At 41.0% G+C, this 115,343-nt stretch carries 108 protein-coding genes and 1 pseudogene (2 of these 109 running past the window's edge); 68 read left to right on the top strand and 41 right to left on the bottom strand.

The window, feature by feature from the left end; genetic code table 11:
• From FHG64_RS18680 to FHG64_RS18650, 7 genes are all read left to right on the top strand, one after another.
• Positions 1 to 754 carry the 3' portion of an iron ABC transporter permease gene (locus FHG64_RS18680; RefSeq protein ID WP_139067801.1) on the top strand. The gene continues 278 nt to the left of window position 1, outside the view, so only the last 754 of its 1,032 coding nucleotides appear in the window; its start codon lies off the left edge, out of view; the stop codon is at positions 752 to 754.
• Positions 742 to 1,566, top strand: coding sequence for an ABC transporter ATP-binding protein (locus FHG64_RS18675; protein WP_139067800.1), 825 nt, complete (start codon positions 742 to 744; stop codon positions 1,564 to 1,566). The genes FHG64_RS18680 and FHG64_RS18675 overlap by 13 nt, the downstream gene beginning before the upstream one ends.
• A 73-nt stretch (positions 1,567 to 1,639) precedes the next feature.
• Positions 1,640 to 3,043 (top strand): DNA recombination protein RmuC, encoded by a 1,404-nt coding sequence (gene rmuC, locus FHG64_RS18670; RefSeq protein ID WP_139067799.1) that lies wholly within the window; start codon positions 1,640 to 1,642, stop codon positions 3,041 to 3,043.
• Between the two features lie 6 nt (positions 3,044 to 3,049).
• Positions 3,050 to 4,195, top strand: coding sequence for a serine hydrolase domain-containing protein (locus FHG64_RS18665; protein WP_139067798.1), 1,146 nt, complete (start codon positions 3,050 to 3,052; stop codon positions 4,193 to 4,195).
• 1 nt (position 4,196) lies between these two features.
• A complete protein-coding gene (locus FHG64_RS18660; RefSeq protein ID WP_139067797.1) occupies positions 4,197 to 4,565 on the top strand; it encodes a 6-phosphogluconate dehydrogenase in 369 nt (122 codons plus the stop codon).
• Positions 4,565 to 5,110, top strand: coding sequence for an acyl-CoA thioesterase (locus FHG64_RS18655; RefSeq protein WP_139067796.1), 546 nt, complete (start codon positions 4,565 to 4,567; stop codon positions 5,108 to 5,110). The genes FHG64_RS18660 and FHG64_RS18655 overlap by 1 nt, the downstream gene beginning before the upstream one ends.
• Positions 5,110 to 6,081: a bile acid:sodium symporter family protein gene (locus tag FHG64_RS18650; protein WP_139067795.1), complete on the top strand. Its 972-nt coding sequence runs from the start codon at positions 5,110 to 5,112 to the stop codon at positions 6,079 to 6,081. Before FHG64_RS18655 ends, FHG64_RS18650 begins: the two co-directional genes overlap by 1 nt.
• Here FHG64_RS18650 and FHG64_RS18645 read toward each other — a convergent pair.
• Positions 6,078 to 6,470, bottom strand: a complete 393-nt coding sequence (locus FHG64_RS18645) for a DUF423 domain-containing protein (protein ID WP_139067794.1) — start codon at positions 6,468 to 6,470, stop codon at positions 6,078 to 6,080. The two genes, FHG64_RS18650 and FHG64_RS18645, sit on opposite strands and share 4 nt — an antisense overlap.
• A gap of 92 nt (positions 6,471 to 6,562) precedes the next feature.
• Between FHG64_RS18645 and FHG64_RS18640 the strand changes: the two genes are divergently transcribed.
• Positions 6,563 to 6,961, top strand: coding sequence for a hypothetical protein (locus FHG64_RS18640; RefSeq protein ID WP_139067793.1), 399 nt, complete (start codon positions 6,563 to 6,565; stop codon positions 6,959 to 6,961).
• Positions 6,962 to 7,080: 119 nt separating this feature from the next.
• On the opposite strand, the gene carB is transcribed toward FHG64_RS18640, so the two are convergent.
• Both carB and rpmH read right to left on the bottom strand, forming a co-directional pair.
• Positions 7,081 to 9,933 carry a carbamoyl-phosphate synthase large subunit gene (gene carB, locus FHG64_RS18635; protein WP_139067792.1) on the bottom strand — a complete coding sequence of 951 codons (2,853 nt, stop codon included), beginning with the start codon at positions 9,931 to 9,933 and terminating at the stop codon, positions 7,081 to 7,083.
• A 104-nt stretch (positions 9,934 to 10,037) separates the two neighbouring features.
• Positions 10,038 to 10,196 (bottom strand): 50S ribosomal protein L34, encoded by a 159-nt coding sequence (rpmH, locus tag FHG64_RS18630; protein ID WP_013071475.1) that lies wholly within the window; start codon positions 10,194 to 10,196, stop codon positions 10,038 to 10,040.
• Between the two features lie 165 nt (positions 10,197 to 10,361).
• Between rpmH and FHG64_RS18625 the strand changes: the two genes are divergently transcribed.
• Positions 10,362 to 10,877 carry a DUF2892 domain-containing protein gene (locus FHG64_RS18625; protein WP_139067791.1) on the top strand — a complete coding sequence of 172 codons (516 nt, stop codon included), beginning with the start codon at positions 10,362 to 10,364 and terminating at the stop codon, positions 10,875 to 10,877.
• A 137-nt stretch (positions 10,878 to 11,014) separates the two neighbouring features.
• The gene (locus FHG64_RS18620) at positions 11,015 to 11,728 is read left to right on the top strand and encodes a TlpA family protein disulfide reductase (RefSeq protein ID WP_139067790.1); all 714 of its coding nucleotides are present in this window, start codon (positions 11,015 to 11,017) and stop codon (positions 11,726 to 11,728) included.
• Between the two features lie 16 nt (positions 11,729 to 11,744).
• Here FHG64_RS18620 and FHG64_RS18615 read toward each other — a convergent pair whose 3' ends face one another.
• Together FHG64_RS18615 and FHG64_RS18610 are read right to left on the bottom strand one after the other, a co-directional pair.
• On the bottom strand, positions 11,745 to 12,692 hold the full coding sequence (locus tag FHG64_RS18615) for a lytic transglycosylase domain-containing protein (RefSeq protein ID WP_139067789.1): 948 nt from the start codon (positions 12,690 to 12,692) through the stop codon (positions 11,745 to 11,747).
• Entirely contained in the window at positions 12,689 to 13,396 is a 708-nt protein-coding gene (locus FHG64_RS18610; RefSeq protein WP_168191400.1) for an alpha/beta hydrolase, read from the bottom strand. Before FHG64_RS18610 ends, FHG64_RS18615 begins: the two co-directional genes overlap by 4 nt.
• Before the next feature lie 312 nt (positions 13,397 to 13,708).
• On the opposite strand from FHG64_RS18610, the gene FHG64_RS18605 reads away from it, so the two are divergent.
• Positions 13,709 to 14,011, top strand: a complete 303-nt coding sequence (locus FHG64_RS18605; protein ID WP_139068022.1) for an N-acetyltransferase — start codon at positions 13,709 to 13,711, stop codon at positions 14,009 to 14,011.
• Here the strand turns inward: FHG64_RS18605 and mtaB are convergent.
• The 4 genes from mtaB to FHG64_RS18580 form a co-directional block, all read right to left on the bottom strand.
• Entirely contained in the window at positions 14,008 to 15,342 is a 1,335-nt protein-coding gene (gene mtaB / locus FHG64_RS18600) for a tRNA (N(6)-L-threonylcarbamoyladenosine(37)-C(2))-methylthiotransferase MtaB (protein ID WP_139067787.1), read from the bottom strand. The genes FHG64_RS18605 and mtaB overlap by 4 nt on opposite strands.
• Positions 15,343 to 15,801: 459 nt before the next feature.
• Positions 15,802 to 16,974, bottom strand: a complete 1,173-nt coding sequence (locus FHG64_RS18590) for a GlmU family protein (RefSeq protein WP_139067785.1) — start codon at positions 16,972 to 16,974, stop codon at positions 15,802 to 15,804.
• A gap of 198 nt (positions 16,975 to 17,172) precedes the next feature.
• Positions 17,173 to 18,705, bottom strand: coding sequence for an IS1182 family transposase (locus FHG64_RS18585; protein WP_139064573.1), 1,533 nt, complete (start codon positions 18,703 to 18,705; stop codon positions 17,173 to 17,175).
• Between the two features lie 88 nt (positions 18,706 to 18,793).
• The gene (locus FHG64_RS18580) at positions 18,794 to 19,045 is read right to left on the bottom strand and encodes a type B 50S ribosomal protein L31 (RefSeq protein ID WP_139067784.1); all 252 of its coding nucleotides are present in this window, start codon (positions 19,043 to 19,045) and stop codon (positions 18,794 to 18,796) included.
• A 182-nt stretch (positions 19,046 to 19,227) separates the two neighbouring features.
• On the opposite strand from FHG64_RS18580, the gene FHG64_RS18575 reads away from it, so the two are divergent.
• The 11 genes from FHG64_RS18575 to FHG64_RS18525 all read left to right on the top strand — a co-directional run bounded on the left by FHG64_RS18575 (position 19,228) and on the right by FHG64_RS18525 (position 29,757).
• Positions 19,228 to 19,758, top strand: a complete 531-nt coding sequence (locus tag FHG64_RS18575; RefSeq protein WP_139067783.1) for a DUF4199 domain-containing protein — start codon at positions 19,228 to 19,230, stop codon at positions 19,756 to 19,758.
• A gap of 17 nt (positions 19,759 to 19,775) precedes the next feature.
• Positions 19,776 to 20,750, top strand: a complete 975-nt coding sequence (locus FHG64_RS18570) for a glycosyltransferase family 2 protein (protein ID WP_139067782.1) — start codon at positions 19,776 to 19,778, stop codon at positions 20,748 to 20,750.
• A 32-nt stretch (positions 20,751 to 20,782) separates the two neighbouring features.
• Positions 20,783 to 22,513 (top strand): phospho-sugar mutase, encoded by a 1,731-nt coding sequence (locus FHG64_RS18565; RefSeq protein WP_139067781.1) that lies wholly within the window; start codon positions 20,783 to 20,785, stop codon positions 22,511 to 22,513.
• Positions 22,514 to 22,521: 8 nt separating this feature from the next.
• Complete coding sequence (locus FHG64_RS18560) at positions 22,522 to 24,345, top strand: ABC transporter ATP-binding protein (RefSeq protein WP_139067780.1); 1,824 nt, start codon at positions 22,522 to 22,524, stop codon at positions 24,343 to 24,345.
• Between the two features lie 221 nt (positions 24,346 to 24,566).
• A complete protein-coding gene (locus tag FHG64_RS18555; RefSeq protein WP_139067779.1) occupies positions 24,567 to 25,313 on the top strand; it encodes a ferritin-like domain-containing protein in 747 nt (248 codons plus the stop codon).
• A 31-nt stretch (positions 25,314 to 25,344) separates the two neighbouring features.
• Complete coding sequence (locus FHG64_RS18550; protein WP_139067778.1) at positions 25,345 to 26,184, top strand: ferritin-like domain-containing protein; 840 nt, start codon at positions 25,345 to 25,347, stop codon at positions 26,182 to 26,184.
• A 154-nt stretch (positions 26,185 to 26,338) separates the two neighbouring features.
• Positions 26,339 to 26,872: an RNA polymerase sigma factor gene (locus tag FHG64_RS18545; protein ID WP_139067777.1), complete on the top strand. Its 534-nt coding sequence runs from the start codon at positions 26,339 to 26,341 to the stop codon at positions 26,870 to 26,872.
• Complete coding sequence (locus FHG64_RS18540; RefSeq protein WP_139067776.1) at positions 26,869 to 27,651, top strand: anti-sigma factor; 783 nt, start codon at positions 26,869 to 26,871, stop codon at positions 27,649 to 27,651. The genes FHG64_RS18545 and FHG64_RS18540 overlap by 4 nt, the downstream gene beginning before the upstream one ends.
• Positions 27,652 to 28,195: 544 nt before the next feature.
• Positions 28,196 to 28,741: an RNA polymerase sigma factor gene (locus tag FHG64_RS18535; protein WP_139067775.1), complete on the top strand. Its 546-nt coding sequence runs from the start codon at positions 28,196 to 28,198 to the stop codon at positions 28,739 to 28,741.
• A gap of 32 nt (positions 28,742 to 28,773) precedes the next feature.
• Positions 28,774 to 29,304, top strand: coding sequence for a hypothetical protein (locus tag FHG64_RS18530; RefSeq protein WP_139067774.1), 531 nt, complete (start codon positions 28,774 to 28,776; stop codon positions 29,302 to 29,304).
• Between the two features lie 3 nt (positions 29,305 to 29,307).
• Positions 29,308 to 29,757, top strand: a complete 450-nt coding sequence (locus FHG64_RS18525) for a hypothetical protein (protein ID WP_139067773.1) — start codon at positions 29,308 to 29,310, stop codon at positions 29,755 to 29,757.
• A 73-nt stretch (positions 29,758 to 29,830) separates the two neighbouring features.
• Here the strand turns inward: FHG64_RS18525 and FHG64_RS18520 are convergent, their stop codons facing one another.
• On the bottom strand, positions 29,831 to 30,859 hold the full coding sequence (locus FHG64_RS18520) for a sialidase family protein (RefSeq protein WP_139067772.1): 1,029 nt from the start codon (positions 30,857 to 30,859) through the stop codon (positions 29,831 to 29,833).
• Between the two features lie 73 nt (positions 30,860 to 30,932).
• Here FHG64_RS18520 and FHG64_RS18515 point away from each other — a divergent pair, with 73 nt between their 5' ends.
• From FHG64_RS18515 to FHG64_RS18490, 6 genes are all read left to right on the top strand, one after another.
• Complete coding sequence (locus FHG64_RS18515; protein WP_139067771.1) at positions 30,933 to 32,153, top strand: RsmB/NOP family class I SAM-dependent RNA methyltransferase; 1,221 nt, start codon at positions 30,933 to 30,935, stop codon at positions 32,151 to 32,153.
• 87 nt (positions 32,154 to 32,240) lie between these two features.
• Positions 32,241 to 32,810 (top strand): lamin tail domain-containing protein, encoded by a 570-nt coding sequence (locus FHG64_RS18510; protein ID WP_139067770.1) that lies wholly within the window; start codon positions 32,241 to 32,243, stop codon positions 32,808 to 32,810.
• Between the two features lie 145 nt (positions 32,811 to 32,955).
• Positions 32,956 to 36,621 carry a phosphoribosylformylglycinamidine synthase gene (gene purL / locus FHG64_RS18505; protein ID WP_139067769.1) on the top strand — a complete coding sequence of 1,222 codons (3,666 nt, stop codon included), beginning with the start codon at positions 32,956 to 32,958 and terminating at the stop codon, positions 36,619 to 36,621.
• 128 nt (positions 36,622 to 36,749) lie between these two features.
• Entirely contained in the window at positions 36,750 to 37,949 is a 1,200-nt protein-coding gene (locus FHG64_RS18500; RefSeq protein ID WP_139067768.1) for a class-III pyridoxal-phosphate-dependent aminotransferase, read from the top strand.
• A 397-nt stretch (positions 37,950 to 38,346) separates the two neighbouring features.
• Entirely contained in the window at positions 38,347 to 39,000 is a 654-nt protein-coding gene (locus tag FHG64_RS18495) for a hypothetical protein (RefSeq protein WP_139067767.1), read from the top strand.
• Positions 39,001 to 39,011: 11 nt separating this feature from the next.
• The gene (locus FHG64_RS18490; protein WP_139067766.1) at positions 39,012 to 39,803 is read left to right on the top strand and encodes a PRC-barrel domain-containing protein; all 792 of its coding nucleotides are present in this window, start codon (positions 39,012 to 39,014) and stop codon (positions 39,801 to 39,803) included.
• Between the two features lie 79 nt (positions 39,804 to 39,882).
• Here the strand turns inward: FHG64_RS18490 and FHG64_RS18485 are convergent, their stop codons facing one another.
• Positions 39,883 to 41,997, bottom strand: coding sequence for a Tex family protein (locus FHG64_RS18485; protein WP_394344197.1), 2,115 nt, complete (start codon positions 41,995 to 41,997; stop codon positions 39,883 to 39,885).
• Positions 41,998 to 42,172: 175 nt separating this feature from the next.
• Positions 42,173 to 43,138 carry an App1 family protein gene (locus FHG64_RS18480; protein WP_139067765.1) on the bottom strand — a complete coding sequence of 322 codons (966 nt, stop codon included), beginning with the start codon at positions 43,136 to 43,138 and terminating at the stop codon, positions 42,173 to 42,175.
• 65 nt (positions 43,139 to 43,203) lie between these two features.
• On the opposite strand from FHG64_RS18480, the gene FHG64_RS18475 reads away from it, so the two are divergent.
• The 8 genes from FHG64_RS18475 to FHG64_RS18445 all read left to right on the top strand — a co-directional run bounded on the left by FHG64_RS18475 (position 43,204) and on the right by FHG64_RS18445 (position 58,104).
• Positions 43,204 to 44,079 (top strand): diacylglycerol/lipid kinase family protein, encoded by an 876-nt coding sequence (locus FHG64_RS18475; RefSeq protein WP_139067764.1) that lies wholly within the window; start codon positions 43,204 to 43,206, stop codon positions 44,077 to 44,079.
• Between the two features lie 294 nt (positions 44,080 to 44,373).
• Positions 44,374 to 47,457: a SusC/RagA family TonB-linked outer membrane protein gene (locus tag FHG64_RS18470; protein ID WP_139067763.1), complete on the top strand. Its 3,084-nt coding sequence runs from the start codon at positions 44,374 to 44,376 to the stop codon at positions 47,455 to 47,457.
• Between the two features lie 15 nt (positions 47,458 to 47,472).
• Entirely contained in the window at positions 47,473 to 49,071 is a 1,599-nt protein-coding gene (locus FHG64_RS18465) for a RagB/SusD family nutrient uptake outer membrane protein (protein ID WP_139067762.1), read from the top strand.
• A 135-nt stretch (positions 49,072 to 49,206) separates the two neighbouring features.
• Entirely contained in the window at positions 49,207 to 52,572 is a 3,366-nt protein-coding gene (locus FHG64_RS18460) for a VCBS repeat-containing protein (protein ID WP_139068020.1), read from the top strand.
• The gene (locus FHG64_RS18455; RefSeq protein ID WP_139067761.1) at positions 52,572 to 55,862 is read left to right on the top strand and encodes a VCBS repeat-containing protein; all 3,291 of its coding nucleotides are present in this window, start codon (positions 52,572 to 52,574) and stop codon (positions 55,860 to 55,862) included. The genes FHG64_RS18460 and FHG64_RS18455 overlap by 1 nt, the downstream gene beginning before the upstream one ends.
• Position 55,863: 1 nt before the next feature.
• Positions 55,864 to 56,571, top strand: a complete 708-nt coding sequence (locus FHG64_RS19940; protein WP_317133578.1) for a hypothetical protein — start codon at positions 55,864 to 55,866, stop codon at positions 56,569 to 56,571.
• Complete coding sequence (locus FHG64_RS19935) at positions 56,553 to 57,197, top strand: vanadium-dependent haloperoxidase (protein WP_317133577.1); 645 nt, start codon at positions 56,553 to 56,555, stop codon at positions 57,195 to 57,197. The genes FHG64_RS19940 and FHG64_RS19935 overlap by 19 nt, the downstream gene beginning before the upstream one ends.
• A 13-nt stretch (positions 57,198 to 57,210) precedes the next feature.
• Positions 57,211 to 58,104, top strand: coding sequence for a GyrI-like domain-containing protein (locus FHG64_RS18445; RefSeq protein WP_139067760.1), 894 nt, complete (start codon positions 57,211 to 57,213; stop codon positions 58,102 to 58,104).
• 79 nt (positions 58,105 to 58,183) lie between these two features.
• Here the strand turns inward: FHG64_RS18445 and FHG64_RS18440 are convergent, their stop codons facing one another.
• The gene (locus FHG64_RS18440; RefSeq protein WP_139067759.1) at positions 58,184 to 58,828 is read right to left on the bottom strand and encodes a gluconate 2-dehydrogenase subunit 3 family protein; all 645 of its coding nucleotides are present in this window, start codon (positions 58,826 to 58,828) and stop codon (positions 58,184 to 58,186) included.
• 9 nt (positions 58,829 to 58,837) lie between these two features.
• Positions 58,838 to 60,538, bottom strand: a complete 1,701-nt coding sequence (locus FHG64_RS18435) for a GMC oxidoreductase (RefSeq protein ID WP_139067758.1) — start codon at positions 60,536 to 60,538, stop codon at positions 58,838 to 58,840.
• 154 nt (positions 60,539 to 60,692) lie between these two features.
• Between FHG64_RS18435 and FHG64_RS18430 the strand changes: the two genes are divergently transcribed.
• The 7 genes and pseudogenes from FHG64_RS18430 (at position 60,693) to FHG64_RS19925 (ending at position 67,252) form a co-directional block, all read left to right on the top strand.
• Entirely contained in the window at positions 60,693 to 61,700 is a 1,008-nt protein-coding gene (locus tag FHG64_RS18430; protein WP_139067757.1) for a sugar phosphate isomerase/epimerase family protein, read from the top strand.
• A 17-nt stretch (positions 61,701 to 61,717) separates the two neighbouring features.
• A pseudogene (locus FHG64_RS18425) lies at positions 61,718 to 62,955 on the top strand (nucleoside permease).
• 9 nt (positions 62,956 to 62,964) lie between these two features.
• Positions 62,965 to 64,104 carry a Gfo/Idh/MocA family protein gene (locus tag FHG64_RS18420; RefSeq protein ID WP_139067756.1) on the top strand — a complete coding sequence of 380 codons (1,140 nt, stop codon included), beginning with the start codon at positions 62,965 to 62,967 and terminating at the stop codon, positions 64,102 to 64,104.
• A 20-nt stretch (positions 64,105 to 64,124) separates the two neighbouring features.
• Positions 64,125 to 65,180, top strand: coding sequence for a sugar phosphate isomerase/epimerase family protein (locus FHG64_RS18415; protein WP_139067755.1), 1,056 nt, complete (start codon positions 64,125 to 64,127; stop codon positions 65,178 to 65,180).
• A 9-nt stretch (positions 65,181 to 65,189) separates the two neighbouring features.
• Entirely contained in the window at positions 65,190 to 65,948 is a 759-nt protein-coding gene (locus tag FHG64_RS18410; RefSeq protein WP_139067754.1) for a 3-keto-disaccharide hydrolase, read from the top strand.
• A gap of 93 nt (positions 65,949 to 66,041) precedes the next feature.
• Positions 66,042 to 66,734, top strand: coding sequence for an alpha/beta hydrolase family protein (locus FHG64_RS19930; protein ID WP_317133576.1), 693 nt, complete (start codon positions 66,042 to 66,044; stop codon positions 66,732 to 66,734).
• A gap of 104 nt (positions 66,735 to 66,838) precedes the next feature.
• Positions 66,839 to 67,252: an OsmC family protein gene (locus FHG64_RS19925; RefSeq protein WP_317133575.1), complete on the top strand. Its 414-nt coding sequence runs from the start codon at positions 66,839 to 66,841 to the stop codon at positions 67,250 to 67,252.
• A 237-nt stretch (positions 67,253 to 67,489) separates the two neighbouring features.
• Here FHG64_RS19925 and FHG64_RS18400 read toward each other — a convergent pair whose 3' ends face one another.
• Positions 67,490 to 68,584, bottom strand: coding sequence for an AI-2E family transporter (locus FHG64_RS18400; RefSeq protein ID WP_139067753.1), 1,095 nt, complete (start codon positions 68,582 to 68,584; stop codon positions 67,490 to 67,492).
• A gap of 293 nt (positions 68,585 to 68,877) precedes the next feature.
• Between FHG64_RS18400 and FHG64_RS18395 the strand changes: the two genes are divergently transcribed.
• Complete coding sequence (locus tag FHG64_RS18395) at positions 68,878 to 69,462, top strand: superoxide dismutase family protein (protein WP_139067752.1); 585 nt, start codon at positions 68,878 to 68,880, stop codon at positions 69,460 to 69,462.
• 54 nt (positions 69,463 to 69,516) lie between these two features.
• Here FHG64_RS18395 and FHG64_RS18390 read toward each other — a convergent pair whose 3' ends face one another.
• From FHG64_RS18390 to FHG64_RS18375, 4 genes are all read right to left on the bottom strand, one after another.
• Complete coding sequence (locus tag FHG64_RS18390) at positions 69,517 to 70,290, bottom strand: LytR/AlgR family response regulator transcription factor (protein WP_139067751.1); 774 nt, start codon at positions 70,288 to 70,290, stop codon at positions 69,517 to 69,519.
• Between the two features lie 142 nt (positions 70,291 to 70,432).
• A complete protein-coding gene (locus FHG64_RS18385; protein WP_139067750.1) occupies positions 70,433 to 70,753 on the bottom strand; it encodes a 2TM domain-containing protein in 321 nt (106 codons plus the stop codon).
• A complete protein-coding gene (locus tag FHG64_RS18380; RefSeq protein WP_139067749.1) occupies positions 70,753 to 72,087 on the bottom strand; it encodes a histidine kinase in 1,335 nt (444 codons plus the stop codon). The genes FHG64_RS18385 and FHG64_RS18380 overlap by 1 nt, the downstream gene beginning before the upstream one ends.
• A gap of 189 nt (positions 72,088 to 72,276) precedes the next feature.
• Positions 72,277 to 73,578, bottom strand: a complete 1,302-nt coding sequence (locus FHG64_RS18375; protein ID WP_139067748.1) for an NAD(P)/FAD-dependent oxidoreductase — start codon at positions 73,576 to 73,578, stop codon at positions 72,277 to 72,279.
• Positions 73,579 to 73,764: 186 nt separating this feature from the next.
• On the opposite strand from FHG64_RS18375, the gene FHG64_RS18370 reads away from it, so the two are divergent.
• The 3 genes from FHG64_RS18370 to FHG64_RS18360 all read left to right on the top strand — a co-directional run bounded on the left by FHG64_RS18370 (position 73,765) and on the right by FHG64_RS18360 (position 76,115).
• Positions 73,765 to 74,259 carry an RNA polymerase sigma factor gene (locus FHG64_RS18370; protein ID WP_139067747.1) on the top strand — a complete coding sequence of 165 codons (495 nt, stop codon included), beginning with the start codon at positions 73,765 to 73,767 and terminating at the stop codon, positions 74,257 to 74,259.
• Between the two features lie 4 nt (positions 74,260 to 74,263).
• Positions 74,264 to 74,902 (top strand): hypothetical protein, encoded by a 639-nt coding sequence (locus FHG64_RS18365; protein ID WP_139067746.1) that lies wholly within the window; start codon positions 74,264 to 74,266, stop codon positions 74,900 to 74,902.
• A gap of 223 nt (positions 74,903 to 75,125) precedes the next feature.
• Positions 75,126 to 76,115, top strand: coding sequence for a sterol desaturase family protein (locus FHG64_RS18360; RefSeq protein WP_139067745.1), 990 nt, complete (start codon positions 75,126 to 75,128; stop codon positions 76,113 to 76,115).
• Between the two features lie 51 nt (positions 76,116 to 76,166).
• Here FHG64_RS18360 and FHG64_RS18355 read toward each other — a convergent pair whose 3' ends face one another.
• Together FHG64_RS18355 and FHG64_RS18350 are read right to left on the bottom strand one after the other, a co-directional pair.
• Positions 76,167 to 76,970: a lysophospholipid acyltransferase family protein gene (locus tag FHG64_RS18355; protein ID WP_139067744.1), complete on the bottom strand. Its 804-nt coding sequence runs from the start codon at positions 76,968 to 76,970 to the stop codon at positions 76,167 to 76,169.
• A 68-nt stretch (positions 76,971 to 77,038) separates the two neighbouring features.
• Positions 77,039 to 77,683 (bottom strand): NUDIX hydrolase, encoded by a 645-nt coding sequence (locus FHG64_RS18350; RefSeq protein WP_139067743.1) that lies wholly within the window; start codon positions 77,681 to 77,683, stop codon positions 77,039 to 77,041.
• Between FHG64_RS18350 and FHG64_RS18345 the strand changes: the two genes are divergently transcribed.
• Entirely contained in the window at positions 77,682 to 78,425 is a 744-nt protein-coding gene (locus FHG64_RS18345) for a peptidylprolyl isomerase (RefSeq protein WP_139067742.1), read from the top strand. The two genes, FHG64_RS18350 and FHG64_RS18345, sit on opposite strands and share 2 nt — an antisense overlap.
• Positions 78,426 to 78,650: 225 nt before the next feature.
• Here FHG64_RS18345 and FHG64_RS18340 read toward each other — a convergent pair whose 3' ends face one another.
• Positions 78,651 to 79,367 carry an RDD family protein gene (locus FHG64_RS18340; protein WP_139067741.1) on the bottom strand — a complete coding sequence of 239 codons (717 nt, stop codon included), beginning with the start codon at positions 79,365 to 79,367 and terminating at the stop codon, positions 78,651 to 78,653.
• A gap of 34 nt (positions 79,368 to 79,401) precedes the next feature.
• Here FHG64_RS18340 and FHG64_RS18335 point away from each other — a divergent pair, with 34 nt between their 5' ends.
• The 9 genes from FHG64_RS18335 to FHG64_RS18300 all read left to right on the top strand — a co-directional run bounded on the left by FHG64_RS18335 (position 79,402) and on the right by FHG64_RS18300 (position 87,053).
• Entirely contained in the window at positions 79,402 to 80,370 is a 969-nt protein-coding gene (locus FHG64_RS18335; RefSeq protein ID WP_139067740.1) for a stage II sporulation protein M, read from the top strand.
• The gene (locus FHG64_RS18330; protein WP_139067739.1) at positions 80,357 to 81,214 is read left to right on the top strand and encodes a hypothetical protein; all 858 of its coding nucleotides are present in this window, start codon (positions 80,357 to 80,359) and stop codon (positions 81,212 to 81,214) included. The genes FHG64_RS18335 and FHG64_RS18330 overlap by 14 nt, the downstream gene beginning before the upstream one ends.
• Positions 81,214 to 81,972: a DUF4129 domain-containing protein gene (locus tag FHG64_RS18325; RefSeq protein ID WP_139067738.1), complete on the top strand. Its 759-nt coding sequence runs from the start codon at positions 81,214 to 81,216 to the stop codon at positions 81,970 to 81,972. The genes FHG64_RS18330 and FHG64_RS18325 overlap by 1 nt, the downstream gene beginning before the upstream one ends.
• The gene (locus FHG64_RS19280) at positions 81,965 to 82,138 is read left to right on the top strand and encodes a hypothetical protein (protein WP_168191391.1); all 174 of its coding nucleotides are present in this window, start codon (positions 81,965 to 81,967) and stop codon (positions 82,136 to 82,138) included. Before FHG64_RS18325 ends, FHG64_RS19280 begins: the two co-directional genes overlap by 8 nt.
• A gap of 2 nt (positions 82,139 to 82,140) precedes the next feature.
• Positions 82,141 to 83,154, top strand: coding sequence for a DUF4350 domain-containing protein (locus tag FHG64_RS18320; protein ID WP_168191390.1), 1,014 nt, complete (start codon positions 82,141 to 82,143; stop codon positions 83,152 to 83,154).
• Between the two features lie 6 nt (positions 83,155 to 83,160).
• Positions 83,161 to 84,159, top strand: a complete 999-nt coding sequence (locus FHG64_RS18315) for an AAA family ATPase (RefSeq protein WP_139067736.1) — start codon at positions 83,161 to 83,163, stop codon at positions 84,157 to 84,159.
• Complete coding sequence (locus FHG64_RS18310; RefSeq protein ID WP_139067735.1) at positions 84,160 to 85,491, top strand: DUF58 domain-containing protein; 1,332 nt, start codon at positions 84,160 to 84,162, stop codon at positions 85,489 to 85,491.
• A gap of 99 nt (positions 85,492 to 85,590) precedes the next feature.
• Positions 85,591 to 86,019 (top strand): DUF2141 domain-containing protein, encoded by a 429-nt coding sequence (locus FHG64_RS18305; RefSeq protein WP_139067734.1) that lies wholly within the window; start codon positions 85,591 to 85,593, stop codon positions 86,017 to 86,019.
• A gap of 80 nt (positions 86,020 to 86,099) precedes the next feature.
• Positions 86,100 to 87,053 carry a hydrogen peroxide-inducible genes activator gene (locus FHG64_RS18300; RefSeq protein ID WP_139067733.1) on the top strand — a complete coding sequence of 318 codons (954 nt, stop codon included), beginning with the start codon at positions 86,100 to 86,102 and terminating at the stop codon, positions 87,051 to 87,053.
• A gap of 61 nt (positions 87,054 to 87,114) precedes the next feature.
• On the opposite strand, the gene FHG64_RS19705 is transcribed toward FHG64_RS18300, so the two are convergent.
• Together FHG64_RS19705 and FHG64_RS18290 are read right to left on the bottom strand one after the other, a co-directional pair.
• On the bottom strand, positions 87,115 to 87,309 hold the full coding sequence (locus FHG64_RS19705; RefSeq protein WP_139067732.1) for a hypothetical protein: 195 nt from the start codon (positions 87,307 to 87,309) through the stop codon (positions 87,115 to 87,117).
• A 279-nt stretch (positions 87,310 to 87,588) separates the two neighbouring features.
• Positions 87,589 to 88,068 (bottom strand): DUF4442 domain-containing protein, encoded by a 480-nt coding sequence (locus FHG64_RS18290; RefSeq protein WP_139067731.1) that lies wholly within the window; start codon positions 88,066 to 88,068, stop codon positions 87,589 to 87,591.
• Positions 88,069 to 88,206: 138 nt separating this feature from the next.
• Here FHG64_RS18290 and FHG64_RS18285 point away from each other — a divergent pair, with 138 nt between their 5' ends.
• The 5 genes from FHG64_RS18285 to FHG64_RS18265 all read left to right on the top strand — a co-directional run bounded on the left by FHG64_RS18285 (position 88,207) and on the right by FHG64_RS18265 (position 91,400).
• Positions 88,207 to 88,731 carry a DUF4870 domain-containing protein gene (locus FHG64_RS18285; protein WP_139067730.1) on the top strand — a complete coding sequence of 175 codons (525 nt, stop codon included), beginning with the start codon at positions 88,207 to 88,209 and terminating at the stop codon, positions 88,729 to 88,731.
• Positions 88,728 to 89,072 carry a PadR family transcriptional regulator gene (locus FHG64_RS18280; protein WP_139067729.1) on the top strand — a complete coding sequence of 115 codons (345 nt, stop codon included), beginning with the start codon at positions 88,728 to 88,730 and terminating at the stop codon, positions 89,070 to 89,072. The genes FHG64_RS18285 and FHG64_RS18280 overlap by 4 nt, the downstream gene beginning before the upstream one ends.
• On the top strand, positions 89,065 to 90,846 hold the full coding sequence (locus FHG64_RS18275) for a PspC domain-containing protein (RefSeq protein WP_139067728.1): 1,782 nt from the start codon (positions 89,065 to 89,067) through the stop codon (positions 90,844 to 90,846). Before FHG64_RS18280 ends, FHG64_RS18275 begins: the two co-directional genes overlap by 8 nt.
• Complete coding sequence (locus FHG64_RS18270) at positions 90,846 to 91,097, top strand: hypothetical protein (protein WP_139067727.1); 252 nt, start codon at positions 90,846 to 90,848, stop codon at positions 91,095 to 91,097. Before FHG64_RS18275 ends, FHG64_RS18270 begins: the two co-directional genes overlap by 1 nt.
• Positions 91,098 to 91,160: 63 nt before the next feature.
• On the top strand, positions 91,161 to 91,400 hold the full coding sequence (locus tag FHG64_RS18265; RefSeq protein WP_139067726.1) for a hypothetical protein: 240 nt from the start codon (positions 91,161 to 91,163) through the stop codon (positions 91,398 to 91,400).
• Positions 91,401 to 91,462: 62 nt separating this feature from the next.
• Here FHG64_RS18265 and trxB read toward each other — a convergent pair whose 3' ends face one another.
• A complete protein-coding gene (gene trxB, locus FHG64_RS18260) occupies positions 91,463 to 92,437 on the bottom strand; it encodes a thioredoxin-disulfide reductase (RefSeq protein WP_139067725.1) in 975 nt (324 codons plus the stop codon).
• 643 nt (positions 92,438 to 93,080) lie between these two features.
• On the opposite strand from trxB, the gene FHG64_RS18255 reads away from it, so the two are divergent.
• Positions 93,081 to 93,707, top strand: a complete 627-nt coding sequence (locus FHG64_RS18255; protein WP_139067724.1) for a trimeric intracellular cation channel family protein — start codon at positions 93,081 to 93,083, stop codon at positions 93,705 to 93,707.
• Between the two features lie 3 nt (positions 93,708 to 93,710).
• Here FHG64_RS18255 and FHG64_RS18250 read toward each other — a convergent pair whose 3' ends face one another.
• The 5 genes from FHG64_RS18250 to FHG64_RS18230 form a co-directional block, all read right to left on the bottom strand.
• Positions 93,711 to 94,616, bottom strand: a complete 906-nt coding sequence (locus FHG64_RS18250; RefSeq protein ID WP_139067723.1) for an NAD(P)-dependent oxidoreductase — start codon at positions 94,614 to 94,616, stop codon at positions 93,711 to 93,713.
• 276 nt (positions 94,617 to 94,892) lie between these two features.
• Positions 94,893 to 96,434, bottom strand: a complete 1,542-nt coding sequence (locus FHG64_RS18245; RefSeq protein WP_139067722.1) for an acyl-CoA carboxylase subunit beta — start codon at positions 96,432 to 96,434, stop codon at positions 94,893 to 94,895.
• Between the two features lie 33 nt (positions 96,435 to 96,467).
• Complete coding sequence (gene accC, locus FHG64_RS18240) at positions 96,468 to 97,922, bottom strand: acetyl-CoA carboxylase biotin carboxylase subunit (RefSeq protein ID WP_139067721.1); 1,455 nt, start codon at positions 97,920 to 97,922, stop codon at positions 96,468 to 96,470.
• A gap of 63 nt (positions 97,923 to 97,985) precedes the next feature.
• Positions 97,986 to 98,471 carry an acetyl-CoA carboxylase biotin carboxyl carrier protein subunit gene (locus FHG64_RS18235; protein ID WP_139067720.1) on the bottom strand — a complete coding sequence of 162 codons (486 nt, stop codon included), beginning with the start codon at positions 98,469 to 98,471 and terminating at the stop codon, positions 97,986 to 97,988.
• Between the two features lie 146 nt (positions 98,472 to 98,617).
• Positions 98,618 to 99,553: a sterol desaturase family protein gene (locus FHG64_RS18230; RefSeq protein ID WP_139067719.1), complete on the bottom strand. Its 936-nt coding sequence runs from the start codon at positions 99,551 to 99,553 to the stop codon at positions 98,618 to 98,620.
• A gap of 198 nt (positions 99,554 to 99,751) precedes the next feature.
• Between FHG64_RS18230 and FHG64_RS18225 the strand changes: the two genes are divergently transcribed.
• A complete protein-coding gene (locus FHG64_RS18225) occupies positions 99,752 to 100,333 on the top strand; it encodes a TlpA family protein disulfide reductase (protein ID WP_139067718.1) in 582 nt (193 codons plus the stop codon).
• Between the two features lie 8 nt (positions 100,334 to 100,341).
• Here FHG64_RS18225 and FHG64_RS18220 read toward each other — a convergent pair whose 3' ends face one another.
• The 4 genes from FHG64_RS18220 to FHG64_RS18205 all read right to left on the bottom strand — a co-directional run bounded on the left by FHG64_RS18220 (position 100,342) and on the right by FHG64_RS18205 (position 103,391).
• Complete coding sequence (locus FHG64_RS18220; RefSeq protein WP_139067717.1) at positions 100,342 to 100,956, bottom strand: class I SAM-dependent methyltransferase; 615 nt, start codon at positions 100,954 to 100,956, stop codon at positions 100,342 to 100,344.
• Between the two features lie 3 nt (positions 100,957 to 100,959).
• A complete protein-coding gene (locus FHG64_RS18215) occupies positions 100,960 to 102,000 on the bottom strand; it encodes an MBL fold metallo-hydrolase (protein ID WP_139067716.1) in 1,041 nt (346 codons plus the stop codon).
• Between the two features lie 12 nt (positions 102,001 to 102,012).
• The gene (locus FHG64_RS18210) at positions 102,013 to 102,465 is read right to left on the bottom strand and encodes a methyltransferase family protein (protein WP_139067715.1); all 453 of its coding nucleotides are present in this window, start codon (positions 102,463 to 102,465) and stop codon (positions 102,013 to 102,015) included.
• Positions 102,466 to 102,758: 293 nt separating this feature from the next.
• On the bottom strand, positions 102,759 to 103,391 hold the full coding sequence (locus FHG64_RS18205) for a Crp/Fnr family transcriptional regulator (protein WP_139067714.1): 633 nt from the start codon (positions 103,389 to 103,391) through the stop codon (positions 102,759 to 102,761).
• 410 nt (positions 103,392 to 103,801) lie between these two features.
• On the opposite strand from FHG64_RS18205, the gene FHG64_RS18200 reads away from it, so the two are divergent.
• The gene (locus FHG64_RS18200; protein WP_139067713.1) at positions 103,802 to 104,782 is read left to right on the top strand and encodes a hypothetical protein; all 981 of its coding nucleotides are present in this window, start codon (positions 103,802 to 103,804) and stop codon (positions 104,780 to 104,782) included.
• A gap of 135 nt (positions 104,783 to 104,917) precedes the next feature.
• Here the strand turns inward: FHG64_RS18200 and FHG64_RS19700 are convergent, their stop codons facing one another.
• From FHG64_RS19700 to trhA, 7 genes are all read right to left on the bottom strand, one after another.
• Positions 104,918 to 105,742 carry a TolC family protein gene (locus tag FHG64_RS19700; protein ID WP_246054189.1) on the bottom strand — a complete coding sequence of 275 codons (825 nt, stop codon included), beginning with the start codon at positions 105,740 to 105,742 and terminating at the stop codon, positions 104,918 to 104,920.
• Positions 105,676 to 105,972, bottom strand: coding sequence for a hypothetical protein (locus tag FHG64_RS19695; RefSeq protein WP_246054188.1), 297 nt, complete (start codon positions 105,970 to 105,972; stop codon positions 105,676 to 105,678). Before FHG64_RS19695 ends, FHG64_RS19700 begins: the two co-directional genes overlap by 67 nt.
• The gene (locus tag FHG64_RS19690; RefSeq protein ID WP_246054185.1) at positions 105,933 to 106,325 is read right to left on the bottom strand and encodes a hypothetical protein; all 393 of its coding nucleotides are present in this window, start codon (positions 106,323 to 106,325) and stop codon (positions 105,933 to 105,935) included. The genes FHG64_RS19695 and FHG64_RS19690 overlap by 40 nt, the downstream gene beginning before the upstream one ends.
• Positions 106,325 to 107,674 (bottom strand): HlyD family secretion protein, encoded by a 1,350-nt coding sequence (locus FHG64_RS18190; RefSeq protein ID WP_139067712.1) that lies wholly within the window; start codon positions 107,672 to 107,674, stop codon positions 106,325 to 106,327. The genes FHG64_RS19690 and FHG64_RS18190 overlap by 1 nt, the downstream gene beginning before the upstream one ends.
• A 5-nt stretch (positions 107,675 to 107,679) precedes the next feature.
• Entirely contained in the window at positions 107,680 to 109,341 is a 1,662-nt protein-coding gene (locus FHG64_RS18185; RefSeq protein ID WP_139067711.1) for a peptidase domain-containing ABC transporter, read from the bottom strand.
• Positions 109,334 to 110,020: a TetR/AcrR family transcriptional regulator gene (locus FHG64_RS18180; protein ID WP_139067710.1), complete on the bottom strand. Its 687-nt coding sequence runs from the start codon at positions 110,018 to 110,020 to the stop codon at positions 109,334 to 109,336. The genes FHG64_RS18185 and FHG64_RS18180 overlap by 8 nt, the downstream gene beginning before the upstream one ends.
• A gap of 87 nt (positions 110,021 to 110,107) precedes the next feature.
• A complete protein-coding gene (gene trhA, locus FHG64_RS18175) occupies positions 110,108 to 110,776 on the bottom strand; it encodes a PAQR family membrane homeostasis protein TrhA (RefSeq protein ID WP_139068019.1) in 669 nt (222 codons plus the stop codon).
• A 176-nt stretch (positions 110,777 to 110,952) separates the two neighbouring features.
• Between trhA and FHG64_RS18170 the strand changes: the two genes are divergently transcribed.
• The 3 genes from FHG64_RS18170 to FHG64_RS18160 all read left to right on the top strand — a co-directional run.
• Positions 110,953 to 111,405 (top strand): SHOCT domain-containing protein, encoded by a 453-nt coding sequence (locus FHG64_RS18170; RefSeq protein ID WP_139067709.1) that lies wholly within the window; start codon positions 110,953 to 110,955, stop codon positions 111,403 to 111,405.
• Between the two features lie 202 nt (positions 111,406 to 111,607).
• Positions 111,608 to 112,825, top strand: coding sequence for an exonuclease SbcCD subunit D C-terminal domain-containing protein (locus FHG64_RS18165; protein ID WP_139067708.1), 1,218 nt, complete (start codon positions 111,608 to 111,610; stop codon positions 112,823 to 112,825).
• A 3-nt stretch (positions 112,826 to 112,828) separates the two neighbouring features.
• On the top strand, positions 112,829 to 115,343 hold the 5' portion of the coding sequence (locus FHG64_RS18160; protein ID WP_139067707.1) for an AAA family ATPase. Its footprint extends 509 nt past the window's final position; 2,515 of the gene's 3,024 nt are visible here — the first part of the coding sequence; it begins with the start codon at positions 112,829 to 112,831; its stop codon lies off the right edge, out of view.

Below are 115,343 nucleotides of genomic sequence, written 5' to 3'. Positions count from 1 at the left end.
TGTTTTGGGGTTAAGTAGCGGGGCGAGCCTGGGGGTGGCTTTGATATTAATGGGAGCATACCTCTTTGGCGGGGTCGCCACCGCCTTCCTGCTTTCTAAATGGAGCCTGGTGATCGCGGCAAGCCTGGGCAGCCTCCTGGTATTGATCGCCGTTCTACTGGCATCTGCAAAATTACGGGATACAATGGCCATCCTGATCATCGGACTTATGTTCGCAAGTTTGACGGCTGCAGTAGTAAGCGTATTGGCATATTTTAGCCCAGCCGCCCAATTACAGCAGTATGTTTTCTGGTCATTTGGAAGCCTTGGAAATCTTTCCTGGGAGGAGGTTATAATTCTTTCTTTGTTCTGGTTTATAGGCATATTACTATCAATCACTTCAATTAAAAATTTAAATACTCTTCTCCTTGGCGAGCAATATGCCCGGAGCCTTGGGGTGAACATTAGCCGCAACAGGCTTATAATTATTATTGCCACCAGCTTGCTTGCAGGAAGCATTACTGCCTTTGCAGGGCCCATTGCATTTGTAGGCCTGGCAGTCCCTCATTTAATTAGACAGGTGATCCCGGTGAATGACCACAGGATCCTTTTGCCCGCGGTTATTATGGGAGGGGCCATCCTTATGCTGGTTTGTGATATTGGAGCACAAATGCCCGGCAGCCAGTTCACCCTGCCTATTAACGCAATTACATCCCTGGTGGGAGCCCCGGTAGTGATCTGGCTTTTGGTGAGAAAACGTAAATTCCTTTTTTAGATATCAAAACAGCAACCTCACATATCGTCCTCCGAACGCAAAACCTTAATATAGGTTACAGGGATAAGACTGAAGAAACCCTTATCGCCTCTGCCATAGACCTGGAATTATATGAAGGGGAGCTTACAGCGATCATTGGGATCAACGGGGTTGGGAAATCTACCTTGCTTAGGAGCCTTAGCGGGGTACAGGAAATGCTTGCTGGAGAGGTATACATCAATCAAAATAAGCTTAAGGACATTTCCCCGGGAGAACTGGCGCAGTCCATAAGTGTGGTGCTTACAGAACAGCCCGTTTCAAGGAATTTGACGGTTTTTGAACTTATAGCCCTGGGGAGACAACCCTATACCAACTGGATTGGAACTTTAACGCAGGAAGACAGGCAACAAATAAATTATGCCCTGCAACTTGTAGGAATTGAGGATCTACAGCATAAAAAATGTTATGAGCTTAGTGACGGGCAATTGCAAAAGGTACTTATTGGCAGGGCTTTAGCCCAGGATACCCCTTTAGTAGTACTGGATGAACCCACCACCCACCTGGATATCTACCACCAGGCCTATGTATTAAAACTGCTGAAGAACCTTACTGTGAAGACCAAAAAGAGCATTCTTTTTTCAACTCACGAGATCAACCTTGCCTTACAGCTTTGCGACAAGATCATCCTTATGGAAAAAGGCAGGGTAACCATAGGAACCCCTACAGAACTGGTAGAAAAGAATATGTTTGCTGAAATGTTTCCGGATGACCTTATAATCTTCGACAGGGAAACCCGCTCATTCCGTATCAATATCGAAAATGGGGAAAGCTAATTTTTAGCAGAAGTAGCTCAAAAACTTCCGAAAGACATTGATTTAATTATCTTTGAATAAACCTGAGTTTTCAATGACAGATTCGTTGCTTATTCTCCTCATCTCCCTTTTTACCCTGGCCCTGGGATTCTTCCTTGGCAACCTTATTTCAGCTTTAAAACATAAGGCGAAATCGGCAACATCTACAGAACAGAACCTTCAGCTAAAACTTCAGCTGGAAGAATCTAACGATCTATTTACCAGATTATTAGACGAAAATAAAAATGAAAGGGCAGCAGAGAAAAAAGAAGCTGAAACCCAGCTTGAAAAAATGGAGAATGAGCGCGAAATAATAAGAAAGGACAGGGATTTTTTAAGCAATGAACTCACCCGCAGGAATTCGGAGTACGAGAACCTTCAGCAAAAAAACCTGGAGATAAGGAAAGAAATTGAGGAACTTCAGAAGAAATTCGAAACTCAGTTTGAAAATCTTGCCAACCGTATCCTGGAAGAAAAATCCCAGAAATTTACGAGTCTCAACAAGGAGAACCTTCAGAATCTATTAGATCCTTTAAGCGAGAAGATCAAAAGTTTTGAGGAAAAGGTAAATAAGAATAATGTAGATTTTATTGATAGGCATGCACAGCTGGGACAGTATCTTAAAATCCTCAATGAGCAAAGCGTGAAGATAAGCGAGGAGGCGAACAATCTTACAAAAGCATTAAAAGGGGAAAACAAGACCCAGGGGAACTGGGGAGAATTGATCCTTGAAAAAGTACTGGAAAAAAGCGGACTCGAGAAGGACCGGGAATATTTTGTACAGAAGGCCTATACAGATGAGGAGGGAAATAGGTTTCTTCCAGATGTGATCATCCACCTGCCCAATGAGCGAAAAATGGTGATAGATTCCAAAGTCTCTCTTGTGGCATATGAAAAATATGCCAATGAAGATGAACCCGGAAATAAAAGCAGGCATCTTAAGGATCATATTAGATCGCTCCACACCCACATATCCCAGCTTAGTAGCAAAAAATACGAGGACATCTATAAGACCACCTCGCCAGATTTTGTTTTGATGTTCATCCCTGTTGAACCGGCATTGTACCTGGCCCAGAATGAGGATAATTCCTTCTTCTATACAGCCTTTCAAAAGAATATCCTGTTGGTAAGCCCCACTACCCTGCTGTCTACCTTAAGAACCATCGATACGCTATGGAGCAATGAGAAGCAGCAGCGAAACGCCATTGAGATCGCTGCCCATGCCTCCTCCCTCTATCATAAGTTCAAGATCCTGCTGGATGACCTGGAAGATGTGGGGAAGAAATTAAAATCCACCGGGAACGCTTATGAAACGGCGATGAAGAAACTTACCGGCAAACAAAATCTTGTGAAGGATATAGACAAACTGGAAGAACTGGGAATCTCGCCCAAACAAAAAATAGGACAAAAATGGCTGCTGGAAGCCTCAGAGAATTCCGGGGATGAAACTTTGAATTAACTTTAGATGAAGATGTATAAACTATTTACGATCTGCTTTGTAATGATCACCTCCCTGCTGCAGGCGCAGGATTATTTCCCTGCCAATGGCGAATGGGAAGAAAGGGATGCCTCTCAATTTAAGATCAATAAGGAACGGCTTTCCCGGGCTGTAGATTTTGCTGAAGGAAATGAATACACAGGTTCCAGAGACCTAAGACAGGCGATCCTTAAGGGCTTTGAGCAGGAACCTTTCCACGAGATCTCCGGCCCCACGAAGAAACGCGGAGGCCCTGCAGGAATGATCATTAAGGATGGCTACGTGATAAGCAGCTGGGGAGACACGCAAAGGGTGGATATGACCTTTAGCGTTACCAAGAGTTTTCTTTCCACCACGGGCTTGCTGGCATTGCAAGAAGGGCTTATAGCAAATGCCGGGGAGAAAGTAGCTCAATATGTCTGGGACGGCACCTTTGACGGGGAGCATAACAGCAAGGTGACCTGGCAACACCTTCTGGATCAAACCTCAGACTGGAGCGGGAATTTATGGGGAGGATATGACTGGGCAGACAGGCCGCCTTCCACAGGAGGACTGGACGATTGGAGGAACAGGCAGCTCAATGAACCGGGTACTGTATTTGAATATAACGATGTGCGGGTGAACCTACTCGCCTATTCCCTTTTACAGGTTTGGCGGCAACCTTTGCCAAAAGTGCTTAAAGAGAGAATTATGGACCCCATAGGAGCTTCACCTACCTGGCGGTGGTTTGGTTATGAGAACGCCTGGGTAGATATCGACGGACTTAAAATGCAGTCGGTTACGGGTGGTGGACACTCCGGCGGCGGACTTTTTATCAATACTGAAGATATGGCCAGGTTCGGTCTGCTATTCGCACGTAACGGAAAATGGGAAGGGGAGCAGTTGCTTTCCGAAGAACTTATCGAAGAAGCCATACAAGCCTCCCCCGCAAATGAAAATTACGGCTATATGTGGTGGCTCAACCAAAAAGGCAGCAGGCACTGGGAAGGATTGCCGGAACATATTTTTTACGCTGCAGGCTTTGGCGGCAATTTTATCATCATTGACCGGGAACAAGATCTCGTGATCGTAACAAGATGGCTGGAACCTTCCAAAATTGCTGAATTTACTAAACTGGTCTACGAGGCCCTATAATATGAAGAAAACACTGTTTATAATTCTTGGCAGCCTTTTGCTCCTGTACCTGGCATACTTCGCCTTTGTCTATTTTGTGCCTTATAGTGAAGGGACTCGTACAGGGGAGTTGATAAAATTCAGCAGGAAAGGAGTGATCTACAAGACCTGGGAAGGAGAGATAAGCCAGGGAATAAGCGGCGCCCAGATCTTTGAGTTCACTGTACTTGGAGGGAATAAGGAAGCTATAGAGGCCCTGCGGCAGAATGAAGGAAATTATGTAAAACTTACCTATGTGGAAAGATATGCGACCTTCCTGTTCTGGGGAGATACTAAATATTTTATAGAAAAAGTTGAAGAGGCCAGGTCGCCTCATTTTAGAGATAGATAATGAAAGAAAAATTTAAGAAAATAACGGCTTCGCAGGTAACCATTTCAGAATTAATGCTTCCCTCCCATTCCAACTTTAACGGAAAGATCCACGGAGGCTACATCTTAAGGCTCCTTGACCAGATTGCATTTGCCTGCGCCTCCAAACACTCCGGGGTGTATTGCGTAACCGCCAGTGTAGATACAGTGGACTTTTTAAATCCTATTGAGATTGGGGAGCTGGTAACTATGAAGGCTTCAGTGAACTACGTTGGCAGGAGTTCTATGGTTATTGGAATAAGGGTGGAAGCAGAGAATATACAAACAGGTGCCGTGAAGCACTGCAACTCCTCTCACTTTACGATGGTGGCCAAGGATGAGGAAGGAAGATCTGTACAGGTGCCGGGATTGATCCTGGAAACAGATGATGACATAAGGAGATTTGTAAAAAGCATAAAACGCGGTGCCAATAAAAAGAAACGCCGCAATGAGTTCCAGGCAACAGATTTCGCTTCAGCAGAATATATACACCTTCTGGAGGAGCATAATGTAAAGCTGGAAATGTAGTGAGGCCTAATAAGTTCATCCTTTCCCTGCTGGGTTCCATTATCCTGGCCTACTTCTTTCCCACAGCTTTAAGCAGCTTACCGCTGGGGCTGATCACAGATATAGGGATTGGCTTTATTTTCTTTTTTTACGGGCTCAAAATGGCTCCAGCCGAGTTAAAGGAAGGGTTTCTCAATTATCCTTCCCACATCCTTATACAGGCTACTACCTTTTTGATCTTTCCACTGCTCACCCTTGCCTTTGCACCATTGTTTGAAGAAGGCACCGGCAGTGATCTCTGGCTGGCATTGTTCTTCCTTGGGGTGCTGCCCTCTACAGTGTCATCTTCTGTAGTAATGGTAGCAATTGCGAAAGGTAATTTGCCAACGGCGATATTTAATGCCAGTATTTCCGGTTTAATAGGGACCCTGGCAACTCCCCTGTTATTGAGTGTTTTTATGGACTCCACAGCCGGTTTTGATTTTCTCAATATTATCCTAAAACTCGTCTATCAAATCGTGCTGCCCTTAATGGCGGGGTTATTCCTTCAAAATTATTTAGGGGTGTGGGCCAGAAGGCACAGCAGCAAACTTTCCCTGTTTGATAAGGCGGTAATTGTTCTAATAGTATTTTCCAGCTTCAGCAATTCCTTTAACTCCGGCCTCTTTAGTTCTGTAGGGATTCTGGATCTTATAAAACTATTTGGAATCGTGGTAGTCCTTTTTTTCCTGGTTTACTGGCTGGTAGGCTATCTGGCCAAATTGTTTAATTTCGGCTTAAAAGACAGTATTACCGCTAAATTCTGCGGAACCAAGAAGTCCCTTGTTCATGGCTCTGTCATGGTGAAGATCATCTTTGGCAGCAGCGCCAGCGTAGGATTATTTCTTTTACCTATTATGCTCTACCATATCCTCCAGTTACTGGTAGTGGCTATTTTTGCTGAAAACTACAGGCAAAAATGGCTTAAAGCTGAAGCAGCCAAAAGAACCTAAAGATACACTCCCAGTTTAAGCATGTTATAGGTAAACAGTACCCAGCCGGCCAACAGGAATAAACCTCCTACAGGGGTCACAGGCCCCAGGAATTTCAATTTCTTTCCTTTAGCTGAACTTAGGACCAACCCATAAATGCTGAAGGAAAACAGAAAAGTTCCTAGAATGAAGCACCAGCCCATCCATACCTGCGAGGGAGAACCAAAGGGCATAGAAAAGCCGCAGATGATCAGTACAAGCGCATGGTACATTTGATACCGAACCCCGGTTTCAAAACTTTTTTGCTGCTCTTCATTTAAAAGGCTTTTAAGCGCATGTGCCCCAAACGCGCCGAACATTACCGCAAGAGCTCCAAATGTTCCTCCAAAAATTAACAGGTCTGTTTTCATAGTGCTAAAATTAAGTGAAATTTCCTGGTCTCACCAGCACATTCCTTTTTGTTTACCTAATAAATTGTATCTTTAAACAAAATTAAAACGTTATGAAAAAATCTTTATTTACTATTGCCTTAACCGCATTTTTATTTACAGGCTGTGGCCCCAAAATGACCGGCACCTGGAATGTTGACAGGTATGCTGTAGATAATCAACAAGGCAGAAGCATGAATACCACCAATGCAGGTACTATTAAGATCAACAAGAACGGTACCGGTGAAAAGGATATCAATTACAACATGTTCCAAACGGAATTTAGCGATACCCAAAGCTTCAGGTGGACTATGCCAGATGAAAACATTATCACCATAAGCAGCAATAATAACACGCGAAATTCAGATCTTGATAAAACATGGATCATAGTTTCTCAAAAGAAAAAGAACCAGGTATGGAGATCTACAGATGGCAAGAACACTATACAGACCCTGGAACTCAGTAAAAAATAAACCAGGTATATTTAATTATTCCAGATCCCGGTACCCTGCTACCGGGATTTTTTATTCAGAGTTTTAGCAAAAAAAAGGGCTGCCGGAAATGGCAGCCCTTTTGTATTATAGAGTTCTTCCTATTTGCTTAAGTACATTTTTCTTCTTGAATAAAGATCGTAAAATGCATCATCCATTAAGCTGTCAATGAAAAGGATACTTTCCCCGGTACTCTTCATTTCAGGCCCTAATTGTTTATTCACTTTCGGGAATTTATTGAAGGAAAAAACAGGTTGCTTGATGGCATACCCTTTTAACTGTGGGTTAAAATCAAAGTCCGTTACCTTCTTGTCTCCCAGCATCACTTTGGTAGCATAATTCACATAGGGCTCCCCGTAAGCCTTTGCAATGAAAGGAACTGTCCTGGACGCCCTTGGGTTTGCTTCAATGATGTAAACCTTGTCATCCTTTATTGCGAACTGAATATTGATAAGACCTACTGTATTTAAAGCAAGAGCAATCTTGTGCGTATGATCCTTTATTTGTTGCATTACAAGGTCTCCCAGGTTAAAAGGAGGTAGCAAGGCATTGGAATCACCCGAGTGGATACCACAGGGCTCAATATGTTCCATAATTCCAATAATGTACACATTCTCCCCATCACAAATCGCATCGGCCTCTGCCTCTATTGCCCCATCGAGATAATGATCCAGCAACAATTTATTGTTTGGGATCTTTCGAAGCAGGTCAATCACGTGGGCCTCAAGTTCATCTTTATTGATCACAATCTTCATTCCCTGTCCTCCAAGTACATAAGATGGTCTTACAAGGATTGGGAAATCAAGTTCATCTGCAAGAGCCAGTGCTTCATCTGCCGTTTCAGCTACTCCAAAATCAGGATAAGGAATATCGTTGGCTTGTAAAAGTTTAGAGAAGCTACCACGGTCTTCAGCCAGATCCAGGGATTCAAAGCTGGTACCCATGATCTTGATCCCGTAGCGATCCAGTTTCTCAGCAAGTTTTAAGGCTGTTTGTCCTCCCAACTGTACGATCACTCCTTCGGGCTTCTCGTGACGAATAATGTCATAGATATGCTCCCAGAATACAGGTTCGAAATAAAGTTTATCTGCAACATCAAAATCTGTTGAAACAGTTTCGGGGTTACAGTTGATCATAATAGTTTCGTATCCACACTCCGAGGCGGCAAGAACCCCGTGAACACAGCTATAGTCAAATTCTATCCCCTGCCCTATCCTGTTTGGTCCGGAACCAAGAACCACGATCTTCTTCTTATCTGTAACTATACTTTCATTGTCCACATACCTCTTCCCGTCTGCCGACTCAATTTCGGCCTCAAAAGTGGAATAATAATATGGGGTGTAGGCTTTGAACTCGGCTGCACAGGTATCAACCAGTTTATAGATCCTGTTGATGCCCATTTCATCCCTTTTATTGTAAACCTGGCTCTCTAGACATCTTAGCATATGCGCAATTTGCCTGTCGGCAAATCCTTTTTGCTTTGCTTCCAGCAACAGGTCTTTTGGCAGTGTATCTATATCATATTTCGATATCTCAACTTCCAGGGCATATAGCTCTTCATACTGCTTAAGGAACCACATATCTATCTTAGTGATCTCGTGGATCCTGCTCAAGGGTATACCGGCCTGCACTGCGTCATAAATCACAAATACCCTGTCCCAGCTCGCATGGGTAAGCTTATCTATTATCTGGTCATACTTGGTGTACCCCTTTCCATCTGCTCCAAGGCCATTTCTCTTGATCTCCAGGGACTGGGTTGCCTTGTGTAGGGCTTCCTGGAAAGATCTTCCAATACCCATTACTTCTCCTACAGATTTCATTTGAAGCCCAAGAGTACGGTCACTGCCTTCAAACTTATCAAAATTCCATCTTGGAATCTTTACGATCACATAATCCAGGGTAGGCTCAAATAAAGCCGATGTAGATTTGGTGATTTGGTTTTGAAGTTCATCCAGGGTGAATCCCAATGCGAGTTTAGAAGCTACCTTTGCAATTGGATAACCGGTAGCCTTTGATGCCAATGCTGAAGATCTTGAAGTACGTGGATTGATCTCTATCGCATAAATATCTTCCTTTTCATCTGGGCTTACTGCGAATTGTACATTACAACCCCCGGCAAAATCCCCAATGCTGCGCATCATTTTAATGGCCATATCCCGCATTCTCTGGTACGTGGTATCACTCAAGGTCATCGCAGGGGCCACGGTGATGGAATCCCCGGTGTGTATCCCCATTGGATCCATATTCTCAATGGAACAAATAATTACAACATTGTCATTCTTATCCCTAAGTAGTTCCAACTCATATTCTTTCCATCCCAGTAGTGCCTTGTCAATAAGTACCTCGTGAATTGGGGAAGCTTCAAGCCCATAGGTAAGCAGCTCGTCAAAATCCTCTGCTCTGTGCACGAAGGATGCACCACTACCACCAAGAGTAAAAGAAGCACGAATAACCAGCGGGAAACCAAATTCCTGTGCTACCTCCTTACCTTGTAAATAAGAAGTCACGGTCTTGGCCGGAGCCACGGGAATTCCAATTCTCCCCATAAGCTGCTTGAATTTCTCCCTGTCTTCTGTGATATTAATTGCATCTATATCAACTCCTATTAATTTCACTCCAAAGTCGCTCCAAATTCCTTTTTCATCGGCCTCAATACAAAGGTTAAGAGCAGTTTGGCCTCCCATAGTTGGAAGAACAGCATCAATTTCTGGATGATCTTTAAGTATTTCTACTATGGATTTTGTGGTAAGGGGTTTAAGATAAACGTGATCTGCCATAGACGGGTCTGTCATAATGGTGGCAGGATTGGAGTTAATAAGAACAGTCTTAATTCCTTCCTCACGTAATGATTTTAATGACTGGGCACCGGCATAATCAAATTCACAGGCCTGACCAATTACTATAGGACCAGATCCAATTATTAAAATACATTTAATGTCTTTGTTTTTAGGCATCTTTGATATGGTATATAATTACTGTTTTAATAGGTAGCGCTTAGATATAAAAAAAGGCGTTACTTATAAAAGTAACACCTTATTATTTTTAAGACTAATTTTCACTAGTGTTTGTGTCTATTCTCTGAAGATACAGATAATTTTTTTCGACCCTTGGCTCTTCTTCTCGCCAGCACTTTTCTTCCGTTCACACTTGCCATGCGTTCTCTGAACCCGTGCTTGTTTTTTCTTTTTCTCTTAGATGGTTGAAACGTTCTTTTCATTTTAATTATCTTTAAATCTTCAGTGGAATCCTTAGTTAAATTAGTTCTAAACCTTTCTTTAAAACTGCGGGCAAATATACAAAGACTTTTATCTCTTCCAAAAACTAAATTAAAATAATTTTTAATTGTTTTTACTACCTTTGCCGCCTGTAAAATCGAGGCATTATGTTCAATAAGAATATCAAACTAATATTAGCCGGGGCAATAATTGCCATTTCCATCTGGCAATTCTTTCTGGGAAACATTGGAAACGGGATCATGTTCATCCTGCTTTCCCTAATTTTTATTTTCCTGTACTATAAGAATGAAATGATCCTTATGGCATTCTTACGCCTTAGAAAACAGGATTTTCCCGGAGCCAAAAAATGGCTGGATCGCATAAAGGACCCGGAGGCTGCGCTTACACAAAAACAACAGGGATATTATTGGTACCTGCACGGGCTTATGCTTTCACAAACTAATATGACCCAGGCAGAAAAACATTTTAAAAGAGCCATCAAACTAGGTCTTTCCATGGACCAGGACCTGGCCATGGCAAAACTTAACCTTGCCGGAATAGCAATGAGTAAAAGACGTAAACGTGAGGCCCAAAATCTTCTTACAGAAGCTAAAAAACTGGATAAGCACGGGATGCTGAAAGAGCAGATCCAAATGATGAAACAGCAGATGAAAAAGATCTAAGGATCAATTCGTTAGAAAAAACCTAAATTAGGAATAATTTAACTGCATTTCACCCATATAATTTACCCTTCAACGAATAATTTTCCTACCGGGCCTCTTCTTTTGTAATTTTGCAAAAAGAACTGTAAAGGCGAAGAATGGTAAGAATTTTACTACTTATTTTTACATTTTTACTTACCCAAATATCCACTGCACAGCAAGAGGAGGATAATGCTATTCTTTTTTCTGAAGCACTTACATTACACTTGCCAAAATATGAAAAGCGTGCAAAAGATGCGTATTTCTATAGGGATTACGAAAAAGCACAAAAATTATTCGATTCCCTTACCAGGTATCAACTTGCCGGTAGCTATATGGATGATTTCAAATTCAAGAATCTAAGAGGAAAGAAAATTTCCCTGCACAATTTTAAAAAACCGGTTTATCTTATAACATATGCTTCCTGGTGCGTAACATCACAGGGAGAAGTGCCTGCACTAAATGAGCTGGCAGATAAATACCAGGATAAAATAGATTTTGTAATTCTATTTTGGGATAGCAAGATAGATACCCGAAAAGCTTCTAAAGATTACAGTAAAAATATTCACATTACTTATGTGGACGAACTGGACAACAAAGACCCACATGTTGTACGCAATTTAAAGCATTCCCTTGGCCTACCTACCACTTTTCTCCTGGACAAGGATAAAAAGATACTTAATATACGAAGAGGTGTTACCCATAAATATGGTAAAAGCTTTGAGGAGTCTCTCGATGCAAACTACAACTCTATTTATGATGGGATAGCCAATCACCTCCTGGGAGACAGAAATTTCGAGCCGCGCCCGGAGCCGGTGGCCTTAAATAATTAAGGCCATTCCCCAAAAGTTATTTAACGTCCCGGTAGTATCCTTTATGAGGGATTTCAATCTCATATACTTTTCCCGATTTATTGTTTAAATGCGCCTCTCTTAACCAGGGATTGTGAATTTTAAGAATCTTGTAATTGATCCCCTGTTCTTTGGCAAAACTGGCAAAATCCTCTACAGGTGTATTAACCTTTACAGTGTATGTTGGTATATGGCTGTATAGATCATCTTCAGTAAAATTAAAACCATATTTTTTTGGGTCTTTCATGATCTCTTTTACAGCCAGGATCCTGAACACATATCTCCCTGTTTCCTCACCTAATAGCAAATCATAATAATCGCTTACATCCTGCCTGGTTAACTGTCTTGAAATACCGGCATTACCGGCATTATAAGCAGCCGCGGCCATAGTCCAGCTACCAAACTGTTCCCTGGATTTTAGGAAATACTCACAGGCGACCCGGGTAGATTTCTCTATATGATACCGCTCATCCACATTCGAGTTGATCTCCAGTTTATAATCCTTACCGGTTCCTTCCATAATTTGCCAGAACCCCGTAGCCCTGGCAGGTGACACAGCCTGGGTTAGACTGCTCTCAATAACGGCCAGGTATTTAAAATCATCTGGGACACCATATTCTTTCAGGATAGGTTCAATGACAGGAAAATATTTGTGCGCCCTTTTCATTAACAGCAAGGCATTGGACTGCCAGTAGGTGTTTACCAGCAATTCCCTGTCCATTCGCTCATAAACATCTGGATCTTCCAGGGGCACTTCTTCTCCTGCAAAACTAAGTTCCTGCGGCATTGGAAGCGCATATACATTATAATCCTTAGTCACCTTGTCTTTTACTGTGGTCTCTTCCTCAGTTTCCTCAGTATAAGGCCCCTCCTGCACAGCCTGTATACTTATAGCACTTATAGCTAATAGTCCTACACTCATTAACAAAACCTTCAAAATTTTCATCGCTTTTCTATTTTATTCATTTTCTTTTTGTTTAACCCTCCAGTTAATATGATCTCAGGTAAATGCCGGTTAAACCACCTATACCTATTTATGATCATAATATGGGTTCCACCTTTGACAGGAATACAATTCCTTATATATTTGATCGGAAAAATAAGATCTGCATCCCCATGAATATGTACAAGGTCCTCCCGAGGTTTTTCACATCCCCAGCATACCATATTCTTGATCGCCCAGTCCAAATATTTATTATTGCGAACCGAGAGATACTTACGGTATAATCGAGCTCTTTTTTTCAGAAAATCATTTACCGCCAGTTTTTCAAAATGATCTACATAATCCAGCAAACTGGTGGGGATCAATTTAAAAAACCCTGTTTTGGCCGCAAATCTCATCCTTCTTGGAAGCTCATCTCTGCATTTTACACTTGAAATAATTATTAACCTGCGTACTGAAATATAATTACTCATTTCCTGTACAACAACTCCGCCAAAAGATACTCCTATTAAAACAATGTTATCATGCTTTACATATTTATTCATACGCAAGGCATAATCCTTTAAGGATTCATCATCCAAAGGTATGATCCACTCCAGGAAATGCATTTTAAATTTATCCTCTGGCAACTTTATATATTCAAAAATTGCCGCATTTGCTGCCATCCCCGGCATAAAGTAAACGTGAATAATCTCTTCCTGATCCATCATTCAATGAATGGTTAAACTGTGGAATTTAAATGTTATTTTACGCCTTACCAAATTATATTTGATCAATACCAGAGCTATTTCTTAACAGCCCTATTATTTTCTTTTTAAACTTAGTATCACCACACCCAAAAGTTTCATTGGGTTATTGATAATTAATGCCTTAACTTTGTACATCACATTAATTTAGGAAAAAAATTAAGATCAAAATGAAGTTTTAGTATTCTTAACTTCAAGGTTCTCTCATTACATCATTCGCCGACCTTCTTTTTTTTTCTCCAGATGTTCATGAAACCTAAAAATACTACTATGATGACAGAAGATGCAATTGAGATCACCAACAATGAATTTCTTAGACAGTTTGAAGCCGTTATTAATGAAGAGTTGGTCACTGTAGAATATGCCCAGCAGGAGCGAAAAATTTTCCTTACAAAATTAATTATGTCTGATGAACTTAAGGAGGAGGGATATCTCGAACCATTCCTTACAACCCTGCTCAACAGGATCAAGGAAGGAACAGACCGTGTAGTTCCTACCAGCCCTGAGATCGCAAAATTTATGAGGAAGAACAGAAGGAAATACAAAGACCTGCTTCCTGTAGGAATTAATATTTAAACAACTGCTGCAGGCTCACAATATTTAAAACGCACAATTCCATCCTCATCGATGCTTGTGAGTTCAATTTCATGCAAACTATTTACAAGCCCCGGATTCCAGGGGGTTTTTACTTTCACATAATTACCGGTGAAGCCGTGAATGAAACCTTCTTTATTCTCACCTTCAAATAGAACAGTGTGAACCTTCCCCAACTGACTTTCATAAAAGGATCTTCTCTTTTTTGCTGAAAGGCCCCGCAGCATCTTACTTCGTTTTTTTCTCACCTTAAGAGGTACAACTCCCGTCATACTTGCCGCCGGGGTATTATCCCTTTCTGAATAGGTGAATACGTGTAAATAAGATATATCCAGTTCATTCAGGAAATTATACGTTTCCAAAAAATGCTCTTCAGTCTCCCCGGGAAATCCAACAATTACATCTACCCCAATACAGGCATTGGGCATCACCTCTTTAATTTGCTCCACCCTGTCTACATAAAGCTCTCTCATATATCTGCGCCGCATTGCTTTTAAAACATCATTGCTCCCACTTTGCAGTGGAATGTGAAAATGGGGAACAAAGGAATTACTTTGAGCAACAAAATCTATAGTCTCGTTTTTAAGCAGGTTTGGCTCTATTGAAGAGATCCTGAGCCTTTCAATACCCTCAACTTCATCAAGGGCTTTAACGAGGTCCAGGAAGGTGTGCTCATGCTTTTTATTACCAAACTCTCCTTTGCCGTAATCCCCTATATTCACACCGGTAAGAACAATTTCCTTTATCCCTTTAGCCGATATTTTTGAAGCATTCTCCAGTACATTTTCCAGTTTATCACTTCTTGAAATTCCTCTGGCCAATGGAATGGTGCAATAGGTGCATTTATAATCACAACCATCCTGAACCTTGAGGAAGGCACGGGTGCGATCACCAAAGGAATATGAACCTACATAGAAATCGGCTTCTTCGATTTCGCAAGAATGTATTTGTGCCTGCTCGTTCTTTACAAGGTCGTTAAGATATTGAGTGATCTTAAATTTCTCTGTAGCTCCCAGAACAAGATCTACCCCCTCCACATCTGCAAGTTCTTCAGGTTTTAACTGGGCATAACATCCCACGGCGATAACAAAGGCATCTTCATTAACCTTCTGCGCCTGTTTTACAATGGTCTTAAAACGTTTGTCTGCATTCTCTGTTACAGAACAGGTGTTAATCACATAAATATCGGCTTCTTCTGAAAAATCCACCCTTTGAAAGCCTTCATCTTTAAAAGAACGGGCAATGGTAGATGTTTCAGAAAAATTAAGTTTACACCCAAGGGTGTAAAATGCTACTCTTTTAAGACTGTTCATTCCAAACGCTATTTAAAACCTTCATTTTAAGGGCTGCAAAGATACCGGATTTAATTGGTTTTTAAAAAGGTTGTTATTAGTTGTTGGTTATCAGTTGTGGGTTTGTCGGTTGAAAAAAAGTGGAGAGTGGAAAGTGGAGAGTGGATAGTCAAGACTTGTATGCTGTAGGGGTTGGGCTTGCCCCGACCCGGAAGTTGGCAATTGCGGTTGTATATTGTAGGTTGTAGGTTGTAGGTTGTAGGTTGTAGGTTGTAAGTTGTAGGTTGTAGGTTTGAAAAAGTGGAGAGTGGAAAGTGGAGAGAGGATAGTCAACGCGTATTGTAGGGGTCGGGCTTACCCAACCCTTTAAGTTCAGCTGTAGGCGAAAACCCTTAAATACCAAAAAAAAAAGGTCTGGATTCTAGTCTCTAGACTCCAGACCCTTTTTCTAAAATCTCACATCTCAATACTCATATCTAACTACTCCCTTCTCCACTTCTTGCTTTCTTCAAAAACATATTCCAGGATCTCCCGGTCGTCATTTGTAAAATCAACGTTTCGTCTTTTCATAACCTCTTCAGCAACCTCAAAGGCCTTGGAGGTTTTATAAGTAGTTGTACCGGCGCTGCCACCCCAGCTAAAGGAAGGAACAAAATTACGTGGAAAGCCGCTGCCAAAGATATTGGCACTTACCCCTACTACTGTTCCTGTGTTGAACATAGTATTGATGCCGCATTTGCTGTGGTCACCCATCATTAGCCCGCAAAACTGCAAACCTGTGGGAGCAAACCTCTCGGTTTCATAATCCCACAATCTTACCTCTGCGTAATTATTTTTAAGATTTGAAGTATTGGTATCTGCTCCAAGATTGCACCATTCCCCCAGTACAGAATTGCCCAGAAAACCATCATGCCCTTTATTGGAATAGCCAAAAATAACCGAATTATTTACCTCCCCTCCTACTTTGGAAAAAGGCCCCACAGTGGTGGGACCGTATATTTTGGCCCCCAATTTTAGTACAGAACCTTCACAAATGGCAAATGGCCCTCTAACAAGTGAGCCTTCCATGATCTCGGCATCGGCACCCATATAAATAGGGCCGCTTGATGCATTTAATGTAGCAAATTCAACTTTTGCTCCTTCTTCAATAAAAATATTATCTGCGGCGAGAACATTATTGGAAGCAGGAATGGGTTGCGACTCCCTGTTTGCGGTAATTAACTCAAAATCGGCAAGAATAGCTTCCTGGTTCTTTGAAAAAATATCCCAGGTTTGACTTACTTTAAATGCTTCCCCTTCCAGGTTTATCTTAATATAACCGCTAAAATCTACTTCCTGATCCTCAAGTGAATAAAAAGCTACTACCTCTTCCTCCAAAAATATTGCCTGGTTGGGTTCCAGGGCTTCTATTTGGGCAACCAGCTTGGGTGTGGGCAAGAAAGAAGCATTGATCATTACATTTTCTTCCATTTCCACAAGTGGCCATTTATTAGAAAGGTAATCCTCTGTTACAGTTGAAGTGGTTGACCCCAGGATTCTTTCCCACTTCTCACGAATGGTAAGTATACCTATGCGCAAATCTGCTACCGGCCTGGTGAAAGTAAAGGGTAATAATTGCCTTCTTGAGGGACCGTCAAACAAAATGTAATTCATAAAAAATTTTTAAGTGTGCTAAATATAAAGGTATTTAAAAAGTAAAATTAACGGGCATCTTACTTCCTCATTTTTTGAACCAAAAAAGAGGCCGTCTAAAAAGTAATTTTTAGGCGGTTTCTCTTTTTAGGTTATTTAATGATTTGTTTGGTCTTCTCCTTTTTAAAAAATTAATAGAAAGTCAAGGATATAGTCTTTTTAGGCTACACTGAACTTCCTGAGGTTGTGTGCCATTGCTATGAGTCCTATCTCAGTGGTAGCTTTATCCATTCCCCGGAGCATAAACCGTTTGAAACCCATGTTCTGCTTGATATTTCCAAAGACAGCTTCCACATCCCAGCACCGGCGCTTACGATGTGCTATTCCTTCTTCACTTAGCAGCAAATCTCTTGCTTTTTCTTTTAGGCGAATTAGGTTGTGATTGCGTTCGATGGTCCTGTTCCCTTTTGCTTTATGGCAGCTGCCTCGCAGCGGGCAGCCAAGGCAATTCTGAGCCTGGTATTTGTGGATCGTTTGTTTAAAACCATTCTTAGTTTCACTTTCGTAGCTTTCTATTTTATTCATCGCCTGCCCCATTGGACAGTAATAAGTATCTGTTTCCTGGTTGTAAAACAAGTTATCGGGATGGAAAGGGTTTTCTCTGTGCTTTTTATCCCGTTGTTCTTTGTGAAAGTAGTTGTATTTCACATAGGCAGTAACTTCTTTCTCTTCTAGATCAACATAATTTTCTTCACTGCCGTAACCAGCGTCGGCAGTAAGAGTTTGAGGAGCTTCTCCATAGGAGGCAATATGTTTTTGCAGGTGATCTTTTAAAGTGGTGGTGTCAGCTGTAGTTTGTGCTAAGGAGTAGTTAACGATAAACTGATTATTGGTTGAAGCCTGCAAGTTATATCCGGGTTTTAATTGCCCATTTTGCATATAATCATCTTTCATCCGCATAAAGGTGGCATCGGGATCTGTTTTGCTGTAGCTGTTCCTTGTTCCCAGGATCTTCTCCTGCTCATTATATTTTTGTAGGTTCTGTGGCCAGTTCTTTTTGGCATAATTGAGCTTTTGTTTGACCTTCTTGTCAATCTCTTTGTCCTTCAGGGCCTGGTTTATGGTGTCAATGGTTTGAGCAACTTTTTCAGGATCGATGGCTTCAAAATCAGGTTCATTAGGCAACATTTGCTCCTGGTCATAGACACTCTCAACATATTTCCATAGTTCTTTAAGTTGTTTTTTGATTCGCTCTTTACTGGTCTTGTTAGACTTGCCCCACACAAAGGTATAGCGGTTAGCATTGGCTTCTATCTTGGTGCCATCCACAAAAAGTTCTTTAAGTGATAGCACTCCTTGTTCTGCCAATAAAATTACAACCTGATTAAAAATGTTTTGAAAAGTTCCTTTTAAGCGTTTTCCCCTAAAATCATTGATGGTATTATGATCTGGTTTGCTTTGCCCGCTAAGCCACATAAAGTGTATGTTCTCCTGTAGGGCTTGCTCTATCTTACGAGAGGAGTAAATGTTGCGCAAATAGGCATAAATGGTCACTTTTAATAACATCCGGGGATGATAGCTGGAAGTGCCACCTCCTTTATAGCTCCTTTCTAAAGCGGAGATATCAAGGCGATCAACAATCGTATTTACAATTCGGACAGGATGATTCTTAGGAACCAAATCATCATAGCTGGGCGGAAGAAGACTTAACTGGTCCTGTGAGTAAGTCTTAAATACAACTTTCTTGTTCATAGCATGAAAATAATACTATCCATAATTATTTCCAACAAAAAAGGCTGCCTTTTCAGACAGCCTCTTGTATTTTGGGTATTCAGGAAGCTTACTTCTTGAATTTTGCGTACTTGTTCTTGAACTTATCAATTCTACCTGCTGTATCCAGTAATTTGGATTTTCCAGTGTAGAATGGATGAGAGGTTCTTGAGATCTCCATCTTTACCAATGGATACTCTTTACCGTCAACTTCAATAGTTTCTTTTGTATTAGCGGTAGATTTAGTAATGAACACCTCTTCGTTAGACATGTCCTTAAATGCTACCAATCTATAATTTTCCGGATGGATTCCCTGCTTCATCGCTTTATTCTTTAAATGGTGTTCGTTTTTTCGAGTGGCAAATTTAAGCAAATTTAGGAAATAACAAACAAAAATGAGGATGATTTTTTTTACACCTCCAATTTTAAGTAAAATGAGACCGGTGTGTAACGTTTTCCTATATTTGTTAACTAACCGGGAAATATTAATTAACCTTTATCCAAATGGAAACACAAAAAACAGAAGCAAAGAAATTTGTGCTTAATTATGGGGTCTTACTTGGGATCCTCTCGGTTATTATGGGAGTAATAATGTATGTTACCAATGCATACCTGGACCCCGGCTTTATTTATTCTATCCTTGGCTTTCTCATTTTAATAGTGGTAATCTCCCTTGCAATCAAAGCTTTTAAGACTGAAAATGGGAACTATTTGAGCCTTGGAGAAGCTTTAAAAGTAGGGATAGGTGTAGCCGTGATTGGCGGTATTATTACTGCTTTATGGTCGTTTGTACTTATGAATTATATCGAACCAGATTATATGACGCAAATGATGGATGTAAGTCGGGATAAAATGACAGAAATGAATCCTAATATGACAGATGCTCAACTGGAAGCTGCTATGGAATTTAATGCTAAATTTAGCTCCCCGTGGATTGTTATGGCCTTTTCACTTATTGGCAACCTGTTCTTTGGCCTTATCATTTCACTTATCGCAGGATTAATAATGAAGAACAAGAACCCTTACGAAGCTTAGGGTATAAATAAATCTTAATGCAATTATCTATTGTAATTCCTCTTCTAAATGAGGAAGAGTCTTTAAATGAATTATATAATTGGATTGTATCTGTGATGCAATCCAATTCTTATTCTTATGAAATAATTTTTATAGATGATGGCAGTACAGATGGTTCATGGAATACTATACAGCGGCTCGCATTAGAAAATCCTTCGGTAAAAGGAATTAAATTCAACCGGAATTATGGAAAATCCCAGGCCCTGCACGCAGGGTTCCTGGCAGCACAGGGAGAAGTGATCATCACAATGGATGCCGACCTTCAGGATAATCCCGAGGAGATCCCCGAGCTTTTCAACCTGGTTAAAAAGCAGAATTATGATCTTGTATCCGGCTGGAAAAGAAAAAGATATGACTCTGTCCTTACTAAAAACCTGCCTTCAAAACTATTTAATGCAGCTGCCAGAAAGACATCTGGGGTGCAACTGCATGACTTTAACTGCGGGCTTAAGGCTTACCGGAGTGAAGTGATCAAGAATATTGATGTTTACGGGGAAATGCACCGGTATATCCCTGTGCTTGCTAAGAACGCAGGTTTCTCCAATATCACTGAAAAAGAAGTTAAACACCAGGCCAGAAAATATGGTAAGACCAAGTTTGGGATGGAAAGATTTATCAACGGTTTCCTTGACCTTATAAGTATATGGTTCCTGTCCAAATTTGGAAAAAGGCCTATGCATCTTTTTGGGGCTCTTGGAGTGCTTATGTTCTTTTTTGGATTTATAGCTGCTGCCTGGATTGGCCTGTCAAAATTATATAAAATGTACCACGAGCTCCCAAACATCCTGGTTACAAATAATCCCTGGTTCTATATTTCCCTCATTCTCATGGTTATAGGAACCCAATTCTTTCTTGCAGGTTTCCTTGGAGAACTTATCCTGCGCAGCAAAAGGGATAAAGACCGTTATCTTATTAGCAAAACAACAGGGATTACTAAAGCACTTTCAGCTTAAATCCTTATTTTTGTTCCTCTAAAATTTTAGCTATGACACAGATCAAACCTGAAATACTTAATAAGGCCAAGGAATGGCTTTCAGATAATTTTGATTCAGAAACCCAAAAAAATGTCAATAGTTTAATTGAAAATAATCCAGCGGAACTCGAGGAGAGCTTTTATAAGAATGCTGCCTTTGGTACCGGTGGAATGAGAGGCATAATGGGTGTTGGCCCAAATCGTATAAATAAATACACTCTTGGGAGGAATACCCAGGGAATAAGCAATATCCTGAAGGAAGAATTCCCGGGTGAGCAGCATAAAGTAGTCATAGCTTACGACTGCCGGCACAACAGTAAAGAACTGGCACAGGTGGTGGCCACTGTTTTTTCTGCCAACGGGATTAAAGTATTTTTATTTTCAGACCTGCGTGCCACACCGGTTCTTTCCTTTGCAGTTAAGCACTTAAATTGCCACTGTGGCATCGTCCTAACCGCGAGTCATAACCCGCCCGAATATAACGGCTACAAGGTTTACTGGCAGGATGGTGGCCAGCTTGTACCCCCAACGGATATAAAAATCATTGAGGAAATAGAAAATGTAGATTTTGCAAGCATTAATTTTAAAGCAAATAAAGACCTTATAGAATTTATAGATAAGGAAGTGGATGAAGCGTTTATAAAAGCTTCAGTAAAGAACGGAAGTTTTGATACCCCTGCTGCTGCAAAGGATAATTTAAAGATTGTTTTTACCTCGCTGCATGGCACGGCTATAACTGTAATTCCGCAGGTATTGGAAAAGGCAGGTTACAAAAATGTCTTTACAGTAAAAGAACAGGAGGAACCAGATGGAAATTTCCCTACAGTGGTATCCCCCAATCCAGAAGAGCCTGAAGCCCTGGAAATGGCGATAAAACTTGCTGAAGAAAAAGATGCCGATATTGTCATAGGAACCGATCCCGACGGGGACCGCCTTGGAGTTGCTGTGAGGGACCTTTCAGGTAAATTAATTTTGTTGAATGGGAACCAAACAATGCTAATGATGGCCTGGTTCCTGCTGGAGCAATGGAAAAAAGAGAACAAACTGAATGAGAATTCCTTTGTAGCATCCACCATTGTTTCTACTCCAATGCTAAAGAATATTACTGAAAATTATGGAGCACAATATCACGAAGTCCTCACAGGCTTTAAATGGATAGCCAAATTGATAAAGGACCACCCGGAATTGAATTACGTTGGTGGCGGGGAAGAAAGCTTCGGGTTTATGGTTGGCGATTTTGTAAGAGATAAAGATGCAGCCACCTCTACCCTGCTGGCTTGTGAAATTGCTGCTCAAATGAAAGCCAATGGCAGCTCCTTCTATAAGAAACTACTGGAACTATATGTAGAATTTGGATTGTACAAGGAAGAATTGATCTCCCTTGTTAAAAAAGGAATAGACGGAGAAATGCAAATTAAACAGATGATGGTTGACCTTCGTGATAACCCTCTTAAAGAAATTGCAGGAGAAAAGATCGTGCTTATAGAAGATTACCAGTCATCTATTGCCCGTAACCTCCAGGAAAATACAGAGCATAACATCGATATTCCAAAATCCAATGTGTTGATCTATTACACCGAGGAGGGAACAAAAGTTGCCGCACGACCCAGCGGTACAGAGCCGAAGATCAAATTTTACATTAGCGTTAATAAGGATCTTGAAAAGGTAGAAGAGTTTGATAAAGCCAGTAAAGAACTGGATGAAAAGATCACCAGTGTAAAGGATGATCTACAGGTAGATTAAAAAAATTAATGACATATTTTAGAAAAATCCTTCAGTTTGCGAAGCCTTATAAACACTTCGCAGTATTAAATATCATCTGTAATATTTTTTATGCCCTATTTAGTACCCTTTCTTTTATTGCGCTCATCCCTGTAATTAATATTCTGTTTGATGAAAATGAGCGCGTAGACCGCAAGCCGGTTTGGGAAGGTTTAAAAGGGATCAAGGATTATACTGTAGATTATTTTAATTATCACGTGAGCCAGCGGGTTGCAGAGGATGAACTCTCTGCCCTTATTTTCATTTGTGGGATTGTGGTGCTGCTGTTCTTCTTAAAGAACCTTTTTGGTTATCTGGCGGCATTTTTTATTACGTTCTTAAGAAATGGAGTACTGCGCGATGTAAGAGATGCATTATATGATAAGATACTTGCGTTGCCTGTTGCTTATTTTTCTGAAAAGAAAAAGGGTGATACGATCTCCAGGATCACGGCCGATGTGAATGAGGTCCAATTTTCCTTTCTTTCTATCCTGGAATTGATCGTAAGAGAACCTCTTACTATTATATTTACCATCATCGCTATGCTTATGATAAGCGCGAAGCTTACGCTTTTCGTTTTTATATTTCTCCCGGTCTCCGGATTTATTATTTCCATCATTGGTAAAAAGCTTAAAAGCCAGTCTCACCAGGCACAGGAGGAAAATGGTCATTTTCTGTCTATCGTTGAAGAAACCCTGTCCAGCTTAAAGATCGTGAAAGGTTTTAATGCTGAAAATCAATTCAGAAAGAAATTCCAGGATTCTACTAACCGGCTAAATAACATACTTAACAGCCTGGTAAACCGCCAAAACCTTGCTTCCCCTGCCAGTGAGTTCCTGGGGATCTTTGTGATCGTGGTGATCCTATGGTTTGGAGGAAATATGGTGCTGGTAGATGGCACCTTAAATGCTGCGGCATTTATCGCCTTTTTAGGTCTTGCTTATAACATCCTTACCCCTGCTAAACAAATCTCCAAAGCTTCCTATAGCGTTAAAAAAGGAAATGCGGCAGCAGAAAGGATCATTGACGTACTGGAAACCGAATCGACTATTAAAGATGCTCCAAATGCCACAACTATTGAAAGCTTTGAAGATGCGGTAGAAATAAAAGACATCAATTTTAAATATGAGGATGAACCCGTTTTAAAGAATTTTAGCCTTAAGGTTCCCAAGGGAAGTACTGTGGCATTGGTAGGCCAGTCCGGTAGCGGCAAATCTACAATAGCCAATTTGGTTACGCGCTTCTATGATGTTAACGAGGGAAAGATCGAAATTGATGGTCATGATATAAGGCATTTGACCAGGCATTCCCTGCGAAACCTTATGGGGCTTGTGACCCAGGATTCTATTCTATTTAATGACACTATCCGAAATAATGTAGGACTTGGAAAAGAGAACGCTGGTGAAGAGGAGATCATAGAGGCCTTAAAGATCGCAAATGCCTGGGAATTTGTAAAGGACCTGCCAAAAGGGCTGGAGACAAATATTGGAGACAGCGGGAACAAATTAAGCGGGGGCCAGAAGCAGCGGCTCTCTATTGCCAGGGCCGTGCTTAAAAATCCGCCAATTATGATCCTGGATGAAGCTACCTCTGCCCTGGATACAGAAAGTGAAAAGCTGGTGCAAAAAGCATTGGAGAATATGATGAAGAACAGGACATCCATTGTCATTGCGCACCGGCTTTCCACAATTCAAAATGCAGATATGATCGTAGTTATGCAAAAAGGTGAGATCGTGGAGCAAGGTAAACATGAATACCTTTTGTCTCGTGAGGGCACATATAAGAAGCTTGTAGAAATGCAATCCTTCGAATAAAAACACTTATAATTTTATTACAACCTCCCGGAATAAATTCCGGGAGGTTTTTTTATGCTCTTTAATTTGCGGCCCTGCCACCCACTCCCGCAGTTATGACTTAAAGATACGCCTGGGTAATATTCCCTGGTAAAATATTTTTAACTAAGTCTTAACTATATTAAGCAAACCGCCCCTCCTCCTCACTTCGTAGATATAGTGTAATTAACAAAATCAAGATTATGAAAAAACCAGTAATTAAAGTGCAGCAAAAGGAAATTGCAGCAAAGGGAAGTAATAATTCCAGAAGGCAATTTCTCAAAATGGGAAGTATTGTCGTTGCAGGATCGGGCCTTTTGCTTGCCTGTAGTAACGACGATGATGATATGGGAATGATCCCTGAAGGAGATGTCTTTGACCTTGGAAGTGGTGATGTAGGTATATTGAATTATGCTTATGCCCTGGAACAACTGGAGGCAGCCTTTTACACTAGTGTCCTGGACGGGTCTTATTGGATGAATGCCGGTGCCGAGGAGAGGTTGGTCCTTGAAGACCTTTATAAACATGAAGTTATTCACCGGGAATTTTTTAAAGCTGCCATAACAGGAGCAGTAAATGGTGATACATCAAAGGTATTACCTGAACTTGAATTTGATTTTTCAGCAGTAGATTTCAGCAGCAGGGATTCTGTATTAGGAACAGCCAGGGTACTTGAAGACACCGGGGTTGCAGCATATAATGGTGCAGGAACACTATTGCAAACGCCAGGTTTTCTTGTGATTGCAGGGAAAATCGTTTCAGTAGAAGCCAGGCATGCAGCAGCAATAAGGTCCCTTTTTCTCGATGATCCCAAAGCATTTGCCGGGGATGAGGTGGTTGATGAAAATGGACTTGACCTTGCAATGACCCCTTCAGAAATTTTAACCGCAGTTGGGGAAACCGGTTTTGTAAAGACAGCTTTTACGGCAAACCAATTACCTACAGGATAAAGAGAGACTAATTAACCTTAAAAAACACATTATGAATATTATAAAATTATTAGATGAATTCACCTCAGAGCGTCTTTTGGAAAAAACTTCCTCAAGGAGAGATGTATTTGGAACTTTTGGTTCATTAGGAAAGAAAGCTGCCCTGGCCGCCATCCCTTTTGGAATGGCAACTTCAACGGGAAAAGCTTTCACAGCACAGGACCAAAATGCAGCAGTAAGTGCATTGCAACTGGCTTTAACCCTGGAATATCTGGAGGCTGAGTTTTACATTAAAGCCCTGGACTCTGGTGTATTACCTGGTGGAGGCCGTGCAGAAGCCGTGTATCAACAAATTTCAAAACATGAAACGGCTCACGTGGAATTTTTAAAAGCCGGTTTAGGCGAGAATTCTATAGATTCTCCGCAATTTGATTTCACCGCCGGGGGCGCCTTTGATCCTTTTAATCAAAATGGCGCAGGACAGGAAGTGGCGTACGCTCAACTGCTTGCACTGGCACAGGCTTTTGAAGATACAGGCGTTAGAGCTTATAAAGGACAGGCAGGAAATCTCATGGGCACCCCCTTCCTGACTCCCGCTTTACAAATACATTCTGTAGAGGCAAGACATGCTTCAGAAATTAGAAGATTAAGAGCCAATGTAATGGGAATGAGCACAGAGCAAAATGCTCTTGGATGGATCACACTTGATAACCGTGGGCCGGGAATGCCCGAAGCTACCCAGGCTGTGTACAACGGGGAGGAGAATATTACCCAGGGAGGTGTAGACCTTGTGGCTGCAACAGGCTTTGATGCCGTTGTTGTATCACAATCCTACGATGAACCTATGGATGGAGAGACAGCAGCCAACATTGCCAGTTTATTCATTGTTTAAAAGAATCTTGGTTGGTTGTTGCTTAAGATCGCCTGGAGAAATTCAGGCGGTCTTTTCCATTTAAGTGTATTAAATAACTTAACCCTTCCTAAAAATAACTTTCACTACTTAATTATCTAAGAAAATTCTATACATTTAAACTTCAAATCCCTCAATGCAACAGGACCTTCTTATTTCCCGGCTACAAGCCGGTGATGAAAAAGCTTTTGAACGTATATACTTTCTTTATTCTGAAAGCTTATATGGTATCATATATAATATAATTAGGGATGAGAAAGTTGCTGAGGAGTTGCTGCAGGATGTCTTCCTTAAAATATGGAATAATGCTTCTTCCTATGATCCTAAAAAAGGCCGATTTTTTACCTGGGTCCTGAATATTGCGAGAAATGCCTCCATTGACCGCTTAAGATCGAAAGATTTTAAAAACAGCAAGGGAAATCTTAGAAGTGAAAATTTTGAAGATATCCTGGTAGCCCAAAGTAATTCAATTGGCAAAATCGATGCTATTGGACTTCAAAAATATCTTGACAGGATTGGACCGGTATGTAAAAGGCTTATTGATCTTTTATTCTTTAAGGGGTTTACCCAAAAGGAAAGCGCAGAAGAACTTGATATTCCACTTGGAACCGTAAAATCCAGGAACAGGGTTTGTATAGATAAATTAAGAGCTCACATAATCTCACCATGAACGTAAAGGAGTACATATCGTCCGGAATCCTGGAATTATACGTGTATGGTGCCCTTACTGAAGAGGAAAGTGCCGAGGTTACGCGTATGATGCAAAAATATCCTGAAGTAAAAACGGAAGTGGAGGAAATTGAAAAAGCTCTCATAGAGCTTTCAGCGGCTGCCGCACCGGGAGATACTGAATCATTAATACCTGCCGTAAAAAGATTATCTCAACAGGAAATTAGAACCGAAACTTCTCGCAAGAACTGGTCTGCTTACATGGGATGGGCTGCCAGTCTTATATTTTTGGTTGGACTATTTTTTATGTACTACCAAAACCTTGAACTAAGAAGATCCCTGCAGGCGGTTCAGGTTGAAAATGCGCAAATAGAAACCCAAATTGCAAATGCCAGGGAAGATGCTGAAAAAACCCGGGAACTACTTAACGTTTTACGAAGCAGAAATATAATACAAATTCCCCTGGAAGGCCAGGCTCCCGCACCTGAAGCCTTTGCTACAGCCTACTGGGATAAGGAAAATAATGTAACTTATATAGACGCGGCAGATCTCCCTGCTCCCCCACAAGGAATGGTTTACCAGGTGTGGTCACTAAAAATGCAGCCTCTTACTCCTACCAGTCTTGGTTTGCTGGATTCCTTTGAAGACGATGAAAATAAGATCTTTCGACTGGAAAATATAAATGCATCTGAAGGTTTTGGGATAACCCTGGAACCTGAAGGCGGTAGTGAAACTCCCACGCTTGAGAGATTGTATACCCTTGGAGTGGTTTCTTCCTAGAACTATCTTCATCACTAGGCCGCAATTCCACAATGAATAAGATTTTCTTGTTTTTTGAGCTTTAAAATAAACACAGAAGGATAAGACTATTCCATCATTATAATAATCTATAGATTGTTATAATCCTTTCTCATAGACAAGGTTAAATTACTCCTGGCCAGGTTTTCAAAATATTTAATTGAGATAAAAAGAAAAACCAACCTTGCTTGATCCAAAATCAGTGTTCAAATAGAGCACAAAAAAAATGGATGAAGTAGGTTCATCCATTTTTAAAACTATTTTCACCTTGGGGCAAATGAAAATAAAAATTGATTCAAGTAATTTTTTGTTGGGGCAAAAAAAGATTAAATCGTTATTGATACTTCAAAGATACACGAAAAAAACAATCCACCAAAAAAAATATGCTTTTTATCTTATAATTTTACCTTTCATCGATTAAATACAATTTCATTCCTACAAATTCCTACAATTATTGCTGTGATAAATGTGATTTATAATTAAAAGTTTTACATAACTTTATCCCTGCTTTTAACCGGAGTACCAATTGGAAACCCCAGAAGATTTATTATTAATACGTCTCAAAGACTCTTCATCACGTGACGAGGCTTTCCGGGAGCTCCTGAGGCTGTATAAGGAACGGTTATACTGGCACCTTCGCAATATGGTCAAGGACCATAATGATACAGATGATATCCTGCAAAATACTTTCATCAAAGTCTACCGGAATATTGAGAAATTTAAGGGAGAAAGCAAATTATATTCCTGGATGTATCGTATTGCAACCAATGAAGCAATTACTTTTTTGAATAAAAAATCACGCTCCCTTCAGTTATCATCAGAAGATTTACAAAATACCCTTATCGATAATATTGAGAGTGATGTTTATTTTGAAGGGGATGAAATTCAATTAAAATTGCAGCGGGCCATTGCCACCCTGCCTCAAAAACAACAGCAGGTTTTTAATATGAAATATTTCCAGGAGCTCAAATACCGGGAGATGGCTGAAATTCTTGAAACAAGTGAAGGAGCCCTTAAGGCTTCCTACCATATTGCAGCAAAAAAAATCGAAGATTTTTTAAAATGCAATTAAACCATTGTTAAGAAAATTAGTCAAATAATAAAATGAAAAGGAACAAGTTACCATATTCGCAAAAATCAGGGTTCCAGGTCCCGGAAAATTATTTCCAGGATCTTGAGGATAGGATCATGAACAAAGTAACAAATGATGAAAGTTCCCTTGAATACCTTAAAGGACAATCGGGATTTGTGGTGCCGCAGGATTATTTTGAACAATTTGAAGGAAAAGTTATAGATAAACTGGGACTGGATACTCCCGATAAGAAAGTTATTCCTTTGTGGAAAAAGAAGAAGTTTTATTATACTACAGCGGTTGCAGCAGTTTTTATAGCCATAATCTCTACTGTTTTGTTTAACCCTGTGCTACCAGATTATACAATGGAGAATATAGAACTTGCAGCCTTTGAGGAATATATTGACCGTGGTTATATCGATCTTAATTTTAATGAGATCTCTGCTTTCATTACAGAAGAGGGATACGCCGGGGATAGTTTTAATACCGCGGAACTAAGTGATGAGGAAATGCTGGATTATTTAAACGAAAATGTAGAAGATCCGGAATTATTATTTGATTAATCTATGAAGAAATTACTAATATTTTTAAGCTTATTTCTCGCTGTATTTTCCGGGCTGCAAGCACAGGAAAAACACGATCGTGAGAGCCACAGGCAAAAGATCAAAGCCTTGAAGGTTGCTTATATCACCGAGGAACTCAATATGAATACAAGGCTTGCTCAAAAGTTCTGGCCCATTTATAACAAGTATGAGGAGCAAAAACGGGAACTATGGCGAAGAGAACATATTGATTTGGACGAAGCCGAGAAGTTTACCGAAGCTCAGGCACAGGAAATGCTTAAGGAATATCTTGCAGTAGAAAAGGAAGAATACATTATTAAGAAACAATTATTTGCCGATCTCGGTAAAATTCTTACCGCCAGAGAGATCATAAAGCTTCATAAGCTGGAAGCAGATTTCAACAAAAAGTTGCTCAAAGAATACCGAACCAGAAAAGAGAACAATAAAAAATAATAACTATCCCTGCAAATATCACTTTCCTAAAGTGATGCAATGAAATTCCGGTTAATTTTAACCGGTTTTTTTTTTACTTGAACTTCAGCCGTGCGAGCCTGTTCTTTCCACCTGCATATGCAATAGAATCATTGAGAAATCTAATTGTATAAAAACCTTCTTCACTTAAGGTATTCCAATTCTGGCCTCCGTCGCTGGAATAGGATATTCCCGTGAATCCTACTGCAACTATTTCCCTGGCGTCGCCATTGGGTATGTACCTTATGCTGCTTTTATAACCGGGGTCCTGCCCGTCACCAATAAGCTCCCAGGTTTTCCCTCCATTAGTTGTTATTGCCTTGTTAGCTTTATTCCCTTCAGGATTGGTATAATCCCCACCTATTATCATTCCCCTTTGCTCATCATAGAAATCTATACTATAGCCACCGGTTGTAGAAGTACCCTGGATTAACGGAGTAGAAAAGACCTCCCAGGTAGCGCCTTTATCGGGGGAATAGAATACTCTTGAACTCATCCCACCGCTAAGGATCCACGTGTGATCCCCAACCACGGCGATATTGGAATTACTGGCAGCAAACGCTGCTTCCCCCTCCCTTGTTTCGGGTAATTGCTCACAGGAAAGTTTCTTCCAGGTCCTGCCCCCGTCCCTCGTAATGATGACAGATAAGCAATTCCCTGTAGGATCACCCATACCTATACCCTCTTCATCATTCCAAAAGGTCATGGAATCATAAAAGACATTCTCATGTTCTTCCATATAAACAAGTTCCATTCTGCCTGTATCTCCCGTTTTATAAAGCAAAGCCGGGTTTCCTACACTAAGCATGAAAAAGTCATCGCTGGTACCGGAAACCGCTCTAAATTCAGGTTTAATTGAGTCATATTCCTGTACGTTTGTGCGCACTACCCCACCCTGCGAATCAAAAAGACCATATATACCATTATTGGCTGCAAAGGCCAGGTCGCTACCCATGATCTCAATAGCCCTCACACTTATGGAGTCTTCGAGAAGTACCTCTACCTCCACATCAACAAATGGCTGTTTTTCATTTGAATTACAACCAATTAACAGAAAAACTAATAAAACGCCTAATACCTTCATTCTTAGAATTTGCTCCAAATATAAAATATTAGGTGGCAAATTTGAGTACCTTTGCAGCCTTATAATAAAAAATATGCGCTTACACAGGAATTTAGTATTTGCAACCATTGATGCCCTAGCAGAAATTTTCAACGAAGGGAAATATGCAGATAAAGTAATAGAAAAAACATTAAAGAGAGACAAACGCTGGGGTTCCCGTGATCGTAGTTTCATAGCTGAAACCACTTACGACATAGTAAGATGGAAGCGTTTATATACAGAAATTGCCGAAGTTAAGGCACCCTATTCTCGTGAAAATCTTTTTAGATTATTTGCCGTATGGGCTACATTACGTGGTGTTAATCTCCCAGATTGGAAACAAATCGAACCTACTCCCAGCAGAAGGATTAAAGGTAAATTTGATGAACTTAGCAAGATTAGAAAGTACAGGGAATCTGTACCAGACTGGCTGGATGAGCTAGGGGTAAAAGAACTGGGAGAAAAGGTTTGGGAAAAAGAGATCCACGCCCTTAACCAGCAGGCCCCCGTGGTACTTCGCACCAATACATTAAAAACCACCCGAGATAACCTTAGAAGTGCTTTAAAGGATGAAGGCATTATGGCAGAACCTATCAAAGGTTTCCCTGAAGCTTTGCAACTTGAAGAAAGAGCTAATGTGTTCAAGACCGAAGCTTTTAAAAATGGGTTCTTTGAGGTGCAGGACGCTTCCTCGCAGCTTGTTGCAAATTTTCTTGAGGTGGAACCAGGCATGCGCGTGGTGGACACCTGTGCAGGGGCCGGTGGCAAAACCCTCCATGTTGCTGCCCTTATGGAAAATAAAGGACAAATCATTGCTACAGATATTTATGAGAATAAACTCAGGGAACTAAAAAGACGCGCCAAGCGTGCAGGAGCACATAATATTGAACCAAGGGCCATAGATTCAACCAAGGTAGTAAAGAAACTATATGGTACTGCAGACAGGGTCCTTATTGATGCACCCTGTAGCGGGCTGGGGGTTTTAAGCCGTAATCCCGATGCAAAATGGAAACTGCAGCCGGAGTTCATTGAAACAATAAAAAAAACCCAGGAGGAGATCCTAAATACTTATTCAAGGATCCTGAAACCGGGAGGAAAAATGGTTTATGCCACCTGCTCTGTCTTACCATCTGAAAACCAGGAGCAGGTCGAAAAATTCCTGGCGGGGGAAGCCGGCAAAAGTTTTAAGCTGCTTAAAGACCAGAAGATCCTTTCATCAGAAACCGGATTTGATGGATTTTATATGGCCCTTTTGGAAAATACCGCAAAATCATAAGGCTGGTTGAGAAAACTTCAGGGTAAGGCATCTTTTCACCATATAGAATTTTCGAAAAAAATAGTATCTTAAAATAAATTTCAGCCTATGAGAGGAGCCTTATTTTACCTGTTTGTAATGACCTTTATTTTTTCTTCCTGTGAAAAAGATGATGCGCGGGAACCCATTCTGGTAGAAGAAGAATTTTCACCAGATCTATTCTTTTCAGAATATATTGAAGGCACCTCTTTCAACAAAGCGCTGGAGATCGTCAATCTTACCGGCAGGGACATCGATCTTGGTGCTGAGGGATATTCTATAAAAAAACAATCGAATGCTGCGGGTGACTGGACCGGGGAATTACTTCTTACAGGCACCCTGTTAAGGGATAATGTATACGTAATTGGTAATGAAGCAGCTGTTTTACCAGAAATCCTTGAAAATGCCCACCTGCTCAGGGCAGGTGCTCCTATGGATTTTAATGGTAACGATCCTATTGGTTTATTTAAGGAAGGAATCCTAATTGATGTGATAGGCGAGGTAGATAATGATCTGGATTTTGGAAAGGATATGACCCTGAGAAGGAGAGATGATGTAACCGGGCCTACTTCCACCTATCTACCAGATGAATGGGATATCTATGAGGTAGACACTGTAGATGGCCTGGGATATTATTAAGCCTTACAATTCATCTTCCCTCACCATCTTTCGATCATTTACTTCCTGCTTAAAAACTACACTTAATTAATCTCTTTAAATATCATCATTTAGTTGTAAAAATCTTAAATTTGGTCCTTCCAAAAACAACACTAAACAACGCAGGATGATCCTTTTCTTCGGAACCCAAACCGCTAAGGTTTACGCAGTAGAAACCCATACAGCGCTAACAGCAGCCTCAATTACTAAATTAAACTGGCTTTTTGGCAACGCGCAATTCCTCAACAAATCTGCCCTGGCAGATTTTTTTGTTGGTCCCCGTGCCGCAATGATCACTCCCTGGAGTACAAATGCTGTGGAGATCACCCAAACCATGGGTATTAAAGGAATACTTCGTATTGAAGAATTCCTTAAAGTTGATCCTCATTTTACCAATTACGATCCTATGCTTTCCCAGAAATATGAAGGACTGGACCAGGAAATTTTCACCGTGGACACAAAACCACAACCGGTCATTGAAGTAGAGGATATAGCCGCTTTTAATAAACAGGAAGGCCTGGCTTTAAATGATGAAGAGGTCGAGTACTTAAATAAACTGGCAAAGAAACTTGAGCGTAAGCTTACAGATTCTGAAGTATTTGGATTCTCACAGGTAAATTCTGAACATTGCCGCCATAAGATCTTCAATGGTAGTTTTGTAATTGACGGGGAAGAAAAACCTTCTACGCTTTTCAAACTCATCAGGAAAACATCAGAAGAGAATCCCAATAATATAGTTTCTGCCTATAAAGATAATGTAGCCTTTGTAAAAGGACCACGGGTAGAACAATTCGCTCCCAAAAGAGCTGATGTTCCCGAATATTACACAGCATCGCAATTTGACTCTGTCATTTCCCTAAAAGCTGAAACCCACAACTTTCCAACTACCGTTGAGCCATTTAACGGGGCAGCCACAGGAAGCGGCGGGGAAATTCGCGACAGGCTCGCAGGAGGAAAAGGTTCCCTCCCACTTGCAGGTACGGCGGTTTATATGACTTCGTATTCGCGTTTGGATAACAACAGGAAGTGGGAAAAAGGTGTTGAGGAAAGAAAATGGCTTTACCAGAGCCCAATGGATATTTTGATCAAAGCTTCCAATGGAGCTTCAGATTTTGGCAATAAGTTTGGCCAGCCTTTGATCACAGGATCTGTATTGACATTTGAACACGAGGAGCACAACAGGATCCTGGGATATGATAAAGTGATCATGCTGGCAGGTGGCGTTGGTTATGGCAAGGCAAGCCAGGCCATTAAGGATGTCCCTAAGAAGGGAGACAGGATCGTTGTCCTGGGAGGTGAAAATTACCGTATTGGAATGGGAGGAGCCGCAGTATCCTCTGCCGACACAGGTGAATTTAGCAGTGGTATAGAACTTAATGCCATTCAAAGGGCAAACCCCGAAATGCAAAAACGTGCAGCAAATGCCATAAGAGGTATGGTTGAAAGTGAGCACAACCCTATTGTTTCCATCCACGACCACGGGGCAGGTGGCCACCTTAACTGTTTGAGCGAACTGGTGGAGGAAACCGGGGGGAATATAGACCTGGATGCACTACCGGTTGGAGATCCTACCCTTTCAGCTAAAGAAATAATTGGTAATGAGTCCCAGGAGAGAATGGGCCTTGTGATAGGAGAAAATGATATGGAGATCCTTAGAAAGGTCTCAGAAAGAGAGCGGGCACCAATGTATAATGTTGGGGCAGTAACAAACGATCATAATTTTAAGTTTGAAAGTGGAAAAACGGGGGAAAAACCAATGGACCTTTCCCTGCTGGATATGTTTGGCAGCTCTCCAAAAACGGTAATGAATGATGTGAGCGTGAATAGGGATTATGCCGCTCTGGAATATACTGGCGACCAGTTAACCAACTACCTGGAACAGGTGTTACAACTTGAGGCCGTGGCCTGTAAAGACTGGCTCACTAATAAAGTTGACCGTTGTGTGACCGGTCGGGTTGCAAAACAACAAACAGCAGGGCCCTTGCAACTACCGCTTAACAATGTTGGGGTGATGGCCCTTGATTATAATGGTAAGGAAGGGGTGGCAACTACTATTGGCCACTCCCCTGTCTCGGCCCTTGTGGACCCCGTGGCAGGTTCCCGGAATTCAATTGGGGAAGCATTATCCAACATAGTGTGGGCACCCCTGGAAAATGGCCTTAAATCTGTTTCCCTCTCTGCCAACTGGATGTGGCCCTGTAATAATGAAGGTGAAGATACAAGACTATATGAGGCAGTCCAGGGAGTATCAGACTTTGCCCTGGCACTTGGGATCAATGTCCCTACGGGAAAGGATTCCCTTTCGATGAAGCAAAAATATAAGGATAAGGAAGTACTTGCGCCCGGTACGGTGATCATTTCTGCTGCCGGTCATTGCGATGATATTACCAAAGTTGTGGAGCCTTTGCTGCAAAAGGATGGAGGCCCAATTTACTACATAAACCTTTCTGGCGATGATTTTAAACTGGGAGGATCCTCTTTCGCCCAAATTCTTAATAAAGTTGGAAATGAAGTTCCAACAATAAAAGATGACAAAAAGTTTGCAGCTGCCTTCAATGTCATCCAGGCATTAATAAAACAGGATCTAATACTAGCCGGTCACGATGTGGCATCTGGTGGATTGATCACTACTCTACTGGAAATGTGCTTTGCAGATGTGAACCTGGGAGCTAATCTTGACCTTTCAGAATTAAAGGAAGAAGATATCATAAAGCTTCTTTTTAATGAGAACTGCGGAATTGTTTTCCAGGCCAGAAACACATCTGTTGAAGAACTTTTTACTGAAAACGATATAGAATTCTTTAAAATTGGATCGCCGGCTGAAGGTGATACCCTATCTATTAAGAATGGAAGCCGGGATTTTGAATTCAACATTCCAGCTCTTCGTGATACCTGGTTCCAAACCTCATTCTTACTGGATCAAAAACAAAGCGGACTGGACAAGGCAACAGAGCGATATAAGAATTATGTTCACCAGCCACTCGAATTCAAATTTCCTGAAAATTTTACAGGAAAACTGCCGGGACTGGATGCATCCGGGAACAGGATCAAAGCAGCAGTAATTCGTGAAAAAGGATCTAACAGTGAGAGGGAAATGGCGCGGGCGATGTACCTGGCAGGTTTTGATGTGAAGGATGTGCATATGACAGACCTTATAAGCGGCCGGGAAACCCTGGAAGATATAAGATTTATTGCTGCTGTGGGAGGTTTTTCCAACTCAGATGTACTTGGAAGCGCAAAGGGCTGGGCAGGGGCCTTTTTATATAACGAAAAAGCCAAAACGGCCCTTGACAATTTCTTTGCAAGAAAAGATACCCTATCTATTGGAGTTTGTAATGGTTGCCAGTTGTTCATTGAACTTGGACTTATAAATCCTGATCATGACGAAAAACCAAAGATGCTTCATAATGCTTCAAAGAAGTTTGAATGTACCTTTACCTCTGTAGAGATAAAAGAGAACCATTCTGTAATGCTTGGTTCCCTTTCTGGCACCAAACTGGGAATATGGGCGGCACACGGGGAAGGGAAATTCAGCTTTCCATACGCGCGTGAGCGTTATAACATCGTAGGAGAATATGGATATGATAAATATCCATCCAATCCAAATGGGTCCAATCATAACACAGCTATGCTTACAGATGATACCGGAAGGCACCTGGTGATGATGCCACACCTTGAACGCTCTACCTTCCAATGGAACTGGGCCTATTATCCAAAAGGAAGAAAAGATGAAGTAACCCCATGGATAGAGGCATTTGTAAATGCCAGGAAATGGCTGGAAGAGAAAAAATAGTTTTTGGACATAAAAATTACTAAAAAGCCCCATTCGGGGCTTTTTTAATTATTTACCATCTCTTTCACCTTTTCCTAACACAAACTCTTTTTCATTTTTTTTACCTTCTTTAGAAACACAAAGCGACTATGAACACAAAAGAGAGGGATAAAAAGTATTTTGGAAGAGGAAATGAAGCGCTCGATTTAAAAGTGACTAAAGCCAAGGGAAGTCTTATTTATGATGAACAAGGTAATAAGTATATAGACTTCCTTGGTGGAGCGGGGGTTGGAAGCCTGGGATGGGGCAATGAGGAAATTGAGAATGAAATAAGGAAAAATGACAGGCCGGCATATGTTTATCCCAATTTCTATTATGAACCCTGGACACAACTTGCAAAATTACTGGCAGATCTCACCCCTACTCATTTAACCACAAGCTTTCGTACCACAGGAGGATCTGAAGCTGTAGAGGCTGCCATGCAAATGGCAATGATGTATACAGGCAGGAAAAAATTCATATCTGTAGAAGGGAGTTATCACGGGAATACTATAGCCTCTATAAGCCTTGGAGCTTCTTCAAAACATAGCAGCTTTCCTAATTTGCTTCCGGGTTGTGAAAAGATCGATCTTCCCCTGGATGATAAAGCACTTAAAACATTGGAAGAAAAACTAAAGGACCACAGCCTTGCTGGATTCATTATGGAGCCGGTTATTTGTAATTTGGGGGTAGTGATCCCATCTTCAGAATTCATGGAAAAGCTGGACAACCTTTGTAAGCAATACGGGACCCTGCTTATTATGGATGAGGCTATTACAGGATTTGGCCGAACAGGTAAAATTTTTGCTACTGAACATTTCAACATTAAACCAGATATGATATGCATGGCCAAGGCAATGTCTGCAGGCCACGCGGGTATAGGTGCAGTGATAATAACAGATGAAATTGCAAATAAGGTGGAGGAAGATGTTGGTTTATACTCTTCATATGGCTGGCATCCAATAAGTGTGGACGCAAGTCTTGTAGCTATTAATTACCTCATTGAACATAAACAGCAATTATTTAATAATATTAAGGAAACAGGAAAGTTTTTTGAACAGCAATTAAAGGATATAAATTTTAACGCTGAAACAGAAATAAGGATTAAAGGGCTTGCTATAGGGGTTGATGTTAAAGACCAGGAATACGCTACTCAAATAAGGAAGAGATCCCTCCAACACGGTCTTTTAATGGATACCGAAGGCAGTAGCCTGGTTTTCTTTCCGGCACTTAACATAGATATAAAAACTGCCAAGGAAGGGCTTGAAATTCTGGAAAAAAGTGTTGAAGAGCTTAATAGGGAAAATTAGAACTATTGTTGCCGGAATAAAGAACAAAAATAGTTGTTAGGTTTTTACCTGTATAAGCATTCATTATAAAAGCCTGGAACGGTATCTATATAAGATTAAGAAACTTCAGGTTTTGTTCGGGGAGATAAGCTAAATTTTTTCGCCGCTAAGGTTTAATTCCGATATCCAGGAGTGTCGAACAGGTTGGGCAGGCGCAGTGATCCTAACTCTTCTATCTGAAAAAGAATTGATAAGAACTCTCAATATTTTAACGAAAGTAACCATAGGTTTAACCTTCTGCTCCTGCTTTAGTGCTTAATTAACAATAGTTTAGCCTAACCTTAATACATATCCCTTAACCTATATGGTAATTTCGTAGGTAGTGTTTAAAGCAATTACTAATCAAAAAATTAAAATTATGGCAGAAATTAAAATTGAAAAGAAAAAACCTATTTGGCCATGGATCCTGGTAGGATTAATCATTCTTGGTATTATTCTTTATTTCCTATTTGCGGGAAATGATGATGACATGGACGACATGGACGATAATAGAACAGAGCAGGTTAGTGATACTACTTATACAGATGCTCAAAGAAGAGATAATGATAACTCTACCATGGGATGGGATGAGACCTCACGTGATACTCTCAATGATGACAGTGTATCAAATTATCTTTCTCACGTGGGAGACCGTGAGAGAATGGGAGTAGACCACGAATACACTAATAATGCTTTGATTCACCTTATAGATGCTGTTGAAGCCAAAGCTGCAGAAGTAAATATGGATATTGATAAGGATCTTGAGGAAATGAGAGATGAAGCAGAGGCGATCACTCAAAATCCCCAGGCAACAAATCACGCCGATAAGATCAAGGAAACCGGAAATAAAATTGTCGATGTACTTGAAAGGATGCAGGAAGAAAACTTCCCAAACCTATCTGGGGATGTTGAGGATGTGAGAACTGCACTGCAGGATATAGATAGCTCTACACTAACCCTGGAGCAAAAAGAAGAAATTAATTCATTTTTCAGAGAGGCAGCAGATGTCCTGAGAAGTATGAGTAACCTATAAAATAAGATATTATGGCAACTAAACATGAAAATAAAAATAAACACCTTTTTTACCTTAATGAACTATCAGATTATAAAATAGCAAGTGATGATCCCGATGTAAGAGGTTGGCAGGTGAAGGATAAAGACAATAGGGTAATTGGTAAGGTAGATAACCTGCTTGTGAATAAAAAAACAGAAAGGGTGGTTTATCTGGATGTTGAAGTGGATAATAGCATAATCGAGGCAGATCATGATCCTTACGGTCAACCTGCAGATAGCGATGTCCACGAGTTTATCAATAAGGAAGGAGAAAATCATATTATCATTCCTGTTGGCCTTGTGAATTTAAATGATGACCAGAAATTTGTTTATACAGACAGGATCAACCACCAAACCTTTGCAGAGACCAAACGAATTGAAAAAGGAGCGAATGTTAACAGGGAATATGAAGTGGTAGTTCTGGATTCCTACGACAGGCATAGAGGTGACCATGATCGTAGAGACAGAGATCGAACTGTCGACCACAATGACAGGAGAGACAGAGACAGGGACAGAGATGAAACTCAAAGAACTGTTGTTACCGGCACCACGGCAGATGATGACAAGAGAAGCCATGATGACAGAACAAATGTAGCCGACAGTCGCCAGCACGATTCTGCTTTTAAGGAAAACGAGAGACGTGAGGCCCACAGGGATGATCATGGTAGGAGAGATAACGATGCAACTTATCGCAGTGATCGTGACAGGGGAAGAACTACAGATGATGATAACTTCTATGAACGAAGAGAGTTTGATGGTTCCAATTACCGAAGAAAAAGGTAAATGAAATCATTTTTGTTGAGTGTAAAAGCCCGTTTGCCAAGTGTCAAACGGGCTTTTTTTTTAAAAAAACCCTCCCCAATTAATCTATAAGTGATAATTGGATCCTTTTGGATTCAAGATTTACATCCAGTACCTTCACGGTTACCTGTTGATTTAGTTTTACAACAGCATTTACATCACTTACAAAACCTTTTGCAAGTTTCGAGATATGCACCAGGCCGCTTTCTTTTATCCCAATATCTACAAAACAGCCAAAATTGGTGATATTATTAACAATTCCTGGCAGGCTCATCCCGGCATTCACATCTTCAATTGTTCTCACCGAAGGATCGAATTCAAAAAACGATATCCTTTGACGTGGATCAACCCCCGGCTTTACCAATTCCTTGAGGATATCCCGTAATGTTGATAACCCAAGATCTACCTGGATATAATTATTAGGTTTAACCTTCTCCAAAATATCTGTATTCCCAATTAATTCCTTCACCTCAAGATCAAAGTCTCCGGCGATCTTCTTAACCAGGTCATATCTTTCAGGATGAACGGCAGAGTCATCAAGAGGGTTTGTTGAATCCTTTACTCGAAGGAATCCGGCAGCTTGCTCATAGGCTTTAGCCCCGAGCCTGGGAACTTTGAGCAACTCTTTTCGGTTTTTAAAAGGACCGGTTGTTTTTCGATATTCAGTAATATTTTCTGCCAGTGCAGGCCCTATTCCTGAAACATATGAAAGCAACTCTTTACTGGCTGTATTTAAATTAATCCCTATTCGGTTTACACAACTCATAACAACAAAATCGAGTTTCTCCTTTAGTTTTGTTTGGTCGACCTCATGCTGGTACTGTCCCACTCCTATAGATTTAGGATCTATTTTAACAAGCTCTGCCAGGGGATCACTTAACCTCCTTCCAATGGATACAGCTCCTCTTACTGTAATATCATAATCTGGAAATTCTTCCCTGGCAACCCTGGAAGCAGAATACACAGAGGCTCCGGCCTCGTTGACCACATATACCTTTACATCCCTGTCAAATTTTATGCTCTTGATAAAATGCTCTGTCTCTCTTGAAGCAGTTCCGTTTCCAATAGCAATTGCTTCTGTTTGATAAGCATTTACCAAAGACCTTAGCTTTTTACCGGCAAGGGAGCCTTCTCTTTGAGGAGGATGAGGATAAATGGTTTCATTATATAATAAGGAACCATTCTCATCCAGGCATACAACTTTACAACCAGATTTAAAACCGGGGTCAATTCCCATGATGCGTTTTTCCCCTAAAGGTGGTGAAAGCAGCAGCTGTTCCAGGTTAGAGGCAAAAACCTGTATGGCATCTGCGTCGGCTTTATTTTTTGCTTCACCCAGAAATTCATTATAAAAAGATGGCTTTAGTAACCGGTTGTAGGCATCTTCTACAGCATCTTTCAGCAGTTTATTTTTACCTTTTTGAAAAGACCTAAGAATTCTTGAAACTGCCTCCTCCTGCTCTACCTCGATCTTCAGCCTTAAGTATCCTTCCTTGGACGCCCTGTAAATAGCAAGAAATCTATGGGAAGGTATATTTTTTAATGATTCTTCCCATTCAAAATATTGTTTGAATTTTTGAGCTTCAGCCTTATCTGCTTCAGCTTTTAGCACCTTTGAAGTTATAACGGCCCGGGACCTATACAAGTTCCGTAAGGCTGACCTCACTTTTTGATCTTCGTTAACCCTTTCAGCAATAATATACTTAGCCCCCTGCAAAGCATCATCTATGGATTCTATTTTAGCATTGAGGAATTTTTTTGAGATTTGTTTTATATCTTTTTCCCTTTGCTCAAGGATCATTGTTGCAAGCGGTTCTAAACCCGCTTCCCTGGCTGCATCTGCTTTTGTTTTTCTTTTCTTTTTAAAGGGTAAATAAAGGTCTTCAAGATCGCTAAGGCTGGTGCTCCTGCTTATTTGATCCCTAAGATCCCCGGATAAAGCGCCCTGGGCATCAATGGCTTTAATTATTGCCTGTTTTCTTTTTTCCAGTTCGAGGTGTTGTTTGTAGAGGTCATGGATCTTCTCTATCTGCACCTCATCAAGATTCCCTGTTTGGTCTTTCCTGTACCTGGCAATAAATGGAATAGTGGCATCATTCCTGAGCAGTTCCACGGTATTTTCAATAGCCTTTTTAGGAAGATCAAGACCGGCCTGGATAAAAAAAGTTGCGTTCAAAATTAAATGGATTAATGAAGTAGCGAATATAAGAGAATCAAAGGAGAATGGGCACTGGCCCATGACTTTCATACCAAACTAAAAATCCGCACCTAAAATTTCTTCAGATCAAGAAATTGAGACCTTACACAGCAGCTTTTCCTAATAACCCTGTTTTCTTTGATTTAAGTAAAGATCAAATAATCCCTATGTTTTTGGAATGCAGGATCGCCTTGTCGCTCCCTAAAAAATAGCAGGTTTCTACATTAAGGCTCTCAATATTCTTCAGGACAGAATATACTTTGATTTTTTGCTTTTTTCCGGTTTGGCGCAGGTAGACCGCTTTAATATTTTTTGGAAAAATCTTACATATACGCTCATAAATATAGGCATCATGCTGGGAATCATCTCCTAATAGTACATACTGAAGATCTGGATAAAAAGAGATTATATCCTTTATCTTTTCAAACTTATGATTGTGACTGCCCCTGCCGGTGAAAAGAAAATCTGAAATTCCTGTCTTTATCTTCTTAAGCTTTATAACCGCTTTTGGTAACCCGTGCATTTCAGCAAAATCATTTATGAATCCATACAGGTTCCATTCACTGCTGGAAACGAAAAAAAATGAGTTGGACGCTTCCTTGCTGTCCTGCCCTGCTATACTTAAATGTTGGTAATGCTTTACCACATCATCAAAGATCTTGCGCTTATTTATATTTTTTAGTAACATCACATATAGTTTTTTGAAAAAACTATTGCTGTGGGAAATTAGAAAGGTGTCATCAATATCAGATATTATTCCCACTTTACTCTCAAAAGGCTTTAAAAGCTCTGCTCTCTCAATAATACCTAATTCATTTATCTTGCATGAGACACAGTACTCATGCCAGCCGCTCTCAAGCTCTTCATGAAAAGGAACATCAAATCTAAAATAACCGTCATCCAGGGTTTTTGTTATTACCTCAAGATTTTTGAATTTAAGTTTAATAGGGATGTTCTTTAAGGGCTTTATGCGAAACATATGAATAATAGAAAAGGCATGTTTTATACCCCGCCTGTCTGTGCGATACTTATCTGGTGCCCAGGATTCAAATACATGTCCAAACACTACCAGGTGATTATCGTTCACATAACCCCTGTATAATTTTAAATCAAATTTCACCCTATTGACTTTTTATTAACTCTAATTTTCTCCAAAATAATTAATTTTAGCTACAAATTAAAGCAATGGGAGCGATAAAGAATGTTTTGCTGGTGGTTAATCCAATTTCGGGGGCTATGGACAAAACAGATCTTATAGAGGATATTAAAAAAGAGGTGATCAAAAAGCAAGCAACTCTTTTTGTTTTTGAAACCTCTGGCAGAGAGGATGTATTTAATTTAAAGGAAAGGATCAAAGAATTGAACCCCAGCCGTCTAATTGTAGCGGGCGGTGATGGTACTATAAAACTTGCAGCTGAGGCTTTAAAAGATCAGGATATTCCCCTGGGAATAATTCCGGCAGGATCTGCCAACGGCCTTGCTTTTAACTTAAAATTACCTGCAACCCTTCCAGAGCAAATAACGGCCGCTTTTGGAGATAGTTTTAATTACCTTGATATAATACTGCTTGATGGTGATTATTGTCTTCATATGAGTGATTTTGGAGTTAACGCAGAGCTTATTAGGAGGTATGAAAAATCCAGCATAAGAGGTAAATGGGGTTATTTCCTTCAAACTGTCCCAACTCTTTTGAACAGCGATTATCCTTTTAAGTTCACGGTAGAAGCTAATGATAAAGTCTTCGAAGCAGAGGGTATTCTCCTGGCAATAGCCAATGCCAGTTCCTATGGCACAGGAGCTAAGGTCAATCCTAAGGGTAAACTTGATGATGGATTTTTTGAGATCCTCATTTATAAGGAATTTGATTTCATCGAGATCTTAAAAACTTTAAGAAATGTTGTAGATCTTGACCCTGCAGTGGTTGAGGTTATTAGTACAAAGAGAGCTAAAATTACCTGTCATACTCCAGTACCATTCCAGATCGACGGGGAATATCTGGGTAAAAGAAAATCTATTGAAGCCGAAATTATACCCCAAAAACTGCGTATCGCCGTCCTATAACTCTAAATTTTAAATTTTTATTAACACTCTCAAATTTAACTTTTAATAGAAAGTTAGAATTTTGTCAAAATTAGGCAGAAACCTTGTAGTTCCAAGGGTTCTTCTGCTGCACCTCCCCTTACTACCGGCCATTTTTCCCTTGCATAAAATGAAGAAAACTTGCCTAAAAAATGAAAAAATGCTATTACTAAATGGTTTGCGAATATGATATGTTTGATTTTTCGGTTTATTTTTCATTAAATTTAGTAATTGAACTTATCAGGTTTTAACTAATCAAATTGAAAAATGAATTTTATGAAACAAAAATTTCTTAAGGGTTATTTGTTGCTTTTGGCTGTCTTAAGTTTTGCTTTTGTCGAAGCTCAAACAGTCACAGGAACAGTAACAGATGGGGAGATGCCATTACCCGGTGTAAACATCTTAGCGCAGGGTACTTCAAATGGTACCACTACAGATTTTGACGGGGTCTACACCTTGAACAACGTACCGGCAGATGCTGTTTTGGTATTTAGTTTTTTAGGGTATGCAACCCAAACAATTCCTGTTAACGGGAGAGAAACAATTAATGTGACACTTGGTGAAGATGCCTCGGCATTAAGCGAAGTGGTGGTTATTGGTTACGGCCAAACAACGGTAAGAGATGCAACAGGTGCGGTAGCCACTGTGACCGCAGAGAATTTTAACCGTGGGGTGGTTGCTTCTCCAGAAGAACTAATCCAGGGTAGAACTGCCGGTTTACAAGTTACCTCTGCAAGTGGAGAGCCCGGTGCGGGGGTTAATATCCGTATTCGTGGTACAACCTCTGTGCGAGGTGGAAATGACCCATTATTTGTGGTAGATGGAGTTCCACTGGCAGGAGATAATGTTTCTGCAGGAGGAACAAACGTAGGTTTTGGTGATAGTTCACCAAAAAACCCTCTCAACTTTTTAAATCCGCAGGATATTGAGAGTATGAGTGTGCTTAAGGATGCTTCTGCAACTGCCATATATGGTTCCAGGGGTGCCAATGGAGTTGTGATCATAACTACCAAATCTGGTCGTGGAATGACTGGAGGAAGGTTTGATTACTCGACTAATCTGGGTGTTGCAACGCCTGCAAATTCGTATGACCTCTTAAACAGGGAAGAATTTCTTAATGCCTACGAAGGTATAGGTGGGGACAGAGCTGCTGCAGATTTTGGCGGGGATACAGACTGGCAGGATGAGATCACCAGGACTGCATTTACCCAGGAACATAACCTGTCCTACGCAAATTCCTATAATCAGGGGAATTACAGGGTATCATTAGGTTATTCAGATCTTATGGGTATAGTGGAAAATTCTTCTATGGAAAGACTTTCAGGTAGATTGAACATCAATCATCGTTTATTCAATGACAGGCTTAAATTAGGACTTCAAACCGCTGTTTCAAGGGTAAATGATGTACGTGCTCCTATTTCAAATAATGCAGGTTTCCAGGGGGATTTACTTGGAGGGGCCTATAGAGCCAATCCAACTCTTCCAAGCGATCCAGATTCTCCATTCACCGGGCAGCTTAATCCTAATTCGCTCTTGAAGTATACCCTTGATGAAACAGAGACTGACAGGATGTTATTGAACTTTTCTGCAGATTATGAAATTGTACAGGGTCTTTCTGCCAGGTTAAACCTGGGATATGATAAAGCTGAGTCTTATCGTGGTTTCGGAATTTCAGGAGACATTCAGGGGGTACTTAGTGCGGTACCGGGGAACGGAAGGTCTCAGATCAATGAGATTGACAACACTAACAAGCTGATGGAATTTACCCTTAACTATGAAAAAGCTTTTGAAAATTCAAAAATTGACGCATTAATAGGTTATTCTTATCAAGAGTTTGACCGCCAGGGAATCAATGTAAGTGGATGGGGCTTCCAGAGCACTGCAATGGATGCAATGATCAATGATTTGCAGTCTTCCCGCGATATTCTCGAAGGTAGCATCCAGGGATCATATCAACAATATGGGTATGATCAAAATGGAATGTTCGTTAATAGATTATTTCCGAATGTAGTTACAGAAAGACCTACCGCTCCATCTGGATTGGGTGCGAGAGCTGTTGCAGGAGATACCTTCTATACTATAGATGAGCTACAATCTTTCTTTGGTAGGGTAAATTATACTTTGGCAGATAAATATCTTTTCACTGCTACCCTGCGTGCAGATGGTTCTACACGTTTTGGTGGGAATAACCAATACGGTTATTTCCCTTCTGGAGCCTTTGCATGGCAATTAGGTGACGAAGACTTTATTCCCGATACTTTTTCGACTCTTAAGTTTAGAGTTGGGTACGGGGTAACCGGTAACCAGGAAATACCTTACAACTTATACACACCACGTGATAGATTTGGAGGTTTTGGTATAAACGATAACGGGGAGATAAATATCCCGGGAACAGGCCAGGTGACTTTTAGAAATGAAGATCTTAAATGGGAGACTACTTCCCAGACCAACGTTGGTTTTGATTTTGGTTTTATAAACGATCGCCTTAGCGGTTCTATAGACTATTATTATAAGTCCACCACAGATCTTTTATTCCAGACCTTCTCTGCACAACCTGCAGCCCAGGATTTCGTATGGGAAAACCTGGATGCGAATGTAATTAACAAGGGGGTTGAATTTAGCCTGGACTATGATATTTTCCAGGATCAGGAATTCTTCTGGAATGTTGGATTCAACATTGCCTATAATGAGAATATGGTAGAGGATTTCGATGGTTTGATCCAAACTGGAGGTATTAACGGGCAGGGTTTAACTAATGCCTATGCTCAACTTCTGGCAGGGGGACAACCGCTATTTTCATATTATCTAAGAGAATTTGGAGGATTTGATGAAAATGGGCAAACCATATATCCAAATGGGGATGTACAAACCTTTGTGGGTAAGAGCGCCTTACCTACTACCAACCTTGGTATTTCCACACGTATGGAATATCGTAATTGGGACCTATCTGCTTTCCTAACAGGACAGTTTGGATTCTACGTATATAATAATACAGAGAATGCCTTCTTTACTGCAGGAGCATTGAACTCTGGTTCCAACGTTACAAGAAATGTAATAGGAAATGGAGAGGCAGCTAATAATGCACCAGATGTTTCGACCCGTTTCCTTGAAAAAGGTGACTTCCTGAGATTACAAAATGCCACCCTTGGATATAATTTTGAAGTAGGACCAGACAGTTTCCTAAATGCACTACGTTTAAGTGTTACGGGACAAAACCTGTTCCTTATTACCGGTTACTCCGGGTTGGATCCTGAAGTTAATACAGATAAATCATTGAATGGTATTCCTACAGCGGGGATAGAGTATACTAGCTATCCAAGAGCAACAACTGTAACTTTAGGTCTTAACGTGTCATTCTAATAAATAAAAAATAATATGAAAATTAATTTTATTAAATCATCGATTTTGCTTGGAGCGGTGCTAAGTTTTACAGCTTGTACTGATCTTGAGCTTGAAGAGACCGATTCAATTTTCCGTGAGGACAGCGGGGACGGGTTCTCTGGAGTAAGTGATGTTCCCAGTGCTTTGGTAGGTAGTTATGACCAGATAAGAGGGCAGCTGGATACACAGGAGAATTTGTTTGCCCTGCAGGAAGTAACATCAGATGAGATGTTGGTTCCCACTCGGGGAACAGACTGGGGTGATAATGGATTATGGAGAACCCTCCACCAGCATACCTGGGATCCAAACCACCAGTTCATTCTCAATAGCTGGAATGCATATAACAGAAATGTCTTTAATCTTTCTGAAATTATAGCTCCAGAAAGTAATGCAAATGCGCAACAACTGGCTGAGGCCAAATTCTTAAGAGCATTTAGTATGTTTTGGGTTATGGACCTTTTTGGACAGGTTCCTTTTAGAGAAGTAGATGAAGGAGCAGATGTTGATCCAAGGGTTATGACCAGGAGCGAGGCGTTTGATTTTGTTATGAAGGATCTTACAGAAGCTTTACCAGATCTTCCTGCGACTGGTCCGGGACCCGATGCAAATTTCGCAAGTAAGGCATCTGCCCATTACCTTATGGCTAAGATCTTATTGAATAAACATATCTATTTAGGAAATGCTACTGCAGATGCTGCAGATATGACCCAGGTGGTTAGTCATGTGGATGCAATTTCTGATTTTGGTTTTGGATTGCAGAGTGGCTATTTCGAGATCTTTAAGCCTGCAGTAGATACAGAAACTATCTGGTTTACTAATACAGGTGTAGGTTCACGCATATGGAATGGATTGCATTATTTCCAAACAGTTCCCGATAACACAGGGGGAGGATGGAATGGCTTTTCAACTCTTGCTGAATTCTATGATCTGTTTGAGGGAAGCCCTGAGCACAACCACCCTGATGCCGGGCAGGAAGAGCGAAGAGGATTTGTTCCCTACGAAGGTACACGTGTAGGTGAAGGTGATGGTTATTTTGCCGGTGGCAGAGATGACGACGGTGATGGTTTTATTGATGGTTCTGATATTGGAATAGGCTTCCTGTTTGGACAGCAATACGAACTGGACGGAAATATGACTGAAGATCGTGGTGGAAATCCACTTTTCTACACCAAAGAATTACCAGGACTTCTGGGTAATAATGAGAGTACTGGTATTAGAGTACTTAAATATCATCCTACGAATGGTGCGTACACAGGACATATGGTTCTGTTCAGGTATGCAGATGCCCACTTAATGAAGGCAGAAGCTATCATGAGAGGTGGTACAGGTGGAGACGCCCTGGCACTTGTAAATGAGCTAAGGGAATTAAGACAAGCCTCTCCTCTTGGATCTTTAACAGAGCAGGATATGCTCGATGAAAGAGGTAGGGAACTCTATATTGAAATGTGGAGAAGACAGGATCTTATAAGATTTGGACAATTCACTGAAGCATGGGAATTCAAACCTGCAACAGATGATACCAGAAATCTTTTCCCAATCCCATCTATAGCATTAACTTCCAATCCTAACCTGGTCCAAAATCCGGGATATTAACAGGATTATTTAATAATAAAAACGGGGCTTAAGAGTTTATCTTTTAAGCCCTTTTTTTATTTCCTGCTTCAAAAAATTCTGTTAAATTGTAGCTCCAAATCCATAGGAAATTTAATTCCTTTTTATAGTCAAATGATGCACTATTCCTACCAGCTACAACAAATCCCTAAACAGGTACTTCTCTCATTGATAGGCTTGTTATTGGCAGCAGCATGTGTTAAAAAAGATCAAAACAATACCGGGGAAAAAAAGGAGCAGAAAGACTTCTTATTCAGCAAAGTCCCTGCAGAGGAAACGGGAATAGATTTTACAAACCAGGTAAAGAACGAAAAGGACTTTAATATCTTCAAATACCGTAATTTTTATAATGGAGCCGGGGTAGGAATTGGTGATATCAATAATGATGGCCTGCCAGATGTTTACCTCACTTCAAATATGGGTGAAAATAAACTCTACCTCAACCTGGGCGACTTTAAATTCAAGGATATCACAGCAACTTCAGGAACAGGAGGCACTAAAGCCTGGTCTACAGGAGTAACTCTTGTGGATATCAATCACGACGGCTATCTTGATATTTATGTAAGCAATGCAGGGAATATAGAAGGTGAAGACCGCCGCAATGAATTGTTCATTAATAATGGTGACCTTACATTTACAGAGGCTGCAGCTCAATATAATCTTGATGAGAATGGTTTTACCACCCATGCCGCATTTTTTGATTTTGATGGGGATGGAGATCTTGATGTGTACATCCTCAATAACAGTTTTATTCCGGTTTCAAGCCTGGGATATGCCAATAAAAGAGATTTAAGAAGTGATGACTGGAACCTGCCTGAAGTTTTTAAAGGCGGGGGCGATAAATTGCTGAAAAACAACAATGGAGTTTTTGAAGATGTGAGTGAAGAGGCCGGCATCTATGGGAGCCTTATTGGCTTTGGTCTGGGTGTTACCATTGGCGATGTAAATAATGACAATCTACCCGATATATATGTATCCAATGATTTTTATGAACGGGATTATCTGTACATCAACCAGGGCGACGGTACTTTTAGGGAACAAATTAAAGATTATATTTCTCATTTAAGCCTTTCCTCCATGGGGGCAGATCTGGCCGATATCAATAATGACGGCTTTCCGGAAATTTTTGTAACAGATATGTTGCCAGAGGATGATGAACGGCTAAAGAACACAAGTGATTTCGAGCGGTACGACCTTTACAAACGCAAACTGGATAATGATTTTTACCACCAGTATATGCAGAACACCCTGCAGCTTAACAATACCAATAACACCTTTAGCGAAATAGCATTTTACAGCGGGGTCGCTGAAACAGACTGGAGCTGGGGTGCCCTTATCTTTGATATGGATAATGACGGTTTCAAGGATATCTTTGTAAGCAACGGGATTTATCATGACCTTACAAACCAGGATTTCATGGACTTTTTTGCCAATGATATACTTCAAAAAATGGTACTTACCGGCAAAAAGAAGGAATTTGATTCAATCCTCAATCAAATGCCAAGTACTCCCATTCCAAACTATGCTTTTAAAAATAATGGGAACCTTACCTTCGAAAATGTAGCTGAAGATTGGGGACTGGCTACCCCGGGTTTCTCAAATGGTTCTGCTTATGGGGATCTTGACGGGGATGGGGATTTAGACCTTATTGTGAGCAATGTGAATAGTGAGCTTTCTGTTTATAGAAATAATTCAGATAAAATGACCGCTAACAATTTCCTGAAGGTCAACCTTAAAGGAGAAGGAAAAAACACCTTTGCAATAGGCAGCCGCGTAAACCTCTATATAAAAGATAAAATCATTTACCAGGAATTGATCCCTACACGGGGCTTCCAATCCTCCATAGATTATGCCCTTACCTTTGGACTTGGTGAAGCCGTAAAAATAGATTCCTTGCAGGTTATATGGCCAAACCGGCAAATTGAGATGGTTTATGATATAGCTGTGAACCAGGTGCTTATGTTGGACCAACAGAATGCAGATTTCGATATTTCAGTACCTGTGCCTTCCACCACTCCCCTATTTAGCCAGCACAACCACAAGCTACAGGCTCATAAGGAAGACAATTACGTGGATTTTGACTATGAGGGGCTAATACATCAAATGCTTTCAAGGGAAGGACCTGCTCTTGCTGTGGGTGATGTGGATGGTGACGGTAATGAGGATATTTTTATTGGAGGCGCCCGCAACCAGCCAGGGAAATTATACCTGCAGCGTTCTCCCGGTAATTTTACAGAAGCTAATAATGAGATATTTATCCAGGATGCAGAATTTGAAGATGTCGATGCCATTTTTGCAGATGTTACAGGAAATGGTAAAAAAGATCTTATAGTAGTTTCTGGAGGTAACAATGTTCGTGCTGAAGGCTCTCTTTATCAACCAAGAATTTATGAAAACAGGGGAAATGCAAATTTTGTGCGGTTGGAAAATACATTACCATCTACAGGACATAATGCGGCAGTAGTAACCGCTCACGATTTTGATGGGGATGGAGACCTGGACCTTTTTATTGGAAGTCGCAGTGTCCCGGGCATTTATGGCATAAACCCTACTCACCAGTTACTGGAAAATGATGGTAATGGGAATTTTAAGGATGTAACAGAAGCAAAGGCATTTGAGTTAAAAAATATCGGGATGATTACCTCTGCTATTTGGGAGGATATGGATGGAGATGGGAAAAAAGACCTGGTAGTCACAGGAGACTGGATGGCACCTAAAATATTCAGATCCACTCCCCAGGGCTTGCTCCCATATAATACCAACCTTGATGAATTTACGGGTGCCTGGACGGCTGTTGCTGCAATAGATCTTAACAACAATGGCCATAAGGATCTCATCCTGGGCAACCGGGGTACCAATTCATTCTATAACCCTTCTTTGGAAGGACCTGTTAAGGTTTACATCAACGACTTTGATAATAATGGTACTATTGAACAAATTTTCACCCGTCCAATTAATGGAAAAGATATTCCCGTTCATTTAAGAAGGGAACTTGCAGGACAAATTTCTTCTATCAAAAAACAAAACCTCAAATTCTCTGAATATGCGAAAAGGTCCATAGACCAATTATTTTCAGCAGAGATCCTGGAAAACTCTATAGTAAAGAATATTTCAACGTTTAAAAGTATGGTGGCTATCAATAATGGAGATGGCACTTTTACAGTGGAAGAATTACCAGCCGAGGTGCAATTATCCAGCATTCATGCCCTTGAAATATTTGAAACTAAAGTGGGTAATAAAAATATCATTCTAGCCGGGAATAACCATAATCTCAAACCACAGTTTACCCGCCTGGATGCCAACCAGGGGATCGTTTTAAACAGAAGTAAAGAAAGCTCCTACCATATCATGAAACCTGAAGAATCAGGTCTTATTTTAAAAGGACAGGTACGTGCCCTTCGCCTGTTCACTAATAGGAAAGGGGAAAAATTCCTCATTGCGGGAAAAAATAATGAGTCTCCTGAAATATACAAATTGAACTAATGGGTAAGCTCAATAATTACATAGGTTCATTTTTACCCCTGCTCTTGACAGCAGTATTTTTTATTGTCACAGGCTGTAAAAACGACCCTAAAGAGGAGTTTCTCTTCAAGACGCCGGCTGTTAAGGAAACAGGACTTGATTTCACCAACACCCTTACAGAAACAGATGTCTTGAACATTCTGGATTATTTGTACTTCTACAATGGCGGTGGTGTTGCCATTGGCGATATTAATAATGATGGCCTTCCCGATATATATTTAACAGGCAATCAGGTTCCAAATAAGCTTTTCTTAAACCAGGGGAACATGAAGTTTGAGGATATAACAAAAACTGCCGGGGTTGCAGGTAATTCAAGCTGGAATACGGGCGTAACCATGGCCGATGTCAATGGGGACGGCTACCTGGATATTTATGTTTGTGCAGTGGTAGGCATTAATGGATTACGCGGGAAGAATGAACTATTCATCAATAACGGGGACAATACGTTTACGGAAGAAGCTGAAAAATATGGCCTGGCAATTCAAAACTACTCCTCTACCGCGGCTTTTTTTGATTATGATAATGATGGCGATCTGGATATGTATCTTTTAAACCATGCGGTACATACAGTAAATACTTATGGCCCGGCAGATATAAGAAATAATCGTACTGTAGAAAGTGGAGATAAATTATTTCGAAATGATAACGGAAAGTTCATAGATGTAAGTGAAGAAGCGGGAATATACGGTGGTGCAAACGGGTATGGACTAGGACTGGCAACGGCCGATTTCAATAATGATGGTCTTACAGATATTTACGTAAGCAATGATTTCCATGAAGATGATTATTACTATATCAATAACGGAGATGGCACTTTTACTGAAGAACTTAAAGAAAAATTCACCCATGTAAGCAGGTTCTCTATGGGGAGTGACGTGGGGGATGTGAACAATGACGGGTATCCAGATATCTTAACCCTGGACATGCTCCCCGAAGACGAAAAGGTGCTTAAAGCCTCTATGGGAGATGACCCACTGGACCTTCATAATATGAAGATCAACCGGCTTAATTACCACCAGCAATACACCCGTAATATGTTGCAAATAAACCGGAGTGGGGAATATTTTCAGGAAATGGGATTGTACAGCGGCCTTGCAGCGACAGACTGGAGCTGGAGCCCTCTTTTTGTGGACCTTGACCTCGATGGGCATCAGGATGTTTTTATAGCCACAGGTATACCACGACGGCCTAATGATCTTGATTATATAAAATACGTATCCAATGAACAAATACAGCAAAAGATCACCACTACCAAGCTTGTAGACCAGAAAGCTCTGGATATGATGCCAAGTGGAAAGGTTCATAATTACATCCTTCGGGGCTCCCGGGATCTAAAGTTCAGTGATCAATCGGGTAAATGGTTTGGCAGGGATTCCATAATCTCCACTGGCGCCGCCTGGGGCGACCTTAATAATAATGGAGCAATGGATATTGTAACCAATAATATTAACCACCCCGCAACTTTATATGTAAACAACTTCGCAGGAAATTCTTCTTATTTAAAGATAAAAATGAATTTTACTGCTCCCAACACATTTGGTATTGGCTCTAAAGTGATCTCTTACCATAACGGAAATATGCAGCTGAAACAATTATATACCACACGGGGTTTCCAATCCTCGTCTGAGCCAATCATTCATTTTGGTTATGGTGACCTGCAAAAAGTAGATTCCCTGCTGGTAATATGGCCAGATAATACTGCTGAAAGATTATATGATGTACGGCTAAATCAAACTCTCAACCTCACGCCGGGGGAAAACAGGGAGAATGTTAATTATAAAAAGGTCTTTCCAAAACCGGAGCCTTTTTTTACCAAAATTGATTCAATCCCGGGTATAGACTATGTTCATAAAGAAAACAATTATGTGGACTTTAACCGGCAAAAACTTATTCCCTATAAAATTTCAGACCGCGGCCCTGCCAGTGTAGTGGCCGACTTTAATGGGGACGGGCTTGATGATATTTTCTTTGGAGGTTCAAAACTTGCGCCGTCTTCTATATACTACCAATCCTCCCGGGGATTCAAAAAACAGAATTTCAGCGATATCTTAAATGACTCTATTACCGAGGATATTTCAGTCATTGCAGAAGACCTCAATAACAATGGCCACAAGGACCTATTTGTGGTTTCGGGGGGAGGGGAATTCTATGGAGATAGCAAGGCCCTGCTTGACCGGTATTATGTAAATGACGGTAAGACCTTCAGCAAAAATGAACTTCCCTCCTACTATGAAAATGGGAAGGTAGTAAGGGCGTATGATTATGATAATGACGGATTCCAGGACCTCTTTATAGGTAGTGGCGCTGTTTCCAATAACTTCGGAAAGATCCCCGGCTCCTACCTTCTTAAGAACAACAAGGGGAGCTTCGAAATTATAGAGAATGAAGAATTAAGGAATATTGGCATGGTAACTGATGCTATTTGGACAGATTTTGACGGTGACAATAACAAAGATCTTATTGTGGTGGGAGAATGGATGAGTCCGCGGTTCTTTAGAAATGAAAACGGAATTCTGAAGGACAGGACCTCCCAATTTACAAAGGAACATCTCAAAGGGCTGTGGCAAAGTATTATTCCCTTTGATATAAACGGTGATGGCAAAATGGATTATTTATTGGGTAATTGGGGCTTAAACACGAAATTCAATGCCAGCAAAAATGAGCCATTGCGTATGTATTACGGCGATTTTGATGGTAACGGCAGTACCGAAACTATAGTGGCCTATTCCAGAAATGGTCAATATTACCCCGTTGCAGGATTGGATGAACTGGTGAGCCAGCTATCTTATCTAAGGAAAAAGTTTCCTGCATACAAGAATTTTGCAGGCAAAACTATAGAAGAGATCTTTGATAAGGAACAACTGGAAAAGGCAGAGCTTTTAACAGTCGAAACAATGGCCTCTGGATATTTGCTAAATTCAGGCGGAACATTTACTTTTAAAGAGTTTGAAGCTCCTTTACAGGTAGCACCGATTACCTCCTTTTTAGTAGAGGATTTTAACAATGACGGGGAAAATGAAGCATTGGTTGCAGGAAATTATTTTGGTGTAACCCCATACCATGGGAACTTCAGTAGCCTGGCGGGTGCTATGATCACTTCATCAGGAAAAATAATTGAAGCAGACCACCTGGGGCTTAACCTTACCCAAAAGAGTGTGAGAAATCTTGCGATAATAAGGATTGATGGAGAAAGATATTTAATGGTAACAGTGAACAATGACAAGCCACAATTTTACAAACTTGCAAAATAAGATGAGGAATATTCTGCATATTTTTATCATAGCATTACTGCTGGGCGGCTGTGAGAAACAGGCAGAACCTATTGAGATAACTGCAGGGGATTATCACAATGCCATGGACCGGCTAACGGAGATCATGGTGCACGATATTTTTTCTCCTCCTGTTGCCAGCAGGATCTATGCCTATTCTAATATTGCAGCTTATGAGGTTCTGGTAAAGGGAAATAACAAATTAAAATCATTCTCCCATACTTATAAAGATTTCGAACCTTTACCCGATCCAGATACCACAGCAAACATTAATTTCCAGCTCGCTGCCCTTATAGCGCATATGGAGATAGGAAAGCAGCTTATTTTTTCAGAAAATGAACTTCTAACTTATCGCGATAGCCTTTATACTGCCTGGAAAAAACAAAATAAGAGGGTTTTTGAAGCTTCAAAGAATTACGGATTGGAAGTAGCCGGCCACGTTGCAAACTGGAAAAGTAAGGATAATTACAAGGAGACCCGCACCCTTCCAAAATTTTCTGTATATTCAGATGAGCCCCATCGCTGGCAGCCTACTCCCCCACTTTATATGGATGGAATTGAGCCTCACTGGGCTAAAATAAGAACATTTTCCATGGACTCGGCCTCACAATTTAAACCCGCTCCCCCACCTGAATTTTCTATGGAAAAAATTCTAAATTCCAACAAGAGCTTATGGAAGTTTATACTTTGAGATATTCACTCGATACTCTTGGTAATGAAAGCGAGGAGATACAAACAGCCAGGTTCTGGGACTGTAACCCCTATGTATCAACTCAGCGGGGGCACCTTATGTTTGCAACCAAAAAAATTACCCCGGGCGGCCATTGGATGGGAATTACGAAAATTGCCAGTAAAAAAAGGGATCTGGATTTTGACAGGACGGTATATGCCTATGCCGCAACATCTGTTGCCATTGCCGATGCTTTTATAAGCTGCTGGGAAGAAAAATATAGTAGTGAGCTTATACGGCCCGAAACTCTAATTAACAGCTTTATAGATGAAAACTGGGCACCGGTACTACAAACCCCTCCCTTTCCGGAATATCCCAGTGGCCACTCTGTAGTATCTGGAGCTGCGGCAACCGTTTTGACCCAATTGTTTGGAGAGGACTTTTCTTATGATGACGATACCGAAGTAAAATATGGCCTGCCGGTAAGGTCCTTTAATTCTTTTCACCAGGCAGCCAACGAGGCTGCTTTAAGCAGGCTTTACGGCGGTATACACTATAGGAGTGCTATTGAAGAAGGTTTATCCCAGGGATTGAACCTTGGGGCCCACGTCGTAAAAGATCTTGCCTTACAGCCTTTAAATATGTAATTTCCCAACTTGAATGCATAAGACCAATTTGATTCGCATTTTTTTGCTCCTGCTTGCTGTTTTGGGAATATGGTATTTTATCTTGAAAAGCTACGATTATTCAATAAGTTTTAAGGCAGCTGGTCTGCCCGGGGAGGTATACCAGAAGATCCTGGCATTCGATTATGAAAACTTAGGGAATATTAATGACCTAAATCGTACCCCGTTTAATGAAATTGAGCAACAAGCCAGTGTTGAAGGTACTAATCTGGAAATAACATGGCTCTTTGAAGAAGAAAATGATAGTACAACCAGGGTAAAGGTTCTGGTAAATGAGGAGAATACTTTTCTTTCCAGGCTACAATTACTCACCGGCAGCAGCACTACGCAGGAAATTCTATCACAGGATCTAAAAAGATTAAAGTGGGCCCTTGAAATGGATACCGAACAATATAAGGTGGAGATTACCGGAATGGTGCCTTCACCTGCTGCAACCTGTGCTTGCATATCGCTCGAAAACAAAATAGAAAAAAAGGCCGGGGATATGATGCAAACAATTGGCAGGCTGGCTGAATTTATGAAGCAAAATGAATTGGAAATGGCAGGAAAGCCAAGGATACAGGTTAACAACTGGGATCTTCCAGCTAACAAGATCTTTTATGAATTTTGTTTTCCTATTGGTACAGGTAGTATAAAAGTTCCTGCGAAAGGTATTTACTTTAAAGATTTCCCGGCAAAGAATTCCATTCACGCAATTTATAATGGAAATTATATGTACTCTCACCTTGCCTGGATAAGGATTCTGGATTATGCTGAAAAGAATAATCACGAAATAACAAAGACTCCCCTGGAGATCTTCCAGGAAAATCCTGAGTTGGGAGGTGATTCAAGGTTTTGGCGAGCAGATATTTATTTACCTTTAAAATAGATAGTATTTCCTTACAGGATATATTTTAAATAAAAAGGGGCTTCTTCACCAGCCCCTTTTTTATCACGTAAAAAAATTTTTATAATGACATTGCCTTCCCGCTGCCTAGTTCTGTCACCGGGCCGCAGGCAATATATTCGCCAGGGATAGGATCATACCACAGGACATTTTCACCAATTTCCTCGCTGGCTTTCCAGGCCCAAATTGCCATTCCCCTTACATCTGTAAGATAAGAATAAGCCCCGGCCTCAAAATCCATTTTTTCTTCGGGATCCTTATCCATTGGATCCTGCGTCTCTGTATTTCGGCGCATATAATCCTCACGTTGCTCAGGGGTGGCCCTTAAATATTTATCAACGATCTGCCGGTATTCTTCTTCATCACCGTTTTCAGGCTCCTTATCGAACATATCATTAAAAGCCGCGGCAAAGGCGTTGGCACCTCTATTAAAATTTCTTTGCCTTTCCTCACTTGCCACCTCGTTCATATAGGAATCTATGAAATTGGCAATATTAAGATCATTAGCGCCCGGCGTTTCTGTAGCAGGAAGTATAATATTCAATACCTGTTTTAAGGCAGCTCCATTGGAAACAGAGAGGAAAACCGGTTCCCAATCCACCTTTGGATCATTCTTACAACTTTGTAGCAGGCCCAGGGTCGTGGGCCCCACAACCATGATCCCTGCTCCCAGTCCTAAATTTTTTAAAGCTTGTCTTCTATTCATAATACTTTTTTATGCATTGGACTTTTTGAAATTCTTTGATGCATGATCGGCTGCACGGGCAGTCATAGCCATGTACGTCAATGAAGGATTCTGGCAGGCGGCAGAGGTCATGAAAGAACCATCTGTAACATACACATTCGGCACATCGTGCACCTGGTTATTACCATTTAGGACAGAGGTCTTACGGTCTCTACCCATTCTTGCAGTTCCCATTTCATGAATACCCAAACCAGGGGCTCCAATATCGTCGTAACCGTTCACATCTTTAAACCCGGCTTTCTCCAGCATGGCAACAGCCTGCTCGACCATATCTTTGCGCATTTGAAGCTCGTTTTCTTTAAATTCGGCATCAAAAGTTACAGTTGGCAGTCCCCATTCATCCAGCTTATCATAATCCAGGGTCATTTTATTTTCATGATAAGGTAGTGTTTCACCAAAGCCCATGAGGCCCATATTCCAACCTCCCGGTTTTACTATAGCTTCTTTAAGTTCCTTTCCATATCCTGCTTCTGCAATGTTTGCAGCCCAGTCTCCACGGCTGGCACCTCCCTGGTATCCATACCCACGGGTGAATCCAAGATTGTCACTCCCGTTTAGGTTTCTAAAACGCGGTAAATAGATTCCGTTTGGTTTTCGACCTTTATAGTACATATCTTCAAAACCTTCATATCTACCAGAGGCGCCGGCTTTAAAATGATGGTCCATCACATTATGCCCAAGTTCACCACTGTCATTACCCATTCCATTCGGGAATCGGTCAGATTTTGACTGCATTAAAATACTGGTAGATGCAATGGCAGATGCGCATAAAAAGATAACATTGGCTTTATATTCTATGGTTTCCTTTGTTTCAGCATCGATTATTTTTACACCGGTCGCCCGTTTATTATCTGCATCATACATCACCTCGTGCACGACAGAATTTGGTCTTAATGTCATATTCCCTGTACGTTCTGCAGCAGGTAAGGTCGAAGAGTTACTGCTAAAGTAAGCTCCATAAGGACAGCCTCTAATACACCTGTTCCTATATTGGCAGGCTGCGCGGCCTTCAAATTGTTTATCACCTGTAATATGGGCTACCCGTCCCGCGGTTAAAACACGGCCTTCAAAATTTTCAGCCATATTTTTCCTCAAATGATCCTCCACACAATTTAATTCCATGGGGGGAAGGAATTTACCATCTGGCAACTGGCTTAAGCCAAGATTTTCCCCGCTTATTCCCACGAAAGATTCTACATAATCATACCAGGGTGCAATGTCTTTATATCTTATTGGCCAGTCTACTGCCACACCTTCTTGTTGGTTGGCTGTAAAATCCAGGTCGCTTAATCTATAACTATGTCTACCCCACATTATTGATCTTCCGCCAACATGGTATCCCCTCATCCAGTCAAATCTCTTAACCTCATTATATGGATGCTTCACATCATCTACAAACCAGTGTTTACTCGCCTCATTAACAGTATAACCTGTTCGTGCCTGCTTTTCCTGCCTTTTAGCTTCCTCACGTGGAACCTGCCCTTTAAACTTATAGTCCCAAGGGTCATCGTTCATCGTTGGATAGTCTTCCACATGTTTAACCATGCGTCCCCTCTCCAGCACCAAAGTTTTAAAACCTTTTTCACATAATTCCTTAGCGGCCCAACCGCCACTAATTCCTGTTCCTACAACGATAGCGTCATAAGTGTCGTTTTCATAAATTTTACTCACAATCTGGTTATTAGTTTACTATTTGGGTTAACGTATTGAGCCAAATATATCAATTATTGTTTAGTATTTTACAGGTTTAAAAAAAAGTCTACATTTAAGATTCTAAAAAAACCATCTAAACTTTAAAATTAAATTAACCTTTTAAGCCTTAAACATGACCCAAAAATTAACAAAATTTTTATCTTCTTTATTCCTCGCTCTCCTGTTCCTTGCAGGTTTTAGTTCATGTAAAAATGAAGACAAAAAAAATGTAGATACTGCTGAACAGCAAACCGATGAAAATATAGAAGAAGAGCTGTTTTTCAAGTTGTCCCTTGCACAATGGTCGCTAAGCCGCCCAATTTTCGAAGGTGAAATGGATCCTCTTGATTTTGCTGAAAAAGCGAATGAACTTGGATTTGAAGGAATTGAATATGTAAGTGGGCTGTATAATCCATGGCTGGAAAAAGCAGGTAATTCACCTGAAGCTATGCAATCTTTACTGGATACTCTTAAAAACAGAAGTAATAGATATAATGTAGAAAATGTCCTTATTATGGTAGATGGTGAAGGAGACCTTGCAATACCAAATGAAGAGGAAAGAAACCAGGCGGTTGAGAATCATAAGAAATGGGTAGATGCTGCCAGTTTTCTTGGAGCAAAGGCCATTAGAGTAAACCTTTTTGGTAGTGACAAGCCTGAAGAATGGAAAGCAGCCTCGATAGATGGCCTTAAAAAACTTTCAGATTATGCAGCCGGGAAAAACATCAATGTTCTCGTAGAGAATCACGGCTACCTTTCCTCCAACGCTGCATTACTTGTAGAAGTTATGGAAGGTGTGAATATGGAAAACTGTGGTACCCTGCCAGATTTTGGAAATTTTTGCTTAAAACGTGAAGGCGGTGAACGCTGGGAAGCTGCTTGTGTAGATGAATATCCAAAATATCAGGGCGTTGAAGAGATGATGCCTCACGCTATGGCCGTAAGTGCAAAATCCTATGAATTTGATGAAAATGGGCAGGAAACCAGCATCGACTACGGCAGGATGCTTCAAATCGTAAAGGATGCAGGCTATACAGGTTATATTGGGGTTGAATTTGAAGGGCAAGATCTAAGCGCTGAAGAAGGTATAATTGCAACCAGAGACCTTTTAATCGAAGAAGGACAAAAATTAAATAACTAATCACCAACTTTCATTGCATGAAAAATACTGTACGCTTTCAATTGTCTACAATGATGTTCCTTGAATTCTTTATTTGGGGTGGTTGGTTTGTAACTCTTGGAACTTTTCTTGGAAATAATTTACAGGCCACGGGTGGACAAACTGCCATGGCTTTTTCAACACAATCCTGGGGGCTATAATAGCTCCCTTCATTATCGGGTTAATTGCAGATAGGTTCTTCAATGCCGAGCGCATTCTGGGCTTCCTTCACCTTGCAGGAGCAGGGCTGCTCTACATGATGTATCAAAGCGAGGATTTTGCTACCTTCTATCCCTATGTTTTGGGATATATGATCATCTATATGCCTACACTGGCACTGGTAAATTCAATATCTTTTTTCCAAATGAATGATCCCGAAAAACAATTTTCTGGCATAAGGGTGTTTGGTACCCTGGGATGGATCATCTCAGGATTAGTGATAAGTTTGGTCTTTGCCTGGGATGCACCTGCAGCCCGCGCAGTGGGAATGCTTAGGTACACTTTTCTTATGGTAGCAATCGCTTCAGCTGTACTGGGACTTTTCAGTTTTACCTTGCCTAAGACTCCTCCAAGCAGTAAAGACGAGAAGGTTACCCTTAGGGATATTCTTGGACTGGAGGCTCTGGCTTTATTAAAAGGCAGGAATTTCCTTATGTTCTTTATCTCTTCTGTACTTATTTGTATTCCGCTTGCCTTTTATTACCAGAATGCAAACCCTTTCCTTGCTGAAGTTGGAATGGAAGATCCTACGGCTATGATGACTATCGGACAAATTTCAGAGGTATTATTCCTCCTGCTACTGCCTTTCTTCTTTAAAAAATTCGGCTTTAAGATCACTCTTTTGGCGGGAATGCTGACCTGGGCGCTTAGGTATTTATTATTTGCATATGGCGATGCGGGAGAACTTATGTATATGCTCATCATTGGAATAGCGCTTCACGGGATATGTTATGACTTCTTCTTTGTAGCCGGCCAAATCTATACCGATTCCAAGGCAGGGCCTAAAATTAAAAGTGCAGCACAGGGGTTAATTACCCTTGCCACATATGGCGTTGGTATGTTAATAGGATTTTGGGTTGCAGGACAAATAAGTGATATGTATCTTAACCCCGATGGCAGCCACGACTGGGAAAGTATCTGGATAGTTCCCGCAGGATTTGCCTTTGTTGTAATGATATTATTTGCTATTTTCTTTAAAAATGAGAAGCTAGATAAAAAAGTAGTAGAAAACTTTTAAAAATACAAAATGAGTAAAAAAATAAAACTTGCTATTCTGGGTGGTGGTGGTGATTCCCTTATTGGAATCCTTCACAGGGTAGCATCGGGAATGTTTGATCAATTCGAAGTGGTAGGAGGTGTCTTCAATGTTGACCTGGAAGAAAGCCAAAATTTTGCCAGGAAAATTGGAATTGGGACCAACAGGATCTATAAGGACCTCGATGGCCTAATAGCTGCAGAGAATGCCCTTCCCGAGGAGGAAAGAGTGCAGGTAGTATCAATTCTCACTCCCAACTTCCTTCATTACCCAATGGCCAAACAGCTTTTGGAAAATGATTTTCACGTGATATGTGAAAAACCGTTGACCACCACATATGAAGAAGCAAAGATCCTGGAGGAAACTTATAAAAATTCAAATTCCATATTTGCCGTAACCTATACCTATACCGGGTACCCAATGGTACGCCAAATGAAAGAGATGATTGCTGAAGGAGTCCTGGGAAAGATCCAGAAAATTGATGTACAATATTACCAGGGGTGGATAAATCCAATCATTCACGATGAGGAAAAAAGAGCGAATACCTGGAGACTCAATCCTGAAAAATCGGGAATAAGTTGCTGTGTGGGGGATATTGGAACCCACGCCTTTGATATGATAGAATACGTAAGTGGTATGGAAGTCAAGAATATCCTTGCAGATCTTAATTACCTGTACAGGGATAATCGTATGGATATTGACGGCACAATTCTCCTGCGGTTCGACGAATATGTAAAAGGAGTAATTAGGACCAGCCAGATAGCAACGGGGGAAGAAAATAATTTTACCGTGAGTATCTATGGAGAAAAGGCGGGCCTGAAATGGGAACAGGAAAACCCGAATTATTTATATCTTCTCGAAGAGGGAGAGCCTATGAGGGTCCTGAAACCGGGGCACGCCTATAATAGCAAATTATCCCTGGACGGCACAAAACTTCCACCTGGACACCCGGAGGGTATCTTTGATTCCATGGGCAATATCTATAAAGGAGTTGCGCGTGCTATTAGAAAAGAGGACTATCACCCGGGGGAATTCCCTACAATACACGATGGGATAAGGGGAATGAATTTTATAGAAAAAGCAGTAGAATCTCACCGGCAGGGAAACATCTGGGTAGAGATAGATGAATAGGAACCAAAACAATATTTAATATGAAAACAATCAAAGGACCGGCTGTTTACCTGGCGCAGTTCATGGATGATAAACCACCTTTTAACTCCCTTGACGGCCTATGCAAATGGGCGGCAGATCTTGGTTACAAAGGAATACAGATCCCAACCTGGGAAAAGGCATTGATAGATATCAACAAGGCCGGGGAAAGCAAGACCTACTGTGATGACCTTAAAGGAAAAATAGAATCCTACGGCCTTGCGATCACAGAGCTTGCTTCTCATTTACAAGGGCAACTAGTCGCGGTTCACCCGGCTTATGATACAATGTTCGATAATTTTGCACCAGATGCTTATAAGAATAATCCAAAAGAAAGAACTGCCTGGGCAGTAGAGCAGCTTAAAAGTTGTGCACGAGCAAGCCGCCATCTGGGGCTGGATGTTCATGGAACCTTTAGTGGCTCCCTTCTTTGGCATACTGCCCACCCCTGGCCTCAACGCCCTCAGGGCCTTGTAGAAATGGGTTTTGCTGAACTGGCAAAGCGATGGATGCCCATCTTAAATGCCTTTGATGAAGTGGGGGTTGACGTGTGTTATGAAGTACACCCGGGAGAAGACCTGCACGATGGGGTGACTTTTGAGAGGTTCCTGGATGCAACAAATAATCACAAGCGAGTGAACCTCTTATATGATCCAAGCCATTTTATTTTGCAACAGCTGGATTATATCGAATACATAGATCATTATCATGATTACATAAAGATGTTCCACGTAAAGGATGCTGAATTCAATCCTACCGGAAAAAAAGGAACATTTGGCGGTTATTCAGACTGGATAGACCGCGCAGGAAGATACAGGCACCCTGGAGATGGGCAGGTTGATTTTAAGACGATATTCTCCAAACTTACCCAATATGGCTGCGATGTCTGGGCTGTAATGGAATGGGAATGTTGTATAAAATCCCCCGAACAGGGAGCTCGAGAAGGTGCTGCATTTATTCAAAAGCATATCATTGAAGCTACTCAAAAGAAATTTGATGACTTTGCAGGCAGTGAAATCGATGAGGAAAAATTAAAGAAGATCCTTGGAACCAATTAAATCAACTATATGAAAAAAACGAGTATTTTATTAATGGCTGTTGCCGTTTTTACCCTAAGCTGTAAGGACAATGACAGGGAGAGAGAAGAAGATGACCTAATGCAAACTAAAGAAGAAACAATGCAACAAGAAAGCGAACCGGAAGAAAGAGATCTCTTCAATGGAGAGGATCTGCAAGGGTGGAAAGCCTACAATTCCAATGAAATAACCCAATGGCAGGTGGAAGACGGTGCCATAGCCTTTACTCCTGCTGAAGGGCAACGCGAGGGTACAGAAAATATTATTACAGAAGAAGAGTATACCAATTTTGAACTCTCCCTGGAATGGAAAATTTCTGAAGGCGGTAACAGCGGGATCATGTGGGGAGTGCAGGAAGAAGAGCAGTTCAATGAACCATATTTGACCGGCCCTGAGATACAGGTCCTGGACAATAAAGCGCATCCAGATGCACAAAATGGTCCCATAAGACAGGCAGGAGCTTTATATGATATGGTAGAGCCTTCCAGCGACGTCACAAAACCTGCAGGTGAATGGAATACTATGGTGCTGCGAATAGATCATACAGAAAATAAAGGTAGTGTAACCCTTAATGGTACCACCACTACCGAGTTTCCTTTACATGGAGAGGAATGGGATAAACTTGTACAGAACTCCAAATTCAGCGACTGGGAGGATTTTGGAAAACATCGCACCGGCCATATAGCCCTGCAGGATCACAGCGATAAAGTTTGGTACCGTAACATTAAGATAAGGGAACTGGAACAATAGAAAATTTTTAATTCATTTTAAAGGCTGCACCTCCCCGTGCAGCTTTTTCTTTTTCTACCAATTTTTTACTTATTTTCATAGAAATTAAAAAATATGATCACAACCAAGATTTTTTTTGATAACGATGACAATGTAAAGCTTGCCGGTTACCTGGAATTACCAATGAACCAGGAACCTCATAATTTTGCCCTTTTTGCCCATTGCTTTACCTGCAATAAAAATTTTAAAGCCGTAAAGAATATTTGTACATCCCTTACTCAAAAAGGTTTTGGAGTGCTTAGATTTGATTTTACTGGACTGGGAGAAAGTGAAGGTGATTTTACAGATACAAATTTTTCAGGCAATGTTGAGGATCTCCTTAGCGCCGCCAAATATCTTACTGAAAATCATAAAACACCCTCGCTCCTCATTGGGCATTCCTTGGGGGGAGCCGCAGTTTTAGTTGCTGCCCATCAATTACCTGAGGTAAAAGCCGTCACCACCATTGGTTCCCCTTCTACCCTTTCCCACGTCACCCACCTACTGGAAGAGGGATTGGATGAAATTAAAACAGAGGGTGCTGCAACCATAAATATTGGTGGCAGGCCTTTTAAAATAAAGAAACAGTTCCTTCTGGACCTCGAATCGCATACCCTTGAAAGCCGTGTGAGGGACTTAAATAAAGCACTTCTTATTTTGCACTCACCCCAGGACCGTGTGGTGGAAGTAAAGAATGCAGAAGAATTGTATAAGGCAGCCAGACATCCTAAGAGTTTTGTCTCCCTTGACGGGGGGACCATCTTTTAACCAATAAGGAAGATTCCCTTTACGCGGGATCAATTATTGCCAGCTGGGCTTACAGATACCTGGACCACCCGCAAATTCCTGAACCACAATCAAAACATCAGGTTGTGGCTCAACTGGGAGAAACGGGATACACTACCTATATGCGAGCCGGGAACCATTCCTTTATTGCAGATGAACCTGAGAGTTTTGGAGGTAATGATTATGGCCCCTCCCCTTATGACCTTCTTTCGGCTGCTCTGGCTTCCTGTACATCAATGACCCTGCAAATGTACGCCCGCAGAAAAAAATGGCCACTTGAGGACGTGGAAACACATGTAAATCATTCTAAAGCACACGCCAAAGATTGTGAGGACTGTGAGAATACTTCAGCAAAAATAGATACGTTTCAAAGAGATATCATTATCACTGGTGACCTGGATGAAAAACAAAGACAGCGCCTCCTGGAAATAGCAGATAAATGCCCTGTGCATAAAACCCTGCACGCCTCTGTAGATATTCAGACTCAATTAATTAAATGAGATTTTATCTGAATGCTGTCTGGTTAAAACACAGGAAATTTAACCGAAGTCTTTCTGTAAAAAATAAAATAGTAAATCTAGATTGTCCTGGGGATGGATAAAATTCTGAAACACTATAGATTTCTAATTTTCATGCACTGTTGGTGAAGTGTCAAATTTTCAAGCCCCGCGACTTAAAGCATAGTTTCTGAATTTTGATGATCATCTGTGAATGTTTTTCCAGAAGAAAAGTGGATACTAATTCTTAAGTTTTTCCTTTATTTTCTCAAAGAAATCTTCTCCAGCTCCCGGCCTTTCATAGCCAATAAGAAAGCCTAGTGGTTTTAATTCCCGGCTGTGATCAAAGATGATCTTAAGTATCCCAAAAATTGGTACAAACAATATGAGCCCTGCAGCTCCCCATAAAGCCCCGCCCAGGATAATGGCTATAATTACGAACAAGGGGCTTTGCTGTACTTCAGACCCAATGATGACAGGCTCCAGCACATAACTTTCAATCAATTGAATGATTATAACCAATATCGAAAAACTAATTATTTCCAGGGAGCTTCCCCCAAATATGATCATAAACAGGATAGGAAGGATCCCACTTAATAAAGGTCCTATATAAGGAATAATAGTAATGATTACTCCAAATATGATCAACAGGCCGGCATGCTCAAGGTCATAAGCCAGGAACGTGATGGTATACATAATTCCAAGCAGGGTCATTACCTGTATCCTGCCCCATAGATATTTATGAGCCACCTTCCTGGTCTGCTGCATAATTTCCCGTGCCTCTTCCTTGTTCTCCCCAGAAATGTACTTCATAATGAAATCCACAAATTTATCCCGGTTTATAAGAAGTAAAAGCACATATATAAGTACCAGGAAAAAATTTCCAAGGATCCCTGTAATCCCACCTAATAAACCTGTGATAAATCCCTGAATTCCCTGAAGGATCGAAGCCATTTTTTCTTTTATCATATTTTCCTGCTGTTCCACCGTGAAGCCGGTAGATTCCATAAGCTCTACCTGCATCGAATTCAAATAACCAAGGATGTCATCCTTACGGTCGATAAGATCATTAAGGAAAACTCCCAGCTGGCGGAATAGGAAAAAGATCAAAAGGCCAATCCCAATAAAAAGAAGAAGGGTACTCAGAAAAGAAGAAACTACCCGGCCCATGTTCCATTTCTTTTCCATAAAATTACTTACAGGAAATACCAGGGTGGCAAAGAAAATTGCAAAGGTGAGGGGGATCAAAAAAGAAGATCCATAGTACAACCCGACAATAATCAGAAAACAAAAAAGTAAAACAGTATTTGCTTTTTGTAACTTTCTCCTAACCATAGGTTGTATCTTATATGAAAGCTATAATAATTATTATTTTGAAATTTATTAGTTAAATAAAATACAATAATGTAATTCAGGATATTAGCACAACACTTTTAAGTAGTTTTTTGATAGCTCATTTTCAACTTTAAAAAGTTAATTGAAAACCAGTACTTTCAAGGATAAAACAAACTTGATTTTGACTCCTTATGCCTTCTGCTGCTATGTTAAGCAATCCTTAAATCTTTGGTGAATCTTTAGATTCAGTTTACTTTAGTCCTACTAATCACTAAATTTAATCTTCAACGATTATGAAAAAATTAAGCTTAACATTTTTATTTTGTGCAGCAGTTGCAATTACAGGCTGTAAAAATGAAAACCGGGAAAATGAGACAGAACTGGAAACTGAAACCCAGATGACCCAGGATACACAAACCGAAGAAGCAAAAAAAATACGAGTGACCCTTGAAGCCAAAAGCGGTAGTGATCTTTCAGGAAACGTTGTTTTCACCGAAGAGAATGGGGAAGTAACTATGACTGCAGTGATCGATGGCCTTTCTGAAGGAATGCACGCTATCCACCTGCATGAAAGTGCAGACTGCTCTGCAGAGGATGGTTCATCTGCCGGAGGCCACTGGAACCCAACCCGGGAACGCCACGGGAAATGGGGTGCCCCAGAGGGATATCATAAAGGGGACATAGGAAACTTTAAGGTTGATGCAAATGGAAATGGTACAATTACCATGACTACAGATGAGTGGTGTATTGGATGTGATGACGATACTAAGAATATTGTAGGAAAATCTGTCGTAATACACGACGGGGTAGATGATTTTGAATCTCAGCCATCCGGAGACGCAGGAACCAGAGTTGGATGCGGAAGCATAGAGGAATAAATACTCCATACAAATTTTAAAAAAAGCGCGATCTTCTGGTTGCGCTTTTTTAATTTACTCTAGCCACTCCCGGAATTCCTTTACTTTTTCACGGGCAACTATGATTTCCTGTTCTTTATATTTATTCAACTTAATCTTTAGCCGGGAATTGGAGTAACTTACAATATCCTGTATAGAGTTTAGGTTAACATAGAATTTTCGATTTACCCTGAAAAAATTTGCTGGTGTAAGTTCTTCTGCGAGGTTTTCCAGAGAGCATTCCAGAGGATAGTTCCTACCTTCAGCTGTAAAAATATAGGTCCCTTTATTTTCACTATAAAAACATTCAATTTCTTCTACAGGAACCATTTTGAGGTGCTGTCCTATTTTAACTGTAAACCGCTTCTTGTATTTTCTTTCTATGGGATTTATGAGAAGTTTTTTAATATCTTCAAAATTTAATCGTGTGTGGTCTGCCGGTTTACCGACTTCCCTTTCCCTAAAAAATGAACGATATTTACTTACCGCAGCCTGTAGCTCCTCCTCATCTATTGGTTTCAACAAGTAATCAATGCTGTTGAGTTTAAAGGCCTGCAGCGCGTACTCATCATAGGCTGTAGTGAATATTATGGCACTTTTGATCTCCAGTGACTCAAATATCTCAAAGGAAAGTCCATCGTTAAGCTGTATATCCAGGAAAATAATATCGGGGTGCACCTGCTCATTGAACCAGGCAATTGACTGTTCTACAGAATGCAGGGTGGAAATGATCTCCACGTCCAGTTTCTCCAACATTCTGTTTAAACGTCTTGCAGCAGGTTTTTCATCTTCAATTATGACGGCTTTCATAGGTTCGATTTTATTATTTTATGCCATTGAAACACCCGATGGCTTCCCAAGGGTTCCAATGTCCAGAGAATGGGATTCGAAATCCAGTTTCTCGAAGGGAAACGCTGCCACTTTTTACCAGGCAAGGTTGATAAAAATACAATTATTCCCACTTTCTCCTTTCCTGCATTTCCCTGTCCATGAGTTCCTTTATCTTTTTTTCCTCCCATTTTCTTCCCAGAACCCACCCGGGGCCAAAAACACCGGCCCAATGGGCTAATAGTCCTATTCCCCAAAAGAACAGGGTGAAATAATTTGAAATGTCTCCCAGCTCCACCCATATATTTTTGCCAATGAACTGCGGGATCAATATCGCTGCGTTGATAAAGATGTAAACAAGCAGGTGTATATAGAAACCTTTTATATCCTTAACTCTTTTTTGAGCAACTTTATAGGAGTTGTCCTCATTATATTTTCTTTCCATTATTTCCAGCCGGTTTTTGTCATTTCTTCTTTTTCCATAATTTCACGGATCTTGTTTTCTTCCCACTTCGCCCCATAGCCAAATACTGTGAAAGCATGGATGGTGAGGCCTAATCCCCACCCCAGCAGCGGAAACCAAAACCATTGGAATTCCCAGTAAGTCCTGTAATTAATAAAGATTAAAAATGGTATTACCAGGCAATAGGAAAGTAAATTCCCGTAAAACTCTTTCATTTCCTTTACCCTGGCTTTTGCGGTAAAATAAGCATTCTCCTTGTTTGATCTTTGTGCTTCCATGACAACAATTTGTTTGGTTAATAATGGGATACGTACCTTAAACATATCTTCATCCTCTTCTATAAGGACCTTTCTCGATGTGACAAGGCTGTATCTTTCTTCAATATTCTTTAGACCTACCCCCTGCCGGGATTGAATGATCTCCTTTTTTTGCAGGTTATTTTCCACGACCAGGTAACCGGCCTCCTCATAAATTCGTATGTACAATGGCCTATTCTCGCTTACTACATTATGTTTCACCGTATTCTCGAGGAGGAGCTGTAGAGATAGCGGCACTACTTTGGCATCGGGATTCTCTGGAGTAGCGGGTGCCTCATAGAACACGCTCCCTTCAAACCTCATTTTAAGCAGTTCCATATAGGTTGAAGCAAAACGTAACTCCTCCTCTACCTCGATGAGTTCCTTATCTTTTTGTTCCAGCACATACCTGTAGATCTTAGATAGAGAAGTAGTGAATTTTTGGGCATTGTCTGGATTTTCTTCAATTAATGAGGTGAGTACATTTAAACTGTTAAACAAAAAGTGAGGGTCTATCTGGTTCTTAAGACTTTCAAATTGAGCAGAGGCAGTACCGGCAATGATCTTTTGCTCTGTCACCTTCTTTTCCTGGGCGAGCCGGTAAAAATGAATTACGTGAAAAAATAGAGCGATTACAAGAGTGATCAACAAAGCTATAAAATAGAACTGGGGATTCTCTGAGCTGAAAAATTCTTCAAAGCTCAACCCCTGGAACGCAACCCGGTGAATGATCCTAATTACAAAGATCGTGAAGAGAGTTACAAACACCGACCCGAAAAGACCAATCCAAAACCGGTATTTCGAATTTCTTTCCCATTTAAGGGAATTGAAATAATCAAACAAATATCCATTCACTAGACTTAAGGGAATACTATAAAGAATATAGAGCCCTAAATTGTGAAGCGTTCTTAAATTCCAGGTAATACTGCCTCCAGAAATAATCCTAAAGCTGTTTTCCAGTATAAAAAGAATTATCCCTATTAGAAGGCCAATTACAATTGTTTTAAAAAATCCTTTCATTTCAATTTGACATATAAAATTTTCCGGGTATAAAAACCTTCAGAAGAAGTCTTAAAGATATTAAATAAGGACTTCAGCAATAAATTCTTATACAGGGTAAATTTCTATCAAAGAATGGGTTAAACCAATAGGATATTACTGAATTGTTGATTTGAATGGATGAAATGTAATTTTAAGGACGAAATAGCTTTACACCCTCCTGTCTTCCATCTTTTCCTTGGCTCCCTTAAAAGGTCTTATTATTAAACGGGCAGCCTTATCATAGTTGATATAATTATAGACCCAGTTAAAGAATGTAACAAGACGGTTCCTGAAGCCAATAAGATACCATAGGTGGATGAACATCCAGACGAACCAGGCAAAGAAGCCTCCAAATTTCCATTTATCCAGGTCTACCACCGCCCGGTTTCTCCCAACCGTGGCCATGGTACCTTTATCTTTATAATGAAAAGGTTCCAGCTTTTCCCCTTTTACAAGGCGCTTTAAATTTTGAGCTAAATGTTTTCCCTGCTGTATGGCCGGCTGGGCAACCATGGGATGTCCCCTGGGGTATTCTTCATTTTGCATTACAGCAATGTCACCAATGGCAAATATATTCTCATACCCGTTCACCTGGTTAAACACATTAACTTCATACCGGTTTGCAGCCTCAACTAATGCCGATGCATTCAATCCTTTTACAGGTGCTCCCGTTACTCCCGCACTCCATATAAAAGTAGATGATTTAAAGACCCTGTCTGTATTTGTTGTTACGTTTTCCCCGTCATAGGATTCTACCATCGTATTAAGATGTACCTGTACCCCCAGTTCTTTAAGGAACTTATGGGCCTTTGCAGAAGCCTCTTCACTCATTGGCGGCAGTACCCTGTCCAGGCCTTCCAGCAGATGGATCTCCATTTCATCAGGATTTAGGTCGGGATAGTCCTGAGGCACGATGTTTCGTTTTAATTCGGCTATGGCACCACTTAATTCCACTCCTGTAGGGCCGGCTCCAACAAGAATAAAAGTGAGCAAAGCCTTTCTCTTTACAGGATCATCTGTGATCACTGCCTGCTCCAGGTTTTCCAGGATTAAACTACGTATATTAAGGGCCTGAGGCACTGTCTTCATCCACATCCCGTGCTCTTCTATGCTTTTGTTTCCAAAGAAATTGGTCTTGGACCCGGTTGCAATGACAAGGTAGTCATATACCATCTCTCCAATATTGGTATAAATAGTATTTTTTTCAGGATCGATACTTTCCACTTCTGCCATTCTAAAAAATGCCCTGTCACTGGAACGTGTTATCTTTCTTAAAGGATAAGCTATGGAATCTGGTTCCAAACCAGAGGTCGAAACCTGGTATAGCAAAGGTTGGAATGTGTGAAAGTTATTGCGATCAAGTAAAACTGTTTGAAAATCTTCTTTAAGTAATTTTCTGGTGAGAGTGATTCCGGCAAATCCGCCGCCTATTATTACAACTCTGGGTAAATCACTTTTAGGGATATTCATATACCGGGTTTTTTCAAAGTTATTATTTAGCGGCCAGAGGCTCGCTTAAATTCTTGCAAAAATTAGTTAAATCTCCCGATATTGCCCATTCAAAGTCTGGAAGGCAAAACATTTTGTAAGAAATTACGGTTTAAATCTGTAACAAATTGAATAATCTTAAGACTTACTCTGTGCTAACCACAACCTGTGAATAAAGAACTTGAACATAAGTTTGTGAGCAATCTGGAAAAGAACCAGAACATTGTGCACAAGATCTGTAGAATCTATACCAACGACCAGGCATCACATAATGACCTGTTCCAGGAAATTACCATCCAGCTGTGGAAAGCTTATCCAAAATTTCGTGGTGATTCAAAATTTAGTACCTGGATGTATAGGGTAGCACTTAATACAGCCATTACATTATATCGTAAGAAAAAGAGAGGAATACAGACACAGGATTACGATACCGTTCATTTTAGGATCCATGTAGAGGAATATGATGATGCTACAGAGCAGCAGTTAAAAGTAATGTACAGCGCAATTAAAGAGCTGAATGATATTGAAAAGGCCCTGATCTTTCTTTATCTCGAAGACAAAAATTACAGGGAGATATCTGAAACACTGGGTATTACCGAAGTAAATGCCAGGGTAAAGATGAACAGGGTGAAAACCAAATTAAAAAGTATTATAAATCCGTAACCATATGGATGAACTGGAGTTATTAAAAAAGGACTGGAAGAAACAGGAAGGGAACTATCCCCGGCTAAGTTATGACCAGATCTATAACATGCTTTGGAAGAAATCTTCTTCTATTGTAAAATGGATATTTGTTATAAGTATACTTGAATTTCTTTTCTGGGCCCTTATCACTATCTTTTTTGCAGACAATGATTATTGGAAGGAAATGGAGCGCCTCCATTTGAAGGAATTTACCATTGCAGCCTATATAGTAAGCTACGGGATCACATTTTTCTTTATCTATTTGTTTTACAGGAACTACCAGCGTATCTCTGCCACAGATGATTCCTCAACACTAATGAAAAATATCCTTAAAACCAGGAAGACGGTAAAATGCTATATTGCTTATATCCTTATTTCTACAGCAGTTACGACCCTGGTCTATACATATTTTGCTTTTTATTACCATCCTTATACGGTACAGGTAGATGATGTTTCCAAATACACCTTTACCTTCACACAATGGGCTATTTTTATTGGTGTAATGGCATTGTTCTTTGGAATGTTACTTGGTCTTATATGGCTGTTCTACAGGGTGATATACGGCATACTCCTTAAACGTTTAAATAGGAATTACAAAGAATTAAAAAAACTCGAGATGTAAACTGAGGTAAACCTGGTGCCGTTTCTTTAGATAACTATTTTGATGAAATTATTCTAATTGGATAAAAAGGTACTATCATTTTACATTCGCTCTCAGGTGATAAAAAAATTTTATATAATTTTTATTAGTTAATCCTTCCGGCTTTCACCACATTTCATTAATTTATAGCAATTCTAAAACGGGTGCAATTTTTCCTTTTGGACCCTTCTAAACTATAAGGTAAATGGAATTCACAAACCCGCTGGTATACGGGGTTCCGGTATTTTTAGGAATGATCCTGCTGGAGCTTACCTATAGCAAAACCCATGGTCAAAAAGATCTTTATCAATGGAAGGATCTTACCTCCAGTTTGTTACTGGGAATAGGTTCTGCTGTTTTGGGCGCCCTGGTCAAAACAATAGCGGTAATCCTTATATTCAATTTTGTATACGAGATATTTAATCCTGTGGTTGATGGGGTAAGAATGAATATTTTTGGATATGAATCTTTTGGATACGCCTGGTATGTATGGATCCTATGTATGCTGGCCGATGATTTTACGTATTACTGGTTCCATCGTCAAAACCATATGGTTCGGTTTTTTTGGGCAGCACATATAGTTCATCATTCTTCAGATAACTTCAATTTAGGGACTGCAATTAGGAATGGTTGGTTCACAATACTTTATAAACCATTTTTTTATGTGTGGATCGTAATGATAGGTTTCCCTCCAGAAATGCTGGTGGTATGCCTTGGAATTGAAGCCCTTTGGCAATTTCAGTTACATTCCCAATACATCCCCAAATTGGGTATTTTCGAAAAGTTTATTAACACCCACACAATGCACCAGGTTCACCACGCGCGTAATTTGGAGTATATGGATAAGAACCACGGCGGAATTCTAAACATCTTTGACCGCATCTTTGGAACCTGGAAAGAATATGACGAAAACATTGATATTGAATATGGGGTATCCACTCCTCCCAATTCCTATAATTTATGGGTGATCCTCTCCCATGAGTATAAAAATATATGGGAAGACACTAAAAAGTCCAGGAACTGGAGACATAAATTTATGTATGTCTTTGGGCCTCCCGGCTGGAGTCATGATGGCAGCACCAAAACGGTAAAGGAAATGCAAAAGGAGCTTATGGAATCACAAAAACTTAAACCGGCTGCCACTGTAGTAAGGAAAAAATCGGTTATCGAAAAAGGAGTTGCTGTCGAGAACTAGTAAATAGAAATATTGCCACGCTTACTGGCAGGGAGACAACTGCAGACGGGGTTAATATTCCCACCTCCTTTTTTCATTGAGCTTTTCAACCGCGTCTATCTCTTCTCTTGGAATCACTTTAAGAAAAGATGGATGTTGCTCAATTGAATATTCCAGCTTCTCCACAATTTCCTCCACGGTCTCATTTTCATAGTCGAACTCCAATGGTGGCTTTATCTGGAATGTTTGGAGAATCCCTCTTTTTTTGATCCTGATTCCTTTTTTATCATATGCCCGGCGAAAGCCGTCTATTACTATTGGTATCACCACGGGCTTATATTGTTTGATAATATGAGCTGTTCCTTTTCTAATTGGCTTAAAAGGTTTGGTGGTACCCTGCGGAAAAGTTATTACCCAGCCATCCTTAAGAGCCACACCAATATTTTCAGTATCATTAGGATTCACCTCACGCTGTACTTCTGTTCCTTTTGCCCTCCAGGTACGTTCTACAGATACAGCTCCCGCATAGGCCATGATCCTGGTAAGAAGCCCGGCCTGCATGGTTTCTTTAGCTGCCACATAATAAATATTGAGTTTGGGTTGCCAGATGTATCCAAGATTTTTTATGGAATCCTCCCTCCCGCTCAAACTGGCATTAAAGACGTGGAACATCGCAGTAACATCGGCAAAATAAGTTTGATGGTTGGAAACAAAAAGCACATTGGTATTGGGCAAATTCCTTATGATTTCAGACCCCTCGATCTTCAATTCATTGAATCCCCTGTACCTGCGATGTGTTAAGACACCAAAAATACGGATAAGCCACTTTTTTAGAAAAAGTATATGTCCAAATGGATTTCTCTTAAAAATTCCCATCTTCTAATAATAGCTGCTTTGATTACTAAATTACCAATTAAAAGCGGGCAAATATAATAATTCAAAAATTACAGCACCTGTTTAAGTAATTCTTTCATCTCGCTCAACATCATTGCCGTGGCGCCCCATACTACATGACCATTTAGGGAAAACGCCGGCACCTCAATGTTTTGGGCATAGGATGTACTTAACCTTTGGGTAATAACGTTCCTGTCATCTAAAAAATGATCAACATCCACTTCCAGGATTTTTTCCACTTCGCTCTCCTGTGGTACCAGGCTGGGAGTGCTTTCCACAAACCCTACATAGGGATGTACCCAAAAGTTACTTGGAGGAATGTAGAGCCTGGTCAATTTCTTTACGACTTTGACATTTTCTTTGGGTATCCCCACCTCCTCCTCTGTCTCTCTTAAAGCCGTATGTTTTAGATTCTTATCATATAATTCCACCCTTCCTCCCGGGAAACCAACCTGGTTCGAATGAACACCTTTATAGGTTTTTCGAAGTATGAGCACGAGGTGCGTAATGTCCTTTGGATCTGGATAAAAAACAGCAAGTACCCCTGCTTTGTTGGAAGTCCTGGATTTAGCCGCTGAGATTTCTTCCAGTTCTTTTATTCGAAGGACGGGGGCCAATTTATGCTGTGCCTCCTCGCCGGGAAGTTCTAAATTTGTTAAATTTGATATCTTATATTTAAACTCATTAAAATCCATGTCACGATACCTTTCAATCCTTCTCTGTACGTTATTTCTCTCTTTTGCAAGTTGTGAAGATAAGGAAAAGTCAAGTAAAAATATCACTACATCTCCTCCGGCGATTGAAGATACTGCCGGAGTTGAAAAAGAACAGCAGGAAAAAGTGGAAAAGAAGGAAACCACTTCCCTGGAGAAAGAAGATAAGATTGGGCCGCTTATAGTTCAGGAAGAGTTTATTCCGTTTATGACAAAATACGGGGAAGAGAATCCAGAAACCCGGGTAAGGATAAAAACACGCTTTGGAGATATAGATGTACAGCTTTACCGGGACACCCCCTTACACAGGGCCAATTTTATTTACCTGATAAAACGTGGATATTTTGACAATACCTTTTTTCACCGGGTTGCAGAAGGTTTCGTGATACAGGGAGGAAATTCAGATAACAGGGATACCAGCCGCAAAAGGAATTATATTGGCTCCTATCTTGTTCCAAGCGAATTTGAAGCAGGGCACCGCCATACCAGGGGGGCCTTTTCAGCAGCAAAATACAGTGAACAAAATGTGAGTAAGGCTTCTTCTCCTTATGAGTTCTTTATCGTACAAAGTCACCGTGGGGCCCATCATCTTGATAATGACCATACAGTTTTTGGGCGTGTTACCAGCGGGATGGATGTTGTTGATGAAATTGCCGCACAGGAGGTAGGAGAAGGAGAATGGCCATTAAGGAATATTTACCTCGAAGTAGAGGTCCTTGATTAATTATCCATTGATGTCCTATTAAAATTTGAATACGTTAGGCCTTGTATAAATAGCCACAGGTCATATCAATCTTAACATGGGGGTGGTCCCGAATCTAATTCAGTTTAAGAAAATTCAGGCTTTTAAAAAGTGTGTAAAACGATGTTTTTAAAAGACTTAGATTTTAGTCCAGGTTCTATATTCCAGCAGCGGTAGCGGTCCAGACTCTTATACCAACAACAGTGATTAATTTCCCTGGGTGTAATAATTGTAATCCCTTAAAATTATCCTTACAAAATCTACCGGCTTTTCTTTTGGCTCTACCTCAATTATACTGGCGATCTTCTGGGACAGGGTAACAATAACCTTGTGATTTCCATACTGCCGGGCATCATTATAGATCCTCTTGATATCCTGGATATCGCGGTCCTTGAGGGCAATTACCTGCGGGTAGGTTGGCTCAAAATTCTCTGGTAAATCCATTAAAATGGTTTGTGAGAGGTTGACCTGTTTTTTTTCAGTGATCACGGTAGTACCGGCGGCCAGATCGCCTAAACGTTGGCCTTTGCCGTTAAGTAATATGGTTACCACGGCCACTGCACCACTGCTTATAGAGATATCTACGATCCTTAACAACCATCTTACAATAAACTGGTTAAACCTGGGCCTGGCACCATCCAGCCTTACAACCCTTAGATCCAGCGCTGCTTTCCCCGGGCTTTGGCCATTATTAAAAGTTTCCCATAGCAGGTAATATAGGAAAATGGGCAGTCCAACAACAAGGTAATAAACCCAAAGTTCTCCACCCCCTAAGCCAAGGCCAGATATTGCCAGGGAGGTTAGAATGGCAAATCCCGTAAGGATCAAGGTATCTATTAAGAATGCAAGGATCCTTTCTCCTATCCCTGCGACATTTTGGTGAATCCCTATATTTTGAGCGGTTTCTATTTGAAAATTATCCATTTAATACGTTTCTTTGAGACAAATATCCTGACTCATGCGCGAGGCTGCTTTCGTGAAGCAAAATAAGAATAAATGGCTGAAATTCGAAGAGGAGCTACACAATAAAAAATCTCCAGATCCTCAGGCTATTTCCCATCTTTACCTGGAGGTAACAGATGATCTTAGCTACGCAAAAACCTTTTATTCCGGCAGCAATACCGTTACCTATCTTAATGGGCTGGCAGCAAAGGCACATCAAAGGATTTATACCAACAGAAAAGAACCTGGAAACGTTTTTTTGAACTTTTACACCCGCGATTTTCCCAAAATGTTTTACAGGCATCAAAAACAGCTGCTTTTGAGCTTTTTGATATTCAGTATTTTTATAGCTGTAGGTGTTTTTTCGGCATCGAGTGATGCTGCATTTGTAAGAGCGATATTAGGCGATGCCTATGTTAATATGACTCTCGAGAATATAGCCAGGGAAGATCCTATGGCCGTGTATAAGCAAATGGGAGAGGTCGATATGTTCCTGGGTATCACCATAAATAATATACGGGTGGCCCTTATGGCTTATACTTTTGGCATCCTTGCCGGCCTGGGAACCGTTTACATCCTCATGCAAAATGCCATTATGCTGGGGTCCTTTCAGTATTTTTTTCACGAGCAGGGAATGCTTTGGGAATCTGCCAGAACGATCTGGATCCATGGCACCATTGAGATATCTGTAATAATTATTGCGGGATGCGCAGGACTGGTAGTTGGTAAAAGCATCCTTTTTCCGGGGACATATCCCCGGCTTACCTCGTTTGTTAAAGGGGTCAAAGAAGGACTTAAAATTGTATTAAGCACCATTCCCTTTTTTATAATCGCGGGATTTCTCGAGGGCTTTGTTACCAGGCTTACGGGAATGCCAGACTTCCTTGCAATTATAATAATAACTGTTTCGTTGCTTAGCATCCTGTTCTACTATGTCTACTATCCTATCTATCTAAACAACAAAAAATTAAATGCAAACAAATAGTAATATCCAGTTTAAAAAACAAAGGGAATTAGGTGACATTTTAACTGTCACATTTAAATTTATAAGGGAAAATTACAAGCCTTTGCTTAAATTGATGACCAGTATTACGGGGCCATATTTTCTTATTCTTTTGGCTGCAATCTCCTATTACACCTATGCAGTAGCGGGTAGTCCTTTCCAGGCAATAAGCAGTGGGTTTACCAATTTTCTCTTTGCCTTTCTTATTCTTGCAGCCGCATTATTACTTTTTTATGCCGCGCTCTACGGTACAATCCTTCATTATATAAAATCCTATACCCTGCATAATGGAGAGGTCAAACCCAAGGATGTAAAGCAAGGGGTGCAGCAGGATTTCTTCAAACTTATATTGCTTTCTATAATATCTGCTATCCTCATAATTGCCGGCCTAATTGTGTTTATTATTCCCGGGATCTATTTGATCGTCCCGCTAAGTTTTGCATCTGCCGTGCTGGTTTTTAAAAGATATAGTGTAACAGAATCTATAGGCTATTGTTTTGAGCTTATTAAAGATCACTGGTGGATGACCTTTATCACACTCCTGGTCGTCTGGTTGCTGGTTTATATCATAGGCCTTGTCTTCCAGATGCCTATGTTGATTTATATGTTCATAAAAGCGTTTACAATGGTTCAGGAAGGATCTGCAGCCAATCCTGAAGCGTTTATGGATTGGCCATTTATGGTGCTTAACGTGATCTCTTCCCTTATCCAATACCTGCTCTCTACCATTACGATCATTGCTATTACGTTTATTTACTTTAACCTCAATGAGCATAAAAACCTTACTGGCACCTTTGAAACTATAGATAACCTGGGAAATCATTAATGAAGTTATTCCTCCTCCTTATTAGCATTTTCTACTGCAGTAATGCCTTTCCTGCTCAAAAGGATAGTATTGCCCCAAGGCCGGTAGTGCAGTATGATACGATAAGGGAGGTGGAACCCGTGGTTTTTGATTCAGCTAAGCTCGAGGATTACCGCCAGCTCAAAGCATTTGATTATTTAAATGAGATCGAAAAGGATTCATGGTGGACCCGTTTCAAAAAATGGCTGGATATGAAGTATCAACAGTTCCTAAACTGGCTGTTTGGAGAATACCAGGCAAACTCTATTCTCACTTTTCTTTTAAAACTGCTCCCCTACCTTATTATCATTGCAATTTTGGGATTTATTGTGTGGTTATTTATAAGGCTCAATCCCGGCGCCTCTTTCCTTGGAGAGATGGAGCAACCCGGGGTGATCTTTAATGAAGAGGAAGAAATAATCCAGAAGGCAGATATTTCTGGCCTTATTGAAGAGGCAATAGCACGGGGGGATTATCGGCTAGCAGTTAGGTATTATTACCTCAGGCTTCTTAAACAACTGGACAGTAACGGAATCATAAATTATGAATACCAAAAGACCAATGCCGATTATCTTGCTGAAATAAAAGAAAATGAATTGCAAAATTCGGTGAGAAGGATCATCAGACTTTACAATTTCATCTGGTACGGAAATTTTGAGGTGTCGGCAGGAGATTTTAACAGGGTTCAGGAGAATTTCAATAAGATTAATGCCACACTAAAATCCTACACCCATGACTAGAGGAGGTAAATTTGCCATGGGACTTATCCTGCTTATGGTTTTACTGCTTACCTACTTGGAGGCATCTGAACCTGATCCTGTCAACTGGAATCCCAGTTATCTTGAAACAGACAGGATAGCATTGGGAAGTTTTATTTTTTACGAATCCTGGGGGATACCGGTGTAAATTTGGAGAAGGTAGATGTACCGCCATTTGAATTTCTGAATTCAGAACCTGGTGGTACTTATTTCTTTTTAAACAACTACCTTGATTTTGACAAAGCAGAGGTTAAGAAAATCCTTAACTGGGTAGAAGAAGGGAATACAGTTTTTCTCGCTGCATCATATTTTAGTGAATCACTTCGTGACACCCTGCAACTGGAAACATCTACACTAATCCCCGGCGGAAATTTTACCTCCCGTCCCTATGTGAGCCTGGTTAATAAAAAGCTTCAGCAATCAAATGCCTGGCACTTTGACCACGACGTGAACCTGGAATATTTCAGCAGGATTGATACCTTAAAGCATACGATCCTTGGAGTAGGAAGTCTTAAAGAATATAGGTCACAAGAGGAAGCTTATCCGCTATTTTTACATTCAGAATGGGGTAAGGGAAATATTTATATTCATTCCTTTCCCGAAGCTTTCAGCAATTATTTTTTGCTGAAGGAGGATAACTATAAATATGCTGAGGGAGTACTGGCATATCTTGATAACAAAGGGCCTGTATACTGGGATAGATACTATAAAACCGGAAAAAAATTTCACACTTCCCCCCTTTATATACTTCTTAATAACAGGGCGCTAAAATGGGCTTACTATTTTATCCTTATAGGTGCTGTTCTCTTTATCATATTCGAAGGCAAGAGGAAACAACGGCCGGTACCGGTGGTTGAACCGCTTAAAAATCAAACCTACGAATACTCCAGGACAATTGCAGACCTTTACCTGGAACAGAAACAATACAAAGCCCTGGCGCTTAAAAAAATTGATCATTTTTATGATTATATTCGAACCAGGTACAGGATCTTTTCAGCCTGGCAGGAGGAGAAAACTCTTAGGGAACTATCCCAAAAAAGCGGCCACAGCATTGAAGATATTAATGATCTAAGGGCATTATTTACAGATATATCCCGAAAACCGGAAATTAGTAAAGAAGAATTAAGGGAACTTAATGAAAAAATAGATTCCTATAAACAATAGTACTACATGAATAACGAAGTCACTCCAAACGAAGAAATACATTTTCATAACCGTATTCCCCTTGAAGAATTACAGAAGGCAGTACAGGATCTTAAAGGCCAGTTGGGCCAGGTCATAATTGGGCAGGATAGGTTCATTGAATTGCTAATAGCGGGATTGCTGGCCAATGGCCACGTACTCATTGAGGGGGTACCGGGGGTAGCCAAGACCGTAACTGCAAAATTATTTGCCCGTACCCTGGAAACAGAATTTAGCAGGATACAATTTACTCCAGATCTTATGCCCAGCGATGTCCTGGGAACATCTGTCCTCAACTCAAAAACCTCTGGTTTTGATTTCAAACCGGGACCTATATTCTCAAATATTGTCCTTATAGACGAAATTAACCGGGCGCCTGCCAAAACACAGGCGGCTCTGTTCGAGGTGATGGAGGAACGACAAATTACCATAGATGGAAAGAAGTATGAAATGAAACCACCTTTTATGGTAGTGGCAACTCAAAACCCTATTGAGCAGGAAGGTACGTATGCCTTGCCCGAAGCTCAACTAGACCGCTTTTTGTTTAAAATAAAAGTAGATTACCCTACTGCCGAAGAGGAAGTAAGGATCCTGCAGTCACATCATGAAAGAAAAGGAGCTTTGCCTGAAGCTAATATAACTCCTGTACTTACCCCCGAACAACTGCAGGCCCTGCAGGTGCAGATAAGGGAGGTTCGTGTTGAGGAAAAATTACTGAATTACATTGCACAACTGGTCATTAAAACACGTAATCATCCTCACCTCTATTTGGGGGCGTCGCCACGTGCCACCATTGCAGTAATGAATGCCGGTAAGGCTATGGCTGCTATTGAAGGGAGGGATTTTGTAATTCCTGAGGATATCAAAAAGATACTGGCTCCTGTCCTGGCTCACAGGGTTATCCTCTCACCTGAAAGGGAAATGGAAGGCATTACCCAGGAAAATGTAATTGATATTATCGCAAATACAATAGAAATACCAAGGTAGGTGCTTAAAACCTTTAAGTCCATATATTTTCACCAACGGGTGTTTACGGCGGTTTTTAGCCTTGCCGTATTATTCCTGTTCTCCTATTGGTTTCCTATCCTATATACTCCTGCCTGGCTCATAGCTGTCCTGCTTTTCATTTTATTACTTATTGATTTTATAGCTTTATATAATAAGATAGGGATCACGGCTCAAAGGCGGGTTCCAGAGAAGTTATCAAATTCAGATAACAATCAGGTTTACGTACATGTGACCAACACTTATAAGTTCAGGGTTTTTCTGGAAATAATAGATGAGATCCCGGTACAATTCCAGAAGCGGGATTTTCAGCAAAACCTTATCCTGGGTGCAGGGCAAACTTCGGGCTTTGATTATGGTTTAAGACCGGTGGAGCGGGGTGAATATACCTTTGGAAAATTGAACATCTATGTGTCCTCTGCTTTTAAAATGCTCAAGAAAAGGATGGTGTTTGATGAGGAGGCAACTGTAAAAGTTTACCCTTCATTCATACAAATGAGGCAGTATGATTTCCTTGCAATAGATAACAGGTTAAGACAGGCAGGCCTTAAAAAGATAAGAAGAATTGGCCATACCCAGGAATTTGAACAAATAAAGGAATATGTTGCGGGCGATGATGTGAGAAGTATCAACTGGAAAGCTACTGCAAAACAACCCGGGTTAATGGTTAATCAATATCAGGATGAAAAGGCCCAACCGGTATATTCCATAATTGATACCGGGCGTGTGATGAAAATGCCCTTTAACGGGCTTAGCCTTTTGGATTATGCTATTAACAGTACCTTGGCTTTTTCCAATGTAGCTTTGCAAAAAAAGGATAAAACAGGGGTGATCTCCTTCTCCAATAAACCCGGTAGTATCCTGCCGGCCAATGCCAAACGTACCTACCTCAACCAGATCCTTGAGAACCTTTATAACATTAATACAGATTTTCTGGATTCAGACTTTGGGATGTTATACACGCTCCTTAAGAGAAAAGTACGCCAGCGCAGCCTGCTGCTCCTCTATACCAATTTTGAACATATGAATGCCCTGGGAAGAAACCTGGGTTACCTGCAGGCATTGGCAAAACATCACGTACTCGTAGTAATCTTCTTTGAAAACGTGGAACTGGAAAAGGTGGTAAAAACCCAAATGACAAACATTCCGGGAATCGCTCACCAAACCATTGCTGAGGATTTTGCATATGAGAAGAGGCTTATGGCCAGGAAACTCCAGCAACACGGGATCCAAACCTTACTTACCAGGCCCGAGGATTTAACCGTGAACACCATTAATAAATACCTGGAGATCAAGGCTCGCGGGATCCTCTAACACTTCATCCCCTTTTTTCTACAGTTGGGAACCTTTACTTTTTAGGGGCCTGCCCTGCCCTATATCTTTGATCGTATTAATAACCTTAAACTATAAATTATGAAAACGATCATTTTTTTAATGCTTATGTTTGCTTTTAATTCAGCATTCTCCCAGGAAGGAAAAACAGCTACTCTAACGGTGGTAGTGGAAAATATTAAAAGCAATGAAGGAGAGGTGCTGGCCGGTCTTTACAGCAAGGAAACATTTATGAGGACAGAAGCTGAATTTGGAGCCAAAAGCGGGAAGATAGAGAATGGAAAGGTAACTCTTGTATTTGAAAACGTCCCTGCGGGAACTTATGGCCTTTCAGTTTTACACGACAGGAATTCCAATGGACGTATGGATTTTGAAGCTTCCGGAATGCCGCAGGAAGATTATGGGATTTCAAATAATATCTTCAACCCTTTTGGACCACCACGATGGGAAGATGCCAAATTTGAGGTTGATGACACTACAATGGAAATGACGATTAATCTTAGTCGTTAAACTATAGGTAAAAGTAGCAGTAAGGAATTTTTCGAATAGAAAAAATCAATACATTTGCAGCTGTAATATTTCAAGGCTTTATGACGATCACCCAGCTACAATATGTTCTTGCTGTTGCAGAACACCAAAACTTTACAAAAGCAGCTCAAAAGGTATTTGTAACCCAACCCACATTGAGCATGCAAATTCAAAAACTCGAAGAGGAACTTGATGTACAGATCTTTGACAGGAGCAAAAAACCAATCCAGCTTACTGAGACCGGAAGAAAAATTGTCACCCAGGCCAGGAATATTGTAAATGAAAGTGACAGGATCCAGGATATAGTAGACCAACAAAAAGGATTTATAGGTGGTGTATTTCGCCTGGGAGTCATTCCCACGATAATGCCCACCCTTTTGCCCATGTTCCTTAACAACTTTATAAAGAAATACCCAAGGGTAAAATTAAAGATCGAGGAGCTTAATACAGAGGCAATTGTTGAGCGGCTTAAGGATGGGCATCTCGATGCTGCCATAGCAGCCACTCCTCTTGAACTGCAAGGAATAAAAGAACAGGTGTTATATTACGAACCTTTCGTAGCTTATGTACCTGCCGGCCATAGATTGTCGAAAAAGGACAAGATAGAGGTTGAAGATCTTGAGATAGATGATATGCTCCTGCTGGAGGATGGCCATTGTTTTAAAGACGGGATATTGAATCTTTGCAAAGCTTCCAGGGATTACGAAAATGATAAATTCCAGCTGGAGAGCGGTAGCTTTGAAACCCTTGTAAAATTATCTAATGAAGGATTGGGCATGACATTACTACCCTATCTTCACACCCTGGATATTAAGGAAAGTGAAAGCAAACAACTTAGAATGTTCAGCGATCCTGTCCCGGCAAGGGAGGTAAGCCTAATTTATAACAAAAGCGAACTTAAGATACAGATCATTGAAGCATTAAGAAGCACAATAGCAGGGGTAGTAAAAGGCGCAATAGCTTTTCAGAATGTGAAAATAATCAGTCCGCTTAAAACCAATGAAAAGCTGAGATAATTATACTTTATACACACACAGGTAGTTTAAAGAATAAAAAAGCGGCCCGCAGGCCGCTTTTTTATTTTAATAAGATTAAACATTGGTTTAGTTCGGGGTTCTGCCTTGTTAGGGAGATGATCCAGATCTTTAATTCCTCGATTTCATGAGGTAAAAGTCTTTGGAGTGCCTTCTTAACTTCTTTGCAGAACAATACCGCATCAAAACTTACCTTCGAAAGGACCGTTTTGGTGTATTCAAACATCGCTCTCGCCATAATTTGAAACTATTTAGGTTGTTGATTGAATTAGAAAAGTAATTGTGAAGCAATAGGCATTATCTTTAAACAATTTAAATATAAGAAAAATATTACGAAAACGTTTGAGTAAAACTTATTTTAACATTTCCCACTTGTCGATTTGAGACTGCAGTTTGATAGTGATAATTAATCAACCCCTTGTATTACTATGATTGGCAGCAGGTGTTAATTTTATTTTCCTGGGGAATTGCAGAAATCAAGAACAGTTTGCCGATTTCTTCGTAGAAAAGAAACAGACTATCCTGAAGTCTTCTTTTCGCTGCGAACTTTTTTACGAATTGTCCACTCAAATTCGAAAACAGATACTTCAACCCCTTCTTCGTTATAACCGGTAGATTTCATCCAGAAGGTTTCCCCCTCCCCGCTCACAGTAGTATTTTCAATTGCTTTTGTGATCCTGTCGCCATCTTCACAAATAAACCTAATCCTGCCCGTAGCTTTCTTTGTAAAACTCGCCTTGTTTTGTGCAACGAGCATGGAGATTTTCTCCCCGCTCTCCTTGATTTGTGACATCACAAGAGCACCTGTGCTTAGCTCGGCAGCCATGGCTTGTACAGCAAAGTACATCGAATTGAACGGATTTTGATTTATCCAGCGATGCTTTACACCTACTTCACAGGAATGTTTGTTAATTTTTTTTACCCGTACACCGCATAACCATGCACTGGGTAATTTAACCATAAGGAACTTGTTAAGCTTGCCTGGACTGAGGTTCATGAGTGATTTTTGCTAAAAGTATTCAAATTTTCCAACATAGCGAAATGTTAAATTTTGCCAATTCGTAAAAATATTTAGTACTTTGTTTTGCATAATACCATCTTTAAGATATATATTTGTATAAGAAAATCAATCATTATGGAAACATCAACCTTAAAACCGGACAAAACAATGGCAGCCGTCATTCATTTATCCACATTCTCCAAGTATTTCATCCCTCTTGGAAATTTCATCCTGCCGCTTATCCTCTGGACAGCAAAACAAAATGATCCTTTTGTGGATAATCATGGGAAGCAGGCGCTAAATTTTCAAATAAGCATATTTCTCTATTTCATCCTGCTGGTTTGCCTATCCATTGCCGGCATCATCTTTTTTGGAGTGAGAATGGAATCTATTAACCATATGATCTTCCATAATCAATTCCACGAATTTTTCCAGATGATACATGCTTTACCCATACTTATTTTCATCGGGGTTATGGGAACTATCCTGCTCGCACTGTTTATATTGGAAATAGTTGCAGTGATTACCGCCACCGTGAAGGCCAGTGAAGGGAAGTACTATGAATATCCGCTTACCATCAATTTCATCAAACCTACTCCGGTAGAAAACCATCAATCAAAAAATGAACAGTTTAACAACACTCAAAATCCAAGACAATGAAGATTGAAAACACCAAAGCGCAAATGCGTAAGGGAGTTCTGGAGTACTGCATCCTCTCTGTCCTTAAAGACAATGATGCTTATGTCGCAGAGATCCTTGACACCTTAAAGGATGCAAAGTTGCTGGTTGTGGAAGGAACTATTTACCCCCTACTCACCCGGCTTAAAAATGCAGGATTGCTCAATTATCGCTGGGAAGAATCCACTAGTGGCCCCCCACGAAAATATTACGGCCTCACAGATACAGGAAAGGTATTTTTAAAAGAACTAACCCATACCTGGGAGGAACTACAAACAGCTGTAACCATCGTCACCAATCAAAAAAACAAGAATCATGAATAAGACAGTTAATATAAATCTTGCAGGCGTTTTCTTTCATATAGATGAGGATGCTTACGCCAAATTGCAACATTACCTCGATGCGATAAAACGTTCTCTAACCAATACCCAGGGACGTGATGAGATCATTGCCGATATTGAAGCCCGTATAGCCGAACTCTTCAGCGAAAAAATGAAGACAGATCGCCAGGTGGTTAGCTCTAAGGAGGTAGACGAGGTTATCGCAATCATGGGACAGCCAGAGGATTATATGGTAGACGAGGAGATCTTTGAAGATGAACCTGTCTATGCCCGTCCTCACACTACAGGTAAACAATTGTTTAGGGATACAGAACATTCCTATGTTGGAGGGGTTTCCTCCGGTCTTGGTCATTATTTAGGAATAGCTCCTATATGGGTAAGATTGTTATGGATCGTTCTTACCATTGCCTCCAGTGGTGCTTTTATTCTAATATATATAGCCCTTTGGATCTTTGTGCCTGAAGCTAAAACTACCGCAGATAAATTATCTATGCGCGGTGAGGAAGTAAATATTACAAATATTGAAAGGAAGATACGTGAGGGTTTTGATGATGTCGCAGGGAAAGTTAGAAGTGTCGATTATCAAAAATACGGCAACCAGGCTAAATCTGGTGCTTCCTCTGCGGCAACAGGAATTGGATCTGGTATCCTTTTCATCCTTAATATCTTTGTAAAGCTTATAGGAGTACTTCTTCTCCTTATTGCAGGAACAACTTTAATAGGGCTCTTTATTGGATTGTTCACCGTGGGAACCTTTGGGTTATTTGATGCCCCCTGGACAGATTATATTGAGATGGCCGCAATTGGAGCACCGTTGTGGTTAATTTCACTGCTTACCTTCTTTGCTGTGGGAATACCTTTCTTCTTTCTTTTCATACTTGGTTTAAAGATCCTTGTGAAAAAGTTGAGATCTATTGGCACCCCTGCAAAACTTGTACTGCTCGGCCTTTGGTTATTATCTATCATAGGTCTTGCCGTAATAGGAATACAACAGGCAACGCAACGGGCTTTTGAGGGGGAAGTGGTGATCACGGAAACCCTTCCGGTTACCTCTCAGGACACACTTTACGTGGCAATGCAAAATGATCCTCAATACTCCTCTGGAGTTTATCGTTACAGGAGTGGGGTCCAAATAAAGGTAGATGAGGAAAACCGTAAGGTAATGTATAATACAGATGTACGCCTGGTAGTAAAATCTACCAGGGATTCACTTGCGAGAATGGAGATCATTAAGATGGCAGATGGAGGCGATTCCAGGAGTGCCAGGGACAGAGCGAGTGAAATAAGCTACAATACTAATTTCGTGGACGGAAAATTGTTCCTTGATTCTCACCTTACGACTGCTCTTCAAAATAATTACCGAAACCAGGAGGTGAGAGTGGTGCTTTATTTACCTGAAGGTTCCACGCTTTACACAGATAAGAACGTGGCGTATTACCACAGGTCATCAGATTACTACGGGAATATCCTTGACTACAATTCTGAAGAAAAATTCCTGAAGATTGGGAATAACACGGCAATTTGCGAAGATTGTCCTGTCGAGGAAAGCGATGCCTGGGAAAGCGATGAATCATGGGAGAACAATAACTCCTGGGATGAGGATGAATTTGAAGGAACAATTGATATTGAAGGTGGAGATACCACCGGTAACGACCAGGTGAGAATTCGTGTGAACAAAAATGGGGTCAACATCACAGATGATGTTAAGGCTGTAAGAATAAATAGAGACGGTATTGAACTTCAAAAGAACAAGTGATGACTACTGCTGCACATTTTGTTGTTGCCACCATCCTCAATTTGTTGGGAATGGCACCGGAAGAACATCAAATTTCTACTCCGGTAGAGGCAGATATCCGTATTGAGATGCAATACAGCAACCCGCTAAAGACCGGGAAAGAAGGTATATGTGAATATAAAAATATTGTCATTAATACATTGCCTCCCTCCCACTGTCACTTGTTAAACGCGACCGGGATGTATAAGAAGAAACATCATGCGGGAAGTTAAATGAAGTTGCCGGGTGCAATGGTTTAAATATCTTTCTGGCCTATTAACCAATTAATAAGAAAAATGAAAAGCTTTTTAAAACCATTTTTTTATACATCTGTACTTAGTTTAGCACTTGTTTCCTGCAGGGAAGCCAATGAGGCCGATGATCTTGACCAGCTAAGGGCAGAAGGTGCCGACGTGAAGGTTAGCGATGATGGCCAAAAGGTGAAGATCAAGACCGATGACAAAAAGATCAAGATCAAAACCGATGATGATGGAGAGGTCAAGAAAAAAGTGAAGATCGATAATGATGATAATTAATATTAACATCTTCCAACAAAAAAAGTCCCTCGCGGGACTTTTTTATTTTATAAAGAATTGGCCTAAGCCGTAATCTCCTTTTCTGTGGTTTCCTCTACAGTCGTTAAATACCGCTCTGCATCAAGGGCTGCCATACATCCTGTCCCGGCTGCCGTGATAGCTTGCCTGTATTCCTTATCCTGTACATCTCCTGAAGCAAAAACTCCGGGAAGATTGGTCTTTGTGGATTTTCCTTTGGTAATAAGGTATCCCATATCATCCATATCCAGCTGACCTTTAAAAATTTCAGTGTTAGGCTTATGGCCAATGGCGATGAATAATCCTGTAATGTCGATCACTTCTTTTTCACCGGTCTTGTTATTTACCATCCTTAAACCTTCAACCACCTGCTCTCCTATCACCTCATCAACTTCAGTATTATAACGCAGGTCTATATTCCTGGTATTGGTAACCCTGTGCTGCATTGCTTTGGAAGCACGCATCTCATCGCCCCTAACCAGCATAGTCACCTTGTTACAAATGTTAGCAAGGTACGTAGCCTCTTCAGCAGCAGTGTCTCCACCACCCACTATGGCAACATCCTGTCCTTTATAGAAGAATCCGTCACAAACGGCGCAGGCAGATACTCCCCCACCTCTAAGGCGCTGTTCACTTGGAAGGCCTAAATATTTAGCCGTTGCTCCGGTTGAAATAATAACTGTTTCAGCCTCAACCCAATCGGCATTATCTATACAGGCTTTATGGATCCCGCCGTGCTCTGTGCTTAGCTCAACCTCGGTCACCATCCCTATCCTAACCTGGGTTCCAAAGCGCTCTGCCTGTTTCTGGAGGTCTATCATCATTGAAGGCCCATCCACACCATCTGGATAACCGGGGAAGTTATCAACCTCTGTGGTTGTTGTAAGTTGACCTCCGGGTTCCATTCCTGTGTACATCACAGGGTGCATATCTGCCCGGGCAGCATAAATAGCAGCGGTATATCCCGCCGGCCCTGATCCTATAATAAGACATTTAATACGCTCAATTTTATCTGTCATGGTTGTTTTGTTTTTAATACTGTAAAAGTAGGAAGAATAGGTAAAAGCTTACTTAAAAAGTGTGGAACTTTTGAATTCTTCCTTTAATACAAGATACTCATCGCCTCAATAAGTTCCAAATCATTGTTGCACGTTTAAAAGTCTGGACCGCTGCGCTACTGGAATCTAGAATCCGGACCAAAATATGAGTGCTTAAAAAATGGTTAGCTACCTTCTGTTTCAAAACTTAAAATCATTGTTGTCCGGTAAAAGAGTCTGGACCGCTTCCGCTGCTAGAATATAGAAACCAGACTAAATTTATGTTTTTGAAAATTAGATGTTTATCCAATTTTAAACTGCCTGGATTTTTTTAATTAATTTAGATTCAAAACCACTCCCGGTGGAGGTTGATAAGACCTCGGACTATATGTAGCAAGACTTAACGTAAATTCACATTATTTTAATCGGACCCCAATGACGTGAAATTTCCAAATTTATTTAAGATCCAAGACCACCCCCTGGTCGGGGTTGATATGTCTTCTGCTATACACGGAAAGGGTTAAGGAAAATTTACATATTTTTATCGGACAACAATGGTTTCAAATTCCTACTTTTTGGTAATTACAAGGTAACCGGAAATAAAAAAGATATCTTTGCAGGCTAAATGGAATTAAGCCTTTTCAACATATTGGATCTACTGGGTACGGTTGCTTTTGCCATTTCTGGTGCACTTGCGGCAATGAACAGGAAGCTGGACCTCTTCGGGATCTTTATTATTGCATTTGTAACTTCCATTGGTGGCGGAACGCTTAGGGATATTTTGATTGGTGCCACCCCTACCTGGATGGATAATACCATTTATATATATTTCATTGGAGTGGTGACTGTCCTGGCAATTATTTTCAGAAATAAGATCAATTACCTTAAAACCTCACTTTTTCTTTTTGACACCATAGGCCTTGGAGTATTTACAATAACGGGGGTAGAAATAGGCCTGCAAAACGGGCTTGATCCCATTATTTGTATTACCCTTGGGGCGATGACAGGAACTTTTGGTGGGGTTTTACGGGACATCCTGGTAGCAGAGATCCCGGTGATCTTCAGGAAAGAGATCTATGCCACAGCTTCTCTCACAGGAGGACTGGCTTTTATCCTTTTAAATGAGCTAGGGGTAAATACAGATGTTATTTATGTAGTTACCTCCTTAATTATTATCAGCATTAGGCTTATAGTGGTCAAATACAGGATCTCCCTTCCCAACTTCGACCTGGCCCCTGTGGAAAAAAAATAATATTCAAAAATATTCCTTCATAAACTCCCTGAAATTCTCCATCACCTTTTGAGCCAGTCGCTCATGAGTCTCGGCACTCCAGCCCGCACTTTTTGAGGCTGTAATAACGCACTCCATTTTCTCTGTTTTTTCTGAAAGTTCCTTTTTCCCATCCCCGTCAAAAATCGCAAAATTGCCGGTATGATTAATCCAGCTGCTGAAGGCTTTCTCGTCAAACGGCAATCCCAGGGAAGTATTGATAAGGATCTTTCCAGATCCAAATTTTTCAAATTCTTTTTGCTGAAGGATCTCTGTATTCCTTGGCAAATGAATGGAAAGGATCTCAACTTTTTCCAGCAGCTCTTCCAGCGGCAGGTATTTCACTCCCTTCTCCTCCCATTCCTGCTTCCTGGTCCGGCTGAAGTAGTACAGGTCGGCCCCAAATGGTAACAAACATTTTGCCAGCAGCTGTCCTGTAACTCCCAGACCAATTATCCCGATCTTCCTTTGGGTAAGCTCCAGGGGCATTTCTTTCCACTGCCACTCCCCCAGCCCATGCAGCAATCTTACCAGTTCACTTATTATGAACTCTACCACCCCGGGATCCCCGTAATCTCTAATTCCGGTAACGGTAATTCCCCGCTCCCTCGCAAAATTCACTGCCACGTTTGCCGACTCACCATCATAAAGGCTGCAGCACATTCCAATATATTGAAGATTCGGGCACCTTTTAATGACCTCCTCATCAATCTTTGTATGCCAGGAAACAAAAACAACCTCAGCATCTCCTATGCGCTCAATGACCTCTTCCTGCGTTTCCGGATAATCTGTATAGTTCGCGATCTTTTCCTCACAATGCTCCTGCAATTCCTCAATTGCCCAGGGCTTAAGTTTCGTTTTATCTATGCAAACTATCTTTTTGAATTTCATGAAAGCGTTTTCTGTTTTCTGTTTTCTGTTTCTTGCTTGTTCAGACGAAATTATTCGCCATTTTCTCGAGGATATTGGCGGTTTAACCGCCGAGTTCAAAAGGAGTTAAAAAAAGAGTTTCACGGAGTTTATTTCTCCCCATTTGGGGGCCGGGGGGCTTTTCCACTTTTTTCAACCGACAACCGACAACTTTTTTTTCAACCTACAACCTACAACCTACAACCTACAACTTTTTTCAACCAACAACCGACAACTCACAACCGACAACCGACAACCCTACAACGGAATATTCCCATGCTTCCTATCTGCCCTCAACACGGTTTTATTTTCCAGCATACTAAATGCCTTCAGCAGTTTCCTGCGCGTATCTTTTGGCATGATGACCTCATCGATGAATCCGCGTTTTGCTGCTTCAAAAGGGTTGGCGAATTTTTCAGCATACTCGGCTTCTTTTTCTGAGAGTTTTAATTCCGGGTCTGCTGCTTCCTGTATCTCTTTTCTGAAGATGATCTCTGAAGCTCCCTTGGCTCCCATCACGGCGATCTCTGCGGTTGGCCAGGCGAAGTTCAGATCGGCACCAATGTGTTTGGAGTTCATCACATCATAAGCACCACCGTAGGCTTTCCGGGTGATCACGGTTACTCTTGGAACTGTGGCTTCACTAAGGGCATAAAGCAGCTTTGCACCATGCAGGATGATCCCGTTCCACTCCTGGTCCGTTCCCGGCAGGAATCCCGGGACGTCCACGAGAACCAGTAACGGAATATTAAAGCAGTCACAGAACCTGGTGAACCTTGCGGCTTTTTTAGAAGAATCAACATCTAAAACCCCTGCAAGACTCATTGGCTGATTTGCAACTATCCCTATGCTCCTGCCTCCCAGCCTCGCAAATCCTACGATAATATTATCGGCATAATTCTTATGTATCTCGAAAAAAGAATCCTCATCAATGATCCCGGTGATCACCTCGTGCATGTCATAGGGCTTATTTGCACTATCGGGCACAATGCCCTCAAGGGATTCCCTTATTTCCTCTTTAACTTCAAAAGGTAATTTTTCAGGGGTTTGCTTATTGTTCTGCGGGAGGTAACTTATTAATTTCTTGATATCCTCCAGGCAGGTAATATCGTTTACAGAAGTCAAATGTGTCACTCCCGATTTTGTTGAATGCGTACTCGCACCTCCAAGTTCTTCAGAAGTTACACTTTCATTGGTCACGGTTTTTACAACGTTTGGCCCGGTAACGAACATATAACTGGTATCCTCCACCATAAGGGTAAAATCTGTCATAGCAGGGCTGTAAACCGCACCCCCGGCACAAGGGCCCATAATTGCTGAAATTTGAGGGATCACTCCGGAGGCCTGCACATTCCTATAAAAAATATCGGCATAACCGCCCAGGGATCGTACTCCTTCCTGTATTCTCGCTCCGCCTGAATCGTTGAGCCCGATAATAGGAGCCCCTACTTTCATTGCATGGTCCATTACCTTACATATCTTCTCTGCATGGGTTTCAGAAAGCGCTCCTCCAAAAACAGTAAAATCCTGTGCAAAAACATACACAAGCCGGCCATTGATAGTACCATAACCGGTAACTACCCCATCACCATAATACTTTTGCTTATCCATACCAAAATCTGTAGTACGGTGGGTAACCAGGATCCCTATCTCCTCAAAGGAACCTTCGTCCAGCAGGTAATCCACCCGCTCCCGGGCAGTAAGTTTTTTCTTTTCGTGTTGTCTCTCTATTCGTTTTTCACCTCCCCCTAAATGGGCAAGCTTAATCTTCTCATTCAGTTTTTCTATATTCTGGCTCATGTAATTTCTTGTTGAATTGGTAATTTTGACTTGCTACTCCTGTACCTTACTTCCCGGTACCCTTAACTGTTTCTGGTCCTCCAGGTATTTCTTCAGGGCAATTAACCCGGCGAGTTTAGCTTCTTCCTCTATCTCCTGCTGAAGTTTTTCAGCTGAATAATAATTCTTCACGAAGTGGGTATCAAAATTTCCGCTGCGGAAGGCTTCATGCTCAAATACAAATTTCCCGAAGGGCAGGGTGGTCATCACTCCCTGCACTTCATAATTATTTATGGCATACAGCATACGCTGGATGGCTTCTTCCCTGCTCTTTCCATAAGTGATCAATTTTGCCAGCATGGGATCATAGTAAATAGGGACTTCCATTCCCTCTTCAAAACCATCATCCAGCCTTATTCCTTCTCCCGCGGGAGTGCGATATTTTTCCAGAAGCCCTACACTTGGCATAAAATTATCCAGAGGATCCTCTGCGTAGATACGAAGTTCCACCGCATGTCCTTTTATCCTAAGATCCTCCTGGCCAAACTCCAGTTTCTCTCCCCTGGCTACCTTTATTTGTTGTTCCACCAGGTCCAGCCCGGTAATGATCTCGGTCACAGGATGCTCCACCTGCAGGCGGGTATTCATTTCCAGGAAATAGAAATTCTTGTTTTCATCAAGAAGGAACTCCACCGTTCCCGCGCCTACATAGTCGCAAGCCATAGCCACCTTCACGGCCGCTTCTCCCATTTTTTTCCGAATTTCTTCAGTAAGAACAACAGAGGGGGCTTCTTCAACCACCTTCTGGTGCCTTCTTTGAATGCTGCACTCCCTTTCAAAGAGGTGCAGGGTATTTCCGTGAGTATCAGATAATACTTGTATCTCAATGTGGCGCGGGGAACCAATATATTTTTCAATAAATACAGATCCGTCTCCAAAAGCCGATTCTGCCTCGCTTATAGCGCGCTTCATTTGATCTTCCACATCCTTTTCCTTCTCCACAATACGCATTCCCTTACCTCCACCCCCCGCAGAGGCTTTTATTAGAATAGGGAATCCAATCTCATTAGCGATCTTTTTCGCTTTCTCCACATCTGTAATAGCTTCGTCTATTCCGGGAACCATTGGGATCCCATAATCCTTCACCGCATCCTTGGCAGCAAGTTTACTACCCATAACGCGTATGGCTTTAGATCCCGGTCCTATCCAGGTAATGCCGTTTTGCTCCACTTTTTCGGCAAAATCAGCGTTCTCACTAAGGAATCCGTATCCGGGGTGAATGCCATCCACTCCCAGTTCTTTGGCAACTTTGATAATTTTATCTCCCAGCAGGTAAGACTCATTTGATGGCGCTTCTCCTATACAAACAGCCTCATCGGCAAATTTTACGTGGGGCGCATTACGATCTGCCACAGAAAAGACTGCCACGGTCTTGATCCCCATTTTTTGAACTGTTCTCATTACCCTAAGGGCAATCTCACCACGATTGGCGACTAATATTTTTTTCATTTAAAATTGATCTTTTTAATTCTGAAAGCTTGCTTTTTAACATCCCCTTCGGGGGCCGGGGGGCTACTCCATCTCCACCAGCAACTGGTTTTTATCCACAGTTTCCCCTTTTTTAACTGAAACAGATTTCACTACCCCGTCTCTTGGAGCGGTAAGTGTATTTTCCATTTTCATGGCTTCCAGCACCAGGAGATAATCCCCTTCTTTCACCTCATCCCCGGCCTTGATGTTCACATCCAGAATTAATCCCGGCATAGGTGCTTTAAGATCGTTTACCAGTTGGGAAGTACCAAGGGAAAGCCCCATCTCTTCTATGAGCAGGTCCAGTTCATTGGAAATTTTAATGTTGTAGGTATTGTTGTTGATCTTAACCGAATACTCTCTCTTTAAAAATCCGGCCTCCAGGACCTCAGCTTTAAAAGAGCGGTTATTTTGTAAAAGATGGTATTGTGATGCAGATATTTTTTGCGAATCCAGGGCCTTTATCTCCTCTTCAGAAAAATTATACTCCAGGGAATCGTTCACCTTTACCTTATATTTTTTTTCCATTATTATTTGTTTAGACTGGCTATTTTATACTTGTGTTGTAAATATAAAAAACTTTCAAGGCTTTTACTGCTGAATTTCTAAACAATAGGCACAAAAAAACCTTCAGAGAATTTTTCGAAGGTCTTGAGGTATATAGCCAGAGACGGCTATTTTCTTTCTCTATAAACCAGGTTGGATTTTTCCTTCTGTAGAGTATCATTAGGTTGAAGAGGTCTTTCTTTCCTGAACGGAAAAACTACCTGCCCTGTAAATGTTTTAGGAAAATCCTCATCTCCTTCAAATCCGAGTTCAATATCCTTTCCATCGTGAGGCACATAAGCGGTTCCAAATAGATAATCCCAGATACTCAGGGTGAGGCCATAATTCATCCCGTGCGGGTGCTCTTCTGGAAGTGCTTTGGAATGATGCCAGATGTGCATTTTTGGGTTATTGAAAATATAACCAAAAATCCCATAACCCCAACCTATATTCGCATGGTTTAGGTGCCCTACGAGCACTGCAAACATATGAACAATAATAAATTCCTGTATGCCGAATCCTATCATAGCAAGAGGAATGTATTGCACGGTCTTATAGATGATGGTTTCCATAAAATGAAACCGAAACTGGGCGGCAAAGCCCATCTCCTTCACACTATGATGAACTTTATGGAATTCCCAGAGCCATGGCTGTCTGTGAAGCTGCCGGTGCACATTCCACTGGATAAAGTCGGCTATTACCAGCATAATAGCCAGCTGTGCCCAAACCGGGAACGCCTGCACTTCTATGGCAACGAGATTCGTAATACCAAACAGGCTTAGAAAATCATTAAAAAGTTCCACCCCCACATTGGAGATCGCATTATAACCAATAAGAGAAAAGAGGAAAAAATTAAAGAGTATATAAAAGCTATCCAGCCAGAAATCCTTCCTGAATATCTTCTGCTTCCTGCGCCAGGGAACAAGGATCTCCACTGCCCATACCAGGAGGGACAGGCCAATGAGCCAGTAAAAGTAATTACCCCACGAAGGATTGGTGATCTCTCCCACCAGGTAATTAAAATATCCGATAAACGAATCCTGAATGATCCTGAAGTATTTCAAGTAATCGAGGTTTAGATGCAAAATTACTCAATCTCTGGAGAACTTAAAGTAACTAATGTTACACCCAGGTATGCCGGGAACTTTAAAAATTTGGCGAAATGTAACAATTGTCACATTTAGAGTAAAAATGAAAATCTATCTTCGCAGGCGAATTGAATTGATCCACTCGCAACTTAAAGGGGTTAAATCTGGCATTGTATGAATAAAAAAATAAAGAAGAACCTCCTGGTCTTTGGAAGCATTTTAGTTATCGCCGGCGGATTAATTTTTCTTGGGCTGCAAACAAATGTTTTTAGTACTCTGCAGGAGACAGCAAAAGTTGAAGACACAGCTGAAAAAAATTCAGAAGCCGGGACAAAGAGGAATTATCCGGCAGCCGATTTCCAGCTTCAGCTTTTAAATTCCGAAGGGGAAGAAGTAAATCTGGAGGAATTTCGTGGCAAGGTGATCTTTATGAATCTTTGGGCAACCTGGTGCCCTCCCTGTATTGTGGAAATGCCCGATATTGAAAATCTCTACCGGGATCTAAAAGATGAGGATATAGTTTTTATCATGCTCTCCCTGGACCACAAATTTCAAAAGGCAGTGGATTTTGTAGAAAAGAATAATTACAGCTTTGAGATCTACGAAACGGTGAAGGGAATGCCAGATATGTATATAACCCAAAGTATCCCCACCACCTTTGTAATTAATGCTGAAGGCGAACTGGTGCTCACCCATATTGGAATGGGAGATTTTGACACTGCTGAATTCAGGGAATTCCTGCTGGAACAGAAGTGATTATTTATCTATAACTTCTTAAAAATTCCGAAACTAAAGTTTTGGATAGCTTCAGTAGGGGTTATGTGGTCTATATTTTCACTGTCCACAATTTCAAAATCCTCTACGAAAAGATCGGCCATTTCGTGCAATGAATACTGTTTGATCTTGATGCCGCTGCATTTCTCCGGCCCTTTTTCTGAAAATGTTCCAAGGATAACATAACCACCCTTTTTGACATGAGCCTTCATAGACTTCAGGTAGTTTTCTATCTTTTCCTCTGCAGTTAAAAAATGAAAAGCTGCCCGGTCGTGCCACAGGTCATAGGATTCTTTCAGTTTAAGATCACCTGCATCGGCAGTTATCCAGGTAATTTTTCCGGCCTTCTTTCCCAACCTTTTCTTAGCCCTGTTGATGGCTTCTTCAGAAATATCAAGCACAGTAATATTTGAATAACCTTCAGCAAGAAGATGATCTGCCAGGAAACTATCGCCTCCACCAACATCAATGATCGCTGCATCTTTATCCAGCTCCAGGGATTGTATATAATTTAAAGATGGCCGGGGTTTTTCCTGATACCAGCTCACCTCTTTCAAGTCCTTTGTTTTATAGATCTTCTCCCAGTGTTCTTTTGTTTCCTCCATAGTTTATCCATTATCTTCGAAATTCCACCATTCCTTTTGATCGTATTTTTCACCTAAAATATACATTTCACCTATGTGCGGAGCAACAAAATCCTGGTCTTTTTTATTAGCTTCAGCAACCATACGATTTATAGGTTCATTCCAGGGGTGTATGGAAAGCACAAACTTTCCCCAATGAACAGGGAAAAGGATTTTCGCGTTGAGATCCCGTGCAGCTTTTACAGTTTCTTCCGGCATCATATGAATTTGGGGCCAGTATTGACTGTATTGCCCACACTCTAAAAAAGCAAGGTCAAAATTTCCAAATTGTTCTCCAATTTCCCTGAACTGCGGGCTGTATCCGGAATCTCCCCCTACATATATGCGGCAGTCATTCCAGATCAAAGCAAATGAGGACCAGAGGGTATTGAACCTTTTGGTGGACCTTCCGGAAAAATGCCTGGAGGGCAATGCAGTAATATTTAGTTCATTATTTACCTTTAATTCTTCCTGCCAACCGAGTTCGATGATCTTCTCATGTGGGATACCCCAAAGCTCCAGGTGCGCTCCCACGCCCAGGGAACAAACCACCTTCTTTACCTTATCTTTTATTTGCTTTATAAAAGGGTAATCGAGATGGTCGTAATGATCATGAGTGATCAACAGGAGATCGATCTGAGGAAAATCATCTGCCATATAAATATTGGTTCCTTTAAAAGGTTTTCCAAAGAATTTTACGGGAGAAGCATTTCCGCTAAAGACAGGATCTATTAAAATCACAAAGCCCTTATAATTTATCAAATAAGAAGAATGTCCAAACCAAACAACCGAAATTTTGTCTTTGGGGAGCTTAAAAAGATCGGTTTTTTTTATAGGTACTTCCCTGGCGGGAGTAACAGAATTTGGACGGGTGATGAATTCCTTCAAAACTTTAAAAAAAGAAACATCTTTAGGACTAACGGCTGTTGGCTCCAGATTATGGAATTTCCCGTCTCTGTAGTTTTCCTGTAATTTGATCCTTTCCTGCCTGTTACCTGCAGGAGCCTTTCCAAAACGTTTGAACATATATCAAAATTATTAAAACCGTGGCCAAAAACGGCCTGTAGATGCTTTATACCCTTTATACCCGGGGAATTTATCTTCCAGCCCCTGTTCCTCATAGTTACTTTTAAAATAAAAAAGAATAATAAGAAGTACGGCTATCATAAGTTTGTATCCGGAATTGAGATACAGCCCAAAGAAAATGGCGGTGATCATAATACCGGTGTAAATTGGATGCCTGAAATATTGAAAAAGACCTGTAGTAACTAAGGCCGAATTTTTTTTAGGGGTAGGAAAAGGGGAAAGGTTTTTATTCAATTGTAGCATTGCCACAAGAATAATTACTATTCCGGCTATTGCCAGTCCTAAATGCACCAGGTCCACATTGGAAGGTAAATTTAAACTCCAGTGGGGTACCTCAAACAAATAGGCTGCAAAAAGCAAAAACTGAATTCCCACAAATATGATGTCTTTTTTTCCTGCTGCCATAAGTGAATTTACAAAATTTCAAGCATTCCTGGTAAGTAAAAGAGTCTGGACCGCTGCGCTTATGGAATCTAGAATTTAGACTAAAGGTACGGGTAAAAATCACTTACCCTCTGCTGAAGAAATTGGAATTTTTTAGAATATTTAATAATCAAAACTAACCTGATAGCGAGTTTGCTTTTTTCTCTGACTTTTATATAGCTTGAGGAATTTTTTAGGTATTGTAATTGGACAACAGTTTTCAATAAGGAGGTACTGGCACCTTTCTTTAGGAAAATAGATTAGAGATGGTTTAGCTATAGATCTACTACTTTTATGCTATTGCGCTGCAATGTTATTTTACCTTCAATTTCAAGTTTTTTAAGTAACCTTGAAATCACTACACGGGAGGTATGGAGATCATAGGCTATTTCCTGGTGGGTAACCTGCAGCAGGTCATTTTTATTGATCATTGCCTTATCCCTTAAATACTTCATAAGCCTCTGGTCCATATTAAGAAATGCAATGGTGTCTATGGTATCCAGCATTTCTGAAAGCCTGTTGTGGTAACTTTCAAAGACAAAGTTGCGCCAGGATTTGAATTTTGAAGTCCATTCTTCCATTTTAGCTATGGGTATCATAATTACAGTAGCATCCCGCTCAACCACAGCTCGTATTTCACTGCGGGTTTGTCCAAGACAACAGGAAAGGGTCATCGCACAGGTATCCCCACTTTCCAGGAAGTACAATAATAGTTCATCGCCATCCTTATCCTCCCTCAGGATTTTTACGGCTCCATTAAGCAGCAAAGGCATGGCTGTTACATAATCTCCAATCTCTATAAGTTTATCCCCTCCTTTATACTTTTTAAGGCTGCCGGTTTCTTCGATTTCCTTTAACAGGGCTTCTTCAAAATTAAAGAGGGAATTCTTTTTTAAATCTTCAAGCATAAGTAAAAATTCTAGGTCCAGTAAAAATACTATATAAATTCATACTGCCCGGTAAAAGATTCCAGATCCCTCACGCTGCTGGAATATAGAATCCAGACCAAAAACTGAGTGTGTGGAAAATAATCGTTTACCATTATTAAAAAATTTGAATTTCCCTGAACTATTTCAGATCCAAAACCACTCCCTGGTTGAGGTTGATATGTATTCAGGCTATTTATATAAAAGACTAAAAAAAATTTTAATTTTTTTTAATCGAACACCAATAATTATAAATACAGGATTTCCCGTAATTATTACAATAACAATTTGATTTATAGGTTATTAGGCTAAACTCAATAAAAAGATTTTTAACTTTAAACTGAAATTAAGATCCTCCCGGCAAAGTCATTTAATAACATAAATTCTAAGTTATGAAAATATCTTTCCTTTCAACCTCTGCAAGGTTGCTGCTTGTTTTACTTTTTGCCTGTACGGCCAACACTCATGATGTAAATGAAATAAATGAGGTTGCAAACCTTAGTGCAAAGCAAAAGGCTCATAAAGCACAGGTAATAACTATTGAAGAACAGGATCTATATCCCGAGGGGATAGAATATGATATAAGAAATGACCGTTTTCTTATTACATCAATTACGCGCGGGAATATTGGGCAGGTGAAAGACGGGGTATATTCAGTATGGGTGAGTGACGATGATCTTGTTGCTACAATAGGGATACACATTGACCATACCCGTAAACGGGTGCTGGTGGCCAATGCCTCCCTGGAATCGCTGGCAGGGCTTGGCGCTTATGATCTGGAAGGAAACAGGATATTTTATACAGACCTTGGAGGTTTGACCCCGGGAGCCAATTTCGCCAATGATGTTACTGTAGACCAGCATGGGAATGCCTATGTTACAGATAGTTTTGCCGGTGTAATCTATAAAGTGGATCTGCAGGGAAATGCCAAAATTTTCTATGAAAATGAAGACTTCATACCTGCAGAAGGTAGTTTTGGCCTTAACGGAATAGATTATGATCCCAGGGGTTTTCTCCTGGTAAGCAAGACAGATTCTGGAGAGCTTATAAAATTCCCTATGGACACTCCCGATAATTTTACGGCGGTAGATCTCCCGGTAGAACTCAATTTTCCTGACGGTATTTACCTTAAGAACCCTAATGAGCTGGTCATAGTAAGTAATGATTTTGGTGGCGAAAATGCCAGCGTACAAACCTTTCGAACCAATGACAGGTGGGAATCTGCATCTTTAATAGCAGAATTCCCTACAGGAGCTGTTTTTCCAACCACAGCAACTGTAAAAAGAAATGATATCTATGTGCTTTATGCGCATTTGGATGTTCTCTTATCTGGAGGGTCAAGGGCAGAATTTAGTATAGTAAAAGCAGAATGATCAAGACTTCCTGGCGTGCAGTGGAAACCTACATTTAATTTTATATAGCTTTTTTTCATTTTATTGCGGGGGTCACCCCGGTCTTCCTTCCCGGTTTCCGCTGTCGCTTTCTGCTTTTAAGTTTTCCGTTTTAACTTAATCGGCATTGGGAATGATCCCCAGGTTGCGAAACAACCTTGCCTTTGCGTACAGGTATTTATTAAGGATATCGTTTTGTTTAAGGCGCGCCTCGATTAACCTGGTCTCCCGGGTATTAATAAGGAATAGGGAGCTTTCTCCAAAGCTCATCCTGCGCTCTTCTGCCGCGAGGAGCGTGGCATAATTCTCCACCATTTCCACTGCCATTTGCGTTTGAATGCTATAAGACTCCAATTCCTGGAATACGGCCAGCAACCTGTTCTCCAACTGTCTTTCATTGAGCTGCAAATCAAACTCTGCGTCCTGTATCCTGAAATTCGCCAGCCGCAGTTCCCCGCGTTCCTTTCTAAGGAACAAGGGAAAACTAAATCTCACCCCTGCTTTATAATTGGCACGTGTAAGGCTTTGAAACTCATCGGGCTCCTGGGTAAGAAAATTATACTCAAGATTTATTTCCGGTAATAACCTGTTGGCCATAAGCCGCCGGTTCACCTCCAGGGCACGTAATCCCAATTCCATTGATCTAAGCTGTGGATGATTCTCGGGGATAACGCCCGGTTCAATTATTTCCGGCAGGTCCAGGACTACATTTACTTTTGGAAGAAGATTGGTGTCCGGCATCATATCTGGTTGTAACTCTACGGGAGTATTATTGTCAAGCCACAAAAAATTGGAAAGATCCAGCCGCTCCTTCACCAAATCTACTCTCGCCTGCTCCATATCCAGGATCCTGTTTTGGACAGATATCCTTGCTTCTACAGTATCAATGGCAGGAATTGCCCCCAGCCTGGCATTCCTTGCAATCCCGTCATATCGTTCCACGGCATTTTCAAGGAACCCTCATAGATGATCATTTCATTATAAACCCTTAACCAGTCGAAATATGCCAATGCTGCGTCATAAAGCACCTCATTTACCATAAGGTCACGCTCTGCCAAGGACTGGTCCCTGTAGATCCTGGCAGTACGAAGGGATGCCATACGTTGATTTATAAACATTCCCTGTCCTACATCTACAGATACCCCTGCACTAAAAAGCCCATCCTCTGGCACCGTTTTTTGAGGGTTAAGATATACCCCTGGTTCTGTTCAAAATTTGCTTTAAGCTCAATCCCATACCAGGTGGGAATTTTGAAAGTGGAATTCAGGATATCGTAGTACTCTGTATTCTTAAATTCCTTTCTGTCATAATCTACCTCTATTTTTGGATCAAACCCTCCCCTGGCACGCAGCAGCTCAGCTTCAGCCATACTCAATTGTAATCCTGCCTGCCTTGCGACGGGATGATATTGCTTTACAAATGCCAGATATTCCTCAAAGGTAAGGACCTGCGGCAACCGCTCCTGTGCCTGTAGATTTTCCCCCAGTAAAATTATCAGGATAATAAGGAAGTTCTTAATTCTCATTATTTTACATTATCTGTTGCAGCCGTTTGAGGCTGATAATAATTTGGCGGGAATCCATTAAGATTCCTCCATATCTCATACCATATTGGCACTTCTTCCAGCAAAGCCAGGGTTGAAGCTCCACTGCCAATCCTCACATCGCGTGGCCAGGGGTGATCATCTGGATCTGGTTCCAGGAGTACCCGGTACAATCCATTAGGACTTATAAAGTTTTCTACTGCAACAACGCGAGCGCCATAAGTACCAAAAGACAGGTTTTCCCAGCCACTAAAAACAATTGACGGCCACCCATCAAACTGCACCCTTACCTTCTCACCCTTATGCAAAAGAGGGACATCCAGAGGCCGTACAAATGTTTCTACCGCCAATTGAAAATCAGACGGCATAATACCTACCAGGCGCTCACCTTCTTTAAAGGTTTCTCCAATCCCCGCGCGAAGAGCCCGGTTAATATATCCGCTTTGTGGGGCCAGAATGTAATACATCTGGTTCCTGATGCTGTAATTGGTGAAATCATTTTCCAGTTTGCTTACCTGTGCTTCAGCATCAAATTGATTGGACTGTGCTGTAAACAAATCGCTTTCTGTCTTGGAAATTTTATCGTCATATTCAGCATCAATCCGGCTTATCTCAATTTCCGCATTAATTACCTCATTCTCACTCGCAAGCAATCTGTTCCTGGCAGAGATCTCCCTCGCCTGGGTCTCCTGAAGTTTCAACCTGGCCTGTTCCACATCTGGCAGGGCCATTAATCCCTCCTGTTGTAATTGCTGTATTCGTTCCAACTGGGTCCTGGCGATTTGAAGATTGGTTTGGGCCGCTTCCAGGTCAATACTGTCGCTTCTTACTTTTAATCGTGCCTGCTGCAGCTTATTTGCCGCCTGTTGCGTCTTTAATGCTCTTTCATTATTTATAGCATTTATTTGTGAACCCAGGGCTGTAACCTTGCCTCTATACGATTCTACTGAACCTGATTTCGCGGTGAGCTGCTCCCCGGTACGCTCTACCAGTAATGGATCAAAGTATTGGTTGGTCACTTCGGAAATATGAATAATAGTATCTCCTTTATTTACAAAATCCCCTTCCTGCACATACCACCTCTCTATCCTCCCCGGGATGGGAGATTGAATAGTTTGCGGGCGATGCTCAGGGCTTAAAGTAGTTACACTTCCCTTACCGCTTACCGTTTGCGTCCAGGGTAGAAATAAAATTATTAACAGCAGGATGCTGAAGCCCAGCAGGATCCTGTTGAACCATTTATTGTGCCTGTGATGAAAAGCGCGTTTTCCTGCCTTATATTGGGAAAGATCTACTTTTCTATTTAATTTTTCCTGAGATATATTAAGCATAATCTCTAAAATTTATGTTTATCACCCCTTTTTTCAAGGCGTATTATTTTATTACATACTTTCTCCCAAACCGGGTTTTGGCTGGCTACCAAGATTGACCATTTATGAGCAGGATCTGTAAAGAACTCAAGCATCCTGTTTGCTTCCTCCTGTTCAAACATCTCCAAAGGTTCTTTAAGTATGAGGATATCCGGTTTTTTAGCAATTGCCCGTGCCAAAAGGATCCTTTTTCCTATTAAGGTGGAAAGGTATTTTCCTTCCGGAAGGATTTCTGTGTGAATGCCCTCGGGCTGCTCCTTTACAAACTGGGAGAGTCCCGCGTGTTCAATTGCCCAATATACATCCCTCTCGGGAACGTTTGGATCACCAAAAGTTATATTTTCCAGTAAGGTCCCTTCAAAAGGAAATTCCTCGGCAAGAAAAATCCCCAGCCTCTTCCTGTATTCATTCAATTTGAGACCATTGATGGAAACATTATTTATGTAAATATTTCCCTGACTTATTTCATTTATCCCACCAACAAGTTTTAAGAGGCTTGTCCTGCCGCTTCCATTTGGGCCTTTAAGCAATACTTTTTCGCCCGCTGCCAGGTCAAAGGAAATATCTGAAAGTATCGTTTTACTATCTACCCTGTAGCCTACATCGTTAATTTCAAGGTTCAATGGCCCTTTATCATCCAGCCTGTTTCTGCCTTCTTCCTTTTCCAGTTCTTTATCCACAAGCTGGCCCATTTTTTCAAGGGATGTAAGGGTATCGTAAATAACCTCCAGGCCTTTTATTAATCTTTCTACAGATGCCAGTATAAGAAGTATAATGATCTCTGCAGCAACAAACTGTCCTATGTTCATCTCCTGGTTTAGTACAAGCATACCTCCTATTGCGAGCAACCCTCCGGTTACAAGTACCTTAAATACAACCAGTTTTATGAATTGGATCTTCAGGATTTGAAAGTGATTTTCCCGTGCCCCCAGGTATTTGTCTGTTAGCCTGTCATTCTTGTCCATCGCCAGGCTTGTACTTCCTGAAATTTTAAAGCTTAATAAGGACCGGGCTACTTCCTGTAGCCAGTGGGCCACTTTATATTTGTGTTTGGATTCATCCAAACTGGTCTCAAGCCCACGCATAGCTGTAAATTTGAAAACAAAATATATGAGGGCTACAAGCAGCAGACCATAAATTATAAAAAATGGATGATACAGGGATAACAGGATCAATCCAAAAAAGATTTGAAGCACGGCCGCCGGTAGATCCAAAAGGATTTTTGATATCCCTTTTTGGACAGTAAGGGTGTCAAAAAACCTGTTTGCCAGCTCGGGCGGATAAACATTCTTGAATTCATTCATTTTTATTCGCGGAAACCTGTAGGTAAACTCAAAAGATGACCTGGTAAATATTTTTTGCTGAATATTCTCCACAATTCGAATTTGCATAATCTCCAGAAGCCCCACTAAACCAACAGCTGCGGTTACCAGGATCACCAGGATGATCCACGAAGTGCTCACCCTCCCACCCTGGATAAGGTTTACAATGGCCTGTATTCCAAGCGGAACGGCCATATTCAATAATCCTGCGAAGATTGCATAATAAATGATTTGTAAAATATCCTTCCTGTCAAGTTTTAAAAGGCCGGTAAGCCTTTTAATAGAAGAGTTAGTTTTTTTAGCCATTCTTTTGATATTTTAAAGATGAAAGGACCAGGAAATTGAAATACTCGGCCGGGCTTATATTCTCATTACAATCTGTAAGCGCAGGAAAATGTTCCCTTAGAAAATGTTGATGCAACCCACCTTCCACCACTGTACTGGCAAGGGCAGCGGCAAATGGATAATTGTTATTAACTGCCAGTATCATCTTTTTTAGCCGGAGGATAAGACGGTTGTATACTTCAAAGTACCCGTCTTTATATTCTTTATCTACCTCTTTTGTAAGGTAGGACTTGGAGTATTCATTGACCACCACCCGATTGAGAATTACTTCATCTATGTGAGAAGTAAGTGAATCTTTTTTGACACGCCTGGTTAAAATATTAATTGCAGTTTCCAGCACCTGCTCTGCATCCTCATTATTGTTGGTTGCAAAAACAAGTTGATATTCCTTCCAGGCCCAATACCAGGAAGTGAGATAGAGCAATAACTTATGTTTATTTTCAAAGTACCTGTAAATACTACTTTCGTTGGATTTAATTTCCACCCCCAGTTTCTTGAAGGTAAAACTTTCAAATCCAATCTCATCAATAAGTAGAATACTTTTTTCTACTATTTTCTTTCCCAAAGCAGAGGACTCGGGATCCTTGACATAGAGGTCCTCGTTTACTCCAATTTTTAACCCTGAAAATAATTGCTTCATTATTTAAACCTTATACCTGCAAAGGTAATAGTATTACTATCACATTTGCAAATATTACACCAAAAATTTAGAAGGGTATTCTGTACCTCACATCCCTACAGGTTCTCCGGGTAAAACATAGAAATAAATAGAAAGAAAATGGCAAAAACTGCCGGCAAGTACAAACAGGTGAAAGATGGCGTGATTGTATTTTATCCTGTCAAGACTAAAGATAACTGCCCCCAAAGTGTAAGAAATACCACCGGCAAAAAGCCACAGCAGGCCGGGAAGGTCCAGGTTTTCAAAAAGAGGTTTGATGGCAAACACAATGATCCAACCCATTACCACATACATTACAGTAGAAAGAGTATGGTAACGCCCGGTATAGAATAATTTTAGTATTACCCCAATTAAGGCCATAGCCCAAACTACACCAAACATACTCCACCCCGTAACTCCCTGGATGGTTACAAGGGCAAAAGGGGTATATGTGCCGGCAATAAGTACATAAATAGCGGCGTGGTCCAGGATATTTAACCTGTACCTCAATCTTTTATTGGTGGCGCTATGGTAAAATGTAGAGGCCGCATAGAGCAGGATCATACTTGCTCCAAAAATGCTAAAACTAGCCAGGAGGACAGAATCTCCAAAATTAGCTGCCCGGTCAATAAGCAACACCAGGCCAAGGATACTTAAAACAAATCCAAAGCCATGGGAGATAACATTCAGCGTTTCCTCATAAGGCGGATAGTAACCGGGGGATGGTTCAGTTTTCATTTGGTCCTTCATTGTCTCTTTTAATATAATTGAATTGATGCAGCTATGGAAAGGCATTAAGAATATTTTAATACAGAATATTCTTAAGGACTGGTCAAACAAAATCTACATTACTTACAGCTATTGCAGGCTTTGATTAAAAACTTTAAATTGTGCAGTAACATCAACCTTGCAATATGACAGAGCCGGTAATCTTTAAATCAAATTATTTCCTTAGAACCCTGACCCGGGACCTTCATCCCTTTACGCCCAATGTACTGGTCATAGACGAGGAGCATATAGAATTTCGAAGGAAGAACTTTCACCTGGTCTCTGAAGATACCGAAACCCTTCACTTTAAAAATATTACAGGAGTGACTGTGGACAGCCACCTATTTGGTTCTACTATTACAATAAAAAGTACGGGCAATGATCCCATACACGTTCACGGGTTCTGGAAAAAAGAGGCGAATGAGATAAAGGCCCTGTGCGCGAAATATATTAATGCATATAATAATCGCTCTACACCCGGCAGCTCCTCTCCAGTATTTAGCATTGCAGATGAGTTAACCAAACTTAAATCATTACTGGACCAGGGGGTAATTACTGCGGAAGAATTTGAGAAGCAAAAACAAAAATTGCTCCAATAGGTTCTCTGTTTTTCTGAAGCCATATATCTCCTGTTTTATTCTGAATGGCTGCTGAAGAGAAAGATTAATTTCATTGTAATTGCAGCCAATAACGTCACCTCTTGTCGCCCTGCAAACTTATTTTTACATTTCTAAAAGCATACTCATCTTTTCCGGTAGTTTTCTTATTTTCGGAAACTGCTGAAAAATAAAAACTGAATTCATGAAGATCCTCCATACTGCCGACTGGCATATAGGTAAAAAACTGCATAAACACGACCTGGCCAGGGACTTTGATCTTTTTATAAAATGGCTGGGAAACACCATTGAAAAAGAGAAAGTAGACGTCCTGTTGGTGTCCGGGGATATATTTGATCTTGCCAATCCCTCTTCAGATGCCCGCCGGCAATATTACCGCGCTCTAATGGAGCTGCGTAAGTTCAACTGCAAGATCATCCTCACAGGCGGGAACCACGATTCCCCTGCTATGCTCAATGCCCCTGCAGAGATCCTGCGGGAGTTGGATATGCACGTAATTGGCGGACTCCCGGAAGACCTGGAGGAGGTAATTATACCGGTAAAAAATGAGCAGGGCGAAACAGAAGTAGTGATAGCCGCCCTACCCTATCTAAGGGATTCAGATCTTCGAAGTGCCGGGGATGGGCATACGTATGAGGATAGGCTGGAAGCCCTTCGAAAAGGCATTCAGCTTACTTTTTCCAGAGCAGCAGAGATCTGTGAACAGCAATTTCCAGGGGTGCCGGCCATTGCTATGGGCCACCTCTTTGCTGCCGGGGCCGAAACTTCTGAGAGTGAACGGGATATTCAAATTGGGAACCAGGCAGCCTTTAATGCGCTTCAGTTCGGGGACTATTTTGAATATATCGCCCTGGGGCATATCCATAAACCCCAAAAGGTCAATGCAGCCGTACCAACTTACTACAGCGGCTCTCCCCTGCCACTATCTTTCAGTGAAAGGCGGGATGAAAAAAGAGTTCTGTTGCTGGACACGGCCGCTTTAGGAGAACCTCAAAGTATTCCGGTTCCGGTCTTCCGCAGCCTTTTGAAAATAAGTGGCAGCCTGGAAGAGCTTCAGCAAAAATTAAGGGAGCCGGGAAGCGTTAAGGAACTAGATACTCTTATTGAAGTGGAGATGCAGGAAGAAGATTATGATGCCAATAAGATCTTTTTACTCGATGAGCTGGTGACCGGATTTCAACAGCCGGGTTTTGAGATCGTAAAACACAGGGCTTCTTTCAGGAATAAAATTAGCGGTGCAGGCGAGATCTATAACAACAGGCAACTGGAGGATCTAAAACCCCGGGAAGTTTTCACAGAACTTATTGAGCGGCATGCGTATGATGAAAATACACACCGGGAGATCCTGGGGGCGTTTGATGAACTGCTCGAAGAGTTACAGCAAAAAGAAAATGCAGGTTAAAAAATGAAAATACTTAAAATAGAATTCTCCAATATAAATTCCCTTAAAGGTCCAAGCCTTATAGATTTTACGGCTCCACCTTTTACCCATAGTTCCCTCTTCGCCATTACGGGTCCAACCGGCAGCGGGAAAAGCACCATTCTTGATGTAATCTCTCTTGCCCTGTTCAACCACGTGCCGCGCCTGGGAAAAATAAGCAGGAATGAGATCCTCTCCAAAGGAGCCATCCTTACCCGCAATCAAAAAGAAGCCTTTGCAAAGGTGACTTATGAAAGCAAAACCGGGATCTACACCTCCCACTGGAACATTTCCACCGCCCGCACGGGGAATCTTAGGGAATATGACATGGAGATCATCAATGAGGGTACCGGCGCTGTTCTGGACCTTAAAAAATCTGATGTCCCGGGCAAGAACGAGGAGTTGATTGGGCTTAATTATAACCAGTTCATAAAATCTGTTTTACTGGCGCAGGGGGAATTTGCGCAATTTCTTAAAGCAAAAAAGGATGAGCGTGGGGAACTGCTGGAAAAGATCACCGGCACCGGGATCTACCGGCAGCTGGGAAAGATGGCCTGGGAAAAACACAAGCTGGTAAATGCAGAGATACAAAAACAGCAGGATGAAATAGCGGTCATTAATAAGGACCTGCTGGAAGAGGAACAGTTGGTGGAGATCACCGCCAAGTTCCAGGAAAAGGAAAAGAACTGCCTTCCCCTGGAAGAAGAGATTAAATCCCTTGAGAAGAATGTCGAACTCAAGAATACCATAGAACAACAATTAAAAGAGATCGATAAGATCTCTTCTGAAAAAAAACGAGCTGAGGACAGCCTAAAGGAATTCATTGACGGCTACGGACTCCAGCTACAGCAGCACGAAAAGGTACGGGATTTTGCTGAAGAACTAAGGGACTGGAAACGACTTACGCTGGATTGTGCCAACCTGGATAGGGATTTTAAATCCAGGAGTCAGCGAAAAAATGAAACATTGCAACAGCTGCAGGATTGCCTGCGGGACATAAGCGGTTTCACCAAACTGGAAACCTTACAGGAAGAAGTGGAAACAAGGCTTGAGGAATTTTCAGAAAAAGTAAGGAATCTTCAGGAGGAGTTAAAAAATAAAGGTTCAGAATTTAAGCACCTTCAGCAAATCTTCAAAACAGAGACCAGGGAACTGGCCTGCGACCTGAACGAACGGGAACCTGCCTCCACACGAAAGGAACTGCAGGAGATCAAAGCAGCTTCAGAAGAAAAAATTAACACGTTGCTTCCCAAACTTCAGGAAGTGAATTTGCAGGAAACAGGATCGGAAAAGATCAGGATCAAAAAGAACCTCCTTCTGGCTCGGGAAGCTGTAAGCCATTCAGAAAAGATAGATACTATAGCGGATGAAATTAATAGGTTGAATTCTGAAGAAAATAAACTCCTACCGCTGGTAAAGGAACTTCCGCAGGAGATCAAAGTGGCTGAAGGGAAAGTAAGGACCTGCCGCGACCGGATAGAGATCATAAGCCTTAAAAAGCAAAATGAATTATTGCTGAAAGATCTTGAACAGCATCGCGCCCACCTTATAGATGGGGAACCCTGTCCCCTTTGCGGCGCTACGAATCATCCATTTGCTGAAGGCGTTCCTGCCAAAGGCGACAAGCTGGATGAGGAATTGAAAGAAGCTGAAGAGAATTATCAAATTTGGTCAGGAAAACTCACTGCTCATAAAACCACCCTGAACCTACATTCCAACTCTTTGAAAGAAATAAACCGGCAAAAGGAAGCAAGGCAGCAGGAACTGAAAGAACAGCAAAGATCTTTGGCAGAAAATTACAGGGAGCTGCAACGGGAAGGGGGAACCAACTGGAAAAAAGTTTGTGAGAACCTTGACAACACCCTCGAAAGCCTTGAAAAATATGAAAAGCAACAGCGCAGCCTGCAGTGTGTGGAGACGGGACTCCCCCTTATTGAAAAAATGATGGAGATAAGTGCAGAGGGAAAGGAGTTGAGAGCGAAGCTGGAATCTATTTATACCGGGAAGGATATTAATGCAGATACGCAAAAGCTGCAAACCAGGTGGACCCGGCTTACAGAACTCGACAAAGCTATCACTGCTGAAATTGGGGAACTGGAAAAGAAGATCGAAACTGCAGGAAGCCAACTCACTACCCTTGAAAAAGACCTCAGCGGCATGGTGCGGGAGAAAGGATTTGAAAATGTCACCCTGGCAGGAAATGCTCTTTTACCAGATCCTGAATATCATAAACTTTATCAAGCCAGAGAGAATATTGGCAGGGAGATAAGCAAAAACTCCCAGTCTCTGGATTTGCTTAATTCCCAATTAGAGCGCTCCCGCCAGGCAGATGTAAAGGACACAAAGGAAGAACTTAGTTTGAGACAGCAGGAGAGCAAATCGAAACTTGAAAGCCTGCGAGCAGAATGTCAACATCTTAACAGGCTCCTGCTTAACGACCGGGAGAACAGGGAAAAGATCGAAAAAATTAAGAAAGAGATCTCCGGGAAGGAAAAGGAGA

It is taken from the genome of Antarcticibacterium flavum (assembly GCF_006159205.1).
Lineage (GTDB): Bacteria > Bacteroidota > Bacteroidia > Flavobacteriales > Flavobacteriaceae > Gillisia > Gillisia flava.
This window is presented reverse-complemented; position numbering and strand designations above follow the sequence as displayed.

Bases quoted from the DNA above. Each gene is read 5' to 3' on its own strand.
- rmuC (WP_139067799.1), top strand. From the start codon at position 1,640: ATGACAGATTCGTTGCTTATTCTCCTCATCTCCCTTTTTACCCTGGCC.
- FHG64_RS18665 (WP_139067798.1), top strand. From the start codon at position 3,050: ATGAAGATGTATAAACTATTTACGATCTGCTTTGTAATGATCACCTCC.
- FHG64_RS18660 (WP_139067797.1), top strand. From the start codon at position 4,197: ATGAAGAAAACACTGTTTATAATTCTTGGCAGCCTTTTGCTCCTGTAC.
- FHG64_RS18655 (WP_139067796.1), top strand. From the start codon at position 4,565: ATGAAAGAAAAATTTAAGAAAATAACGGCTTCGCAGGTAACCATTTCA.
- FHG64_RS18645 (WP_139067794.1), bottom strand. From the start codon at position 6,470: ATGAAAACAGACCTGTTAATTTTTGGAGGAACATTTGGAGCTCTTGCG.
- FHG64_RS18640 (WP_139067793.1), top strand. From the start codon at position 6,563: ATGAAAAAATCTTTATTTACTATTGCCTTAACCGCATTTTTATTTACA.
- carB (WP_139067792.1), bottom strand. From the start codon at position 9,933: ATGCCTAAAAACAAAGACATTAAATGTATTTTAATAATTGGATCTGGT.
- rpmH (WP_013071475.1), bottom strand. From the start codon at position 10,196: ATGAAAAGAACGTTTCAACCATCTAAGAGAAAAAGAAAAAACAAGCAC.
- FHG64_RS18625 (WP_139067791.1), top strand. From the start codon at position 10,362: ATGTTCAATAAGAATATCAAACTAATATTAGCCGGGGCAATAATTGCC.
- FHG64_RS18620 (WP_139067790.1), top strand. From the start codon at position 11,015: ATGGTAAGAATTTTACTACTTATTTTTACATTTTTACTTACCCAAATA.
- FHG64_RS18615 (WP_139067789.1), bottom strand. From the start codon at position 12,692: ATGAAAATTTTGAAGGTTTTGTTAATGAGTGTAGGACTATTAGCTATA.
- FHG64_RS18610 (WP_168191400.1), bottom strand. From the start codon at position 13,396: ATGGATCAGGAAGAGATTATTCACGTTTACTTTATGCCGGGGATGGCA.
- FHG64_RS18605 (WP_139068022.1), top strand. From the start codon at position 13,709: ATGACAGAAGATGCAATTGAGATCACCAACAATGAATTTCTTAGACAG.
- mtaB (WP_139067787.1), bottom strand. From the start codon at position 15,342: ATGAACAGTCTTAAAAGAGTAGCATTTTACACCCTTGGGTGTAAACTT.
- FHG64_RS18590 (WP_139067785.1), bottom strand. From the start codon at position 16,974: ATGAATTACATTTTGTTTGACGGTCCCTCAAGAAGGCAATTATTACCC.
- FHG64_RS18585 (WP_139064573.1), bottom strand. From the start codon at position 18,705: ATGAACAAGAAAGTTGTATTTAAGACTTACTCACAGGACCAGTTAAGT.
- FHG64_RS18580 (WP_139067784.1), bottom strand. From the start codon at position 19,045: ATGAAGCAGGGAATCCATCCGGAAAATTATAGATTGGTAGCATTTAAG.
- FHG64_RS18575 (WP_139067783.1), top strand. From the start codon at position 19,228: ATGGAAACACAAAAAACAGAAGCAAAGAAATTTGTGCTTAATTATGGG.
- FHG64_RS18570 (WP_139067782.1), top strand. From the start codon at position 19,776: ATGCAATTATCTATTGTAATTCCTCTTCTAAATGAGGAAGAGTCTTTA.
- FHG64_RS18565 (WP_139067781.1), top strand. From the start codon at position 20,783: ATGACACAGATCAAACCTGAAATACTTAATAAGGCCAAGGAATGGCTT.
- FHG64_RS18560 (WP_139067780.1), top strand. From the start codon at position 22,522: ATGACATATTTTAGAAAAATCCTTCAGTTTGCGAAGCCTTATAAACAC.
- FHG64_RS18555 (WP_139067779.1), top strand. From the start codon at position 24,567: ATGAAAAAACCAGTAATTAAAGTGCAGCAAAAGGAAATTGCAGCAAAG.
- FHG64_RS18550 (WP_139067778.1), top strand. From the start codon at position 25,345: ATGAATATTATAAAATTATTAGATGAATTCACCTCAGAGCGTCTTTTG.
- FHG64_RS18545 (WP_139067777.1), top strand. From the start codon at position 26,339: ATGCAACAGGACCTTCTTATTTCCCGGCTACAAGCCGGTGATGAAAAA.
- FHG64_RS18540 (WP_139067776.1), top strand. From the start codon at position 26,869: ATGAACGTAAAGGAGTACATATCGTCCGGAATCCTGGAATTATACGTG.
- FHG64_RS18530 (WP_139067774.1), top strand. From the start codon at position 28,774: ATGAAAAGGAACAAGTTACCATATTCGCAAAAATCAGGGTTCCAGGTC.
- FHG64_RS18525 (WP_139067773.1), top strand. From the start codon at position 29,308: ATGAAGAAATTACTAATATTTTTAAGCTTATTTCTCGCTGTATTTTCC.
- FHG64_RS18520 (WP_139067772.1), bottom strand. From the start codon at position 30,859: ATGAAGGTATTAGGCGTTTTATTAGTTTTTCTGTTAATTGGTTGTAAT.
- FHG64_RS18515 (WP_139067771.1), top strand. From the start codon at position 30,933: ATGCGCTTACACAGGAATTTAGTATTTGCAACCATTGATGCCCTAGCA.
- FHG64_RS18510 (WP_139067770.1), top strand. From the start codon at position 32,241: ATGAGAGGAGCCTTATTTTACCTGTTTGTAATGACCTTTATTTTTTCT.
- purL (WP_139067769.1), top strand. From the start codon at position 32,956: ATGATCCTTTTCTTCGGAACCCAAACCGCTAAGGTTTACGCAGTAGAA.
- FHG64_RS18500 (WP_139067768.1), top strand. From the start codon at position 36,750: ATGAACACAAAAGAGAGGGATAAAAAGTATTTTGGAAGAGGAAATGAA.
- FHG64_RS18495 (WP_139067767.1), top strand. From the start codon at position 38,347: ATGGCAGAAATTAAAATTGAAAAGAAAAAACCTATTTGGCCATGGATC.
- FHG64_RS18490 (WP_139067766.1), top strand. From the start codon at position 39,012: ATGGCAACTAAACATGAAAATAAAAATAAACACCTTTTTTACCTTAAT.
- FHG64_RS18475 (WP_139067764.1), top strand. From the start codon at position 43,204: ATGGGAGCGATAAAGAATGTTTTGCTGGTGGTTAATCCAATTTCGGGG.
- FHG64_RS18470 (WP_139067763.1), top strand. From the start codon at position 44,374: ATGAAACAAAAATTTCTTAAGGGTTATTTGTTGCTTTTGGCTGTCTTA.
- FHG64_RS18465 (WP_139067762.1), top strand. From the start codon at position 47,473: ATGAAAATTAATTTTATTAAATCATCGATTTTGCTTGGAGCGGTGCTA.
- FHG64_RS18460 (WP_139068020.1), top strand. From the start codon at position 49,207: ATGCACTATTCCTACCAGCTACAACAAATCCCTAAACAGGTACTTCTC.
- FHG64_RS18455 (WP_139067761.1), top strand. From the start codon at position 52,572: ATGGGTAAGCTCAATAATTACATAGGTTCATTTTTACCCCTGCTCTTG.
- FHG64_RS19940 (WP_317133578.1), top strand. From the start codon at position 55,864: ATGAGGAATATTCTGCATATTTTTATCATAGCATTACTGCTGGGCGGC.
- FHG64_RS19935 (WP_317133577.1), top strand. From the start codon at position 56,553: ATGGAAGTTTATACTTTGAGATATTCACTCGATACTCTTGGTAATGAA.
- FHG64_RS18445 (WP_139067760.1), top strand. From the start codon at position 57,211: ATGCATAAGACCAATTTGATTCGCATTTTTTTGCTCCTGCTTGCTGTT.
- FHG64_RS18440 (WP_139067759.1), bottom strand. From the start codon at position 58,828: ATGAATAGAAGACAAGCTTTAAAAAATTTAGGACTGGGAGCAGGGATC.
- FHG64_RS18430 (WP_139067757.1), top strand. From the start codon at position 60,693: ATGACCCAAAAATTAACAAAATTTTTATCTTCTTTATTCCTCGCTCTC.
- FHG64_RS18420 (WP_139067756.1), top strand. From the start codon at position 62,965: ATGAGTAAAAAAATAAAACTTGCTATTCTGGGTGGTGGTGGTGATTCC.
- FHG64_RS18415 (WP_139067755.1), top strand. From the start codon at position 64,125: ATGAAAACAATCAAAGGACCGGCTGTTTACCTGGCGCAGTTCATGGAT.
- FHG64_RS18410 (WP_139067754.1), top strand. From the start codon at position 65,190: ATGAAAAAAACGAGTATTTTATTAATGGCTGTTGCCGTTTTTACCCTA.
- FHG64_RS19930 (WP_317133576.1), top strand. From the start codon at position 66,042: ATGATCACAACCAAGATTTTTTTTGATAACGATGACAATGTAAAGCTT.
- FHG64_RS18400 (WP_139067753.1), bottom strand. From the start codon at position 68,584: ATGGTTAGGAGAAAGTTACAAAAAGCAAATACTGTTTTACTTTTTTGT.
- FHG64_RS18395 (WP_139067752.1), top strand. From the start codon at position 68,878: ATGAAAAAATTAAGCTTAACATTTTTATTTTGTGCAGCAGTTGCAATT.
- FHG64_RS18390 (WP_139067751.1), bottom strand. From the start codon at position 70,290: ATGAAAGCCGTCATAATTGAAGATGAAAAACCTGCTGCAAGACGTTTA.
- FHG64_RS18385 (WP_139067750.1), bottom strand. From the start codon at position 70,753: ATGGAAAGAAAATATAATGAGGACAACTCCTATAAAGTTGCTCAAAAA.
- FHG64_RS18380 (WP_139067749.1), bottom strand. From the start codon at position 72,087: ATGAAAGGATTTTTTAAAACAATTGTAATTGGCCTTCTAATAGGGATA.
- FHG64_RS18375 (WP_139067748.1), bottom strand. From the start codon at position 73,578: ATGAATATCCCTAAAAGTGATTTACCCAGAGTTGTAATAATAGGCGGC.
- FHG64_RS18365 (WP_139067746.1), top strand. From the start codon at position 74,264: ATGGATGAACTGGAGTTATTAAAAAAGGACTGGAAGAAACAGGAAGGG.
- FHG64_RS18360 (WP_139067745.1), top strand. From the start codon at position 75,126: ATGGAATTCACAAACCCGCTGGTATACGGGGTTCCGGTATTTTTAGGA.
- FHG64_RS18355 (WP_139067744.1), bottom strand. From the start codon at position 76,970: ATGGGAATTTTTAAGAGAAATCCATTTGGACATATACTTTTTCTAAAA.
- FHG64_RS18345 (WP_139067742.1), top strand. From the start codon at position 77,682: ATGTCACGATACCTTTCAATCCTTCTCTGTACGTTATTTCTCTCTTTT.
- FHG64_RS18350 (WP_139067743.1), bottom strand. From the start codon at position 77,683: ATGGATTTTAATGAGTTTAAATATAAGATATCAAATTTAACAAATTTA.
- FHG64_RS18340 (WP_139067741.1), bottom strand. From the start codon at position 79,367: ATGGATAATTTTCAAATAGAAACCGCTCAAAATATAGGGATTCACCAA.
- FHG64_RS18335 (WP_139067740.1), top strand. From the start codon at position 79,402: ATGCGCGAGGCTGCTTTCGTGAAGCAAAATAAGAATAAATGGCTGAAA.
- FHG64_RS18330 (WP_139067739.1), top strand. From the start codon at position 80,357: ATGCAAACAAATAGTAATATCCAGTTTAAAAAACAAAGGGAATTAGGT.
- FHG64_RS18325 (WP_139067738.1), top strand. From the start codon at position 81,214: ATGAAGTTATTCCTCCTCCTTATTAGCATTTTCTACTGCAGTAATGCC.
- FHG64_RS19280 (WP_168191391.1), top strand. From the start codon at position 81,965: ATGACTAGAGGAGGTAAATTTGCCATGGGACTTATCCTGCTTATGGTT.
- FHG64_RS18315 (WP_139067736.1), top strand. From the start codon at position 83,161: ATGAATAACGAAGTCACTCCAAACGAAGAAATACATTTTCATAACCGT.
- FHG64_RS18305 (WP_139067734.1), top strand. From the start codon at position 85,591: ATGAAAACGATCATTTTTTTAATGCTTATGTTTGCTTTTAATTCAGCA.
- FHG64_RS18300 (WP_139067733.1), top strand. From the start codon at position 86,100: ATGACGATCACCCAGCTACAATATGTTCTTGCTGTTGCAGAACACCAA.
- FHG64_RS19705 (WP_139067732.1), bottom strand. From the start codon at position 87,309: ATGGCGAGAGCGATGTTTGAATACACCAAAACGGTCCTTTCGAAGGTA.
- FHG64_RS18290 (WP_139067731.1), bottom strand. From the start codon at position 88,068: ATGAACCTCAGTCCAGGCAAGCTTAACAAGTTCCTTATGGTTAAATTA.
- FHG64_RS18285 (WP_139067730.1), top strand. From the start codon at position 88,207: ATGGAAACATCAACCTTAAAACCGGACAAAACAATGGCAGCCGTCATT.
- FHG64_RS18280 (WP_139067729.1), top strand. From the start codon at position 88,728: ATGAAGATTGAAAACACCAAAGCGCAAATGCGTAAGGGAGTTCTGGAG.
- FHG64_RS18275 (WP_139067728.1), top strand. From the start codon at position 89,065: ATGAATAAGACAGTTAATATAAATCTTGCAGGCGTTTTCTTTCATATA.
- FHG64_RS18270 (WP_139067727.1), top strand. From the start codon at position 90,846: ATGACTACTGCTGCACATTTTGTTGTTGCCACCATCCTCAATTTGTTG.
- FHG64_RS18265 (WP_139067726.1), top strand. From the start codon at position 91,161: ATGAAAAGCTTTTTAAAACCATTTTTTTATACATCTGTACTTAGTTTA.
- trxB (WP_139067725.1), bottom strand. From the start codon at position 92,437: ATGACAGATAAAATTGAGCGTATTAAATGTCTTATTATAGGATCAGGG.
- FHG64_RS18255 (WP_139067724.1), top strand. From the start codon at position 93,081: ATGGAATTAAGCCTTTTCAACATATTGGATCTACTGGGTACGGTTGCT.
- FHG64_RS18250 (WP_139067723.1), bottom strand. From the start codon at position 94,616: ATGAAATTCAAAAAGATAGTTTGCATAGATAAAACGAAACTTAAGCCC.
- FHG64_RS18245 (WP_139067722.1), bottom strand. From the start codon at position 96,434: ATGAGCCAGAATATAGAAAAACTGAATGAGAAGATTAAGCTTGCCCAT.
- accC (WP_139067721.1), bottom strand. From the start codon at position 97,922: ATGAAAAAAATATTAGTCGCCAATCGTGGTGAGATTGCCCTTAGGGTA.
- FHG64_RS18235 (WP_139067720.1), bottom strand. From the start codon at position 98,471: ATGGAAAAAAAATATAAGGTAAAGGTGAACGATTCCCTGGAGTATAAT.
- FHG64_RS18225 (WP_139067718.1), top strand. From the start codon at position 99,752: ATGAATAAAAAAATAAAGAAGAACCTCCTGGTCTTTGGAAGCATTTTA.
- FHG64_RS18220 (WP_139067717.1), bottom strand. From the start codon at position 100,956: ATGGAGGAAACAAAAGAACACTGGGAGAAGATCTATAAAACAAAGGAC.
- FHG64_RS18215 (WP_139067716.1), bottom strand. From the start codon at position 102,000: ATGTTCAAACGTTTTGGAAAGGCTCCTGCAGGTAACAGGCAGGAAAGG.
- FHG64_RS18210 (WP_139067715.1), bottom strand. From the start codon at position 102,465: ATGGCAGCAGGAAAAAAAGACATCATATTTGTGGGAATTCAGTTTTTG.
- FHG64_RS18205 (WP_139067714.1), bottom strand. From the start codon at position 103,391: ATGCTTGAAGATTTAAAAAAGAATTCCCTCTTTAATTTTGAAGAAGCC.
- FHG64_RS18200 (WP_139067713.1), top strand. From the start codon at position 103,802: ATGAAAATATCTTTCCTTTCAACCTCTGCAAGGTTGCTGCTTGTTTTA.
- FHG64_RS19690 (WP_246054185.1), bottom strand. From the start codon at position 106,325: ATGAGAATTAAGAACTTCCTTATTATCCTGATAATTTTACTGGGGGAA.
- FHG64_RS18190 (WP_139067712.1), bottom strand. From the start codon at position 107,674: ATGCTTAATATATCTCAGGAAAAATTAAATAGAAAAGTAGATCTTTCC.
- FHG64_RS18185 (WP_139067711.1), bottom strand. From the start codon at position 109,341: ATGGCTAAAAAAACTAACTCTTCTATTAAAAGGCTTACCGGCCTTTTA.
- FHG64_RS18180 (WP_139067710.1), bottom strand. From the start codon at position 110,020: ATGAAGCAATTATTTTCAGGGTTAAAAATTGGAGTAAACGAGGACCTC.
- trhA (WP_139068019.1), bottom strand. From the start codon at position 110,776: ATGAAAACTGAACCATCCCCCGGTTACTATCCGCCTTATGAGGAAACG.
- FHG64_RS18170 (WP_139067709.1), top strand. From the start codon at position 110,953: ATGACAGAGCCGGTAATCTTTAAATCAAATTATTTCCTTAGAACCCTG.
- FHG64_RS18165 (WP_139067708.1), top strand. From the start codon at position 111,608: ATGAAGATCCTCCATACTGCCGACTGGCATATAGGTAAAAAACTGCAT.